At 63.0% G+C, this 96,721-nt stretch carries 80 protein-coding genes and 1 pseudogene; 37 read left to right on the top strand and 44 right to left on the bottom strand.

Annotated features, from left to right (window positions below):
• Positions 1–1,395 precede the first annotated feature (1,395 nt).
• The 4 genes from F2P44_RS23855 to recA form a co-directional block, all read right to left on the bottom strand.
• Entirely contained in the window at positions 1,396–3,630 is a 2,235-nt protein-coding gene (locus tag F2P44_RS23855; protein WP_167090004.1) for an RHS repeat-associated core domain-containing protein, read from the bottom strand.
• Positions 3,627–6,251: an RHS repeat domain-containing protein gene (locus tag F2P44_RS23860; RefSeq protein ID WP_167090007.1), complete on the bottom strand. Its 2,625-nt coding sequence runs from the start codon at positions 6,249–6,251 to the stop codon at positions 3,627–3,629. The genes F2P44_RS23855 and F2P44_RS23860 overlap by 4 nt, the downstream gene beginning before the upstream one ends.
• Positions 6,252–6,613: 362 nt before the next feature.
• Positions 6,614–7,069 (bottom strand): recombination regulator RecX, encoded by a 456-nt coding sequence (gene recX / locus F2P44_RS23865; protein ID WP_099874960.1) that lies wholly within the window; start codon positions 7,067–7,069, stop codon positions 6,614–6,616.
• Positions 7,070–7,084: 15 nt separating this feature from the next.
• Positions 7,085–8,164, bottom strand: a complete 1,080-nt coding sequence (gene recA, locus F2P44_RS23870; protein ID WP_054264835.1) for a recombinase RecA — start codon at positions 8,162–8,164, stop codon at positions 7,085–7,087.
• A gap of 175 nt (positions 8,165–8,339) precedes the next feature.
• On the opposite strand from recA, the gene F2P44_RS23875 reads away from it, so the two are divergent.
• The 13 genes from F2P44_RS23875 (at position 8,340) to F2P44_RS23935 (ending at position 27,659) form a co-directional block, all read left to right on the top strand.
• Positions 8,340–9,050 carry a response regulator gene (locus F2P44_RS23875; protein WP_167090009.1) on the top strand — a complete coding sequence of 237 codons (711 nt, stop codon included), beginning with the start codon at positions 8,340–8,342 and terminating at the stop codon, positions 9,048–9,050.
• On the top strand, positions 9,047–10,564 hold the full coding sequence (locus tag F2P44_RS23880; RefSeq protein WP_370662743.1) for a sensor histidine kinase: 1,518 nt from the start codon (positions 9,047–9,049) through the stop codon (positions 10,562–10,564). The genes F2P44_RS23875 and F2P44_RS23880 overlap by 4 nt, the downstream gene beginning before the upstream one ends.
• Positions 10,564–10,860 carry a DUF4212 domain-containing protein gene (locus tag F2P44_RS23885; RefSeq protein WP_167090011.1) on the top strand — a complete coding sequence of 99 codons (297 nt, stop codon included), beginning with the start codon at positions 10,564–10,566 and terminating at the stop codon, positions 10,858–10,860. Before F2P44_RS23880 ends, F2P44_RS23885 begins: the two co-directional genes overlap by 1 nt.
• Entirely contained in the window at positions 10,857–12,905 is a 2,049-nt protein-coding gene (locus tag F2P44_RS23890) for a VC_2705 family sodium/solute symporter (protein ID WP_167090013.1), read from the top strand. Before F2P44_RS23885 ends, F2P44_RS23890 begins: the two co-directional genes overlap by 4 nt.
• Positions 12,906–13,028: 123 nt before the next feature.
• Positions 13,029–15,185, top strand: coding sequence for an alpha/beta hydrolase family protein (locus tag F2P44_RS35750; RefSeq protein ID WP_229423716.1), 2,157 nt, complete (start codon positions 13,029–13,031; stop codon positions 15,183–15,185).
• Positions 15,186–15,292: 107 nt separating this feature from the next.
• A complete protein-coding gene (locus F2P44_RS23900; protein ID WP_229423717.1) occupies positions 15,293–17,308 on the top strand; it encodes a S9 family peptidase in 2,016 nt (671 codons plus the stop codon).
• Between the two features lie 107 nt (positions 17,309–17,415).
• Positions 17,416–19,503 (top strand): S9 family peptidase, encoded by a 2,088-nt coding sequence (locus tag F2P44_RS23905; protein WP_167090015.1) that lies wholly within the window; start codon positions 17,416–17,418, stop codon positions 19,501–19,503.
• Between the two features lie 15 nt (positions 19,504–19,518).
• Complete coding sequence (locus tag F2P44_RS23910) at positions 19,519–19,884, top strand: MmcQ/YjbR family DNA-binding protein (protein WP_167090017.1); 366 nt, start codon at positions 19,519–19,521, stop codon at positions 19,882–19,884.
• Positions 19,885–20,032: 148 nt separating this feature from the next.
• Positions 20,033–22,480: an acylase gene (locus F2P44_RS23915; protein WP_223165094.1), complete on the top strand. Its 2,448-nt coding sequence runs from the start codon at positions 20,033–20,035 to the stop codon at positions 22,478–22,480.
• Positions 22,481–22,567: 87 nt separating this feature from the next.
• Complete coding sequence (locus F2P44_RS23920; protein ID WP_167090019.1) at positions 22,568–23,785, top strand: 6-phosphofructokinase; 1,218 nt, start codon at positions 22,568–22,570, stop codon at positions 23,783–23,785.
• 138 nt (positions 23,786–23,923) lie between these two features.
• Positions 23,924–26,335, top strand: coding sequence for an acylase (locus tag F2P44_RS23925; RefSeq protein WP_167090021.1), 2,412 nt, complete (start codon positions 23,924–23,926; stop codon positions 26,333–26,335).
• Between the two features lie 115 nt (positions 26,336–26,450).
• Positions 26,451–26,708, top strand: coding sequence for a hypothetical protein (locus tag F2P44_RS23930; protein WP_167090022.1), 258 nt, complete (start codon positions 26,451–26,453; stop codon positions 26,706–26,708).
• 120 nt (positions 26,709–26,828) lie between these two features.
• Positions 26,829–27,659 carry an alpha/beta hydrolase gene (locus F2P44_RS23935; RefSeq protein WP_167090023.1) on the top strand — a complete coding sequence of 277 codons (831 nt, stop codon included), beginning with the start codon at positions 26,829–26,831 and terminating at the stop codon, positions 27,657–27,659.
• A 48-nt stretch (positions 27,660–27,707) separates the two neighbouring features.
• On the opposite strand, the gene F2P44_RS23940 is transcribed toward F2P44_RS23935, so the two are convergent.
• From F2P44_RS23940 to purM, 3 genes are all read right to left on the bottom strand, one after another.
• Entirely contained in the window at positions 27,708–28,232 is a 525-nt protein-coding gene (locus tag F2P44_RS23940) for a helix-turn-helix transcriptional regulator (RefSeq protein ID WP_167090024.1), read from the bottom strand.
• 2 nt (positions 28,233–28,234) lie between these two features.
• Positions 28,235–28,504 (bottom strand): hypothetical protein, encoded by a 270-nt coding sequence (locus F2P44_RS23945; RefSeq protein WP_167090025.1) that lies wholly within the window; start codon positions 28,502–28,504, stop codon positions 28,235–28,237.
• A gap of 204 nt (positions 28,505–28,708) precedes the next feature.
• Positions 28,709–29,752 carry a phosphoribosylformylglycinamidine cyclo-ligase gene (gene purM, locus F2P44_RS23950; RefSeq protein ID WP_167090026.1) on the bottom strand — a complete coding sequence of 348 codons (1,044 nt, stop codon included), beginning with the start codon at positions 29,750–29,752 and terminating at the stop codon, positions 28,709–28,711.
• 262 nt (positions 29,753–30,014) lie between these two features.
• Between purM and hda the strand changes: the two genes are divergently transcribed.
• The 6 genes from hda to panB all read left to right on the top strand — a co-directional run bounded on the left by hda (position 30,015) and on the right by panB (position 34,508).
• The gene (gene hda, locus F2P44_RS23955; RefSeq protein WP_167090027.1) at positions 30,015–30,698 is read left to right on the top strand and encodes a DnaA regulatory inactivator Hda; all 684 of its coding nucleotides are present in this window, start codon (positions 30,015–30,017) and stop codon (positions 30,696–30,698) included.
• Positions 30,695–31,369, top strand: coding sequence for a histidinol-phosphatase (locus F2P44_RS23960; protein ID WP_167090028.1), 675 nt, complete (start codon positions 30,695–30,697; stop codon positions 31,367–31,369). Before hda ends, F2P44_RS23960 begins: the two co-directional genes overlap by 4 nt.
• The gene (pcnB, locus tag F2P44_RS23965; protein WP_167090029.1) at positions 31,362–32,759 is read left to right on the top strand and encodes a polynucleotide adenylyltransferase PcnB; all 1,398 of its coding nucleotides are present in this window, start codon (positions 31,362–31,364) and stop codon (positions 32,757–32,759) included. Before F2P44_RS23960 ends, pcnB begins: the two co-directional genes overlap by 8 nt.
• A complete protein-coding gene (gene folK, locus F2P44_RS23970) occupies positions 32,756–33,229 on the top strand; it encodes a 2-amino-4-hydroxy-6-hydroxymethyldihydropteridine diphosphokinase (protein WP_167090030.1) in 474 nt (157 codons plus the stop codon). The genes pcnB and folK overlap by 4 nt, the downstream gene beginning before the upstream one ends.
• 1 nt (position 33,230) lies before the next feature.
• On the top strand, positions 33,231–33,578 hold the full coding sequence (locus F2P44_RS23975) for a DMT family protein (protein ID WP_167090031.1): 348 nt from the start codon (positions 33,231–33,233) through the stop codon (positions 33,576–33,578).
• 69 nt (positions 33,579–33,647) lie between these two features.
• A complete protein-coding gene (gene panB, locus F2P44_RS23980) occupies positions 33,648–34,508 on the top strand; it encodes a 3-methyl-2-oxobutanoate hydroxymethyltransferase (RefSeq protein ID WP_167090033.1) in 861 nt (286 codons plus the stop codon).
• A 58-nt stretch (positions 34,509–34,566) separates the two neighbouring features.
• On the opposite strand, the gene F2P44_RS23985 is transcribed toward panB, so the two are convergent.
• Positions 34,567–35,910: a sigma-54-dependent transcriptional regulator gene (locus F2P44_RS23985; RefSeq protein WP_167090035.1), complete on the bottom strand. Its 1,344-nt coding sequence runs from the start codon at positions 35,908–35,910 to the stop codon at positions 34,567–34,569.
• Entirely contained in the window at positions 35,907–37,772 is a 1,866-nt protein-coding gene (locus tag F2P44_RS23990; protein WP_167090037.1) for a sensor histidine kinase, read from the bottom strand. Before F2P44_RS23990 ends, F2P44_RS23985 begins: the two co-directional genes overlap by 4 nt.
• Positions 37,773–37,967: 195 nt before the next feature.
• On the opposite strand from F2P44_RS23990, the gene F2P44_RS23995 reads away from it, so the two are divergent.
• From F2P44_RS23995 to F2P44_RS24005, 3 genes are read left to right on the top strand one after another with little or no spacing between them, the layout of a single operon-like run.
• A complete protein-coding gene (locus tag F2P44_RS23995) occupies positions 37,968–38,567 on the top strand; it encodes a hypothetical protein (protein WP_167090039.1) in 600 nt (199 codons plus the stop codon).
• A gap of 8 nt (positions 38,568–38,575) precedes the next feature.
• Positions 38,576–39,430, top strand: coding sequence for a fatty acid desaturase family protein (locus tag F2P44_RS24000; RefSeq protein WP_167090041.1), 855 nt, complete (start codon positions 38,576–38,578; stop codon positions 39,428–39,430).
• Between the two features lie 53 nt (positions 39,431–39,483).
• A complete protein-coding gene (locus F2P44_RS24005) occupies positions 39,484–39,831 on the top strand; it encodes a hypothetical protein (RefSeq protein ID WP_167090043.1) in 348 nt (115 codons plus the stop codon).
• Here the strand turns inward: F2P44_RS24005 and F2P44_RS24010 are convergent.
• The 12 genes and pseudogenes from F2P44_RS24010 to F2P44_RS36635 form a co-directional block, all read right to left on the bottom strand.
• The gene (locus tag F2P44_RS24010; protein ID WP_223165096.1) at positions 39,828–40,514 is read right to left on the bottom strand and encodes an HAD hydrolase-like protein; all 687 of its coding nucleotides are present in this window, start codon (positions 40,512–40,514) and stop codon (positions 39,828–39,830) included. The genes F2P44_RS24005 and F2P44_RS24010 overlap by 4 nt on opposite strands.
• Positions 40,507–41,994: an aldehyde dehydrogenase gene (locus F2P44_RS24015; RefSeq protein WP_167090045.1), complete on the bottom strand. Its 1,488-nt coding sequence runs from the start codon at positions 41,992–41,994 to the stop codon at positions 40,507–40,509. Before F2P44_RS24015 ends, F2P44_RS24010 begins: the two co-directional genes overlap by 8 nt.
• Before the next feature lie 10 nt (positions 41,995–42,004).
• Positions 42,005–43,375: a DUF3138 family protein gene (locus F2P44_RS24020; RefSeq protein WP_167090047.1), complete on the bottom strand. Its 1,371-nt coding sequence runs from the start codon at positions 43,373–43,375 to the stop codon at positions 42,005–42,007.
• Between the two features lie 76 nt (positions 43,376–43,451).
• Positions 43,452–44,327: an ABC transporter permease subunit gene (locus F2P44_RS24025; protein ID WP_229423719.1), complete on the bottom strand. Its 876-nt coding sequence runs from the start codon at positions 44,325–44,327 to the stop codon at positions 43,452–43,454.
• The gene (locus F2P44_RS24030; protein ID WP_167090049.1) at positions 44,324–45,229 is read right to left on the bottom strand and encodes an ABC transporter permease subunit; all 906 of its coding nucleotides are present in this window, start codon (positions 45,227–45,229) and stop codon (positions 44,324–44,326) included. The genes F2P44_RS24025 and F2P44_RS24030 overlap by 4 nt, the downstream gene beginning before the upstream one ends.
• A gap of 7 nt (positions 45,230–45,236) precedes the next feature.
• Positions 45,237–46,370, bottom strand: a complete 1,134-nt coding sequence (locus F2P44_RS24035) for an ABC transporter ATP-binding protein (protein WP_167090051.1) — start codon at positions 46,368–46,370, stop codon at positions 45,237–45,239.
• A gap of 67 nt (positions 46,371–46,437) precedes the next feature.
• A complete protein-coding gene (locus tag F2P44_RS24040) occupies positions 46,438–47,559 on the bottom strand; it encodes a polyamine ABC transporter substrate-binding protein (RefSeq protein ID WP_167090053.1) in 1,122 nt (373 codons plus the stop codon).
• 23 nt (positions 47,560–47,582) lie between these two features.
• Positions 47,583–49,016 (bottom strand): aspartate aminotransferase family protein, encoded by a 1,434-nt coding sequence (locus F2P44_RS24045; RefSeq protein ID WP_370662744.1) that lies wholly within the window; start codon positions 49,014–49,016, stop codon positions 47,583–47,585.
• A 53-nt stretch (positions 49,017–49,069) separates the two neighbouring features.
• Complete coding sequence (locus F2P44_RS24050; protein WP_167090057.1) at positions 49,070–50,440, bottom strand: glutamine synthetase family protein; 1,371 nt, start codon at positions 50,438–50,440, stop codon at positions 49,070–49,072.
• Positions 50,441–50,585: 145 nt separating this feature from the next.
• Positions 50,586–51,350 carry a gamma-glutamyl-gamma-aminobutyrate hydrolase family protein gene (locus F2P44_RS24055; RefSeq protein ID WP_167090059.1) on the bottom strand — a complete coding sequence of 255 codons (765 nt, stop codon included), beginning with the start codon at positions 51,348–51,350 and terminating at the stop codon, positions 50,586–50,588.
• Positions 51,351–51,591: 241 nt separating this feature from the next.
• Positions 51,592–52,077: a PEPxxWA-CTERM sorting domain-containing protein gene (locus F2P44_RS24060; RefSeq protein WP_187363413.1), complete on the bottom strand. Its 486-nt coding sequence runs from the start codon at positions 52,075–52,077 to the stop codon at positions 51,592–51,594.
• A pseudogene (locus F2P44_RS36635) lies at positions 52,051–52,107 on the bottom strand (hypothetical protein); the annotation flags it as partial. The pseudogene F2P44_RS36635 and the gene F2P44_RS24060, both read right to left, overlap by 27 nt.
• Positions 52,108–52,285: 178 nt before the next feature.
• On the opposite strand from F2P44_RS36635, the gene gabD reads away from it, so the two are divergent.
• Positions 52,286–53,740 carry an NADP-dependent succinate-semialdehyde dehydrogenase gene (gene gabD, locus F2P44_RS24070; RefSeq protein WP_167090061.1) on the top strand — a complete coding sequence of 485 codons (1,455 nt, stop codon included), beginning with the start codon at positions 52,286–52,288 and terminating at the stop codon, positions 53,738–53,740.
• A gap of 24 nt (positions 53,741–53,764) precedes the next feature.
• On the opposite strand, the gene F2P44_RS24075 is transcribed toward gabD, so the two are convergent.
• Positions 53,765–54,133, bottom strand: a complete 369-nt coding sequence (locus F2P44_RS24075; protein WP_167090063.1) for a nucleotide pyrophosphohydrolase — start codon at positions 54,131–54,133, stop codon at positions 53,765–53,767.
• Between the two features lie 188 nt (positions 54,134–54,321).
• Here F2P44_RS24075 and F2P44_RS24080 point away from each other — a divergent pair, with 188 nt between their 5' ends.
• Complete coding sequence (locus F2P44_RS24080; RefSeq protein ID WP_167090065.1) at positions 54,322–55,080, top strand: carbonic anhydrase; 759 nt, start codon at positions 54,322–54,324, stop codon at positions 55,078–55,080.
• 141 nt (positions 55,081–55,221) lie between these two features.
• Here the strand turns inward: F2P44_RS24080 and can are convergent, their stop codons facing one another.
• The 4 genes from can to grpE all read right to left on the bottom strand — a co-directional run bounded on the left by can (position 55,222) and on the right by grpE (position 59,809).
• Entirely contained in the window at positions 55,222–55,881 is a 660-nt protein-coding gene (can, locus tag F2P44_RS24085) for a carbonate dehydratase (protein ID WP_167090067.1), read from the bottom strand.
• A gap of 88 nt (positions 55,882–55,969) precedes the next feature.
• Positions 55,970–57,103 (bottom strand): molecular chaperone DnaJ, encoded by a 1,134-nt coding sequence (gene dnaJ, locus F2P44_RS24090; protein ID WP_167090069.1) that lies wholly within the window; start codon positions 57,101–57,103, stop codon positions 55,970–55,972.
• Positions 57,104–57,240: 137 nt separating this feature from the next.
• Complete coding sequence (dnaK, locus tag F2P44_RS24095) at positions 57,241–59,181, bottom strand: molecular chaperone DnaK (RefSeq protein WP_167090071.1); 1,941 nt, start codon at positions 59,179–59,181, stop codon at positions 57,241–57,243.
• A 91-nt stretch (positions 59,182–59,272) separates the two neighbouring features.
• On the bottom strand, positions 59,273–59,809 hold the full coding sequence (grpE, locus tag F2P44_RS24100; RefSeq protein WP_167090073.1) for a nucleotide exchange factor GrpE: 537 nt from the start codon (positions 59,807–59,809) through the stop codon (positions 59,273–59,275).
• A 179-nt stretch (positions 59,810–59,988) separates the two neighbouring features.
• Here grpE and F2P44_RS24105 point away from each other — a divergent pair, with 179 nt between their 5' ends.
• A complete protein-coding gene (locus F2P44_RS24105; protein WP_167090075.1) occupies positions 59,989–60,153 on the top strand; it encodes a hypothetical protein in 165 nt (54 codons plus the stop codon).
• A gap of 50 nt (positions 60,154–60,203) precedes the next feature.
• Here the strand turns inward: F2P44_RS24105 and hemH are convergent, their stop codons facing one another.
• The 3 genes from hemH to F2P44_RS24120 form a co-directional block, all read right to left on the bottom strand.
• Positions 60,204–61,310, bottom strand: coding sequence for a ferrochelatase (gene hemH, locus F2P44_RS24110; protein WP_167090077.1), 1,107 nt, complete (start codon positions 61,308–61,310; stop codon positions 60,204–60,206).
• Positions 61,311–61,649: 339 nt separating this feature from the next.
• Positions 61,650–63,320 (bottom strand): DNA repair protein RecN, encoded by a 1,671-nt coding sequence (recN, locus tag F2P44_RS24115; protein WP_167090079.1) that lies wholly within the window; start codon positions 63,318–63,320, stop codon positions 61,650–61,652.
• 53 nt (positions 63,321–63,373) lie between these two features.
• Complete coding sequence (locus F2P44_RS24120) at positions 63,374–64,276, bottom strand: NAD kinase (RefSeq protein WP_167090081.1); 903 nt, start codon at positions 64,274–64,276, stop codon at positions 63,374–63,376.
• Positions 64,277–64,527: 251 nt separating this feature from the next.
• Here F2P44_RS24120 and F2P44_RS24125 point away from each other — a divergent pair, with 251 nt between their 5' ends.
• The 5 genes from F2P44_RS24125 to gloA all read left to right on the top strand — a co-directional run bounded on the left by F2P44_RS24125 (position 64,528) and on the right by gloA (position 70,024).
• Positions 64,528–64,836, top strand: coding sequence for a hypothetical protein (locus tag F2P44_RS24125; RefSeq protein WP_229423720.1), 309 nt, complete (start codon positions 64,528–64,530; stop codon positions 64,834–64,836).
• Positions 64,833–66,134, top strand: a complete 1,302-nt coding sequence (locus F2P44_RS24130) for a PQQ-dependent sugar dehydrogenase (RefSeq protein WP_167090083.1) — start codon at positions 64,833–64,835, stop codon at positions 66,132–66,134. The genes F2P44_RS24125 and F2P44_RS24130 overlap by 4 nt, the downstream gene beginning before the upstream one ends.
• A 109-nt stretch (positions 66,135–66,243) precedes the next feature.
• A complete protein-coding gene (locus F2P44_RS24135; RefSeq protein WP_187363414.1) occupies positions 66,244–66,675 on the top strand; it encodes an OsmC family protein in 432 nt (143 codons plus the stop codon).
• Between the two features lie 133 nt (positions 66,676–66,808).
• Positions 66,809–69,511 (top strand): TonB-dependent receptor plug domain-containing protein, encoded by a 2,703-nt coding sequence (locus F2P44_RS24140; protein WP_167090085.1) that lies wholly within the window; start codon positions 66,809–66,811, stop codon positions 69,509–69,511.
• Positions 69,512–69,610: 99 nt separating this feature from the next.
• Positions 69,611–70,024 (top strand): lactoylglutathione lyase, encoded by a 414-nt coding sequence (gene gloA, locus F2P44_RS24145; protein ID WP_167090087.1) that lies wholly within the window; start codon positions 69,611–69,613, stop codon positions 70,022–70,024.
• A 67-nt stretch (positions 70,025–70,091) separates the two neighbouring features.
• On the opposite strand, the gene F2P44_RS24150 is transcribed toward gloA, so the two are convergent.
• On the bottom strand, positions 70,092–71,237 hold the full coding sequence (locus tag F2P44_RS24150) for a sensor histidine kinase (RefSeq protein ID WP_167090089.1): 1,146 nt from the start codon (positions 71,235–71,237) through the stop codon (positions 70,092–70,094).
• A gap of 268 nt (positions 71,238–71,505) precedes the next feature.
• On the opposite strand from F2P44_RS24150, the gene F2P44_RS24155 reads away from it, so the two are divergent.
• Positions 71,506–71,964 (top strand): hypothetical protein, encoded by a 459-nt coding sequence (locus F2P44_RS24155; protein ID WP_167090091.1) that lies wholly within the window; start codon positions 71,506–71,508, stop codon positions 71,962–71,964.
• 58 nt (positions 71,965–72,022) lie between these two features.
• Here the strand turns inward: F2P44_RS24155 and F2P44_RS24160 are convergent, their stop codons facing one another.
• From F2P44_RS24160 to F2P44_RS24180, 5 genes are all read right to left on the bottom strand, one after another.
• Positions 72,023–73,588, bottom strand: coding sequence for a DUF8224 domain-containing phage-derived protein (locus F2P44_RS24160; protein ID WP_167090093.1), 1,566 nt, complete (start codon positions 73,586–73,588; stop codon positions 72,023–72,025).
• A gap of 28 nt (positions 73,589–73,616) precedes the next feature.
• Positions 73,617–74,975: a TolC family outer membrane protein gene (locus tag F2P44_RS24165; protein ID WP_167090094.1), complete on the bottom strand. Its 1,359-nt coding sequence runs from the start codon at positions 74,973–74,975 to the stop codon at positions 73,617–73,619.
• Between the two features lie 92 nt (positions 74,976–75,067).
• The gene (locus tag F2P44_RS24170; protein ID WP_167090096.1) at positions 75,068–75,391 is read right to left on the bottom strand and encodes a rhodanese-like domain-containing protein; all 324 of its coding nucleotides are present in this window, start codon (positions 75,389–75,391) and stop codon (positions 75,068–75,070) included.
• A 12-nt stretch (positions 75,392–75,403) separates the two neighbouring features.
• Positions 75,404–76,057 (bottom strand): protein-L-isoaspartate O-methyltransferase family protein, encoded by a 654-nt coding sequence (locus tag F2P44_RS24175; RefSeq protein WP_167090098.1) that lies wholly within the window; start codon positions 76,055–76,057, stop codon positions 75,404–75,406.
• Positions 76,058–76,219: 162 nt separating this feature from the next.
• Entirely contained in the window at positions 76,220–76,882 is a 663-nt protein-coding gene (locus F2P44_RS24180; RefSeq protein WP_167090100.1) for a TetR/AcrR family transcriptional regulator, read from the bottom strand.
• Positions 76,883–77,170: 288 nt separating this feature from the next.
• Here F2P44_RS24180 and F2P44_RS36195 point away from each other — a divergent pair, with 288 nt between their 5' ends.
• The 6 genes from F2P44_RS36195 (at position 77,171) to F2P44_RS24210 (ending at position 85,773) form a co-directional block, all read left to right on the top strand.
• On the top strand, positions 77,171–77,608 hold the full coding sequence (locus F2P44_RS36195) for a helix-turn-helix domain-containing protein (protein WP_167090102.1): 438 nt from the start codon (positions 77,171–77,173) through the stop codon (positions 77,606–77,608).
• Positions 77,609–77,824: 216 nt separating this feature from the next.
• Positions 77,825–78,754, top strand: coding sequence for a PDDEXK family nuclease (locus F2P44_RS24190; protein WP_167090104.1), 930 nt, complete (start codon positions 77,825–77,827; stop codon positions 78,752–78,754).
• 76 nt (positions 78,755–78,830) lie between these two features.
• The gene (locus F2P44_RS24195) at positions 78,831–81,227 is read left to right on the top strand and encodes a TnsB C-terminal domain-containing protein (RefSeq protein WP_167090106.1); all 2,397 of its coding nucleotides are present in this window, start codon (positions 78,831–78,833) and stop codon (positions 81,225–81,227) included.
• The gene (locus tag F2P44_RS24200; RefSeq protein WP_167090108.1) at positions 81,227–82,726 is read left to right on the top strand and encodes an ATP-binding protein; all 1,500 of its coding nucleotides are present in this window, start codon (positions 81,227–81,229) and stop codon (positions 82,724–82,726) included. Before F2P44_RS24195 ends, F2P44_RS24200 begins: the two co-directional genes overlap by 1 nt.
• A 13-nt stretch (positions 82,727–82,739) precedes the next feature.
• Positions 82,740–84,530 carry a TnsD family Tn7-like transposition protein gene (locus F2P44_RS24205; RefSeq protein ID WP_167090110.1) on the top strand — a complete coding sequence of 597 codons (1,791 nt, stop codon included), beginning with the start codon at positions 82,740–82,742 and terminating at the stop codon, positions 84,528–84,530.
• 40 nt (positions 84,531–84,570) lie between these two features.
• Complete coding sequence (locus F2P44_RS24210; RefSeq protein ID WP_167090112.1) at positions 84,571–85,773, top strand: TniQ family protein; 1,203 nt, start codon at positions 84,571–84,573, stop codon at positions 85,771–85,773.
• Positions 85,774–85,789: 16 nt separating this feature from the next.
• Here F2P44_RS24210 and F2P44_RS24215 read toward each other — a convergent pair whose 3' ends face one another.
• The 9 genes from F2P44_RS24215 to F2P44_RS24255 all read right to left on the bottom strand — a co-directional run bounded on the left by F2P44_RS24215 (position 85,790) and on the right by F2P44_RS24255 (position 96,087).
• On the bottom strand, positions 85,790–86,872 hold the full coding sequence (locus F2P44_RS24215; protein ID WP_167090114.1) for a DMT family transporter: 1,083 nt from the start codon (positions 86,870–86,872) through the stop codon (positions 85,790–85,792).
• Positions 86,873–86,908: 36 nt separating this feature from the next.
• Entirely contained in the window at positions 86,909–87,268 is a 360-nt protein-coding gene (locus F2P44_RS24220; protein ID WP_167090116.1) for a hypothetical protein, read from the bottom strand.
• 58 nt (positions 87,269–87,326) lie between these two features.
• Positions 87,327–87,956: a hypothetical protein gene (locus F2P44_RS24225; RefSeq protein WP_167090118.1), complete on the bottom strand. Its 630-nt coding sequence runs from the start codon at positions 87,954–87,956 to the stop codon at positions 87,327–87,329.
• A gap of 8 nt (positions 87,957–87,964) precedes the next feature.
• Positions 87,965–88,666: a HupE/UreJ family protein gene (locus F2P44_RS24230; RefSeq protein ID WP_167090120.1), complete on the bottom strand. Its 702-nt coding sequence runs from the start codon at positions 88,664–88,666 to the stop codon at positions 87,965–87,967.
• A complete protein-coding gene (locus F2P44_RS24235) occupies positions 88,653–91,802 on the bottom strand; it encodes an efflux RND transporter permease subunit (RefSeq protein ID WP_167090122.1) in 3,150 nt (1,049 codons plus the stop codon). The genes F2P44_RS24230 and F2P44_RS24235 overlap by 14 nt, the downstream gene beginning before the upstream one ends.
• A 9-nt stretch (positions 91,803–91,811) precedes the next feature.
• A complete protein-coding gene (locus F2P44_RS24240) occupies positions 91,812–93,395 on the bottom strand; it encodes an efflux RND transporter periplasmic adaptor subunit (protein WP_167090124.1) in 1,584 nt (527 codons plus the stop codon).
• Positions 93,392–94,525, bottom strand: a complete 1,134-nt coding sequence (locus F2P44_RS24245; protein WP_167090125.1) for a TolC family protein — start codon at positions 94,523–94,525, stop codon at positions 93,392–93,394. Before F2P44_RS24245 ends, F2P44_RS24240 begins: the two co-directional genes overlap by 4 nt.
• A 144-nt stretch (positions 94,526–94,669) precedes the next feature.
• A complete protein-coding gene (locus F2P44_RS24250) occupies positions 94,670–95,635 on the bottom strand; it encodes a M56 family metallopeptidase (RefSeq protein ID WP_167090127.1) in 966 nt (321 codons plus the stop codon).
• A gap of 41 nt (positions 95,636–95,676) precedes the next feature.
• Entirely contained in the window at positions 95,677–96,087 is a 411-nt protein-coding gene (locus F2P44_RS24255) for a BlaI/MecI/CopY family transcriptional regulator (protein WP_167090129.1), read from the bottom strand.
• Positions 96,088–96,721 lie beyond the last annotated feature (634 nt).

Consider the following 96,721-nt stretch of genomic DNA (forward strand, 5'->3'; position numbering starts at 1 on the left):
ATGCGCCCTGCATGCCGTCAAGGGTGCGCTACGCCGGCACGCGCGCAGCGCGCGCCGCCCTTGACCGCACTCCGGGACGGTAGAACCTCACAGCATAGCCGATGTCAAGTTTCACCGGAAACGTCATTGGGCCAAAATTTTGAAATTAATAAAAACCCTAGCAGCAAAAAGAAAGCGGCGCCAGTCCAGGAAATAACGTCAATGCATGTAGAGTCGAAATTGCACATTGTCTTTAGCGGTTGGCTTCGTGGGGCTAAGCCCAACAGAATCGCTATGACCATTCCCCAAGTCACGCGGAGAGTCCGGCCGACACCGTTTGCAGTCCATTTCAATTCGGTCGAACATTTTCGACAGACAAACGTTCTTTGAACTGAATAACGAGAAAAAAATATTTTCTTGGGTACTGGAGTACCACAAACCGGACAATTTTCAGATTCCATCATCTTAACCTTACTTAATCGTACATATCTCCGCTGCTTTGCATTGGTTGATACAAGCAGCGTACCCAACACCGCACGCTGCGTCTATGCGTTTCCCAGCAAAGTAACCCGCCCCCCACCAATCGCACCACCAATACCGGCGCCGATCGGGCCGCCAAACGATCCTATGCCTACTCCGGCAGCGGCTGTCCCGACCACCGCGCCGGTTCCGCCAACTTGCTCGCAGGTTTGCTTCGCGTCTTCACATGCCTGACAGTTTTTCGGTGCCGGCTTTATGGGCTCAATGCCGTTTATAGTGGAACTTTACGCGGCGGCGGAAACGTGATGTTGCCAAACTGCGTGGATTCCCCACTCCTCGCCCCGCCCCCAAGGGCGGGGAAGTCCTTGCCGCCGGACGGGCTCGCGGGCCGGATGCCAACCCCGCATCCAACCCTAAGCCCTTGAGCGTAAAGGATTTTTCAGTGCCGTCAAGGGTTCGCTGCGCCGGGCTATGCCCGCCCTTGACTGCACCGAAAATGCCGTTGCGGTTGGGCCCCTCCAACCGACAACGCCCCCAGAAAGGGCAAAGTGCGGCTTGTCAACTTCCACTCGAAACGACATTGGGCCACGTGCGGGTCGGTTGACGGGCACGGCGATTAAATCCACACCCTGTTAAGTCCTTGAATGTAAACGTATTTTCAGGGCGACCGGCACGGCACGCAGGACTTTTGTATAACGAGGTGAGTTTAAGGTGGAAACCGTCCCACTACCGCAATATATATAAATAAGAAAAATCCAAGCGGCAACGTAAGAAGGATCGCTAGGGCCGTATCTAACGAAACCGTCCGAGATTCATTGAAAATGGAAATTATAAAATATATCCATATCACTCCTCCAGCTATTCCAATGACCCCACAAACCAAGCGTTGAAAGACGCTAGCTTTATCTTTCTCCCTTTTCGTGCTGTTCATATTCCCTACTTATAAGCATCTGAACTGCGTTGACAGGCCATAGCGCAGCCGACTGCGGTACCAACTCCCCATGCACCCATTACTCCTCCTGCCCAAGTACACGCAGTAGTGGCTTTCTTGCTCGAGGCTGCTGCTACCCCAGCAATACTAACTGCTCCCCCTGTAGGGGTAGACCACCACGGGTTGAAGGCGCCAACGCACGCGTTCATGCATGATCCCCACGTCGGACTTCCAGGCGGCTTAGGTGCGTTCCAGCAGATTTCGCTATAACATTCCTCTCCGCATCGTTTTCCATCGCAGTACCAAGTATCCTTGAGCCCAAATGGATCTTTTCTTGTAAGGGGTTTGTTCATAACGTAAGTGTACGTATTAATACCCCCTTTCAGTCCGATAGGATCTGACTGCACGTAACGCCCCGTCTGCGGATCATAATCCCTATGGTAGTTGTAAAACAGGTTAGTAGTTCGATCATAATATTGACCTGGCATCCGCAAATTGAATGTAAAAGTGCCTAATCCGCTGAAATTTTCGGTCGGCGGTGTCAGTCCGAACGGATCGCCATTGTCCCAGCGCCAGACAATCTTGTTGTCGAGCGGGCGCGTGATCATCCGTGGCGTTCCCATATGATCCGGATGAATATGGAACACGTTAACCGCCGTGCTTTGGGCGGGTGCCGTTCCCGTCACTGTCTGGGTCAGCACTGCCACCGGCAGGTTGCCCAAATACACCGTCTCGCGCGACGCCTTGCCGTTGACATAGTTGTACTCACCTACCAACTGTCCTTGTTCATCATAGACGAATATGCCGCCACCGTTAGTTTGGAAGACACGCTGATCCAAACCGTTGAACAGCTGGTGGGCGGTGACCGCACCATTCTGAAGGCGATACGGGCGGCCCCGTCCACTGTAAGTGACGACGAGCGTGCCATCAGTCGTCAGATCACCCGCGCCATTATAGGTATTCGTTTTGGCCGACCCAGGACCGGTGGTCGCGCTCAGCTTATTGCTGAGAGGGTCGACCGTGTTCGTGTAGCTGTTCGCCCCGAAGCCAGCCTTGATGCGGTTACCGGTAGCGTCATAAGCGTAGGTCTGAGTGGTGCCGTTGCCGCTGTAGCTGGTCAGGCGATCCAGTTCGTCGTAGCCGAAGGTCTGGTTCAGGCTGGCAGGGCTGGGCGCTGTACCGCTGCCGGTATGGGTGTACCCCTTGATGCGGCTGGCGGCATCGTAATTGACCGTGCGTACAACGCCGTTCGCCGAAGGGCTTCCCAAGGTATAGCTGCTGATCCGGCCATCGAGGTCGTAGGTGCGCACATGCGCGTACTGGTTTGCTGGAGCGCTATTGCCCCATGTCCAGCCGGTGGTGCCGCCAAACGGTGCGTAGGTGATATTGTTCAGCAAAACAATGTTTTCGGTGCTCGTGTCGGTACCGTTGGCTTTCACCGGGTTCAGCGTGATGCTGGCGACCTGGCCCACATCGTTGTAGCTATAGTTAACCCGGTTCCCGCTCGGGTAGGTCACGCTCGCTTGCCGGCCGGCCGCATCGTACGCATAGACAAGCGTATGCGTGTTGGTGTAGCTGCCCAAGCCGGTCGTGGTCTGGGCTTTGGTCGCGAGCCGCCCGAATGCGTCATAGGTATACGTCGTATAACCCGATTCATCCGTCATCCGCGTCATTTTCCCGGCCGCATTCGGGGTCGGGGTAGCACCGCCGTCATATTCGAACGTGGTGCCGACGGTGCCCGTATAGACGATCCGGGTCAGGCGGTTGAGCGCGTCGTAAGAATACGTATTGAGCATACCGCGACCGTCCGTGCTCGTCTTCAGGTTGCCGGCAGCGTCGTAGGTCGATTTTGTGAGGCCCGTGTCGGGGCTTCCCAGCTCGCTGCGGTTGCCCAGTCCATCAACAGAGTAACGCGTCTCCAGGTTGCGCGGATCGGTGACCGTCGCCACTTGGCCGATGCCATCGTAACCGTACTTGATGGTCGGACGTGCGCCGTTAGTCTGCGGCTGCTCCACCTGCTTTACACGGCCGAGCGGGTCGTAGGTCTGGTTGGTCACACGGCCGAGCGGGTCGTTAACCTCCGTCAGGTTACCGCCCAGGTCGTACTTGTAGCCGGTGGCCGCTGCCGGCACCGACTGCGCTGAGGCGACGGTTCCGGTATAGGCACCCAGCAGTGGGGTATAAGTCATGACAACAATTAATGCGCCGGACGTCAAACGGCTGAAGATACGGCGAGTCATTGTGCAGCTCCGGTTTGGCTCGTCAGACGGCCGATAGTGTCATACGTACGGGTAATCTGGCGTGCAAGGTTACCCTTGGGGTCACGCACTTCTTCCTTGATCCTGTTGCCCGTGAGGTCGAGCGTGTACACGATGCTCTCGCCGCGGTTATTGGCGACGGAGGTGAGCCGGTGGGCCACGTCGTAGGTATAGGTCGTGACGCTGTTGTCGGGGAAGGTGACCGTCCTGACCTCGCCCGAAGGGGTGTAGTCGTACGTCGTGGTCTGCGTGGTCGTGCCGTTCGATACGGCTTGCGAAGCGACCCATCCGCGCGGGGTGTAGCTCAGCGTGGTCGTGACGCCGTTCGGCGCGCGAATCGTGCGAACATGGCCATGACCGTCGTAGTCCGAGAATGTCGTCTCCTGTTTGGCGGCGTTGGTTACCTTGACCAGATAGCCGGTGAGCGCATCATAGTCATACTTGGTGAGGTCGACGATATCGGTACGCGGGCCGGTCACGGTGTGCAATTGCCCCACATTGTTGTACGTGTATGCCCATTTCCGGGCGCTGCCGGTCAACGGCGCGTTCAATCCTTGCGCACCCGTCAGGTCAGTCGTGGCCTGCTCGGTCTTGGTGAGAACATTGCCGGACGCGTCGTATTCGTATTTCGTAACACGCTTGGGTTCGGCGATGGCTTCCGGCTGCGTGAATTGCGCGTGCCATTTGGTCGTGGTTTTACGCATTGGCAACGCGAGCGTTTGCGCGCTCAGCAGCGAGGTGCAAGTGGCCGTCGAAACGCCTTCAATCCGTGTCGTTTCAAGATTGCGTGCGGTATCGTATGCGAAGCAGCTGTAGTTGCTGTTGAAATCCTTCGTCATCGTGACGTTACCGGTGGTGTCATACACACGTTCGGCAATCGTGCCGCATTCGACGCACGGCGCGCTAATAGCCGTCAGTTGGGCAATACCTAGCATATATTTCTTACTGTAGGTACGCTCCGTCGTCCGCACATTCTCGGCCGGGCCGACATAATGGGTTACTGTTGCAGGTGTGTCTTTACCATCGACATAGGCAACCGTTACCTTTTCAATGCCCTCGCCCAGTTGCGACGAAGTCGCCCGGCCCCCACAGTCATACGTCCAGTTGATGTGGCGCTGGTCGTTTTCATCAACCAAACCGGTCATCATATTGGAAAACACCTCGTGACCGAAACCATTTCCAATGACCGCCCAACGAAGATCGCACGCCTTGCCGTTATTAATTTTACTTGCTTCATTGTAAAAATAAGTTTGACTTTTACCATCGGGATAAATCACCTTGGTCAGATTGTTTGCCCTGCACGCTACGGTCTTTTCATTGCCGGGAACGCAGCCGCCCGATGGGCCATCATATTCGTAAAGATAAGATTGCTTCGCCGGATCGATCATTTCGCCAACCCGCCCTCCCGCATCGTATCGGAACTGAAGCTGGAGGCCCCAATGGTTGGTAACACACAGCAAGCGACGTGCTGGGAGAACGGCACCAGGATGGGCGTTCGCGCATTCAGGCGCGCTAGCGGGAAAACGACTGACTGCGGTGTCGTTGCTGACGCCGTCACTGTAGGTCAATTTTTTTGTCAACCCAGTGCGCTCGGTGATCGAAAGCAGCAGTCCAGATTTGTCAAACCGTTCGGTACTGTCGTTTTTGGCGTTGTAAAGAACCCATTCCTGGACAGCGAGATTGTCCGGCGACATGACTGCCGAGAGCTTGTCGCTTACGTCTGCAGTGCTTTTATAAGCGCCGGAGGTGTCACGCGTGAAAACAAATCGCTTGCCATCTGAACTCTTGATTGCCATCTGCTGAGGAATTGGATTGACGTTATCCACATAGAAGCTGCAATCGACCAGACCAAAGGTAAATTTCCAGCATTTGTACATCGTTTGCTCGCTACGCGGCTCTTCTGCCTTGAGCGATTTATTGTAGGAGTGCGTCCACCTAACGCCGAATCCCCTGACAGAAAACGGGTCCGTCAAGGTTAGAGAACTATTATAAATACGCTCCAGCGTCAGATCACTTGACGATTTGGGCGCTTGATAGTCGGTGATCGCATGCCACATATTCCCGTTAACCGGAGTGATCGGTTGGCCGACACACCCCTTGCAATTTTGCCCTACATTACCGCCATTTGCGCCCTGATTCTCAAAAAACTCACCGCTTTCACACTTGTCAGTCGGTGGATAATAACGCAAATTGTGTATCTCAAGACACACTAGCCGGCTACGCATCATTTCCTCGCCATAGCCAGCTTTCCTCACACACTTTCCCTCAACATTCATAAAACCTGGATCGAGTGATCTGGTCTTACCTTCCGAGCTAACGATTCCACCAATAGAGCTTCGATGTGCCCATGCGGAACCTGCGCCCCACGCATAAGGACAGGCAGCATTTTTATTTGCTTCCGCGAGGCGAAGATCCCATGCGGGTGCCTCATCTGAAAATATGTTTTTGGTTGAAATATAATATTTGTACGGCCCAACATAATTCTTTATTTGGGCGTGTGCACTGGCTGGAAAATAAAAAAACAGGACCCCGATGCATCCGTAAAAAAATCGACGCATCAGAGTTCGCGCGTCATACGACACGCCATCAAGAGAGAAAAGCATTTCATTCCCACATCTATTAACAAGATAACATTATCCCATAGATAACAGAAGATGGTTCGTTTTGGAACTATTTTTTGCCTTAAATTATTACTGTTGTTGATTGGCTACACGGCAGGAGCAGAGCCGGCTGATCTCAGGGGCAGCGCAACCAATGGGGAAGGGAAGGCAAACAGGGCGAAAAAGCGTAGCGCCTTCCACCGTTGAGGAGTATGACGGGCGTACCACCCCGGCATACGGTGAAAGGCGCTCCGCTTTTCCGCCCAAGGGCATGGCCCGCAGACGTGGCGCCAGCGTCGCGGCGCACTTGCTCACGCTCGGGCGCCGGGGAGGCGGCAAGCGGAACAGCAATTCAAAGAAATTACCTAGTCATCGTCCGGATCGCGCCCCTGCATCGCCGCCCTGACCGCGCGCTGGGAAAAACCCCGCTGCATCAGGAACCGCATCTGCTTGTTGCGCTCGGCGGGATCGCTCGCCACCGTGCCGAATTTGCGCTGCCACACTTCGCAGGCGCGCGCCGTTTCGCTGTCGGCCAGCCCGGCCTTCAACTCTTGCAAGGCTTCGCCCTTGACCCCGTGACTTTGCAGCTCGGCCATGATGCGGCTGTTGCCGAAGCGCGCGGAGCGGCGGTGAATCAGGGATTCGGAAAAACGTTCCTGCGACAGCCAGTTGTTTTTTTCGAGGAAATCGAGCAGGGCGTCGACGTCGTCGCCCTCCTCCGCATGGCGCGCCAGCTTGCGCCCCAGTTCAAGCCGGCTGTGCTCGCGCATCGAGAGATAGCGCAGGGCACGGCCTTTCAGGCTCAATTGGGGTGCTGCCATCGTTGCCGCCGCCGATTACTCGGGGACTGCTTTCAGTTTGGCGACCTTGACTGGCTCCTCGCCAGGCACCGGCGGCAGCTCGCGCACGCCCAAGGCCACGCGCACCTTGTTTTCGATCTCGCGCGCCAGCGCCGGACGCTCCTTGAGGAAGATGCGCGCATTATCCTTACCCTGGCCGATACGTTCGCCGTTGTAGCTGTACCAGGAACCCGACTTCTCGACGATCTTGTTATCCGCACCCAGATCCAAAATCTCGCCTTCGCGCGACGTGCCTTCGCCATAAAGGATGTCGAAATGCGCTTCCTTGAACGGCGGGGCGATCTTGTTCTTGACGACCTTGACCTTGGTTTCGTTACCGATGACTTCGTCGCCGGACTTGATCGAGCCGGTGCGGCGGATATCCAGGCGCACGGAAGCGTAGAACTTGAGCGCGTTACCACCGGTGGTGGTTTCCGGGCTGCCGAACATGACGCCGATCTTCATGCGGATCTGGTTGATGAAAATAACCAGGGTATTGGTGCGGTTGATCGAACCGGTCAGCTTGCGCAGTGCCTGGGACATCAGGCGTGCCTGCAAACCCGGCAGGGAATCGCCCATGTCGCCTTCGATCTCGGCGCGCGGGGTCAGGGCCGCCACCGAGTCGATCACGACCAGGTCGACGCTGCCCGAGCGCACCAGCGCATCGGTGATTTCCAGTGCCTGCTCACCCGTGTCCGGCTGCGAAATGAGCAGTTCGGACAGGTTGATGCCCAGTTTTTGGGCGTAACCGACGTCCAGCGCGTGCTCGGCATCGATAAAGGCGCAGGTGCCGCCCAGTTTTTGCATTTGTGCGATGGTCTGCAGGGTCAGGGTGGTTTTACCCGACGATTCAGGACCGTAGATCTCGACCACGCGGCCGCGCGGCAAGCCGCCGACGCCCAGCGCGATGTCGAGGCCGAGCGAACCGGTCGAGACGACCTGCACGTCTTCCACGGGCGCATTGGCGTCCATGCGCATGACGGAGCCCTTGCCGAACTGCTTTTCAATCTGCGCGAGAGCGGCGGCCAGCGCCTTGCCCTTCTCGCCAGCATTTAATACGGTTTTTTTATCATCCATAATTTTCTTTCAGTCCAGAGAATGGTCCAGATCACGGGCAGAAGTCACGTCACAGACACCACTGTACAAATAAACAGTGGTTTATGCAAGCGGCACGTGACCCCGATTCAAAAAAATTCCCGGCGTTGCGCCAAATGAAACACAATAGCCCTTACTTAGACGTTCCGGTGCCCCCATGCGTATTTTACTTGCCGAAGATGATAGCGTGCTTGCCGATGGATTGACGCGCTCCTTGCGCCAGTCCGGCTACGCCATCGATTGTGTGAAGAACGGACAAGAGGCCGATACCGCCCTGTCCACCCAGGAATTCGACCTGCTGATCCTCGACCTCGGCCTGCCCAAGCTGTCCGGGCTGGAAGTGCTGCGCCGCCTGCGCGCGCGCGCTTCCCTGCTGCCGGTGCTGATCCTCACCGCGGCCGATTCGATCGAGCAGCGCGTCAATGGCCTCGACCTCGGCGCCGACGATTACATGGCCAAGCCCTTCGCCCTGTCCGAACTCGAAGCCCGCGTACGCGCCCTGACCCGGCGCGGCGCCGGCGGCGGCGCGGCCGTGGTGCGCCATGGTCCGCTGGCCTACGACCAGGTCGGTCGCAGCGCCTATATCAATGACCAGATGCTCGACCTGTCGGCACGCGAACTGGGCCTGCTGGAAATCTTGCTGGCGCGCGCGGGGCGCCTGGTATCCAAGGAACAATTGGTCGACCACCTGTGCGAATGGGGCGAGGAAGTATCCAACAACGCCATCGAAGTGTATGTGCACCGCCTGCGCAAGAAGATCGAGGTCGGCGGCGTGCGCATCGCCACCGTGCGCGGCCTGGGCTATTGCCTGGAAAAATACGCCGACGCACCCCGCGCCAGCCTCGACGCGGGCGTGGAATCGAAGTGAGCGTGCGCGACGCCTCCCCGGCCGCGCTCGATCCACCCGACGCCCTCTATGTACCACCCGGCGCCGAGCCGGACGAAAACATCCAGCATTCCCTGTTCGGCGAAATCCTCGACTGGATGCTGGCCCCGCTCCTGCTACTGTGGCCAATGAGCATCGCCATCACCTACCTGGTGGCCAAGTCGATCGCCAACGAACCCTTCGACCGCGCCCTGGAAGACAGCATCACCGTGCTGGCCCAGGAGGTGCGCGAAATTGACGGCAAGGTGTTTTCGCGCCTGCCCGGCAGCGCGCGCGACATCCTGCGCGCCGACGATGTCGACCAGGTGTATATCCAGATCATCGGCCCGCGCCGCGAACACATCGACGGCGACCGCGACCTGCCGCTGCCGCCCGACGAGGAACGCCTGCGCAACGGGCGCGTCCATTTCCGCAACGAGCTGATGCACGGCACGCCGGTGCGCATCGCCTTTTCCTACGTCAACCTGCGCCCGCTGGCCAAGCGCGGCGACGAGCCCTACGCGGCGCTGGTGCAGGTGGCCGAAACGCTGGACAAGCGCGCCCAGCTCGCCAATGAAATCATCAAGGGCGTGATCCTGCCCCAATTCATCATCCTGCCGATCGTGCTGGCCCTGGTCTGGCTGGCCCTGGCGCGCGGCCTCTCGCCGCTGGCCCAGTTGCAGGAACGCATACGTGCGCGCCGCCCGGACGACCTTTCGCCGATCGATTCGCGCCAGGTCCCGGAAGAAATTTCGCCCCTGGTCGGTTCGCTCAACGACATGCTCGAACGTCTGTCGCAAACCATCGAAATGCAAAAACGCTTCATCGCCGACGCCGCCCACCAGATGAAAACCCCGCTGGCCGGCATGCGCATGCAGTCCGAACTGGCGCTGCGCCAGCTCGACCCGGAAGAAATCCGGCGCTCGCTCGAACAATTGGCCAAAAGTTCCGAGTCGGCCACGCGCCTGGTCAACCAGCTGCTGGCCCTGGCGCGCGCCGAAAACCAGCCCAACGCCGGCCTGGCCTACGAAGAACTCGACCTGTGCGAGAGCGCGCGCGAGACCGTGCAGGACTGGGTGCAAGCCTCGTTCGCCCATCGCATCGACCTGGGCTTCGAACAGCCGGAGCAGCCGGTGCTGATCGCGGCCAACCCGATGATGCTGCGCGAACTGCTCTCCAACCTGATCGACAACGCCCTGCGCTACACCCCGGCCGGCGGCAGCGTCACCGTACGCGTGCGGCGCGAGGCCGAGCTGGCCATCCTGGAAGTCGAAGATAGCGGCCCCGGCATCGCCCCGGACGAACGGGCCCACGTGTTCGAGCGTTTTTACCGCATCCTCGGCAACAGCGCCCCCGGCAGCGGCCTGGGACTGGCCATCGTGCGCGAAATCGCCCAGCAGCACGGCGCCACCATCGACATCTTCAACAATCCGCGCAGTGGGCAAAAAAAGGCGCCCGGCTGCCAGTTCCGCCTGAGCTTCCCGCCGCCGCGCGTCACCGACGAGGAGGGCGACTGATGGAAACGAACGCCCTGGCCGAGCAGCGCCGCCGCCTCGTGGCCGCGCGCCGGGTGCACTGGCGCCGCACGCGCCGCATCACGGCCATCCTGCTGCTGCTGTGGCTGGCCAGCGGCTTTTGCACGGTTTTTTTCGCGCGCGAACTTGCCAACTGGTCGCTGTTCGGCTGGCCGCTGTCGTTCTACCTGGCGGCCCAGGGCGCTTCGCTGGTCTACCTGGCCATCCTCGGCATCTATGTGCTGGCCATGCGGCGCGCCGACCGCCGTTTCGTCGCTGCCCTGAAGGATGCCGCATGAGCGCGCCCAATTCCCTGTTCCGGCGCCTGAGCCGCTATTACCTGTGGTACACGGTGTGCTTCATCGCCTTCGTGCTCTCGCTGGCCCTGCTCGAACGCGAAGGCATGCCGCGCGTCTGGCTCGGCTACCTGTATATGTTCGCCACCATCGTGCTGTATGCGGCCATCGGCGTCATCAGCCGCACCTCGAACGTGACGGAATATTATGTGGCGGGGCGCCGGGTGCCGGCCCTGTTCAACGGCATGGCCACCGCGGCCGACTGGATTTCGGCGGCCAGCTTCATCAGCCTGGCGGGCGGCCTGTACCTGCACGGCTTCGACGGCCTGGCCTACATCATGGGCTGGACCGGCGGCTACTGCCTGGTGGCACTGCTGATCGCGCCCTACCTGCGCAAATTCGCCCAGTACACCATCCCCGACTTCCTGGCGGCGCGCTACGGCGGCGGCGCCGGCGGGCGCGGCGGGCCGGTTCGGGTGATGGCGGTGGCCGCCACCATCATTGTCTCGTTCACCTACGTGGTGGCACAGATTTACGCGGTCGGGCTGATCGCCGCGCGCTTTACCGGGGTCGATTTTTCGGTCGGTATTTTCCTGGGACTGGCCAGCATCCTGGTGTGCTCCTTCCTGGGCGGCATGCGCGCCATCACCTGGACCCAGGTGGCGCAGTACATCATCATTTTGGTGGCCTTCCTGCTGCCCACCATGTGGCTCTCGCTCAAGCATGCCGACAACCCGGTGCCGCAGGTGGCGTACGGCACCGTCTTGCCCAAGCTGGCCGCGCGCGAGGCCGAACTGGAACGCGACCCGCGCGAGCGCGAAGTGCGCGCCATCTTCGCCCAGCGCGCCGGCTACTACCAGGCGCTGGCGGCAAGCCTGCCCGCCTCATGGGAAAACGGACGCCAGGATGTGCAGCGCCGCCTCGACGCAGTGCGCCTGCGCAATGCCGCGCTGGGCGAGATCCGCGCCGCCGAACGCGCCGTGCTGGCCTGGCCCAAAAGCGCGGACGACGCCGCGCGCAGCTGGAATGCGGCGCGCGCGGCCAACCTGGCACGCGCGCGGCCGCCCCAGCCGCACGCCACGCCCTTTCCCGGCGCCGACCGCGCCGCCTCCGACATCCGCCGCAATAACTTTTTGGCGCTGGTGTTTTGCCTGATGCTGGGCACGGCCGCGCTGCCGCACATCCTGATGCGCTCCTACACCACCGCCTCGGTGCACGACACCCGCGTGTCGGTATTCTGGACCCTGTTCTTTATCCTGCTCATTTACTTGTCCATCCCGGCGCTGGCGGTGCTGATCAAGTACGACCTGTACAGCGCGCTGGTCGGCACCAAATTCACGCAGCTGCCCAACTGGATCAGCTACTGGGCCAATGTGGACAAACTTAATCCCCTCATCAGCATTGCCGACATCAATGGCGACGGCATCGTCCAGCTGGCCGAAATCGCCATCGACGGCGACATGCTGGTGCTGGCCACGCCCGAAATCGGCGGCCTGCCCTACGTGATTTCAGGGCTGGTGGCGGCCGGCGGGCTGGCCGCGGCCCTGTCCACCGCCGACGGGCTGCTGCTGGCGATCTCGAACGCGCTCTCGCACGACTTCTACTACAAGGTGATCGATCCGGGCGCCTCGACCCAGAAACGGGTCACCATTTCCAAGCTGCTGCTGCTGGGGGTGGCCTTCATCGCCGCCTACGCCGCCTCGCAGAAGCCGGCCGACATCCTGTCGCTGGTGGGCGCGGCCTTTTCGCTGGCGGCCTCGACCCTGTTCCCGGCACTGGCGCTGGGCGTGTTCTGGAAGCGCGCCAACCATGCCGGCGCGCTGGGCGGCATGGCGGCCGGCTTTTGCGTCTGCCTGTACTACATGCTGCACACCAACCCCATCCTCGGCGGCAGCGCGGCCGGCCAGTGGTTTCATATCGCGCCCATGTCGGCCGGCGTGTTCGGGGTGCCGGCCGGGGTACTGGTACTGGTCGTGGTCAGCCTGCTGACCAAGGCGCCGGACGCCCGTTCGGACGGCCTGATCGACCACTTGCGCGCGCCCGAATGACGAATTGTCGCGACAACGCAGCGCCGTCGCGAAGCGCACTGGCACAGCCCCCGGCAAGCGGCTAGGATTGAGGGCGCGGATTCGTTTCGCCCTCCTTCACGCTTCCCAGTCTATCGAGGCACCATGTCGAACACCCTCCTGCCCTTGCTGCGCGCCGCGCTGCTGTGCGTGTGCGCCCTGACCGGCCCCGCCTTCAGCGCCGATGCGCCGCCGGCGCCACCGCCGATCGCCGACTTCTTCGACAACCCGGCCTTCAGCGATGCCATTCTTTCGCCCAACGGCAAGTTCCTGGCGGTGCGCTATTCCAACGACAACAAGCGCGACCGCCTGATCGTGATCGAACTGGCCACCAACGCCGTCAAGGTCGTGGCCCAGTTCACCGATCGCGACGTCGACCAGTTCGAGTGGATCAACAATGACCGGCTGGTGCTCGATTCGACCGACAAGACCGTCGGCCCGGGCGACGCGGTCTACTGGCCCGGCCTGTTCGCGGTCAACCGCGACGGCAGCAATTTCAGGCAACTGGTGCAGGTCAGCGGCAGCTTTGTCCAGGAGCACGGCGTGGCCCGCAACGTCTTGTCGGCCAACCATTTCCTGGTCAGGCAAAAAGGCGCGCAACACTCGGACGATGTGTACGTCATCAATTCCAAGCGCGACGGCATCGATGAAACCGGCGACCTCAAGTACGTCAACCTGATCCGCGTCAACACCGTCACCGGGCGCAGCGAAACGGTGCGCCGTCCGGGGCTGGCGCGCGGCTGGCTGCTCGATCACAAGGGCGAGCCGCGCATCTGCGTCACGCTCGACAAGAATACCGAAGCGGTCTGGTATCTGGAGCCGTCCAGCAAGGAATGGCGCCAGATCGCCGCCTTCGACGCCTACCTGGGCGGCAAGGATGCCTTCTGGCCGCTCGCCTTCGCCCCCGACGGCACCTTGTACGTGCTCAGTGCAAAGGGCAAGGACAAGCAAGCGCTGCATACCTTCGATCTGACAACCGGGCAGCTCAGCGCCGAGCCGCTGGTGGCGCTGGCCGATTACGACTTCAGCGGCAGCCTGGTCACCACGCGCGACAAGCTGCTCGGCGTGCGCTACCTGAGCGACGCGCGCGCCACGGTGTGGTTCGACCCCAAAATGAAAACCCTGCAAGCAGCCATCGATGCCGCCCTGCCCGCCACCGTCAACCTGATCGACGTGCCAGCACGCGCCGAGGCGCCCTGGGTCCTGGTGCGCTCGTATTCCGACCGGCAGCCCGACCGCTACATCCTGTACAACCTCGATAGCGGCAAGTTCAATCCCGTTGGCAGCACCCATGAACGCATCGTCCCGGCCCGGATGGCCGAGCAGGAACTAGTGCGCATCACGGCGCGCGACGGCTTGCCGCTGCCGGCCTGGCTGACCGTGCCTACCGCTGTGGCTACCGCTGCGCCCACCGCCGTGCCTACCGCCGTGCCTACCGCCGTGCCCACCGCCGTGCCTACCGCCGTGCCTACCGCTGTGCCTACCGCTGTGCCTACCGCCGTGCCTACCGCCGTGCCTACCGCCGTGCCCAATGGAAAGCGCAAGAACCTGCCGATGGTGGTGCTGGTCCACGGCGGACCTTACGTGCGCGGCAACGAATGGGCCTGGTCGCCCGACAGCCAGTTCCTGGCCTCGCGCGGCTACGCGGTGCTCGAACCCGAGTTTCGCGGCAGCACCGGCTTCGGCACGAAGCACTATCGGGCCGGCTGGAAGCAGTGGGGCTTGAAGATGCAGGACGATATCGCCGACGCCACCAAATGGGCGATTGCCCAAGGCATCGCCGACCCCAAGCGCATCTGCATCGCCGGCGCCAGCTACGGCGGCTACGCCACCCTGATGGGGCTGGTGAGCGATCCGGCCCTGTACAAATGCGGCATCAACTGGGTCGGCGTGACCGACATCAACCTGCTCTACACGGGCCACTGGAGCTTCACCTCCGACATGAACAGCGCTTACCTCAAGTACGGCGCACCGACCCTGATCGGCGACCCGGACAAAGACGCGGCCCAGCTGCGCGCCACCTCGCCCCTGCTGCAAGCGGCGCGCATCACCCAGCCGCTGCTGCTGGCCTACGGCGCCGCCGACCGGCGCGTGCCCCTGTACCACGGCAAGAAATTTGTTGAAGCGCTCAAGGAACACAACCCCAACGTCGAATGGGTGGTGTACCAGGAAGAAGGCCACGGCTGGTCCCTGCCAAAAAACCGTATCGACTTCTGGGGCCGGGTCGAAAAATTCTTGCAGCGCCAGATCGGCACGCCCTGACACCGGCGCAGCGATAAGGCTGGCGTCAACGTTGGCAAAACGATAGTATTGACAGACTGGACAGGAAGCAACTGTCCGCTTTGCTTCCATCCTATCGAGCCGCCCCCATGTCCACCCGTTTTTCGTCCACCCTGCGCATTGCCGCCCTGCTCGCCTGCGCCCTGGCCATGCCCGTCTTCGGCGCCGAGGCCGCCCCGCCGGCAGCGCCGCCGATTGCCGACTTCTTCAACAACCCGGCCTTCAGCGATGCCAACCTTTCGCCCAGCGGAAAGTTCCTGGCCGTGCGCTTTTCCAACGACAACAAGCGCGACCGCCTGATCGTGATCGAGCTGGCCACCAACGCCATCAAGGTCGTGGCCCAGTTCGCCGATCGGGATGTCGACACCTTCCAATGGGTCAACGACGAGCGCCTGGTACTGGACACAACCGACAAGAGCATCGGTCCGGGCGACGCCATCTACGGCCCCGGCCTGTTCGCGGTCAACCGCGACGGCAGCAGTTTCAAGCAGCTGGTCCAGGTCAGCGGCAACTTCGTGCAAGAGCACGGCGTGGCCCGCACCACCTTGCCGGCCGACCATTATCTGGTCGAGCAAAAAGGCGCGCAGGCATCCGACGATGTCTACGTGATCAACCCGAAACGCGACGGCCTCGATGAAGCCGGCGAAATCAAGTACGTCAACCTGCTGCGCCTGAACACGCTGACCGGGCGCGCCGAAACGGTCAAGCGGCCCGGACCGGCCCAGGGCTGGCTGCTCGACCACAAGGGCGAACCGCGCCTGTGCATCGCACTGGAAAAGAATATCGAAACCATCTGGTATCTCGATCCGGCCAGCAAGGAATGGCGCAAGATCGCTTCTTTCGATGCTTTCCTGGGCGGCAAGGAAGCCTTCACGCCGCTGGCCTTCGGTCCGGACGGCACCCTGTACGTGCTGAGCGACGCCGGCAAGGACAAGATGGCGCTGCACACCTTCGACCTGGCCACCAACCAGATCACCGAAAAACCGCTGGTGGCGCTGGCCGATTACGACTTCAGCGGCAAGCTGATCACCTCGCGCGACAAGCTGCTCGGCGTGCGCTACCTGAGCGACGCGCGCGCCACCGTGTGGTTCGACGACAAGATGAAAACGCTGCAGGCCACCATCGACGCCGCCCTGCCCGCCACCGCGAACATGATCAATCCGCCCGCACGCCCCGATAGCCCGTGGGTGCTGGTGCAATCGTATTCCGACAAGCAACCCGAGCACTACGCCCTGTACAACCTCGATACCGGCAAATTCACCAATGTCGGCAGCACCCAGGAACGCATCGTGCCGGCCCAGATGGCCGAACAGGAACTGGTGCGCACCACGGCGCGCGACGGCTTGACGGTGCCGGCCTGGCTGACCGTTCCGAATGGAAAGCGCAAGAACTTGCCGATGGTGGTGCTGGTGCACGGCGGCCCTTATGTGCGCGGCAACGAGTGGCGCTGGTCGGCCGACAGCCAGTTCCTGGCCTCGCGCGGCTACGCGGTGCTCGAACCCGAATATCGCGGCAGCACCGGCTTCGGCAGCAAGCACTATCGGGCCGGCTGGAAGCAATGGGGCTTGAAGATGCAGGACGATATCGCCGACGCCACCAAATGGGCGATCGCCCAGGGCATCGCCGACCCCAAGCGCATCTGCATCGCCGGCGCCAGCTACGGCGGCTACGCCACCCTGATGGGCCTGGTGAACGATCCGGACCTGTACAAGTGCGGCATCGACTGGGTCGGCGTGACCGACATCAACCTGCTCTACACCGGCCACTGGAGCTTCACCTCCGACATGAGCAGCGCCTACCTCAAGTACGGCGCGCCGACCCTGATCGGCGATCCCGAAAAAGACGCGGCCCAGCTGCGCGCCACCTCGCCCCTGCTGCAGGCGGCACGCATCACCCAGCCGCTGCTGCTGGCCTACGGCGCCGCCGACCGGCGCGTGCCCCTGTACCACGGCAAGAAATTTGTCGACGCGCTCAAGGAACACAATGCCAACGTCGAATGGGTGGTGTACCAGGAAGAAGGCCACGGCTGGTCCCTGCCAAAAAACCGTATCGACTTCTGGGGCCGGGTCGAAAAATTCTTGCAGCGCCAGATCGGCACGCCCTGACACCGGCGCGGCGATAAGACTGGCGTCAACTTTGGCAAAACGATAGTATTGACAGACCGGACAGGAAGCAACTGTCCGCTTTGCTTCCACCCTATCGAGCCGCATCCATGTCCACCCGTTTTTCGTCCACCCTGCGCATTGCGGCCCTGCTTGCCTGCGCCCTGGCCCTGCCCGCTTTCGGCGCCGAGGCCGCGCCGCCGGCGCCGCCGCCAATTGCCGATTTCTTCGACAACCCGGCCTTCAGCGATGCCGTCCTTTCCCCCAACGGCAAGTTCCTGGCCGTGCGTTATTCCAACGACAACAAGCGCGACCGTCTGATCGTGATCGAACTGGCCACCAACGCCATCAAGGTCGTGGCCCAGTTTGGCGATCGGGATGTCTACAGATTCCAATGGGTCAACGATGAGCGTCTGGTACTGGACACAACCGACAAAAGCATCGGCCCGGGCGACGCCATCTACGGCCCCGGCCTGTTCGCGGTCAACCGCGACGGCAGCAGTTTCAGGCAGCTGGTCAAGATCAGCGGCAACTTCGTGCAAGAGCACGGCGTGGCCCGGGCCAGCTTGCCGGCCAATCACTACCTGGTAACGCAAAAAGGCGCGCAAGCGTCCGACGATGTCTATGTGACCAATCCGAAACGCGACGGCCTCAATGAACGCGGGGAGATCATGTATGTCAACCTGGTCCGGCTCAACACGGTGACCGGGCGCACCGAAACGGTCATGCGGCCCGGGCCAGCCCGGGGCTGGCTGCTCGACCACAAGGGCGAGCCGCGCCTGTGCATCACACTGGAAAAGAATATCGAAACCGTCTGGTATCTCGACCCAGCCACCAAGGAATGGCGCGAGATCGCCGCTTTCGACGGCTACCTTGGCGGCAAGGAAGCATTCAGGCCGCTGGCCTTCGGACCGGACGGTACCCTATACGTGCTCAGCGGCGCGGGCAAGGACAAGATGGCGCTGCACACCTTTGACCTGGCCGCCAACCAGGTCAGCGCAGAACCGCTGGTGGCACTGGCCGATTACGACTTCAGCGGCAGGCTGATCACCTCGCGCGACAAGCTGCTCGGCGTGCGCTACCTGAGCGACGCGCGCGCGACCGCATGGTTCGACCCCAAAATGAAAACGCTGCAGGCGACCATCGATGCCGCCCTGCCTGCCACCGTGAACATGATCAATCCGCCTGCGCGCCCCGACAGCCCTTGGGTGCTGGTGCAATCGTACTCCGACAAACAACCCGAGCGCTACACCCTGTACAACCTCGATACCGGCAAATTCAATTCCGTTGGCAGCACGCACGAACGCATCGTACCGGCCCAGATGGCCGAACAGGAACTGGTGCGCATCACGGCGCGCGACGGCTTGACGGTGCCAGCCTGGCTGACCGTCCCGAATGGCACAGCGGTAGGCACGACGGTAGGCACCGCGGTAGGCACAGCGGTAGGCACAGCGCCAGGCACGGCGGTAGCCAAGCGCAAGAATCTGCCGATGGTGGTGCTGGTGCATGGCGGCCCTTATGTGCGCGGCAACGAGTGGCGCTGGTCGGCCGACAGCCAGTTCCTGGCCTCGCGCGGCTACGCGGTGCTGGAACCCGAATATCGCGGCAGCACCGGCTTCGGCACCAAGCACTATCGGGCCGGCTGGAAGCAGTGGGGCTTGAAGATGCAGGACGATATCGCCGACGCCACCAAATGGGCGATTGCCCAGGGCATCGCCGACCCCAAGCGCATCTGCATCGCCGGCGCCAGCTACGGCGGCTATGCCACCCTGATGGGCCTGGTGAACGATCCGGCCCTGTACAAGTGCGGCATCGACTGGGTCGGCGTGACCGACATCAACCTGCTCTACACGGGCCACTGGAGCTTCGCCTCGGACATGAGCAGCGCCTACCTCAAGTACGGCGCGCCGACCCTGATCGGCGACCCCGAAAAAGACGCGGCCCAGCTGCGCGCCACCTCGCCCCTGCTGCAGGCGGCACGCATCACCCAGCCGCTGCTGCTGGCCTACGGCGCGGCCGACCAGCGCGTGCCCCTGTACCACGGCAAGAAGTTCCACGAAGCGCTCAAGGAGCGCAATCCGGATGTCGAATGGGTGGTGTACCAGGAAGAAGGCCACGGCTGGTCGTTGCCAAAAAACCGCATCGACTTCTGGGGACGGGTTGAAAAATTTCTGGGGCGCCAAATTGGCAGCCCTTGAAACGGTTCCACTGTCATGAACACGCAACAGTTACAACAACGCTGCCGCGAATTTCCGCATGCAACGCAATCCTTGCATCCGAGTCCAAGCAATATCCTGGTGTATGAGGTGGGCGGGAAAAAGTTTGCCTACTTCAAGACCAGTGAACCGGAAATGGGGCGTTTCAGCATCCGCGTCGCGCCCGACCAGTTCCTCGGACTGACCGGCATGCCTGGCGTGAAGCCGGCCCGCTACATGGGGCGCTTTCATTGGGTGACGATCGTCGACGTGCGCACTTTTCCGGCCGATTTCCTGGCCGAATTGCTGGCATGGTCGTACCAGAAAGCCCGCGCTGCGCTTAGCAAGGCACAGCTCGCTTCTCTGGAAAACGCGGCACGGTAAGGCGGGCGCCGGCGCCGGCCGGCTCCCCATTTCTACCACGCCCGCAGCAGTGGTGCAAAGTTATTATTTCTACAATTTTGATGTAATTTCGATATAAAATATCGCACTGCTGCGCCATCAATGTATCCAACACGAGACCGACATCTACATGACCATCCCATTCAAGACTCCCCACGCGCCGCGTTTGCTGGTGCTGGCTGCCGCTGTTGCCCTCGCCATGAGCGCCGGTTGCAACAACGAAGACAAAAAAGACGATCCCAAGAAGCCGAACGACCCGGCGCTGAAATACCAGGCCGAGATCAGCCGTACCTCGTTCGGCGTGCCGCACATCAAGGCCAACGATGAAGGCAGCCTCGCCTACGGCGTCGCGACCGCCTACGCGCAAGACAATGTCTGCCTGATGGCCGACGAATTCACTACCGTCAGCGGCGAGCGCTCGAAATACTTCGGCCCGACCGCGACGCGCCAGACCTCGGATATTCCGAACCTGCAGACCGATTTCTTTTACCGCATCATCAACGATGCCGACGCCGTCAAGGCGGCCTGGGACGCCCATGCGGCGCCCATGAAGGCGATGATCGAAGGCTACGTCGCCGGCTACAACGATTACCTCGACAAGACCGGCATGAACAACCTGCCGGACGCCTGCAAGAACGGCGCCTGGGTGCGCAAGGTCACCGAGGCCGACATGGTCAAGCTGCTGCGCCGCTACGCCGCCGAAGCCAGTTCCGGCCAGTTCATTCCCGCCATCGTGGGCGCCGCGCCGCCGGGCCAGAATACCTTGACCCCGGCCATCCCACCCAAGGCCGGCATGCATCCGATGGACCCCGACTACTGGACCGCGATGCGCGAACGCACCGGCAGCAATGCCGTGGCGCTGGGCAAGGATGCCACCGACAATGGCCAGGGCATGCTGCTCGGCACGCCGCACTTCCCGTGGCGCGGCGCGCTGCGCTTTTACCAGCTGCACCTGACCATTCCCGGCAAGCTCGACGCGATGGGCGCCGCCCTCGGTGGCATGCCGATGGTCAATATCGGCTTCAACCAAAACCTGGCCTGGACCCACACGGTCAACAATTCGGCCCACTTCACCGTGCACGCGCTGCCGCTGGACCCGTCCGACCCGACCAAGTACCTGTTCGACGGCAAGCCGCAGAGCATGGAGCGCAAGACCATCAGCATCGACGTCAAGGGTCCCGACGGCGTGGTGCGCCAGCAGTCGCGCACCTTTTACAGCAGCCAGTTCGGCCCGATGGTCGTCATTCCCGGCCAGCTCGACTGGACCGGCGGCATGGCCTACGCCATCAACGACGCCAACCTGGGCAATCACCGCATGCTGGAACAGTGGTACGGCATGAACAGCGCGCGCAGCCTGGATGAATTCAAGGCCTCGATCGACCGCACCGTCGGCCTGCCATGGGTCAACACCCTGGCCGTCGACAAGGAAGGCAGCGCCCTGTTCATGGATGTCACGGTGGTGCCGCACGTGAGCACCGCCAAGCAGAACGCCTGCGTGCCCGAGCCGTTCAAGCCGCTGGCCGCGCGCGGCTTGTTCGTGCTGCTCGGCGCCTCCAGCGCCTGCGCCCCCGGCACCGACAGCACCGCGCCCCAGCCCGGCATCTTCGCCGGCGCCAGCCTGCCGCGCCTGACCCGCAGCGACTACGTGCAAAACTCCAACGACAGCGCCTGGCTGTCCAACCCGCAAGCGCCGCTGGCGGGCTTCCCGGCCATCGTCAGCGTCGACAATGTCGAACAGTTCGGCCGTACCCGCCTGGGCATTTCGCAGGTGGAAAAACGCCTGGCCGGCACCGATGGCCTGGCCGGGCGCCGCATGACGGTCGCGCAGCTGCAGGGCCTGGCCCTGAGCAACCGCGTCTACTACGCCGAGCAGATCATGGACGACGTGCTGACCCTGTGCCGCGGCGACAAGGACGCCCAGGCCGCCGACGGCACCAGCGTCGACCTCACCAGCGCCTGCGCGCGCCTGAACCAGTGGGACCGCACCGTCAACCTCGACAGCAACATCGGCTACCTGTACTTCACCGGCCTGTGGGAGCGCATCGTGCGCGTGCCGGGTGTCTGGGCCGTGCCGTTCAACCCGGCCGATCCGGTCAACACCCCGCGCGGCCTGAACCTCGATAACATGGCCACCGCCAACACGGTGCGCCGCGCGCTGGCCTCGTCGGCGCTGGACGTGGCGCGCATGGGCGTGTCGCAAGACGCGCGCTGGGGCGACGTGCAGGTGGCCACGCGCGGCACCCGCCAGATCCCTATCCACGGCGGCAAGGGTACCGATGGCGTGTACAACGCGATCGGCACCGTCCCGGGCACCGACGGCAAGCTGGAAGTGATCTACGGCACCAGCTACATCCAGACCGTGTCCTTCGACAAGAATGGCCCGCAAGTGCAAGCCATGCTGGCCTACTCGCAATCGACCGATCCGGCCTCCAAGCATTACGCCGACCAGACCGAGCGCTTCTCGAAAAAGGAATGGATCACCCAGCCGTACACGGAAGCGCAGATCAAGGCCGATCCCGCGTTCTCGAGCATGACGGTGTCGCGCAAGGTGGTCGCCACCCCGAACGGCAAGCCATAAGCGGTCCGGCGTAAGGAAACCGGCAGTCTGCCGCCATGGCGGTAGACTGCCTGCAAGCTGCTTGTTTCACACATCAAGGAGATGCACATGTCGTCAGGCAAAATTCTGGTCGCACAGGGAGGCGGACCTACCGCCGTGATCAACCAGTCGCTGGTCGGCGTGGTGCTCGAAGCACGCCGCTTTCGCAACGTCACCCGCGTCTACGGCGCCATGCACGGGGTGCGCGGGATCGTCGACGAAGACTTCGTCGACCTGACCCAGGAAACCAGCCACAACCTGGAACTGGTGGGCAAGACACCATCGTCCGCGCTCGGTTCGACCCGCGACAAGCCCGACCTGGCTTACTGCCACAAGATTTTCGAGGTGCTGCGCGCGCACGAGATCGAGCATTTCTTTTACATCGGCGGCAACGATTCCTCCGACACGGTGCGCATCGTCAGCCTCGAAGCGCAAAAAGCCGGCTATCCGCTGCGCTGCATCCACATTCCCAAAACTATCGACAACGATTTGGTCGGCAACGACCACACCCCCGGCTTTCCCTCGGCCGCGCGCTTTGTCGCGCAAGCCTTCGCCGGCGCCAACCTCGATAACGCGGCCCTGCCCGGCGTGTACGTGGGCGTGGTGATGGGGCGCCACGCCGGCTTCCTGACCGCCGCCGCCGCGCTCGGCAAAAAATTCCCGGACGATGGCCCGCACCTGATTTACCTGCCCGAGCGCACCTTTGTCATCGAGCAATTCCTGGCCGACGTCAAGGCGACCTACGAGCGCTACGGGCGCTGCGTGATCGCCGTCTCCGAAGGCATCCACGATGCCTCCGGCGCAGCGATCGCCAGCCTGCTGTCGAGCGAAGTCGAACGCGATGCGCACGGCAATGTGCAGCTCTCCGGCACCGGCGCCCTGGCCGACCTGCTGTGCGACGAAATCAAGGCCAAGCTCGGCATCAAGCGCGTGCGCGGCGACACCTTCGGCTACCTGCAGCGCTCCTTCATCGGCTGCGTCTCGGACGTGGACCAGCGCGAGGCACGCGAAGTGGGCGAAAAAGCCGTGCAGTTCGCCATGTGGGGCGAGCGCGACGGGTCGGTGGCGATCAAGCGCACCGGCTACTATTCGGTCGACTATGAACTGGTGCCGCTCGACAGCGTGGCCGGCAAGACGCGCGTGATGGACGACGCCTTCATCAGCGAATGCGGCACCGATGTCACCGATGCCTTCCGCCTGTACCTGCGCCCGCTGCTCGGGTCGGGCATGCCGGACGCGTTCCGCCTGCGTCCGGCGCCGGTGGCCAAGATCCTCAACAAGCAATAAGCCGCTCGCGGCTAGCGGCCAGGTACCGTGAGATGCGCCGCCCGGGGGCGTGCGCTTATCCTTTTGGCATTTTGATTGTTTTGGCAACGTTAATTCGCAACACTGCGGTCCCGTCAACCTTACGACACCCGGACCGCCATGACCCCACGCTTGCCTGTTTCACCCGCTCCACTGCTGCGCGCCAGCAGCGCCGTCCTCCTGCTTGCGCTGTCCGCCTGCAGCAACGACAATCACCCGTCCGAACCGGCCGCGCCGCGCTACGCCGCCGAGATCCGGCGTACCGCCTACGGCGTCCCGCACATCAAGGCCGATGACGACGCCGGCCTTGGTTACGGCATCGGCTACGCCTACGCCCAGGACAATATCTGCCTGATGGCCGCGCGCATCGTCACCGCCAATGGCGAACGCTCCAAGTACTTCGGCGCCGAGGCGCGCGGCGTGACCGAAGACGCGGTCCCCAACCTGGCCTCGGACTACTACTATCGCCTGATCAACGAACCGGAAGCGGTGGCCACCGCCTGGCAGCAACAGCCAGCGCCCATGCGCGCCCTGGTCGAAGGCTATGTGGCCGGCTACAACCAGTACCTGGAGGAGCGCGGCAAGGCCGGCTTGCCGGAAGCCTGCAAGAACGCCGCCTGGGTGCGCAGCATGAGCACCGCCGACATGATGAAAATCGTGCGCCGCTATGCCGCCGAAGGCGGGAGCGGTCATTTCATCGACCTGCTGGTGGCCGCCGCCCCGCCGGGCACGGCCGCGGCAGCGGCGCCGGCGCCACGCCGCGCCGGCCCCAGCCCGATCGACCCGGAATACTGGAAGCGGCAGCACGCCCGCATCGGCAGCAACGGCGTGGCGCTGGGCAAGGATGCTACCGAGAATGGGCAAGGCATGGTACTGGCCAATCCGCACAACTTCTGGAAGGGCGACCTGCGCTTCTACCAGCTGCACCTGACCATCCCCGGCAAGCTCGATGTGATGGGCGCCTCGCTCGGCGGCATGCCGATGGTCAGCATCGGCTTCAACAAGGACCTGGCCTGGACCCACACCAACAATACCTCCGCCCACTTCACCTTGCACCAGTTGCAGCTCGACCCGCAAGATCCAACCCGCTATGTGGTCGACGGCCAAGTGCGCAGCATGACGCGCAAGCGCATCGATGTCGAGGTACGCCAGGCCGACGGCAGCCTGGTCACCCGCAGCCACGATTTTTACCAGACACCGCTGGGCGTGGTGATGCGGGCGCCGGACGAGCTGGAGTGGAACCGCAAGGTCGCTTACACCATGCTCGACGCCAACCTGGGCAATCACCGCATGCTGGAACAATGGCGCGCCATGAACAGCGCGCGCAGCCTGGACGAACTGCGCGCAGGCATCGACCGCATCGTTGGCCTGCCTTGGGTAAACACCGTGGCGGCGGACAAGGATGGCAAGACCCTGCTGATGGATGTGACCGTGGTGCCGAACGTGCCGCTGGCCAAGGAAAAAGCGTGCGTGCCGGACAGGTTCAAGGACGCTGCCGCCAGTGCCATCCTGGTGCTGGACGGCTCGACCAGCGCCTGCAGCCCCGACAACGATCCGGCCGCTCCCCAGCCCGGCATCTTCGCCGGTGCCAGCCTGCCGCGCCTGGAACGCAACGATTTCGTGCAAAACTCGAACGATAGCGCCTGGCTCACCAATCCGGCGGCGCCGCTGACCGGCTTCCCCTCGATCGTCAGTATCGATGCGATCGAACAAGGCGGACGCACGCGGATTGGCATTGCCCAGTTGCAAGCGCGCCTGGCGGGCACGGATGGCATGGCGGGCCGGCGCATGTCGGCTTCCCAGTTGCAGGGACTGCTGTTCAGCAACCGCGTCTACTACGCCAGCCAGAACATGGACGAGGTGCTGCGCGCCTGCGACGGCGCGCGCCAGGTGCAGGCCACCGACGGCACCACGGTCGACCTGACGCAACCGTGCGCCAGCCTGCGCGCCTGGGACCGCAGCGCCAACCTCGACGCCAATATCGGCTTCGGCTATTTTAGCGGCGTGTGGGACCAGTTGTATGAAGCCGACCTGCTCTGGGCCGTGCCCTTCAACCCGGCCGATCCGGTCAACACGCCGCGCGGCTTGCGCCTGGACGATGCGGCCCGCGTGAACAGCCTGCGCACGGTGCTGGCCAACGCGGTGCTGGCGACGCACGCGAGCGGCTGGCAACCCGATGCCACCTGGGGCCAGGTGCAGCAGAGCGAGCGCGGCGGCAAACGCATTCCGATCCACGGCGGACGCTACGAGTACGGGATCTACAACGTGATTGCCAGCGAAGCGCGCGCTAGCGGAGGCCGCGAACCGACCGAGGGCAGCAGCTACGTGCAGACCGTGATGTTCGACCGCAACGGTCCGCAAGCGCAAGCGGTGCTGGCGTATGGCCAGTCGGTCGACCCGGCCTCGCCCCACTATGCCGACCAGACCGAGCTGTATTCGCGTAAAACCTGGCCGACCCTGCCCTTTACCGAAACCCAGATCACCTCCGATCCGGCGTACAAGCGCATCGCCATCAGCCGCAAGGTCCAGTGACCGCAGTAACGGGCAAACAACACTCACGCCGCTTGGCAAACATTAAATGTTTTTAAAAAGGCATTTTTGCTCGGGCTGTGCTAAGTTATGCTTACTTTCATTGACTGGAACGATGATGAAAAAGCGACGCATGGCGTGTGTGTGTTTTCCCCTGCTGCTGGCCGCCTGCTACGGGCCGCTCGACGTCACCCTGTCCGACAGCGGCGACCCGGTCAAGGGCAAGGCAGTCAAGGAAGCCTTGTCGCCGGACGAGGCCGAACTGCTCGTTTCCTACGTGGCGCAGCACACGATGGCGCAGGACATCGATTACAAGATGACCGTCAAACAAGCCATCGCGGCGCGCCGCAAGGAACTCGCCGGCAAGCAAAAGTAAGCTCGCCGGCCGGACCGGGGCCGTCCCTGGCGGCCCCGGCGGGAATCGCCGATCATGCCCGGGCGCGCCTTGTGCGCGCCCGCGGCGCTCCCCTGTGCACCTCCCTCACCGGGAAACCCCATGCGTTTTCTTGCTTTATTGTTCGCCATCAGCCTGGCCGGATGCGGCACCATGCAGATCGAAGAGAAAAGTTTCATCCATCCCGACGCCAAGGATGCCCCCGCGCTGCCACGTGTCGACGTCACAGCGCTGCCGTCCGCCTACACGGTGACCGACGAGACGGTGGTCACGCCCGACGGCGCCACCCTGCGCGGCGTTTATCTGGCGCGTGCCGGCGCACCCACCACCCTGCTTTACTTCGGCGGCAACGCCTTCCATATCGACCAGCATGCGCGCGAAGTACTGCCGCTGCTGGCGGCCTGCGGCGGCAATGTGGCCGTGTTCGACTACCGCGGCTATGGCCGCAGCAGCGGTGTGCCGACCGTGGCAACCATGCAGGCCGACGCGCTGCGCATGTTCGACCATGTCAACGCCATCCATCCGGGCAAGGTGGCCGTGCATGGCCAGTCGCTGGGCAGCTTCATGGCCGCCTGGGTGGCGAGCCAGCGGCCGGCTGCGCGCGGCATGGTGCTCGAAGCGACCGCCACCACCGTGCAAGAATGGAGCGACGCCAATGTGCCCTGGTATCTGAAGCTGTTCTTGAAGGTGGAGGTGGCCGACACCCTGCGCGGCGTCGACAACCCGGCGGTGGTCAAAGCCTGGCACGGTCCCAGCCTGGTGCTGGCGGGCGAGCACGACAAGCTGATTCCGCTGGCGATGTCGCGCAAGGTGTACGACGCGATCCCGGGCGACAACAAGCAATGGCATGTGGCCAAAGGCGCCAGCCACAATGGCATCCTGTCCGATCCGGATGTGGGCCCCGTGCTGTGCGGCTTTGTGCGCAAGCTGTAGGCGGACGCAGGCGGCAATGACGCCGCCTGCGTCCCGGTCAGTCCGGTATCAGGCCAGCAATGCCTGTACTTGACGGAATAACGCAGGCTCGATCTGCCGGGCCTGTATGGCGAAATTAAGCTGCTTGGCGATCGACGCCACCTCCAGCGTGCCCGGCTCGATCGGGTATGTCCCGCGTGGCATCATCCAGCGAAGTACATCGTCGAGGTGCCACAAGGTCGTACTTCCTGCATGCACCGGTACGGGAAAGGTGTCGGCGTTGTTGTATGCCAGCTTGCGCATGTTTTGGCGACTTACTTCGGCAAACTCCGCAATGTCAGTGAGTCCCACGATATCGGGGCGTACTTCAATAAGCTCTGCTGTGGGAATGGCACGCTTGACGTCGGCAAGCGCACTGGTCATGGCGGCAAACGCGCTGTCGGCTTCACGACTAAAATCGAGGGCGATACGTCCGGGGTGGCCGATACCGACCAAGGCATCGGTACATCCCTCTTCGCCCAGACGACCAACAATCTCATCATGATTGTCATCGTCGCTGGACAATTGATAAGTCAGCTCAAAGATGAAATACATAGCTACTCCTTCGAAGAACCATCATCGTTGTGATGCTTGTTGGCGGTGCAATTATCGACAGCCCGCTTCAACGTCCCTGCATGTTGGCCAGCATTCTTCGGGGTGCTCCACACCGAAGTGATGCAATATTTGCCGCCTCGGCATCCTGCGTCGTCGGGACAGTACATCTTTCCCCAGGCATGGCTGGCACCGACTTTAATGCGCCAGCCGTTTGCTTCAGCGTGTTTCAGGGCCTGCTCAATCTCCTTTTTGGGGTGGGATGTGCGCGCCATCTGTCTCTCCTATTGTCGTCACCAAAAATCCGGTTGTCAAGCGACAACCAGCTTTTGATTCGCTGCGAACGCCCTGCATGTGGCGCACGTCAGGATCAAGCCTGCGATGGTGGCATCGGGCATGCGCGATTCGGCATGAGACAGATCAAAAAAAACGGACGGGACCCGAAGGCGCCGTCCGTTTTTTGATTGACCGCAAGCAGGTCAGCTGACGATCGTCTGGTGCTCGTCACCTTCGCGCGCGCGGATGACGCCGATGCGCGAGACCTTCTCGCCGGCTGCCTGCAATTGGGCAAACGCCGCATCGGCATTTTCTTTCGACACGATCACGATCATGCCGATGCCGCAGTTGAACACGCGGTGCATTTCAGCGTCGGCCACGCCGCCGTGCTGTTGCAGCCACTGGAACAGCGGCGGCATGGTCCATGCCGTCGAATCGAGCACCGCCGTCAACCCTGGCTGCAGCACGCGCGGCACGTTTTCGACCAGGCCGCCGCCGGTGATGTGCACCATGCCTTTGACTTCCATCGATTCCATCAGCGCCAGCAGCGGCTTGACGTAAATACGGGTCGGTTCCATCAGCACGTCGGCCAGCGGACGGCCGTGGAAGTCGGCGTTCAGGTCCGGCTTGGCCACTTCGATGATCTTGCGCACCAGCGAATAACCGTTCGAGTGCACGCCCGACGAGGCCAGCCCCAGCACCACGTCGCCCGGGGTGATCTTGGTGCCATCGATGATTTTGGATTTTTCCACCGCGCCGACCGCGAAACCGGCCAGGTCGTACTCGCCGGCCGGATACATGCTCGGCATTTCCGCCGTTTCGCCGCCGATCAGGGCGCAACCGGCCTGCTCGCAGCCCTGGGCGATGCCCTTGACGACGGCGGTGGCGGTCGGCACGTCGAGCTTGCCGCAAGCGAAGTAATCGAGGAAGAACAGCGGCTCGGCGCCCTGCACCAGGATATCGTTGACGCTCATGGCGACCAGGTCGATGCCGACCGTGTCATGGCGGTTCAGTTCGAACGCGAGCCTGAGCTTGGTGCCCACGCCGTCGGTGCCGGACACCAGCACCGGCTCCTTGAACTTCTTGCTGATCTCGAACAGCGCGCCGAAACCGCCGATGCCGCCCATGACGCCTTCGCGCATGGTTTTCTTGGCAAACGGCTTGATCGCTTCGACCAGGGCGTCTCCGGCATCGATATCGACACCGGCGTCGCGGTAGGAGAGGGAAACATTAGAAAGTTGGCTCATGGTGTATTTGGCAGCGGAGGCGGTAAAATAGAAGGCGGCGAACCGATTCGAGCCGCGGACGGCCAAAACTGGTCAATCCGCTATTTTATCAAAATGCCCCGTCCTAAGCCGATTTAACCCACATTACAACAATAAGATGCTTTTTTCACAGCCACGGCACCCCGGCACAGCGTCGGCACCCTGCCAGCACCATCACCACCACCACGATCTGCGTGGCAGCTTCTATAATGCCTGATGTACACGACGGCGCAAGAATGAACTCATGAAACAGCTGGTACTCGATTTGGGCGCAGAGCAGGCGCACAGCCTCGATACCTTCGAGGTAGGGCAAAATGCCGAACTGGCGCATCTGATGCACCAGTTCGCGGAGCGTCGTTCGCGCGAACATTTCGCTTACCTGTGGGGCGAAACCGGCGCCGGCAAGACCCACCTGCTGCAAGCGCTGGCCGCCACGCCGTGCTCGCGCTACATCGCCTGCGACGCGTCCGAGTGCGAATTCACCTACGCGCCCGAGACCACCCTGTACCTGCTCGACGACTGCGACAAGCTCTCGCCGCAAGCCCAGATCGACGCGTTTGCCCTGTTCAACCAGATCCGCGAACATGGCGCCTACATGGTCAGCACCGGGCCGGTGCCGCCGGTGGTGCTGCCGGTGCGCGAAGACCTGCGCACGCGCATGGGATGGGGCCTGATCTACCAGATCCACGGCCTGGCCGACGAACAGAAGATCGCCGCCCTCACGCACGCCGCCGAAGCGCGCGGTTTGACCTTGTCGGCCAGCGTGTTACCCTATCTGCTGTCCCATTTCAAGCGCGACATGCGCTCCCTGTCGACGATGCTAGACGCACTCGATCAGTATTCCCTCGAAACCCAGCGGCCGGTCACCCTGCCGTTGCTGCGCGATTTACTATTACAAGCCAACCCGCAAGCGGACACCAAAGAATGAAGAACCTGGCGCTGTTTGACCTGGACCACACCCTGCTGCCGATTGATTCGGACCACGAATGGGGCGAATTTTTAGTCCGTACCGGCGCCGTCGATCCCGTCGAATTCAAGCGCCGCAACGACCAATTCTATGCCCAGTACCAGGCCGGCACGCTCGACCCGGTCGACTACCTCGACTTTGCGCTCGGCACCCTGGCGCGCTTTCCGCGCAAGGAACTCGACGCCATGCACGCGCAGTTCATGGCCGAGGTGATCGAGCCGGCCATCCGGCCGCGCGCGCGCGCGCTGCTCCAGCAGCACATTGATGCCGGCGACCTGGTGGCCATCATCACCGCCACCAACCGCTTCGTCACCGCGCCGATCGCCAAAGCGCTGGGCGTGGAACACCTGATTGCCGCAGTGCCCGAAGAAGACGCCGACGGCAACCTGACCGGCAAACTGGTGGGCGTGCCCACATCGGGCGCCGGCAAGGTCAGCCACACCCATGCGTGGCTGGCGCAGCTTGGCACGCCCCTGGATGGCTTCGGGCGCAGCCACTTCTACAGCGATTCGCACAACGATATTCCCCTACTGTCCGTCGTCACCCATCCTGTCGCGACCAACCCCAACGCCGTGCTGGCGACCCACGCCACACGCCTTGGCTGGCCTTTACTCCATCTATTCAATGATTAAAAAATTCATCCGCAAAATGCTCGGCGTCAAAGAGAAGCAGCCAGTGCGCGACCTGACCGAACCCATCATCCTGGGACCGGCGGAGCACGGGATCGATCCCAAGCTGCTGTCGTCGAACGCGATCCGCGTGACCCAGACATTGCAGGAGGCGGGCTTCAAGGCGTTCGTGGTGGGCGGCGCCGTGCGCGACCTGCTGCTGTCGGTCAAGCCGAAGGACTTCGACATCGCCACCGATGCCACGCCCGAACAGGTCAAACGCCTGTTCCGGCGCGCCTTCATCATCGGCAAGCGCTTCCAGATCGTGCACGTGATGTTCGGCTCCGACCTGCTGGAGGTCACCACCTTCCGCGGCGCCGGCGAATCCAACGCACCCAAGGATGAACACGGACGGGTGCTGCGCGACAATAACTTCGGCCCCCAGCACGAAGACGCCATGCGGCGCGACTTCACCATCAACGCCATGTACTACGACCCGGCCACGCAAGTGGTGCTGGACTACCACGGCGGCATCGCCGACATCCGCGACAAGACCCTGCGCATCATCGGCCAGCCCGAAGCGCGCTACCGCGAAGACCCGGTGCGCCTGTTGCGCGTGGTGCGCTTCGCCGCGCGCCTGGGCTTTACCATCGAGCCGCACACGCGCGAACCGATTCCGGTCATGGCGCCCTTGATCAACAACGTGCCAGCAGCGCGCGTGTTCGACGAAATGCTCAAGCTGCTCATGAGCGGCCACGCGCTGGCCTGCCTCCAGCAACTGCGCAAGGAAGGCCTGCACCATGGCCTGCTGCCGCTGCTCGACGTGGTGCTGGAGCAGCCGATCGGGATGAAGTTCGTCACCCTGGCGCTCGAATCGACCGACAACCGCATCAAGGCCGGCAAGGGTGTCTCGCCGGGCTTCCTGTTCGCGTCCCTGCTGTGGCACCAGGTGGTGGAAAAATGGACCGCCTACCGCGCGGCGGGCGAGTCGCCGATTCCGGCGCTGCACCTGGCGGCCGACGACGTGCTCGATTCGCAGACCGAAAAACTGGCCCTGCAACGCAAGATCGGCTCGGACATGCGCGACATCTGGTCGATGCAGCCGCGCTTCGAGCGGCGCAACGGCAAGGCCCCGTACAAGCTGCTGGAACACCCGCGCTTCCGCGCCGGCTACGACTTCCTGCTGCTGCGCTGCGAGTCGGGCGAGATCGAGATGGAAATCGGTGAATGGTGGACCGCCTTTTATGAAGGCGACGCCATCGAACGCGAAACCCTGCTCACCACCGCCGTGGCGGCGCCGGCCGGCGCCAAGCGCAAGCGCCCGCCGCGCCGCGCACCGCGCAATCGCGGCACCGGCGAGGGCGGCGACAGCGCCACCACCAGCACCACCGGCAGCACCAGCGGCGACGAATGATCGCGTACATCGGCATCGGCGCCAACCTGGGCGACGCGCGCGCCAACGTGGCCGACGCCCTGGCGCGCCTGGCCGCGCTGGACGGCAGCCGCCTGCTGGCGCAATCGTCGGCCTGGCGCACCGCGCCGATTGACTCCTCGGGCGACGACTACATCAACGCGGTGGCCTGCATCGACACCGCCATGAGCGCAGCGGACTTGCTGGCCACGCTACAGGCGATCGAACTGGCGCACGGGCGCGAACGGCCCTACCGCAACGCCCCGCGCACCCTCGACCTCGACATCCTGCTGTACAACGATGAACGAATCGACACGGCCAGCCTGCAAGTGCCGCATCCGCGCATGCGCGAACGCGCGTTCGTACTGGCGCCGCTGCTGGAGATCGCCCCGCACATCGAGCTGCCCGGACATGGTCCGGCGCAGCGCTTCCTGCCCGCCGTCGCCGGCCAGGCCATCGCACGACTGGACTGACATGCAGATTCCCGTTTTCCTCCAGACCACCGGCCTGCTGATCCTGTCGAACGTATTCATGACAATCGCCTGGTACGGCCACCTGAAGAACATGTCGAGCAAGGCCTGGTGGTACGCGGCGCTGGTCAGCTGGGCCATCGCCCTGTTCGAATACCTGCTGCAAGTGCCGGCCAACCGCATCGGCCACACGCAATACAGCCTGGCGCAACTCAAGATCCTGCAGGAAGCCATCACCCTCACGGTGTTCGTGCCGTTCGCGATGTTCTACATGGGCGAGCCCTTCAAACTCGACTATGTCTGGGCCGGGCTGTGCCTGGTGGGCGCGGTCTACTTCATCTTCCGCAGCTGACCGGGCACGTTCCGGCGGTTCGCATTACACTATGCGCCGTTGCGACCATTTTGATATCAAAGGACTATTATGAGCGGTTATCTGCAGGGTAAGGACATGGCGGGCGGCGATACTCCGGCGCCTGTCAAACCGGTGGTGACGAAGGCGGTAACGATTCCTTCGCTGAACGCGATGCGTGCTTCGGGCGCCAAGATCACGATGCTGACCTGCTACGACGCCAGCTTTGCGACCTTGATGGACCGCTGCGGCGTGGAAGTGCTGCTGATCGGCGATTCGCTGGGCATGGTCTGCAATGGACATCAATCGACCTTGCCGGTCACGGTGGCCGAGATTGCGTACCACACCGCCGCTGTCGCGCGCGGCAACAAGAGCGCGATGGTGCTGGCCGATATGCCGTTCGGCAGCTACGGCACGCCGGAAGCGGCGTTCAACAACGCGGTGCAGCTGATGCAGGCTGGCGCGCACATGGTCAAGATCGAGGGCGGCGCGTGGCTGGCCGAGACGATCCGCTTCCTGACCGACCGCGCGGTGCCGGTGTGCGCGCACCTGGGGCTCACGCCGCAATCGGTGCACCAGCTGGGTGGTTACAAGGTACAGGGCAAGACCATCGAAAGCGCGGCGCGGCTCAAGGCCGATGCGCTGGCGCTGGAAGCGGCCGGCGCGTCCATCGTACTGTTCGAGGCAATTCCAAGCGCGGTGGGCAAGGAATTGACCGAGGCGCTGAAGGTGCCGACCATCGGCATCGGCGCGGGGCCGGATTGTTCGGGCCAGGTGCTGGTAATGCACGATATCCTGGGCGTTTTCCCGGGGCGCAAAGCGCGCTTCGTGAAGAACTTCATGGAAGGGCAGACCAGCATCGATGCCGCCGTGAGCGCGTACGTGAACGCGGTCAAGGATGGCAGTTTTCCGGCGCTGGAACACTGCTTCTAAGCCCTCGTCGTTCCTGCCATTGGCAGGAACGACTTCCCGCCTGCGCGCGAACGGCGGGTTAGCGTAATCCGTACCGCTTCATCTTGTTCAACAGCCCCACCCGCGAAATCCCCAGTTGTTTGGCCGCGTGCGTGTGATTGTGCGCCGTCTCGTCGAGCGCGGCGACGATCAGGCGCTTTTCCAGCGCCGCCACCTGCGCATCGAGCAAGCCATCCCCTTCCACCGCCAGCGGCGCGGCCGCTTCGCCGCAGGCCAGCGCCAGGTCGTCGACCGTGATCACATCGGCGTTGCCCGCCAGCGCCGCCGCCGTCGACACCGAGTGCTGCAGCTCGCGCACATTACCCGGCCAGCTCCTCGACACCACCCACTCCAGCGCGTCCGGCGCCAGCCGCTTGGGCGGGGCCAGCCTGGCCGCCACCGCCTGCACGATCAGCGCCACATCCTCGGCCCGTTCGGCCAGCGCCGTGGTCCTGACCTGGATGCCTTTCAAGCGATAAAACAGATCATCGCGAAACGACTTCTCCTCGACCATCGCCGCCAGATCGCGGTTGGTGGCCGCCACCACGCGCACGTCGACCCGCGTTTCGCTGCGCGCGCCGACCGCGAAAAAACTCCCGGCCTGCAAAAAGCGCAGCAGCTTGACCTGCATCGATAGCGGCATGTCGCCGATCTCGTCGAGAAACAGTGTGCCGCCGTTGGCCGCCGCGATCAAGCCGATGCGGTCGCGGTCCGCCCCCGTGAAGCTGCCCTTGCAATGCCCGAACAATTCGCTCTCGAACAGTTCCGCCGGAATCGCGCCGCAATGCACCGCCACGAACGGCTTGGCGCTGCGCTTGCCGTTGGCGTGCAGCGCGCGCGCCACCAGCTCCTTGCCGGTGCCGCTCGGCCCCGTGATCATCACCGGCACTTCGGTTGGCCCGATGCGCCGGATCAGCGCGCGCAGGTCGCGCAGGTCGGCACTGATGCCGATCAGGCCCATGGTGGCGTCGTCCGGCTCGGCGCGCGCACGCCACTCGGCCAGCTCGCGCTCCAGGCGGCGCTTGGTCAGCGCGCGCTCGACCACCACGCGCAGCAGGTCCGGGTCGAGCGGCTTGGGTAAAAAGTCCCAGGCGCCGGCGGCCATCGCGCGCAGGGCCAGTTCGCGGTCGGCGTGGCCGGTCATCACCACCACCGGCGCCGCCGCCAGGCCGGGCAGCAGCGCCAGCCCTTCATCGGGGCGGAACGACGGCGGCAGCGCCAGGTCCAGCAGCACCAGGTCGAAGCTGTGGTCAGCGCACAGCGCCAGCACCTGTTCGCTTGACGCCGCGACCTTGACATCGTAGCCAAGGCTGGCCAGCCAGTTGCCGCACAGGCGCTGGAAGGCGGGTTCGTCGTCGACGAGGAGAATGCGTTCGGAAGTCATGGCGAGCCTGGTAAAAGAAGTTCAAAGCAGCAGTTCCAGCCGGCCCGTTCGCCCAGCCTGACGCTGCCGCCGTGGGCCTCGACCAGGCGCCTGACGATCGCCAGGCCAAGGCCGGTACCGCCGGGACGGCGCGTGGTGAAGGGCTGGAACAGGTCTGCGGCCAGATCGGCGGGCACGCCCGGGCCGTTGTCGCACACGCGCAGCAGCACCTGGCCGTCAGCCTGCGCTTCGGCGGCGACCAGGATGCGCGGGTCGCTGCGGCCGCGTAGCATGGCCATGGCGTTGCCAATCAGGTTGCCGAGGATTTGCTCGCCGCGCATCGGGTCGATGTGCAGGCACAGGGCCTGGTCGACATCGACATCGATGGCTTGCGATGGATGGCCAGCGGCGACCCGCTGCACCAGTTCGGCCACGGGCATGCGCTGGCGGTTCAGGCGCACTTCGCCGGAGTAACTGAGCAAATCCTGGATCAGATGGTCGGCGCGCTCGATCTGGGCGCGGATCTCGGCGCGCACCTCCGGCGGCGCCATCACCGCAGCCATGCTGATGATGTTGAGCGGGTTGCGCAGCTCGTGCGCCACCGTCGCCGCCAGGCCGCCCAGTTCCAGCAGGTGCGCTTGTTGCAGGCGCTCCTTTTCGTGCTCCGCATAGCGCAGCAACTGGTCCAGGCGCGCCGCCGCAGCCGCCAGCAGGGCGCCGAATACCTCGCCGACGCGGGTCACGCTGGGGGTCGCGCCTTCCCATTCCATCAGGTCACTGCGCCAGTGCGGCGCCTCGCCGTCCTTGCCGGCGGCGAGATAGCAATGCACGCCCGGCTTGCCCGCGCCGTCGCCGGCCGGCCTGGCGTCGCCCAGCACCACCCGCATCGGCTGGCGCAGGTGCGCACCCAGCGTGGACGCGGCGATGCGTTCCAGCTCGGGCCAGCTGCTGGCGGCGTCGAGCCGCAGGCGCCAGTCAGCCAGCACGCCCGCTTCCAGATGCGCGCCGGGGAATACCAGCCGCTCCATGGCACGGCGCGATGGGCCTTCCAGCACCAGCATCACGCCCAGCATGGCGGTGCCGAGCAGCCATAGCTGCCACAGTGGCATGGCGGCCAGCGGCGCGAAGCCGGTGCGCGCGGCCACGCTGAGCAGCAGGCTGGCCAGGGCTACCGCGATAGCCATCAGGACCAGCCACGCCAGCAGGCGATTGGCCCACAGGTTCACCACCATCAGGTCGTAGCGCAGGATGCCGAACACCAGCAGCAGCGCGTAGCCCGGCAGCAGGATCACGCTGTACGGGAAGATGTCGATCCCGAGCGAGGCGTTGAGGAACATGAGCGAGGCGCCCGATCCCCACACGCCGGCAAACCAGATCGCCAGGATCTTGCCGCGCTGTCTGGGTGCGGCGGCCGGCCATGCGGCCAGCAGCAGCAGGTAGGCCCAGACGCTGATCGAGCTGACGATAATGCCGGGTATCGAGCCCCATACCGGGAAAAAGTAGTAGCGCCGGAAGCCGAGCCAGGGCGCCAGCGTGCCCATGTCGAGTAGTTGTATCAGCACGAGGGTCACGATGCCGAGCAGGTAGACCGCCAGCAGCTGGCGCGGGCGCTCGCGCCGCAGGAAGCGGAACACGAAGTGCAGGAAGAACACCGCGTTGATCGGGCCGCAGTTGACCAGCCGTTTGCCCAGCGCGGCTACCGCATCGCCGCCCAGGTGCATGCCCAGCTGCCCCAGCGCCCAGCAGCCGATGCCGACGCAAAACAGCGCCAGCGGCTTGATGCCGCTCTGGTGCGGCGCCTTGGCCCACAGCCAGGCCGCCAGTCCCAGGCTGATGCAGCCCTGGATCACCAGGGAGAAATAGTAAACGCGGTAGATGTCCATGCGGGCGCGGGTGTAAGCCAACTTGATAGTTGCAACAGGCTAACTATATAGCAAGTTGACACCCAGCGCGTATTCGCTGGTAATTTTCTCTTTAAAAACAGCAGCTTAGAATCGCGGCGCGGGTGGCACACGGCTTGCGTATTGATGAGTAGGACGGCGCAGGCCGGGACGGCTCAGCAAAGGCATCGACGCATCATGAATACACTGCATTTCCCCGACATCAACGCACTGATGCCACCCAAAATCATCTGGATGCGGGTCAACCGCGTGCTGGCGTGGGCCTTGATCGTCTCGCCGCTGGCGCAATGGGCGCTCGGAATGGCGTTCATGCGCGGGCTGGCGCTCGACTTCGTGATTCTGCTGGCACATGCGGCCATGTCGCTGGCCTTGTTCGGCATTCCCAAAACGCCGGGGCGCCGTTTCAGCGTGGCGATGCATGTCATCGGCTGGCGACCGGCGGACCTGAGCCCGCGCAACCGGTTTTTGTTGAGCGGGTACCGGGTCGGACTGACACTGCTGGTGTTGGCGCTGGTGCCGGAGGTGATAGCGGCGCTGAGCCCCAGCCCCGTTCCCACCAATGTCGCTTACGTGCGATTGCTCTGGTTTCCGGCCACGGCGCTGCTCGTGATCGCCTTTTGGGCGCTCCTGCGCCTGCCGATCACACTGTTCCAGCACCTCCATCCGTCCATCTTCCAGGCGTTGCGGCGCTGGGGCATGCGCGAGAACGCGGGCAGCGTGGCTACCACGATGGCCGCCGTCTTTTTCGTCCTGTCCTTCATCAACCTGATCAGGTAGTCGCCATCATGTTTGCCTTCACAGCAGCACCAAGCCACTTCGTTTTCCCGTCACTGACGCGGCGTAATGCCGGCATGCCGCAACTGGGCACGCTCGATGGCGACCTGCTGGCGGTCGCCACGTGGCAGCGCATTGCCCTCGCCGCCCTGCCCGCGCTGACGCTAGCTTCCTTTGCCGCGCTGTACGCGCACGGGTCTTATCTGGCGCTGCCGGTGGTGATGCTGATGCACTTCGTGGTCACGGTGGCCTACATGCACGACGTGGCGCACGGCTCGGCGGGCCTCGATGCCCGCGCCACGCACTGGGTGCTGTTCATCGTCAGCGTGCTGGTGCTGCAAAGCGGGCATGCGTTCCGCTACTCGCACCTGCACCACCACGCCCACTGCCTGGAAGATGACGATCTGGAAGGCGCCCCGGCGCGCGGCGGCCTGCTTGCTGCGCTGCTGTGCGGTCCACTGTATCTGCCACGCCTGTGGCGCGAAGCGTTCCGCAAAATCCGCCCGGCGCGCGACCGGCGCTGGATGATCGCCGAACTGGCCACCGCGCTGGCGCTGGCGCTGCTGGCCTTGTGGCTGACACACTGGAGCAGCGGCCCGCTGGTCTACGCCGCCATGGCCTGGATCGGCGGCTGGTTGTATCCGCTGGCGACGGCTTACCTGCCGCACTACAAACCGGGCAGCAAGCCGCTCGAACAGGCCCGCACCATGCGCGGCGCCATCGTGCCGGCGCTGTTCTTGAACCTGACCTACCACCTTGAGCATCACCTGTATCCACAAGTGCCGACCATGAACCTGCGGCGCCTGTCGCGCCGGCTCGACCCGCACTTCAAGGCGCGCGGACTGCGGCCTACCCAGGTGTATTGAGCCACACAAGGCAGGTATAGTGTGTTTTCCATGCAGGTGGCGCATGGACTTTAGTGAAAGATAAAACAATGAGTCATGCGGACGAACGTTGGTTGGATATTTCGGTCAAAGCCAAGGTGGCCCTGCTAGCCCCGCCCATGGGCCGATCCTCGCCCATCCAAACCGGCTATCGCCCGAACCATCAACTCCCGAGCGGGGATTTTTGCATGGGGATTTTCACGTCAATGGAAGGCGGGCAGATTGCTCCCGGCGAGTCGGCACCCGTCGAGATCCTGTTCATGGTGGTTGAACCGTTGCGCGGCTTTTTTGAAGCCGGCTACGTGTGGAATATTTACGAGGGGTCGCGCAAGGTGGGATCAGGCGAGATCCTGGCGGTCACTGAAGTAAGGCAAAGCCGTTAATCAGGCGCTGAGCCGGCCGTTGCCGGCGCGATCAACAATGCCGCCAGCATCGCCGATACCGATTCAAACTCGTCGACCGGGCCATGCGCGCGCAATACCTCGACCGGCGCATATCCCCACGCCACGGCGCCGAACGCCACGCCCGCCTTGGCCGATGCCTCGGCATCGGTGCCCTGGTCGCCCACGTACAGCGCTTCGCCTGCGCCAACCCGGCTTTGCTTGACCACCTTGCGGATGCGCGAAGCCTTGCCGAACACCGACATGCCGCACTCGAAGTGGCTGAACAGGCTACTCAGCCCAGGCCCCAGCACGCGCCGCACGTTCTGCTCCGAGTTGGACGATACCACCGCCAGCACCACGCCGGCGTCAAACAGCGCCAGCAAGGCGTCGGCCACGCCGTCGAACAGGGCGATGCTGGCCGCGTTCTCGCTCATCATGCCGATGAAGCTTTTCGACACCACCGGCATCTTCCAGGCCGGCATGCCGATGTAGCGCATGATCTCGCGCGTGCCCATGGAGCGCAACTGCGCGGCCTGGTCACCTTCGACGCGCCTGAGGCCGTGCTTGTCCGCCAGCCCGTTGTACACGCTCTGGAAGAAGGGGAACGAGTCGGCCAGGGTACCGTCGAAGTCGAAAATGACCAGCTGGTACTTCAGGCGCGGCGCTACTGTGCGGTCATCCAATCTGGATCCATGTGGTTTTGAGTTCCGTGTACTTGTCGAAGGCGTGCAGCGATTTATCGCGCCCGTTGCCCGACTGCTTGACGCCGCCGAACGGCACCGTGATGTCGTCGCCATCGTACTGGTTCACGTGCACGGTGCCGGCGCGCAGGGCACGCGCAGTCTTGATAGCGCGGCTCAAATTGGCCGTCCACACCGCCGCCTGCAAGCCGTACTGGGTCGAATTGGCCTGGCGCACGGCATCGTCGATGTCGGTAAAACTGAGCACCGACAGCACCGGCCCGAATATCTCTTCGCGCGCGATGCTCATGCTGCCGTCCACCTGGTCGAACAGGGTCGGCGCCACATAAAAGCCGCCGCTGTCGGTGCGCGCGGCATCCCCGCCCGCCAGCAGCCTGGCGCCGGCCTGCTTGCCCTGCTCGATGTAGCCCATCACGGTTTTCATCTGGGCCGCATCGACGATGGCGCCCATGATGGTGGCCTCGTCGAGCGGGTCGCCCGGCGCGAAATCGGGCACCAGCGCCAGCGCTTTTTCGAGAAACGCATCCTTGATCGAGGCTTCCACGAACAGGCGCGAAGGCGCATTGCAGCTTTCGCCCTGGTTGAAGTAGATCGACCCGATGGCCGCGCTCACCGCCGCATCGAGATCCGGACAGTCGGCACAGACGATGTTGGCCGACTTTCCGCCCAATTCGGTCCAGGCGCGCTTGAGGTTCGATTGCCCGGCCATCTGCAATATCTGCTTGCCGACCTTGGTGGAACCGGTAAAGCCGATGCAATCGACATCCATGTGCAGCGCCAGCGCCGCCCCGGCTTCATGGCCGTAGCCGGGAACGACGTTGAACACGCCCGCCGGCAGCCCGGCTTCGAGCGCGATCTCGGCCAGTCGCAGCGCCGTCAGGGGCGATTTTTCCGACGGTTTCAGGATCACGCTGTTGCCGGCGGCGAGCGCCGGGGCGATCTTCCAGGCCGCCATGATCATCGGGTAGTTCCACGGCACGATGGCGGCCACCACGCCGACCGGCTCGCGCGTGATCAGGGCCAGGCTGTTCTCGCCCGTGGGCGCGATCTGGTCGTAGATCTTGTCGATCGCCTCGCCATACCAGCGGATGCAGTTGGCCGCCGCCGGCACGTCCACGCTCTGGCTGTACTTGATCGGCTTGCCCATGTCGAGCGTCTCCAGCAAGGCCAGCTCCCCGGCATGCGCCTGGATCAGGTCCGCGAACTTGATCAGGACGCGCTTCCTCGCCGCCGGCGCCTGGCCGGCCCAGCGCCGGTCGTCGAAGGCCGCGCGTGCCGCCACCACGGCCGCGTCGACGTCAAGCCCGTCGCAGCGCGCGACAAGGCCCAGCTGGCGGCCATCGATCGGCGAGAGGTTGTCGAACCGCTGTTCCGAGCGCGCCCAGACGCGCTCGCCGCCGATGAATGCGCGTCCGTCGATGCTCAAGGCTACCGCCCGTTCGTGCCATTGCGTGTTTCCCATGCCGTGCTCCCTAAAAACTGACTACTGTCGATACGCCGATAACATGATTGTCGCGGCGGTACTGTCCGTCAAATGTCTTGAACACCCTGGCCGTGGCGTAGTCGTAGCGGTATTCGCCCTTCACGCTCACGCCCGGCACAAGCAGGTACTGCGTGCCCACCGAAAGCGTGCCGCGATTGGCGCCGCGGGTAGGGTCGATGACCAGCCATTGCCCGCCGCGCAAGACCATGCCGGAACCGAAGCCGTTGCGCCCGTCCGGACAATTCGCCGCGAATCCGGCCAGGTCCTTGCAGCCGGGCGCCAGGGTCGCTCCGAACACACCGCCACCGCCGGTGCCGTTGAAGATGTAGTCGAGGCGGGCGATGGCTTCGAGGCGCGGCATGATCTTGTACGACACCAGCGACGACAGGCCGTACCAGCGCTGGCGCGCCGCGCCATAGAGGTTGGCGGCCGTGGCTTGCTGGCCCCCGTAGCTTAACTGACCCTGGATATTCCAGTCGCCACGCGTGTAAAAGCCGTCCACTTCCATCAGGTCGACCCGCCCGACAGCACTGTCATCGTCGAAACCGGCATGGGTGCCCGACAGGCCGAAGCCTGAAAATTCTCCCCTGGCGTAGTCGACGCGGTAAAACACACCCGGGGTTCGTTCGCCGCCGTCATCGACACGGGCGCGGTTCATATTGCCGATCATGATTTTACTGTCCCACTTGCCGCGCACCAGCTGCAGGCCCGCGCCGGTGTAGAAATTGGCCGCTGAAAAATCGAACAGCAGGTTGTGGGTGAGGAGCTTGTTCTGGGTCGACGGGATGTACTCGTAGCCGCTCCAGTCGGGTATCTGGCCGAGTAACAGGCGCGTCGACTGGTCGCCCAGCGGAATCGAGGCCGACGCCTCGTGTACCAGGTTGCCGAAGTTGTAGCCGGAGGCTATACCCTTGCTGGGCATGAGCGAGATTCTCAGCCTGGTGCCGCCTTCGAGCTCCTTGTCGAGGTTGAACATGCCGCTGCCGAAGGTGGTATTGTCGTAGCCGAAGCTCTCGCCGGAACCGTTGATCGAACTGTTATTGTTCAGGAAGACAAAGCTGGAGGTGCCGGCGTTGCGGTTGCGGATATAGCTCGGGTCGATGTAGCCGGAGATCTTCAGGCCCTTCAAGCCGCTGGCTTCGGCGGCATCGTCGGCAGCGTCAGTCTTGACGCGCAGGCGCGCCAGCTCGGCCGAGTCGTCCGGCTTCGACTGGCCGGCCTTGTCGATCAGCGCTTCGAGCTTGCGCACATGCGCCTTGAGGGCGTCCAGTTCAGCCTTGAGTTCCTGGGTGGTCTGGGCTTGCGCGATGACGGGACAAGCTGCGGCAAAGGCGATGACGGCGTTGCGGTACTCGTTCATGGTTCACTCCTCGGGCCAACGGTGAGGGCGGCGGGCACGCCGTGCCCACCACCGTAAACAGCGGCCGAAGAGCGTGCTATGACTTGACTGCGGCCGCCACCTGCTTCTGGCGCTGCCGCTCGGCGCGCGCCATCATGATGGCGGCGACGATCACGCCGGCCGACACCACCAGTATCGTCAATGCCGCCACCGCGTTCACGCGCGGGTCCAGGCCCAGGCGCGCGCGCGACATGATCACCAGCGGCATGGTCGTCGCGCCCGGACCGGACAGGAAGTTCGACAGCACCACATCGTCGAGCGAGAGCGTAAACGTAAGCAGCCAGGCCGAGGCCAGCGACTGCGTGATGTTCGGCAGCGTCACCAGGAAGAACACCTGGTGCGGGCGGCAGCCAAGGTCCATGGCCGCTTCTTCGAGCGAGCGGTTCATCTCGCGCAGGCGCGCCTGCACCACCACGGCCGCATACGCCACGCCGAGCAGCGTGTGGCCCATCCAGATGGTGAAGGCGCCGCGCTCGGGAAAGCCGAAGATCTTCTGCATGGAGACCATCATCAGCAGCAGCGACAGGCCGATGATCACATCGGGCATGACCAGCGGCGCGCTGACCATCCCGGAGAACAGCAGGCGGCCGGGAAAGCGCTTGTAGCGGTTCAGGGCAAAGGCGGCAAAGGTCCCCAGTACCACGGAAGCCGTGGCGCACATCAGGGCGATTTTCAGCGACAGCACGAAGCCGCTGACCAGCTCCGCATCCTTGAACAGCTCCGGATACCACTGGGTCGAAAAGCCGCTCCACACCATGTCCTGGCGCGAGCTGTTAAACGAAAACACGACCAGTACCACGAGCGGCAGGTACAGGAACAGGTAGCCCAGCGAGAGCCATCCGCGGCCGAACCAGCGGGCCAGCGCGGTCTTGTCCATTCGCTTGTTCATTTGCTTGCTCATTTGCTTGCTCATGCGCGGCCCTCCTCTTCCTGTTCGGCCTTGTACTTATTGAAGACAGCCATCGGCACCAGGATCAGCAGGATCGCCACCACCGCCAGCGCCGAGGCGCGCGGCCAGTCGGTGTTGATAAAAAATTCGTCCCACATCAGGCGCCCGATCAGCAGTGTCTCGGGGCCGCCGAGCAGTTCGGGAATGACGAACTCCCCCACGCCCGGAATGAACACCAGCATGGCGCCGGCGATGATGCCGGACTTCGAGAGCGGCACGGTGACGCGCCAGAAGGCTTGCCACGGTGTGGCGCCCAGGTCGGCCGCTGCTTCCAGGAAGCGCACATCCATCTTCACCAGGTTGGAGTACAGCGGCAGGATCATGAACGGCAGGTAGGCGTAGTACATCCCCAGCACCAGCGCGAACGGGGTGTTCATCATTTTCAGCGGTTCGGTGATCACGCCGAGCCACATCAGCAGGTTGTTGAGCAAGCCCTGGTTGGCCAGGATGCCCTTCCAGGCGTAGATACGCAGCAGGAAGGAAGTCCAGAACGGCAGCATCACCATCATCAGCAGCACCGGACGGTGCGCCGGTTTGGCGCGCGCCATGAACCAGGCGAAGGGGTAGCCGGTCACCAGGCACAGGACCATGGTCACGCCCGCATAGGCGAGCGAGCGCAGGAAGGTCCACAGGTAGTTGTCGTCCTCGGTCAGGGCGACGTAATTGACGATCTTGGCCTTGATGCTGATGACCCCATCGCTGAAGGTGAGCAAGGGGCCGAACGGGCTGCCGCTGTCGTCGAGTTCCGCAAAACTCATGCGCAGCACGATCAGGAACGGGATCAGGAAGGCGATCGTCAGCCAGACGAAGGGCAGGCCGATGACGAAGCGGCGGCCGGCCGCGGGGGGGCGCAGGATTGTGCTCATGGCCGCCTCAATTGGTCAGGACCACGATGTCGCTGCCGTCCCACCATGCGACGACGCGCTGGCCGCGCTCCATGCGGGCCTCTTCATGGCGCGCGGCGTTGGTGCGCGCAACCTTGAGGATGCCGCCCTGCGCCATGCGCACCTGGTAGTGGGTCTCGTTGCCGAAGTAGGAGACGTTGACGATCTCGCCGGCCACGCAGTTGTAGCCGTCTTCGGCGGCCGAGGCGCGCTGCTCCACGCCAGGCATGTCGCGCTGCAGGGCGATTTTTTCGGGCCGCACCGCCACGCTGACCGGCATGTTGTTGGTGCCGCTGATGCCGTGGCTGACGTAATGCCGGCATTCGGGCGTCTCGACGATGACGTGGTCGGGCTGGTCGACCCGCACATGGCCGTCGAACATGTTGACGCTGCCGATGAAGTCCGCCACGAAGCGGCAATTGGGCGTTTCGTAGATGTCGCCTGGCGCGCCCACCTGCAAAATGCGCCCTTCGCTCATGACGGCGATGCGGGTGGCCATGCTCATGGCCTCGTCCTGGTCGTGGGTGACCATCACGCAGGTCACGCCGACCTGCTCGATGATGTTCACCAGTTCCATCTGGGTTTGCTCGCGCAGCTTTTTGTCGAGCGCGCCGAGCGGCTCGTCGAGCAGCAGCAACTGGGGACGCTTGGCCAGGCTGCGCGCCAGCGCCACACGCTGCTGCTGCCCGCCCGAGAGCTGGTGCGGCTTGCGCTTGGCGTAGGCGCCCAGCTGCACCAGCGCCAGCATCTGGTCGACCCGTTCGGCGACGGCCGCCTTGGCCAGGCCGTCGCGGCGCAGGCCGAAGGCGACGTTGTCCCACACCGTCAGGTGCGGGAACAGCGCATACGACTGGAACATCATGTTGACCGGGCGCTCGTAGGGCGGCACGCCGACCAGGTCCTGCCCGGCCAGTTCGATGGCGCCCGAGGTCGGCGTCTCGAAGCCGGCCAGCATGCGCAGCAAGGTCGACTTGCCGCAGCCGGAGCTGCCCAGCAGCGCGAAGATCTCGCCCTTGTTGATGGCGAGCGAAATGTCGTTCACGGCGCGCACGCCGTCAAAGGCCTTGACGAGGTTGCGGATCAGGAGAAATGGCTGCGGGCTTGCGGGTTGTGCAATCGTCATATGAATGATGAAAGAATAGGCAAAGCCGCAATTTTATCGGACATACGCCGGTATGCAGGCAAAATGATTACATCCCGGTCTTAAAACGCGTAAATACGCGCGTCATGGTGCGGCGCGCGTCGGCGTTCAGGGGCTCGGGCACCACCATGCGCTGCTTGTCGGCGTCGGGCAGGTAGACCGTGTGGTTGCCGGCGATGTCCGGCCGCACCAGGCGCGTGGCGGCCGCATTCGGGTTGGCGTAAAAGACCTTGTTGGTCAGGCTCGCGTGCACCTCGGGGCGCAGGATGTAGTTGATCCACAGGTGGGCGTTGCCCGGATGCGGGGCGTCGGCCGGAATGGCCATGGTGTCGAACATCAGGGTGGCGCTCTTGGGCACCAGCGCCACGATGTTCTGGCCGTTCTTGCTGTCGATGGCGCGCTGGCGCGCGATGTTGATGTCGCCCGACCAGCCGAGCGACACGCACAGGGCGCCGTTGGCCAGGTCGTTGATGTAGCCGGCGGAACTGAACAGGGTCACCGATGGACGGATCGCCTGCAGCATGCGGGCCGCGTCCTGGTAGTCGGCGCTGTTTTTCGAGTAGGCCGGCTTGCCGATGTAGAGCAGCGCGGCGGGCAGCACCTCGGACGGGGAATCGAGAAAGGAGATGCCGCACGATTTGAGCTTGCTGGCGTAGCGCGCATCGAACACCAGATCCCACACATTGTCGGGCATCGGCAGGCTGCCCAGGGCCGCCTTGACCTTGTCGACGTTGATGCCGAGCGTGGTGTAGCCCCACAGCCAGACCACCAGGTGCTTGTTGTCCGGGTCGAGCCGTTTGACCAGCGTTTGCAGCGCGGGGTCGAGATTGGCCAGGTTGGGCAGGCTGGCCTTGTCGAGGGGGCGCAGCAGGCCGCCATCGATCTGCAGGCGCGCCCAGTGGGCCGTGGGGACCACGATGTCGTAGCCGGTTTTGCCGGCGCTCAGCTTGGCGTGCAGGACCTCGTTGCTGTCGAACAGATCGTAGCGGACCTTGATGCCGGTTTCTTTTTCGAAGTTGCGGACCGTGTCCTCGGCGATGTAGTCGGACCAGTTGTAGATGTTGAGGATTTTTTCTTCGGGCGGGGCGGAACCGGCGGGAAGGTGGAAGCTGGCGGCGACGGCCGCGAGGCCGAGGATGAAGCACTGTGCGATGCGGCGTATCGTCTTCATCCTGCCTCCCGTTTAACGTGAATTCAAGTGACCCATCCCCGCTGCTGCAAGTCGATCAGGGTGGCCTCGAGGCAGTACCTGATCTTGAAAATCATTTCGTCGATCTGCGCGCGCGTCATCACCAGCGGCGGCGCGATGATCATGCGCTCGCCCACGGCGCGCATGATGATCCCGTTGGCGAACATGTAGCCGCGGCAGATCATGCCCACGCCCTGCTCCGGATCGAAGAACTCGCAGTCGTGCACCGTTTCAGCCTTGGTGCGCACCAGGTTCAGCCCCGCCACGAAACCGCAGCTGTCGGCGTAGCCCACCAGCGGATGGTCCATCAGGGCCGCGAACTTCTCCTTGAGGTAAGGCCCCGTATCTTGCGCCACCTGCTGCACCAGGCGCTCGTCGATCAGGATGCGGATATTTTCCAGCGCCGCCGCACAGGCCACCGGATGGCCCGAATACGTGAATCCATGATTGAAGTCGCCGCCCTCGTGGATCAGCACGTCCGCCACCCGGTCACCGACCAGCACGCCACCTAAGGGAACATATCCCGAGGTCACACCCTTCGCGAATGTAATCAGATCAGGTTTGATCTGCATCAACTCGGAGCCAAACCATGTACCAAGACGGCCAAAACCGCAAATGACTTCGTCGGCGATCAGGAGCACGCCGTACTTGTCGCAGATGCGCTGTATTTCTGGCCAGTAGGTCGCCGGCGGGATGATCACGCCGCCCGCGCCCTGCACCGGTTCGCCGATGAAGGCGGCCACCTTGTCGGGGCCGACCTCGAGGATTTTGGTTTCCAGCCAGCCGGCGGCCACGATGCCGAATTCGTCGGCGCTCATGCCGCTGCCGTTTTCCAGGTAGTTGGGCTGGCCGATATGCTCGATCCCGGGGATCATGCCGCCCTGCTCGTGCATGCCCGCCATGCCGCCCAGCGCCGCGCCGGCCACCGTGCTGCCGTGGTAGGCGTTGTAGCGGCTGATGATGGTGTGGCGCTGCGGGCAGCCTTTCAGGTCCCAGTAGCGGCGCACCATGCGCAGGTTGGTGTCGTTCGCTTCCGAGCCGGAGCCGGTGAAGAACACGTGGTTGAACTGGGGCGGCGAAATCTCCACCAGCAGCGCGGCCAGGCGCGTGGCCGGCACGTTGGTGGTGTTGAAGAAGCTGTTATAGAAGGGCAGCGTCTGCATCTGGCGGTACACCGCGTCGGAGATGCTGGTGCGGCCGTAGCCGACATTCACGCACCACAGGCCCGACATGCCGTCGAGGATCTTGTTACCTTCAGAATCCCACAGGTAGATGCCGTCGCCGCGCACCATCACGCGCGCGCCGCGCTCGCCCAGCGCCTTGTGGTCGGTGAAGGGATGCATGTAGTGCGCCGCGTCCTGGCGCTGGATTTCGGCGGTGTCGTAGACGTCGTGGGTGGCGGCCTTGATCGACGCGACCAGCGCGGCGCTCGGGACCATGGGGTTGGCTGTCATGATGAACCTCGTTCTGGTTATTATTGGTGGCGTGATGCTTACACGTGCAGCAGCAGGTGCTCGCGTTCCCACGGGCTGATGACGGTCATGAATTCCTGGTGTTCGAGGTCCTTGATGGCCGCGTAGACGTCGATGAAGCGCTCGCCCAGCACCGTGCGCAGCTTGTCCTCGGCGCGCAGCAGGTGCAGCGCTTCGGGCAGGCCCTGGGGCAGCTCGAACGGCATTTCGTAGGCGCTGCCGTTCATCATCGGGGTCGGTTCCAGCTGCTCGGTCATGCCAAGGTAGCCGCAGGCCAGGGTCACGGCCAGCGCCAGGTAGGGATTGGCGTCGGCGCCGATGATGCGGTTTTCCACGCGCCGGTCCTGCACGCCCGATTCGGGCACGCGGAAGCCCACCGTGCGGTTGTCCAGGCCCCACTGGATATTGATCGGCGCAGCCGTGTGGCGCACGATGCGGCGGTACGAATTGACGTACGGCGCGACGATCGCCATGGCCGACGGCATGTAGCGCTGCAAGCCGCCGATGTACTGCTTGAACAGGGGCGAGGCGGAACCGTCTTCGCTGCTGAAGATATTCAGGCCGGTCTTGGTGTCGACGACGCTCTGGTGCACGTGCATGGCCGAACCGGGTTCGCCCGCCATCGGCTTGGCCATGAAGGTGGCGTACATGTCGTGCTTGAGGGCCGCTTCGCGCAAGGTGCGCTTGAAGAAGAACACCTTGTCGGCCAGGCCGAGCGGATCGCCATGCAGGAAGTTGATTTCCATCTGGCCGGCGCCGATCTCGTGGATCAGGGTGTCGACGTCGAGGTTCATCAGTTCGCAGTAATCGTAAATGTCCTCGAACAGCGGATCGAATTCGTTGACGGCGTCGATGCTGTAGACCTGGCGGCTGGTTTCGGCGCGGCCGCTGCGGCCGATCGGCGGTTTCAGGGGCAGGTCGGGATCGATGTTCTTGGCGGTCAGGTAAAACTCGAGTTCGGGCGCCACCACCGGCTTCCAGCCTTTGTCGGCGTATAGTTTCAGGACCCGGCGCAGCACCGTGCGCGGGGCGAAGTCGACCAGTTTGCCGTCGGCGAAATAGCAGTCGTGGATCACCTGCGCGGTCGGGTCGACCGCCCACGGCACCATGGTGATGGTGGTCGGATCGGCCTTGAGGATCATGTCGCGGTCGGTGGCCGAGATGGCGCGGTCGTAGGCTTCGTCATCCAGCGGGTAGTTGCCGGTCACGGTCATGCCCAGCACAGCCTCGGGGATGCGCATGCCGCGCTCCTGGGTGAATTTGCCGCGCGGGAGGATCTTGCCGCGCGCGACCCCGGTCAAGTCGGGGATCAGGCATTCGATTTCGGTGACCCGTTTCTCGTTGAGCCACAGGTCCATGTCGGTATAGGTGAAGTTTTCGCGAATTGCCATGATGTTCTCTCTGTAGTTTGCGCTCTGTGTTGCTCGCACGCGCGCGGGCAGATGCCGCCGGCGTGCTGTGGAAGCGGGGATGGAAAGCGGCGCTACGGCACGCAGCGCAAGGCCCACTTTTCGTAGTGACTGGTGGCGTGCGTCTTCATGCACTCCCCTCGCGCCTGGCCTGGAAGGCGCGGCAAGCCTGGCCGAAGGCGCCGAACATCGTCATCGAATCGGGGTTGTCGAGGATCTGCCATTCGGGGTGCCACTGCACCGCCAGCGTAAAGCCGGGCGCGGACGGCACCGAAAACGCTTCCACCAGGCCGTCGCGCGAGACCGCTTCGATGGCGATGCCGGGCGCGAGCCGGTCCACGCCCTGCCCGTGCAGCGAATTGACGGCGATGCGGTCAAGTCCGCCGAGCATGCGCTGGAAGGCGCCGCCGGGCGTGAGCATGACGTCATGGGCCGGGCCGTACTGGTCTTCGATGGCGGCGTCGGGGTCTTCGCGGTGGTCCATCTTGCCTTCGACTTCCTGCACCGCCTGATACAGGCTGCCGCCCAAGGCCACGTTCATCTCCTGGAAACCGCGGCATACCGCGATGATGGGGATGCCGCGTTCGAGGGCGGCGCGGATCAGCGGCAAGGTGGTGGCGTCGCGCGCGCGGTCCTGCGGCAGGCCCGGGTCGAGCACATCCTGGTCGTAGTAGCTCGGATGCACGTTCGAGGCCGAGCCGGTGAGCATGATGCCGTCGCACACGGCCAGGGACGCCTCCAGGTCGAGCGCGGCGCCGAGCGCGGGCAGGATCATGGGAGCGCAGTCGGCGCCGAGGACGACGGCGTCGACATATTTGAGCTGCGCGGCGTGATACGGATGAGGTCCGATCTGGCGCGTGCAGGCGGGAACGAGAACGATAGGGCGGCGCATGATTGTCGGTATAGGAACGAATAACGCACTCGTTTCATCATAATGGCTAATCGGCCTGATGGCGAGTGCTGCTTGATCCATCTCAAATGGACGACCTAGGCTGGACGCAGGTCAATGCATCGCGCCACCGTTAGAGCTTACCGGCAAGTTGTCAAACATGCCAACACGAACTACCTGTACGAAAATATTGCACAATGGAAACTAATTGCTTAACCGAGGTCAGACCCCGGTTGAGCAAGCGTTAGCGGCGCGAGCGCACGCCCGCCAGCGCCAGCCCGGCCAGCAGCATGGCCCAGGTAGCCGGTTCCGGTACCGGCAACATGTTGGCCGGGTCCAGCCGCAGCATGCCGCATACCCCCAGCCCATCGTGGCAACCACTCGCGGCAATCTGCCCCAGGTCGTTGATCGCGCCGGCATCGTTCAGGTGCCAGCCCGAAGCCGGGTCAATCAGCGAATCGAGATTGCGTACCGCCCCGCCCTCCCATAGCACCGCTTCATTCACGTCCCAGCCCTGATAGGACTGCCCCACCACCTGCCCCCGGTTGTTCATCCCGCGCGCGGCGCTGCCCATGCCGGAGAGCGCGCCCAGGTCGCTCATCACGCCATTCACGTACAAAAAGGCGTGCTCGCCCCCTCCCTCCAGCGACGAGGAGCCGGCGATGTGTCCGGCGTCGTTGATTGCGGCGGCGTCCGACCATTCCCCGCCCAGGGTGCCGAGGTCGCGCATCGTGCCGTTCTCGTACAGGAAGGCGCTTGTGCAGCCACAAACGCTTCCGCGCGCAGGACGTGCGGCCTGCGCCGGGTCAAGACGACAGTGGCCGGATGCTGCCGGTTGGCATCATCCGGCGGGTGCGCGCGCTACCGGGCAATCGATGGCAAAAAACGCTAAGATGGTTGCCCGGCCTTCGCGCCAAGCCTTTGACGAAAGCACCCCTATGTTGAATCTGAAAGACCCTGCTCTGCTGCGGCAGCAATGTTTTATCGATGGCGAATGGTGCGATGCGGACAATGGGGCCACCATCACGGTCACCAATCCGGCCACCGGCGACACGCTGGGCACGGTGCCGCGCATGGGCGCCGCCGAAACGGCGCGCGCGATCGCGGCAGCCAACGCGGCCTGGCCGGCCTGGCGCAAGAAGAGCGCGCGCGAACGCAGCGTCATCCTGCGCGATTGGAACGACCTGATGATCGACAACGCCGACGACCTGGCCCTGATCATGACCGCCGAACAGGGCAAGCCCTTGCTCGAATCGAAGGGCGAAATCGCTTACGCGGCCTCCTTCATCGAGTGGTTCGCCGAGGAAGGCAAGCGCATCGAGGGCGACACCTTGCAGTCGCCCTGGGCCGACCGGCGCCTGGTGGTGACCAAGGAGCCGATCGGCGTGTGCGCGGCGATTACGCCGTGGAATTTTCCAGCGGCGATGATCACGCGCAAGGCCGGCCCCGCACTGGCGGCCGGCTGCCCGATGGTGGTCAAGCCGGCCGAGCTGACCCCGTTCTCGGCCCTGGCCCTGGCCGCGCTGGCCGAGCGCGCCGGCATGCCGAAGGGCGTGTTCAGCGTCGTCACGGGCGACTCCAAGGCCATCGGCACCGAAATGACCGGCAATCCGCTGGTGCGCAAACTGAGTTTCACGGGCTCGACCCAGGTCGGCCGGGTATTGATGGAACAATGCGCGCCGACCATCAAGAAGCTGTCGCTGGAACTGGGCGGCAACGCGCCCTTCATCGTGTTCGACGATGCCGATCTCGATGCGGCGGTCGAGGGCGCCATCGCGTCGAAGTACCGCAACGCCGGCCAGACCTGCGTATGCGCCAACCGCCTGTATGTGCAGGATGGGGTGTACGAGCAATTCGCCGAGAAGCTGGTGGCGGCGGTGGGCAAGCTCAAGGTCGGCAATGGCCAGGATATGGGCGTGACGCAGGGCCCGCTGATCGAGGAAAAGGCCGTGCAGAAGGTCGAGCAGCATATCGCCGACGCACTCTCCAAAGGCGCACGCCTGCTGACCGGCGGCAAGCGCCACGCGCTGGGGCACAGCTTTTTCGAGCCGACCGTGATCGCCGACCTGACATCCAGAATGCAGGTGGCGACCGAGGAAACCTTCGGCCCGCTGGCGCCGCTGTTCCGCTTCGATACCGAGGATGATGTGATCGCCATGGCCAACGATACCGAGTTCGGGCTGGCGGCGTACTTCTATTCGCGCGACATCGGGCGCGTGTGGCGCGTGGCCGACGCGCTCGAGTCCGGCATGGTCGGGGTCAACACGGGCCTGATTTCAACCGAAGTGGCCCCGTTCGGCGGCGTCAAGCAGTCGGGACTGGGGCGCGAAGGCTCGCGCTACGGCATCGACGACTACCTGGTGGTCAAGTACATCTGCATGGCCGGATTGTAAGCGTCGCGGCCGTCCCCCGCCGGCTCAGTCCGGCGGGTATTCGTGGTATTTGCGCGCATCGCCGCGCACCTTGTCGGCCGGGTACTTGGCGCGGTTGAGCGCCATCTTTTCTTCCACCGCCGCGCCCAGGTCGACATCGAGCTGGTCCGCCAGCAGCACCAGGTAGACCAGCACATCGGCCATTTCGTGACGCACTTGCGTCAGCTTGTCCGCGCCCAGCTCTTCCTGCGTGCCCGTCTTGAGCCACTGGAAATGTTCGAGCAGTTCGGCCGCTTCCACCGACAGCGCCGACGACAGGTTCTTGGGCGTGTGGAACTGGCCCCAGTCGCGCTCGGCGACAAAGGTGCGCGCCACGGCGCGGATCTCATGCAGGTGATTGTTTCCGTAATTCAAATTTCTGCTCCCTTAAGTATTTTCCACACTTGGCCGGCGCGGCCCCGAATAGCATCTTGTTGCATCTTTGCAGCAGGGGCTGGCTTTGTTGTATTTACCCGCCCCAGGAAAAGATATGATGACGGCGCAGAGCGGGCGCGACGGCGCCACTCCGTTACGGTACCCCATTCGACCACAAGGAAAAAAACATGATTACACGCATGACCGTCGTTTCGCTGGCGCTGGCTGCGCTGCTGCCACTGTCCGCCCAGGCACAGCATACCAGGCATGAATGGACTTACACGGGTGCCACCGGACCGGCGAAATGGGGCGGCATCAAGTCCGATTATGTGACTTGCAAGACGGGCCACCAGCAGTCGCCGATCGATATCCGCACCAGGGCGACCACCAAGGCCGACCTCGATCCGATCACCTTCGAGTACCAGCCTTCGCCGCTGAAAATCATCGATAACGGGCACACGGTCCAGGTCAATCATGCGCCGGGCAGCGGGATGTCGATTGGTGGCGTGCGTCATGAATTGCTTCAGTTCCACTTCCATACGCCAAGCGAAGAGCTTATCAACGGCAAGTCGTATCCGCTGGGATTGCACTTGGTGCACAAGAATGCGGACAACAAACTGGCCGTGGTCGCGCTGCTGTTCAAGCTGGGCAAGGAAAACCCGGCGCTGACCAATATCTTCAACAATCTGCCCAAGAAAGCCGAAGTCGAGCAGGCCGTCGAGGGCGTGACGATCGACATGATGGGCATCCTGCCGCCGACCCAGGGCTATTACAATTTCCCGGGTTCGCTGACCACGCCGCCGTGCAGCGAGGAAGCGAACTGGTTCGTGCTCAAGACGCCGGTGGACATATCGAAGGCGCAGCTGGCGCAGTTTCACAAGCTGTACAAGCACAATGCGCGTCCGGTGCAGCATCTGAACGGGCGTGTGGTAAAAGAAAGTAAGTAAGGCGGCAATCCTAAAAACCGTCGCCCCCGCGCAGGCGGGAACGCATGCGTTCCCCCCAAGTTGGCTCCGCAGCCAGCAACTGAGCTGAGAACTTGGGCCCCCGCCGAGTGCCGCCTTGGCGCGGGGCCGACGGTTTAACAGTTATTCCTGATACTCCAGCAAGCGCGACGCCAGCTTCGGCGCCAGCTCATCGGCCCCGCTCACGCTCATGCCCAGGTCGCGCAGCAAGCCGTCGTGCAAGCCATACACCCAGCCGTGCACGGTCAGCGGCTGTCCGCGTTCCCACGCATCCTGCACCACCGTCGTCTGCGCGGTGTTGACCACCTGCTCGATCACATTCAATTCGCACAAGCGGTCCGCGCGCGCACGCGACGGCAAGGCATCGCCCAGGTATTTGTCATGCTTTTGCTGCACATCCTGCACATGGCGCAGCCAGTTGTCGGCCAGGCCCACGCGCTTGTTGATCATGGCCGCATGCACGCCCGAGCAGCCATAATGCCCGCAAATAATCACATGCTTGACCTTCAACACGTCGATGGCGAACTGCAGCACCGTCAGGCAGTTCAGGTCGGAATGCACGACCACATTGGCGATGTTGCGATGGACGAACAGTTCGCCCGGCGCCAACCCCAGCAATTCATTGGCCGGCACGCGGCTGTCGGAACAGCCGATCCACAAATACTCCGGCGACTGCTGGGCAGTCAGGGCCTTGAAGAAGTTTTCATCCTTGGCCACCATGGCCGCAGCCCAGTCGCGGTTGCGTTTGAATAGCGCGTCGATATCTTGTTGTACTGGAGTCATGTTAGTCCTGTCTGCTCGAAAAAAAACCGCTGAGAGGCCCATGGGCCCAATTCAGCGGTTCGGATGAAAAGGCATGGCTACGCCCGCCTTATTCGAAAAAATCTTTCACCTTGTCCATCCAGCCCTTGCTCTGCGGGCTATGCTTGCCGCCGCCTTCGACCGTCAGGCGCTCGAATTCGCGCAGCAGGTCTTTTTGCTTGTCGGTCAGCTTGACCGGCGTTTCGACCGCCACGTGGCAGAACAGGTCGCCCGCGTAACCGGAGCGCATGCCCTTGATGCCCTTCGCTTTCAGGCGGAAGGTCTTGCCCGATTGCGTGCCTTCAGGAATCGTGAACGAGACCTTGCCGGACAGGGTAGGCACTTCGATGTCGCCGCCCAGGGTCGCCTTGACGAAGGAGATCGGCATTTCGCAATGCAGATCGTCGCCTTCGCGCTGGAACACCGCGTGCGGCTTGATGTGCACTTCCACATACAGGTCGCCCGGCGGCCCGCCGTTGGTGCCCGGCTCGCCGCTGCCCGTGAAACGGATGCGCATGCCATTGTCGATACCGGCCGGAATATTCACTTCCAGCGTCTTGCTGCGCTTGATCCGGCCTTCGCCGCCGCAGGGCGCGCATGGATCGGCAATGACCTTGCCGTTGCCATGGCACTTGGGACAGGTCTGCTGGATGCTGAAAAAGCCTTGCTGCATGCGTACCTGGCCGTTACCGCCGCAGGTGGTGCAGGTCACCGGCGAGGTGCCCGGCTTGGCGCCGCTGCCGTGGCAGGTGTCGCACTTTTCCCAGCTCGGTACGCGGATGTCCTGGGTATGGCCGTGCGCAGCCTGCTCGAGCGTGATCTCAAGGTTGAAGCGCAAATCGGTGCCACGGTACACTTGCGGGCCGGAACTGCGTCCGCGCGCGCCACCGCCGAAAATATCGCCGAAGATATCGCCGAAACTGTCCGCGAAGCCACCGGCACCGGCGCCGCCGAAGCCAGCGCCGCCACCCATGTTCGGATCGACGCCCGCGTGACCGTAACGGTCGTACGCTTCGCGCTTTTCCGGATTGGTCAGCATTTCGTACGCTTCTTTGACTTCCTTGAACTTTTCTTCCGATTCCTTACTGTCCGGATTGCGGTCCGGATGGTATTTCATCGCAAGCTTGCGATACGACTTCTTGATCTCTTCCTCAGAAGCATTCTTGGCGACCCCGAGGATCTGGTAAAAATCACGCTTTGCCATTTGTCGGCACCTTGCTGTCTAGCTACTACGCTACTGTTTATGCAAAAAAACCGAGCCGCTGGGGCTCGGCTTGTCGTGGCCTTTGCTCGATCCGGTGCCGGCCGCTTACCTGCAGCGGCCCGCACCCAGCTCCGGCATTACTTGGCGTCTTTGACTTCCTTGAAGTCGGCATCGATGACGTCATCCTGCGCCGGCTTGCCTTCATTGCCGCCCGACTGCTGGCCGCCTTCGGCGCCGCCCGCAGCTTGCTTGGCTTGCATGTCGGCATACATCTTCTCGCCCAGCTTCTGCGAGACGGTCGACAGCGTTTCGATCTTGGCATCGATCTCGGCCTTGTCGCCGCCCTTGATCGAGGCTTCCACTTCAGCGATCGCCGCTTCGATGGCTTCCTTCTCGCCCGCTTCCAGCTTGTCGCCGTATTCGGTCAGCGACTTGCGGGTCGAGTGCACCAGGCCATCGGCCTGGTTGCGCGATTCGGCCAGTTCCTTGACCTTCTTGTCTTCTTCGGCGTTGACTTCGGCGTCTTTCACCATCTTCTGGATTTCCGCCTCGGTCAGGCCGGAGTTGGCCTTGATCGTGATCTTGTTTTCTTTGCCGGTGGCCTTGTCTTTGGCGCCGACGTGCAAGATGCCGTTGGCGTCGATGTCGAAGGTCACTTCGATCTGTGGCGTGCCGCGCGACGATGGCGGGATGCCTTCCAGATTGAATTCGCCCAGGCCCTTGTTGCCGGACGCGATTTCACGCTCGCCCTGGAACACCTTGATGGTCACCGCAGGCTGGTTGTCTTCGGCGGTCGAGAACACCTGGCTGAACTTGGTCGGGATGGTGGTGTTCTTGTGAATCATCTTGGTCATCACGCCGCCCATGGTTTCGATACCCAGCGACAGCGGGGTCACGTCCAGCAGCAGCAAGTCCTTGCGCTCGCCCGACAGCACGGCGCCCTGGATGGCGGCGCCGACAGCGACGGCTTCGTCCGGGTTCACATCCTTGCGCGGATCCTTGCCGAAGAATTCCTTGACCTTTTCTTGCACCTTCGGCATCCGGGTCATGCCGCCGACCAGGATGATGTCGTCGATGTCGGAGACCTTGACGCCGGCATCCTTGATCGCCATCTTGCATGGCTCGATGGTGGCCGCGATCAGTTCCTCAACCAGCGACTCGAGCTTGGCGCGGGTCATTTTCAGGTTCAGGTGGACCGGCGCGCCGTTCGCCATGGCGATGTACGGCTCGTTGATTTCGGTTTGCTGCGAGGACGACAGTTCGATCTTCGCGCGCTCGGCCGACGCCTTGATGCGCTGCAGGGCGATCGGATCTTTTTTCAGGTCCAGGCCGTTGATCTTCTTGAATTCGTCGATGATGTAATCGATGATGCGCTGGTCGAAGTCTTCGCCGCCGAGGAAGGTGTCGCCGTTGGTCGACAGCACTTCGAACTGCTTTTCGCCATCGACGTCGGCGATTTCGATGATCGAGACGTCGAACGTGCCGCCGCCCAGGTCATACACGGCGATCTTGCGGTCGCCCTTGTCGGTCTTGTCCAGGCCGAATGCCAGCGCGGCCGCGGTCGGCTCGTTGATGATGCGCTTGACGTCCAGGCCGGCGATACGGCCGGCGTCCTTGGTGGCCTGGCGCTGCGAATCGTTGAAGTACGCAGGCACGGTAATGACCGCTTCGGTCACTTCTTCGCCGAGGTAGTCTTCGGCGGTTTTCTTCATCTTGCGCAGGACTTCAGCGGAAATTTGCTGTGCCGCCAGTTTCTTGTCGCGCACGCCGATCCATGCATCGCCATTGTCGGCTTTGATGATCGAATACGGCATCAGGCCGATATCTTTCTGGACTTCTTTTTCGTCGAACTTGCGGCCGATCAGGCGCTTGACCGCGAACAGGGTGTTCTTCGGGTTGGTGACCGCCTGGCGCTTGGCCGGCGCGCCAACGAGGATTTCGCCATCTTCTTGGTAAGCAATAATGGAAGGCGTCGTACGCGCGCCTTCTGCGTTCTCGATTACCTTTGGCTGACCGTTTTCCATGATGGCCACGCAAGAGTTCGTCGTGCCCAGGTCAATACCGATAATTCTGCCCATGATGTTTTCCTTTTAATTACTTAGTTTCAGATGACTTGAATATGTGGAAAAACTGCGCGCTTTCAAGACCTTGCAAGAGAGCACGCTGTATTTATTTTGCTTGCGCCGCAGTAACGATGGCAGGACGCAACAAGCGGTCGGCGATCATATAGCCTTTTTGCAGCACGGTGACCACGGTATTGGCTTCCTGGTCGGCCGGCACCACGGCGACGGCCTGGTGCTTCATCGGATCGAGCTTGTCGCCCTGGGCCGGCAGCACTTCGACCAGCTTGTTCTTCTCGAACGCGGAGGTCAGTTGCTTGAGGGTCATTTCGACGCCTTCTTTCAGCGACTCGATCGATGGGGTTTCGACCTTGAGCGCCATTTCGAGGCTGTCGCGCACCGGCACCATGGCCTCGGCGAAACTTTCGATGGCGAATTTGTGCGCCTTGTTGACATCTTCCTGGGCACGGCGGCGGATGTTCTCGCCTTCAGCCTTGGCGCGCATGAAGGCGTCGTGCATTTCGGCCAGTTTGGCTTCGGTGGCACTCAACTGCTCTTCGAGGCTCGGCTCGCCGTTGACCGGAGCTGCCGCCTGCACGGCGTCGTCGGATGGTTGTTGCACTTCCTGATTTTCTTGGTCTTGCATCGGAAAAACTCCTGGAATCAATGACTTAGCGATTTGTTTGACGTGTCTTGCTAACCACACAGCCACCCAGATGGGGCTATAAGCACCATTTTCAAGGGGAATCCTGAAGCGTTGCTTTTTCATGCAATGTTACAAATCTTACCAATAAGGAGATTCATTTCAGGACGGCCAGGACTACCATGAAGTCATTCAGCCTGCATGCGCGAACACCGCTCGCGCGAAGCTGTTTCAGGGAGTTCGACATGAAGTTGCCGTTGATTGCCGCCAGCGTCGTTGCCTACACCGTGCTTGCGCTGGTCATGATCTGCTACGCCGGTCTGAGTGGGCACGGCTCGCTATTTTAACAGGCGGCAAATAGCGCCTGTCAATTTCGCGCCCGCGCGGCGCGCCGGGCTCAGCTTGCGCCGAGCGCGGCGGCGCTGCGCCGTCCCGCTTCCTTGTCCTGCTTGTCGGCCGCGCGCTGTGCCGGCGTGGCCTTGGTGTCCCAGCCCCCCAGGTGTTGCTCGGTGATGTCGGCCAGGCCGGCAATCCACGTCGGCGACTCGTTCAGGCAAGCGATGTAGTGGAACTCGCGTCCGCCCGCCGCCTCGAAATCGTGCTTCGCTTCCATCGCGATTTCTTCCAGCGTTTCCAGGCAATCGCTGGTAAAGCCGGGGCAAATCAGGTCCACGCGCTTGAGGCCGTCCTTGGCCATCTGCACCAGGGTCGGCGCCGTGTAGGGCTGCAGCCACTCGGCCTTGCCGAAGCGCGACTGGAAGGTCACCAGGTATTGTTCGCTTGAAAGGCCCAGCTTGGCCGCCAGCAGGCGCGCCGTCTTGTGGCACTCGCAGTGGTAGGGGTCGCCCAGCATCAGGGTGCGTTTCGGCACGCCGTGAAAACTCATCACCAGCTTGTCGCCGCGGCCATTGATTTTCCAGTGCGCCAGCACGCTCTCGCGCAGGGCGTCGATGTAGCCGTCCTGGTCGTGGTAATGCTTGATCATGCGCAGTTCCGGCACGTTGCGCACCCCGCGGTAGTGAGCGAACACGGCGTCGCTGATGGAGCCGGTGGTGGTGCCCGAATATTGCGGGTAGGCCGGCAAGATCGCGATGCGCTCGCAGTTCTCGGCCTTGAGCTGGTCCAGCACTTCAGGCAGCGAGGGCGAGCCGTAGCGCATCGCCATCACCACCTTCACCGAATCATGGCCGCGCTCGCCCAGCAGGCCGCGCAGCAGGATCGCCTGTTTCTGGGTGTGCACCTTGAGGGGAGAGCCTTCCTTGGTCCAGATCGAGGCGTACTTGGCGGCTGACTTGCTGGAGCGGAATGGCAGGATGAGCAGGTGCAGGATCATCCACCAGATAGCGCGCGGAATCTCCACCACGCGCGGGTCGGACAGGAATTCCTTCAGGTAGCGCCGCACCGCCGGCGTGGTCGGCGCGTCGGGCGTGCCCAGGTTGACCAGCACCACGGCGTTGCGGGTTGGCGTGCCGTGGGTGAAGGGGGGTTCTTTGCGGAAGGACATGGGAGCGGCGATCGTGAGCGGGAGAGCCGATATTATAGGGTTCTGGGTTAAATCCCAGTACTATTTAGCGTGTGTTGAACCGGTTTTAGGAGGTGTGACCCGGTGGCACGACAACCACCGACCGCCGAACTAAGCCCCGTCGTTCCCGCGCCACGGCGGCACTCGGCGGGAACCCAAGTTTTTCGCGCACAGATAACGGCTCCGGCACGAACTTGGGTTGCCGTGGGGGCGCCTAGCCCTTCGCGGGAAGTCGTTTCTGGCAGTGCCAGGAACGACGGCTATACGGTCGGCGGTCGGCGGTCGGCGGTCGGCGGTCGGCGGTCGATCGTATTGTGGAACTTACAGCGCCAGCAACTCGCGCGCATGCTTGCGCGTGGTCGCGGTAATCTCCACCCCACCCAGCATGCGCGCCACCTCTTCCACCCGTGCCTTGTTGTCGAGCACATCGATATGCGAGACGGTCTTGCCCTCCCCCGTGGTCCCCTTGGCCACCTGGAAATGCTGGTTGGCCTGGCTGGCCACCTGCGGCAAGTGCGTCACGCACAGCACCTGGCGTTCCTGCCCCAGGCGCTTGAGCAGGCGTCCCACCACTTCGGCCACGGCGCCGCCGATGCCGCTGTCGACCTCATCGAAAATCAGGGTCGGGGTGGTGGTCGCATTCGAGGTAATCACCGAAATGGCCAGCGCAATACGCGCCAGCTCACCGCCCGAAGCCACCTTGGCCAGCGGACGCGGCGCCACGCCCGCATGCCCCGCCACCTGAAACTCCACCTGCTCGACGCCATTGCTGGTCGGCTCGCAGGGATTCAGCCCGACCACAAAACTGCCGCCGGTCATGTTCAGCTCCTGCATGGCCGCCGTCACCTGCGTGCCCAGCAGCTTGGCCGCCAGCGCGCGCGTGGCCGACAGGCGCGCCGCCGCCGCCATGTAGCTGGCCTTGATTTTCTCTTCCTGCTCGCGCAAGCCGTCCAGGTCGCTGGCATCGGCCAGTTGCTGGAGGCGCTCCGACAGGCTGGCGAATTCATCCGGCAACTCGTCGGGCGTGACGCGGAACTTGCGCGCCGTCGTGTGGATCGCTTCCATGCGCGCGTCGACCTGGCGCAGGCGCTCGGGATCGAGCTCGACCCGGTCCAGGTAGTTATTCAGTGCATACACCGCTTCCTGCAACTGGATGCGGGCCGGTTCCATGCAGTCGAGCACGCTCTGCAATTGCGCATCCACGGCCACCAGCTTGCCCAGCTTCTGGTTGAGCGAGGACAGCTGCGACAGGATCGGATGGTCCGATTCGGAGATCGCGGCCAGCGCTTCCTGCGCGCCTTCGAGCAGGCTGGCGGCGTGCGACAGGCGGCTGTGCTCGTTGGTGATCTCGCTCCATTCGCCCGGTTTCACGGCCAGCTTGTGCAGCTCGGCCACCTGCCATTCGAGGCGTTCGCGCTCGATCAGCACGTTCTTGGCATTGGTTTCGAATTCCTCGCGCTGGCGGGCCAGGGCACGCCAGGCCTTGTAGGCGGCGGCCACGGTGCGGGCGTCGGCGTCCGCCCCGGCATCCTTGAAGCCCGCCTGGTTATCCAGCAGCGTGCGCTGGGCCTCGCTTTTGAGCAGCGACTGGTGCGCGTGCTGGCCGTGGATATCGACCAGCATGTCGCCCAGGTCGCGCAGCTGGGCGGCGGTGGCGGCGATGCCATTGATGAAGGCCTTGGAGCGGCCGGCATTGTCGATCACGCGGCGCAGCAGGGCCCCGCCCTCCTCGACCGCGAATTCGTTCTGTTCCAGCCATTCACGAGCTGGGCCCACCTCGCTGACCGAAAAATCGGCCGTGATGTCGGCCTTGGCCGCGCCCTCGCGCACCACGCTGGCGTCGCCGCGGCCGCCCAGCGCCAGTTGCAGCGCATCGATCAGGATCGACTTGCCGGCCCCGGTCTCGCCGGTAAACACGGAAAAACCGCTGGAAAACTCAAGCTCAATGGTATCGACAATGACGAAATCACGAATGGTAAGGGTACGCAGCATGAAGGTGTGTCAGTCCAGTATTCAAACGGGGAATGGCGTGCGGGACAGCGCTGTTAGCGCAGCTTGCCCTCGCCCGACGGATATTCGTTCCAGTGCAATTTTTCGCGCAGGGTGTCGTAATAGCTCCAGCCTTCCGGATGCAGGAAGGTGATGTGGTTGGGCGAGCGCGAGATGACGATCTGGTCGCCATGCGCGAGGCTGGCGAAGGTTTGCATGTCGAAATTGACGCTGGTGTCGCGCCCGCCGACGATCTCGATCACGATTTCGCTGCTGTCGGGCACCACGATCGGCCGGTTCGACAGCGCGTGCGGGGCGATCGGCACCAGCACGATGCCGCCCAGGCTGGGATGGAGCAGCGGGCCGCCGGCCGACAGCGCGTAGGCGGTCGAGCCGGTCGGGGTCGAGATGATCAGGCCGTCGGAGCGCTGGTTGTACATGAAATTGCCGTCCACGGCCACTTTCAGTTCGACCATGCCGGCGCCGGCGCCGCGCGCCACCACCACATCGTTGACCGCCAGCCCGCAGGCGATCATGGCACCGCCGCGCAGCACCCGTCCTTCGAGCAGGGTGCGCTTTTCGGCGCGCGCCTTGCCGCCCAGGATGTCGCCCAGCACCGGGAGCATGCGCTCGACCGGGATGTCGGTCATGAAGCCCAGGCGCCCCAGGTTGACGCCGATCAGCGGCACGTCGAAGGGCGCGAGCTGGCGCGCGATGCCGAGCATGGTGCCGTCGCCGCCCATGACGATCACGGCGCAAGCCACCGCGCCGATGCCGCTCACGCTCATCGCCTCGATCCCGGGCAGGCCGAGGTGGGCCGCGGTTTCGCTCTCGAACACCACGCGGTAGCCGCCGTCGCGCAGGAAGGCGAGCAGGCGGGCGACCGGCTCGCCGATCCCGTCCGTGTTGTGCCGCACGACGAGCGCGATGGTTTGTTGCGATTCTGGCGTAGCTGGCATGGACTTCTCGGCGGTTGAGGGGCGACACGCAGGAGATTACCCCATAATGCCTGCTTCTGCTACATGGCCGCCATCGGCGGCAGTACTGTATGCATTTACAGTGGCGCAGTATAAGTGCGACTGGGCGCGCGGGCAAGTCAAGCGTGCATGCAATGCGCATCGCTGCCCTCTCCGGGCGTGTCAATTGAACGGCCACCTTCCCGACGAAGCGATACCATTTGCACAATGAGACATCCACAGGGAGCCGCACCATGGTAACTGAAACACAGGACCGTAAAATCAATACCGACGCCAAAATCCATGACGACGACGTCAAGCGCCTGCCGCACGAGCGCGACGAATCGCCCGACGGCCACGACAAGGAGCCGCGCGGCGTCATGAAGCAGGCCGCCGACGACCTGGCCCAGGGCCTGGTCGATACCGATATGCACGGCATGCGCGGGGTCGAGAAAGTCGCGCCCACCAGCGCTTCGGGCCAGGCCCGGCCCAAGGCGGACGCCGGCAGCGGCATGCGCCATCACGAACCGTCCGACCAGACCAAGGGCAAGGACCAGGAATGAAGCGCTCCCGCCTGATGGTGGCGGCCGGCCTGGCCGCTGCCGCGCTGAGCCTGCACGCGCAGACCATGGCGCCCGGCTTTGGCCCGAATCCGGCGCTGCCGGCGCCCTCGCGCTCGCTGCTGCCGACCATGAACATCGCCCCGGCCGATCCCTGGCCCAAGGGCAGCAAACCGGTGGTGGCGCAGGGCTTGGCGGTGGCGGCCTACGCCAGCGGGCTGGAGCATCCGCGCTGGCTGTACGTGCTGCCCAATGGCGACGTGCTGGTGGCCGAATCGAACAAGCCGCCCAAGCCCGACGAAGGCTTCAGCCTGCGCGGCATGGTGATGAAGCATGAAATGAAAAAGGCCGGCGCGGCCGTGCCGTCCGCCAACCGCATCACCCTGCTGCGCGGCACCGGCCCGACTGGCGAGGTGGTCAACCGTTCGGTGTTTCTCGACGGGCTGTTCTCGCCGTTCGGCATGGCGCTGGTCGGCAACGACCTGTACGTCGCCAATGCCGACGCGCTGCTGCGCTTTCCGTACCAGGAAGGGCAGACCCGCATCAGCGCCAAGGGGGTCAAGGTGATGGACTTGCCGGCCGGGATCAACCACCACTGGACCAAGAACGTCGTGGCCAGTCCCGACGGCAGCCGTTTGTATATTTCGGTCGGCTCGAACAGCAATGCCGGCGAAAATGGTCTCGACAAGGAAGAAGGGCGCGCCGCGATCTGGGAATTCAACCCGGCCGATGGCAAGTCGCGCCTGTTTGCGACCGGCTTGCGCAATCCGGTGGGCATGGGATTCCAGCCGCAAAGCGGGGCGCTGTGGACCACAGTGAACGAACGCGACGAGCTGGGCAACGACCTCGTGCCCGACTACATGACCTCGGTGAAGGATGGCGGCTTCTACGGCTGGCCGTACAGCTACTTCGGCCAGAATGTCGATGCGCGGGTGGAACCGGCGCGGCCCGATTTGGTGGCCAAGGCGCTCACGCCCGATTACGCGCTGGGCGCGCATACGGCCTCGCTCGGGCTGGCGTTCTATAACGCCGACCTGATGCCGGCGTTTAAGAATGGCGCGCTGATCGGCCAGCATGGTTCGTGGAACCGCAAGCCGTATTCGGGCTACAAGCTGATTTATGTGCCGTTCACGGACGGCAAACCGAACGGTCCGCCGCAGGATGTACTGACCGGATTTCTCAGTGCCGAGGGGCACGCTTTCGGGCGGCCGGTCGGCGTGGCGGTGGACCAGGGTGGCGGCATCCTGGTCGCCGACGATGTCGGCAATACGGTCTGGCGCATCACGCCCACCGGCAAATAGCTGCGCCGCGGCATTGCTACAGCTTCATGGTGCGCTGGCGAACAGATGGACCGGTGGTCGCGGCGCATGATGGGTTGATTGAAATTAAACAGATTTAAGGAGAAACACCATGATCAAACGTTCAGGAAGCGCTGTCTGGAGTGGCGGCATCAAGGATGGCAAAGGCAGCATTTCGACCCAGAGCGGCGTGCTCGACAATACTCAGTACGGCTTCAATACCCGTTTCGAGAATGGTCCGGGGACCAATCCGGAAGAACTGATCGGCGCGGCGCATGCCGGCTGCTTCACCATGGCCCTGTCGGGACAGTTGGGCGAAGCCGGCATGACGGCGCAAAAGCTGATGACCACGGCAACCGTATCGCTGGACAAGACCGATGATGGCTTCACGATCTCGGCCGTGCACCTGAATCTGGTAGCGACCATTCCCGGTGCCAACCAGGAAGCGTTCGAAGCGGCGGTACTGCGCGCGAAAAACAATTGCCCGGTGTCTAAGCTGTTGAATGCGGCAATTACGCTCGATGCCCGCCTGGAAGAGGAGTAATCGGCACATCGGCTCCGCCTCTGGCGGCGCCGATGCCGGGCCTTGCATTTCCGCATATACAAACGTAAAAACAATCGTTCGCGAGGTGTTTGCTTGTTGGTATCATTGATTTTTGACTACCAAAAGCACCTCAATGAAAATCACGAATTTGAAATTGACGCCCCTGGCGGCAGCAGCGATTACCTTGCTCTGCGGCGCGTCCCAGCAGGCGCACGCGCAAACCACCGGCGCCGGCGAACAGGCCACCCCCACCTCCGTCGTCATCACCGGCTCGCGCATCGCGCGGGCCAGCGTCGAGGGCCCGTCCGCCGTGGTGGTCATCAGCGGCGAGGAAATCACCAAACAAGGTTACAAGAACCTGTTCGATGCCCTCAACAACCAGGCGCAGAACAGCGGTTTTACCACCGGCGCCGATTTCGGCAATACCCACACCCCATCGGCCAACACCATCAGCCTGCGCGGCCTGGGCCCGAACCATACACTGATCCTGCTCAACGGCCGCCGCCTGGCCGACTTCCCGACCGCGTATGAAGGCGCGATCAACTTCACCAACCTGGCCAATATCCCGTCGAGCATCGTCGAACGCGTAGAAATCCTGAGCGGCGGCGCCTCCGCCGTGTACGGCTCGGACGCCATCGCCGGCGTGGTCAACATCATCCTCAAGAAAAAGGCCGACGGCATCGACGTCAACTTCAAGGGCGGTACCACCTCGCGCGGCGGCGGCGGCGACCGCCGCCTGCAAATCAGCGGCGGACGCAGCTTCGAGCAGCTCAACACCGTGTTCAGCCTGGAAGTGCTGGACCGCGAGCCGCTGTGGAGCAACCAGCGCGACTTCATGGCCGTGCGCGACGGCACGCCGAGCAATACCTTGTCGCGCAAGAACATCAACACCGGCAACTTCTACGACCTGGGCGGCGCCTGCAATGCGCTCGGCGACCTGTTCGGCGGCAGCGAATTCAAATACACGGCGAAAAAGGGCAGCTATTGCGCCAGCAACAAGGTCAGCCCGACCTACTGGACCACCCAGACCAAGAACCGCAGCACCAATCTGTTCGGCAGCGCCAACTATGCGCTGTCGCCGTCGACCGAGCTGTTCGCCGAATTCCTGCTCGGCCAAAACAAGACCGCCAACAACACGCGCGGCCCCACGTGGACCTCGTCCTCGACCAACAACAGCTATTTCCTCAACAAGAACAGCGGCGTATACGAAGCCTGGACCAAGTACATCTCGCCCGAGGAAATGGGCGGCGTGAACCGCTACAACCGCACCTGGGATGACCAGGCCAGCTCGGTCTCGCTGGGCGCCAAGGGCGATATCCCGGGCACCAGCTGGCGCTACGAAGCCGGCTACAGCGCCGCGTTCTACAAGAGCGAAGGCCATGTGCAGCGCGCGCTGGCCAATATCGACAGCTTTTTCCTGGGGCCGAAACTGGGCATGGACAGCGAAGGCATCGCGGTCTACGCCCCCGACCCGGCGCGCCTGACCCAGCGCCTCACGCCCGAGGAATTCAACCGCATCACCGGCCAGGCCAACAGCGACGATACCTCGCGCAACCAGACCCTGAGCCTGGTCGCCACCGGCGAACTGTTCAACCTGCCGGCCGGGCCGGTCAAGCTGGCGACCATCGCCGAAGCCGGCCACCAGCGCTTCGTCAACAAGCCCGACCCGCGCTACGCCCAGGGCGCGTTCAACGTCGTATCGAGCAGCGATATCACGGCAGGTTCGCGCCGCCGCTACGCGCTGGGCGTGGAAGCGAGCGTGCCGCTGCTCAAGGACCTGAACTCGACCCTGGCCGGCCGCTATGACCGCTACAACTTTGCCGGCCGCAACGAAGGCAAGCTGACCTACAACGCCGGCCTCGAATGGCGTCCGCTCAAGCCGCTGCTGGTGCGCGGCAACTACGCCACCAGCTTCCGCGCCCCCGACATGAACTACATCTTCAAGGCGCGCGGGACCGGCTATTACGCGTCGACTACCGACTACTACCGTTGCGCCAAGACGGGCCAGGCGATCGACACCTGCGAATTCGCCAACGTCTCGCCGGGCAACGATTACGTCCAGACCGGCAGCAAGGACCTGCGCTCGGAAAAAGGCAAGTCCTACGGTCTGGGTGCGGTATGGTCGCCGAGCGCGGACTTCGACGTGTCGGTCGATTACTGGAACATCAAGATCGACGATCTGGTCACCAACCTGAACGCCGACACCTTGCTGCGCACGGAATCCGACTGCCGCATCGCCGGGGACCTGAGTTTGCCAACCTGCCTCGATGCCATCAACCGCATCCAGCGCTATGCCGCGACGGCGCTGAACAAGCCGGGCGAGATCCGCGAAATCCGGGTCAACCCGATCAATGCCGCTTACCAGGATGCCAACGGGATCGACCTGAGTGCGCGCTATGTGCTGCGTACTGGCGGCGGCTGGGGCCACTTCACGCTCAAGGGCAATTACTCCAGGACGCTCAGCAAGAACTCGCGCCAGTTCGCCGGCGACACGCTCAAGGATGAGCTGGATGACTTGAGCAGCCAGGATTGGCGCGACAAGCTCAACGCCAGCTTGAACTGGAACGTGGGCAACTGGTCGAACACCGTGTTCGCCCAGCGCTACGGCAAGGTGCCGAATGCGGGGCAGACGGCCTTCCTGTCGCCGACCACCCTGGTCAACCTGTCGAGCGTGTACAAGGTCACCGAGCGCGCCACGGTCTCGGTGGCGGTCAATAACGTCAACAACCGCATCAAGCGCGACACCACCGGCGGCTGGCCGAACTACCCGGTCGGCAACTACAGCCCGGTCGGACGCCAGATCTGGCTGGAGCTCAACTACCACTTCGGTTCCTGAGCAGGATGAGCCGGCCGCCGCCGCCGCACGCGGGCGCGGCCGGCAGAGAATCGGTGAAGCGCTTAAAATCGTGGCTTGATTTGATTACCAAGGATTACGATGCGCATTCTGCACACCATGTTACGGGTCGGCGACCTGCAGCGCTCGATCGATTTCTATACCAAGGTGCTGGGCATGACCCTGCTGCGCACCAGCGAGAACGCCGAGTACAAGTACACGCTGGCGTTCGTCGGCTACGGCAGCAATCCGGAGCATGCGGAACTGGAACTGACCTACAACTGGGGCGTGGACAAGTACGAGCTGGGCAGCGCCTACGGCCACCTGGCCATTTCGGCCGATGACATCGTGGCCGCCTGCGACGCGGCGCGCGCCAATGGCGGCAACGTCACGCGCGAGCCGGGCCCGGTCAAGGGCGGCAGTACGGTGATTGCGTTCGTGACCGATCCGGATGGCTACAAGATCGAGCTCATCGAGCGCAAGGATGGCGTGCGCGCGAACGGCTTGAACGAGTAAGGCCGCCGCAGGCCGCGCAGGTTCACCACAAAACGCCTCGCACGAGGCGTTTTTCATTGGCGCCGGCTTATTTGAGCGGCGCCGTGGCGATCAGGGGAATCTGCACCTTGACGCTGGTGCCTTCAAGTTCGGTCGAGCTGACCCAGATTTTTCCGCCATGGGCGATGACGATCTCATGCGTGATGTAGAGGCCGAGGCCAAGATTGCTGGTCTGGCTGGCGCTGCGTTCGCTGGTACTTTTCATGGCAAAGCTCTTGCCCGGATCGAACATGGTCCTGAGCTTGCTTGCGGAAATGATGTCGCCTTCGTTCTGGACCACCATCACCACATCCTCCCCCTGACGGCCGAGCGTCACCCAGACCGGACTCGTCGCCGATCCGTGCTGAACCGCATTCGCGATCAGGTTCGACAGGGCCTGGCTCATGCGGGCGCGGTCCCAAGCCACGCTGATGCCATCTTCGATGTCGACCCTGAAATCGCGTTCCGGGTGAAACAATTTCATCTCCTGGACCACCGACCGGCTTTCTGCCGATACATCGTATTCGGCCAGCGTGACCGGAATGCCTCCCCCCAGGTGGCTGGTGGAATAGTCCAGCAGGTCGGACACAATCTCCGTGACCCGTTGCGTGCTGCGCAAGACCTGCGCGGCTACCTTCAGGTGCCGTGGCGGCAAGCTGGTGTCCTGCAAGATCATCTGGGTTCCCATGCTGATCGCTCCCAGCGGATTGCGCACGTCGTGCCCCAGGATGGCGAGGAAGACGTTCTGGGAATCGCGCAGCATGGCGGAAAACTGCGCCAGCGATTCCGTCAGGGATTGATCGACCGCCTCGTTGAAGCGCAGCATGTCCTGAAGGTCGGACTCATCCGCTGTCCTGACTTTGGATTGCCAGAGCCTGAGCACGCTGGCACGCAAGGCACGGAATTCGGCCATCAATTCCTCGACCGTAAAACCGGCCTGCAGGCGGTCGATGGCATGCGCCTCGGCCGCCGTTTCGGCGGCCACCTCAGGGGCGTTGCCCTTCGATTTTTCGATGCCTTCCTCGACGCTCTGGGAGGAGTCGAGATCGAGGCAAATCACCGCGAGGATGGCTTTCGCGTGGTCGCGCAGCTGTGCTTTGGTGGAGGACGTCAGCGGATGCAGCGTACCGGCGAAATCTTCCCACTCCTGCAAGATCACTTCGGTATTGGTGCTGATGAATTTAGAAAGGCGCATGACATCCTGGTGGGTGCGGAAAAACAGTTCTTGAAAAAAATTGCTGCGCGACTAACCTTGAAGAAAGTACAGCAAAGCGACACCGCGTCCCAGGAGAGTCCCGATGCACGCTACCACAGTCTACGCCTGTTCGGATATTGTCGTACTTCTACGAACATTGCGGACGCTGGCGACAGTGGTTGCTGCGCTTGGGCGCGATGGCGCTCGCGGCCAGGGGCGGGAAAGCGTAAGATTGCTGGATGGATATTGGATATCGAGGGGAGAAGTAATGGCTGCCGAGTTAGTGTTCGAGAGCAGGTTGAGCTACCACGTGCTGCGCCAGGAGGGGGCGGTCGAGATCGAGCCTGCCATCTCCTTGCAGCTGGAACTGACGGGCGGACCTCAAATTTACGCGTCGGATACAGTGATCATCAACAATGCCGCCTGGAGCATGACGATCCGGCGCCGCAGCCCGGCCATGCCTCCTGCCCCGCACCCGCCGGATGCGATGAGCTACACACGGGCCACGGACAAATGGCGCTGCGTCATCGACGTCCACCAGTCGCCCGAGCGCTTTGCCTCCCTGCTGGACATGTTCAAAGGCGGGCACGCATCCGAAATCACCGTCGTCGTCGATCATTTGGCCGACATGGGGGATTACAGCAAAAAATGGGATACGGCGGCGCACCCGAGCATGCCGGTCAAGTCGATTTGCTTCGAGTTTCCGCTGCCGCAAAGCGAGGCTTGAGGCGCCGGTAGGCAATGGATTGCAGCAGCGACCCAGCGCCACGCCGCTCCGGAAAAACTCAGTCCCAGCGAAGGAGCCGGTACTCGCTGGCCTGGCCGTTGGATGTCACGCGCAGGCTGACGTCGCTCGGGTGGCTCCTGGTCAGCGCAAGGCCTGCCACGTTGTCGTCCCCAACACCTTCCAGTGCATTCGCCTTGCTATAGGCTTCGATGGTGGACCTGAATTCGCGCAACTCGCTTTTCAGATGGACGGGGAACAGCGCGGAATGGCCTTCGCATTCGCGCAGATCGCGCGCGTCCCTGAGCAGGAACACAATATGTTCGCCAAATTGCGGATGGATTCGGCCCGCCCATGCCCAGGGCGGCAGAATGACCGCCGTCACCGCGTAGTAGCTGCCGGACAGATTGAATTGGGCGGGCAGGGAGCCGTTCGAGTAGGTATACCAGGCGACCGGGTTGCGCCGCTCCGGCGTATCCCATTGCAGGATGGGACGGGCATCCGCATGCACTGCCGAGGTGAAGACAATGAATGGCTGCCTGCCGGTCAGCGCCGCCATCTCGATGCGCTCGGCCGCCGGCAACACGGTGCGCCGGAATGTGTCGAGCGTCATCACGATCGGCGCCGCCGGCACACTTTCCGCATGCGGCTGGACGCCGGCGGCGCGGCCGGCATCGGCCGGCGCGGGCGGCAGCCAGACGGTTTCCTGGATATCGGCCATGGTGGCGAAGCGGCGCTGAAGCGCGCTGGCGGCCCCCACTTTCTCTAACGCAGCCTCGGCTGCCTTGATGGCGCCCGCCGGCGGCGCCGCCTGCGGCCGCAGATACTGCAGCACATCCATTTTGGCGGCCCAGCTGGCGGCCAGCTCCGCGCTGCTTTTGCCCGCGATGATATCGTCGAGCAAGGTGGCGATCATGCTCGAACGTGGATGGCAAAAGCCCATCGGCGCCGTTGCCACCATGCGGTACGTCAGGTTGTCCTGATGCTGGCCGCCAACCGCGTCGCGCGCGGTGTGCAGGTCGACCAGGAACCGGGCCTGGCCCAGCGCCGCTTCCGCATTGAACAAGGTTTCCGCCTTGAGCAGGCGCAGCGCCGCCGCACAGACTGGCGCGCTGTACTGGCGCATGGCACGCTGCACCGAGGCGAACGCTTCGCGCCTGGCACAGGCCGTCTGCCAGGCGTTATGCAGTCCGGCGCTCTTGAACACGGTGGCCGGTTCGATGGCCAGGTGCTGCCATGGGCCATTGGCCGGCTTGCCGTAGCGGGTCTCGCTCGACAGGAATAGCATGGCAATGCCGGCCTGGCTGACCCGGCGCGCCAGCGCAGCGACCACAGCGCGGTAAGGCGCTGGCGCCGCATCGGCATCCCAGATGGCCGACACCAGCACACCGTCGTCGCCGACCGTGGCCAGGCCGCCGAAGCGCTCGATGAAGGTGCGGCAGCAGTTGCAGCTGTGCTGCTGGCGCACGCCAAGATCGGTGAAGGAAGCCAGGTACGTCTCGTACAGGCCGCTGGCATCGGTCCGGAAGACCGGACCGGCCAGGGAATTGAAGCGTTGCTTGATGCCTCGGACCAGCGCGCCATAGCCGTCGGCATGGCGCATCGCGTGAACATGATCTGCGGCCACGCCTGTCCTGCCCGCCTGCACGGCCGGCTTACTTGACCAGCAAATCGTTGACCGGCACCAGGTCCGCTTCGCGCAGCGATCCGGCCGCCGATTTCAGGCGCAAGCCGTTCAGGATGGTGTCGTAACGCGCGCGCGAGAGGTCGCGGCGGGTCGAATACAGCTGGCGCTGCGCATTAAGCACGTCGATATTGATGCGCACGCCCACCTGGTAGCCGAGCTTGTTCGATTCCAGCGCCGAGTTGCCCGACACTTCCGCCGCCTGCAAGGCCCTGACCTGCGCCAGCCCGCTGTTCACACCCAGGAAGGCCAGGCGCGCGGTGTTGGCCGCGTTGCGGCGCGTCGCTTCGAGGTCGTTGCGGGCCTTGTCTTCGAGCGCGATGGTTTCGCGCACGCGGCTGGTGACAGCAAAGCCGCTGAAGATCGGCACGTTGTACGCGATGCCAATGCCCTTGTCGTCCGACCTGCCCGACTGCTGGGTCTGGCCAGTCATGCTCTGGCGGCGGACGCTGGCGGTCAGGTCCAGGGTCGGATAATGGCCGGCGCGGCTTTTCTGGATTTCGCGCTTGGACAGTTCGTAGCTCAGCTGGGCACCGACGACGCCGTAATTCTGGCTTTCGGCGGACGAGACCCAGGGGTCGATCACGGCCGGCTCGGGGGAGGCGAGCAGCACGCCCGGTTTCAGCGTGGCCAAGCCGGCCGGCGCGCTGCCGATGATCGCTTGCAGCGCGCTGCGCTTGTTTTCCAGGTCGTTGATGGCGGCAAACTCCTGCGCCACCACCAGGTCGTAGGCGGCCTGGGCTTCGTGGGTATCGGTGATGGTCTGGGTGCCGACTTCAAAGTTGCGCTTGGCCGAGGCGAGCTGCTCGGTGGTGGCGGTTTTCTGGGCGCGGCTCAGTTCCAGCGTGTCCTGCGCGGCCAGCACATCGAAGTAGGCTTGCGCCACGCGCGTGATCAGGTCTTGCTGGGCCTGGGCGAACTGCGCTTCGGCCTGGGCTTGCTGCAGCTTGCTCTGTTCGTAGGATTGCCAGTTAGCCCAGCGAAACAGCGGCTGGGTCAGCGACAGGGTATGGGTGGTGGTGCGCTCATTGGCGCCGCCGGTGGTGACCGGGACCTTGCCGCCGTCGGGCAGGTTGATGGTCTGGCCGATATTCCAGGGCCTCGTTTCGCCATCGTTCTTGATGATGCTGCCGTTCAGGCCCACGGTGGGCAGAAGCAGCGCGCGGCCTTGCGGAACCCGCTCCATGCCGGCGGCCAGGGCCGCGCGCGCGCTGGCGAACGCGGCGTCATTGGCCAGCGCTTGCTGGTAGACCTGGATCAGGTCTGCCGCCTGTGCATTCAAGGAAAAAAATGCGCTGGCGATCAGCACGGCCATGAGGGGTTTCTGCATTGCATTCTCCATTGGAGTCATCAAAAAAAGTTATAAAAAACTGCAGCCCGGTGGTGGCCGACACCGCCGCCGCGCGTACTTCCATCTTGGGATCAGTACTTCGGCATGCTGCTGTCGACCTGCACCGCCCAGGCGTGGATGCCGCCGGTCAGATTGGTCATCCTGGTAAAACCGTTGCGTTCCAAAAAGGCCGCGACCTGCATGCTGCGTGCGCCGTGGTGGCAGATACAGACGATCTCGGCATCCTCGTCGAGTTCCTCGATGCGCGCCGGAATCGTGTTCATGGCAATCTGGGTCGAACCCTCGATCTTGCAGGTTTCAAACTCCCAGTTTTCGCGCACGTCCAGCAACAGCGGGCGCGGGCGCGCGGGGTCGGCCAGCCAGGCTGCCAATTCGGGGGCGGTGACGTGATCCATGCCGTCCCCGCTTTAAAAGGTGAAATGCGAGGTCTTGACCGACGTCGACAGCAGCTTGACGTTGGTTTCGAAAACCTTGACCGTGTCGTACGCGGTCTCGGACACGCGCGTGATCACGTGCGCCGACATGACCGGCGCCTGGCCGACGATGGCGGCGATGCGCCCGCCGACCTTGACCTGCTTCATGAACGCTTCCGGCACGGTTTCCAGGCCACCCGAGATGACGATGACGTCGAACGGCGCGCCCTTGTCCCAGCCTTCGGCGCCATCGCCCAGTTCCACCGTGACATTGGTCACGCCGGCCTTGGCCAGGTTTTTCGCAGCCAGTTCCTTGAGTTCAGGATTGATCTCGACGGTGGTGACGTGGCGCGCCTTGTGCGCCAGCAGGGCCGCCATGTAGCCCGAACCGGCGCCGATTTCCAGCACATTTTCGTGCTTCTTGACGGCTACCTCTTGCAAGATGCGCGCTTCGATCTTCGGCGTGAACATCGCTTCGGCGCCTGGCAGCGGGATTTCGGTATCGACAAAGGCCAGCGTCTTGTAGGCGGCGGGCACGAAATCTTCGCGCTTGACGACCACCAGCAGATCGAGCACGTCCTGGTCCAGCACGTTCCAGGGACGGATCTGCTGTTCAATCATGTTAAAACGGGCTTGTTCGATATTCATCTTGTGCTCGGTGAGGAAAAATAATAATCCGATATTTTATCGTTGAACGGCCTCAGAACACACATCTTAACGACCTGAGGCCCCGGATCGCGAGAAATTGCGACAGTCTGCAGTTTAGAGGGAATGAACGCCCCAAAACGCCGCTCTGGCGCTTTTGACAAGTCACGGCGCGGCCGCGCACAGGTCCGGCGCACGCGGCAGCAAGCCGTTGAGGGTCATGGTGAGGAAGGAATCGATGAACGCCAGCGGGTCGAGCTCGGCCATGTCGCAAGGGCCGATCGAGTGCTTCCACAGCATCAGCATGAGCATGGGGGCGATCAGGATCTGGGTGGTGAGAAAGACATCGAGCGGACGGAATTCGCCGCGCGCGACGGCGCGTTCAAGCAGGCCGCTGATCATGACGCTGCCGCGCTGGATGACTTCTTCGCGGTAGAAGACGGCAATATCGGGGAAGTTGTTCGATTCTGCCATGACCAGCTTGATCATGCCGGAGGACTTGGTGGCACCGGCGTTTTTCCACCAGTCGAACAGGACGGCGCGCAGCAGCTCGGCGCTGCTGCCGTCGAAGCTGGCGATCATGTCCTCGGCCGCGCCCAGGGCCGGCACGATAGTATCGCGCACGACAGCCTTGAACAGCTCTTCCTTGTTGGTGAAATACAGGTACAGGGTGCCCTTGGACACGCCGGCGCGCTTGGCCACGTCTTCCAGCCGCGTGGAGGCGAAACCGCGCTCGACGAACAGGTCGAGGGCGGCGGCGAGCAATTCCTGGGGTCGCGCGTCTTTACGGCGCTCCCAGCGCGGCTTCATCTCAAGGGGACATTGCATGGGGTCTATTCCGTAACTTACTTGCGAGTCATTAATATAGACCGATGGTTTCACCCCGTCAAGTTTGCATGCATTGTTCCGTGGGAATAGAGCCTTGAACAAAAGAATAGAAACTTGAACGCGAACCGGAGACGAAATAATAAAGCCTTGAACGCGACGCCGGCAGCGCGCGAGGCCGTCGAGTTGCGTTGAATGAAATGCGAAGTGCCGAGTGAATTCGGTTGACAAAGGAAAAACCATGTCCATAATACATCTGCATCCAGCCCTTTTTACTTCTGAGTTCGGTGTATGAGTCCATTTTCGGCAGCCTTTAGAGAACTTAGAATATTTTGCGGACTCCGCCAATCAGAGTTTGCCGCTCGACTCGGCTATGAACAAAGCTACATATCGGCAATTGAACTAGGAACCAAGGGACCGCCTACCGACGCTTTCATAGAGCGGTTGGTGGAACGTCTTGAGTTAGACGAGGCATGGCGCGGAAGACTGTGCAGTGCGCTGGAGGAATCGCAGCGCAAGATTGTTCTTCCCAGCGAAGCGACGGAAAGCGTCTACAAGATGTTCAACGAGCTGAGGCGGCAACTGGGCACGCTTCACCCTGCCCAGGTCGAGTTGATGCAAATGGCGCTCAAACTGCCTGAGTCCATGTCGAAGCAAGCGGTGAGAGCCGCGCTGCCGGCGAAACGCAAGAGTGAGCGAGTAAAGAACAAGGCGGACACGCTGGGCTGAGTTTGCGCGCGGTGGTCGGCCAACGGAAGCGGATATTGTCGTCATGACCTTGCGCTTCCCTGTATTTGTAGGGGTTCCTTTGCCTGTTCCGTGAACTTGCCGGATAGCTGCGCAAACTGAACTACTTACCTCTGATTTTCGAGCTATCGGCACCACGCTTGGTAATTTTTCTGGCGATGCAGCCGGTATCACCGATGACCTAGAGACGGAGCGGCCATGGCTGCAGTATTTCGTGAGTACGCAAGTGTTGCGCAAACTGGTACATCGGACGATATCGCTCTGCCCATGGAGCCTTCGCCGAAGCGACGCCGCATGCGGGGAATGACCCATGCCAAATTATGCAAACGTATCCTGCTAGGCCATGGCACTGGTCACCGGGAAAAGTACCTGCCCTGGCTGACATTACGCCGTAAAAACCCGTCGCCGCGATCCAACCAGGTCGTATCGTGGATGCCTCCGCTAAATCGCACTGCTCACTATTTTTCGCGCGGCGAATTTCATACGGCATTGCTGCTCCTCTGGCTGGGTGTGCACGATCTGCGCGAACAGTTTCCGCTCTGGCCCACGCCGCATCCCCACCCCCTCGATGGCTTGCCCCACGCGCCCGACAAACCGCATCATTGGTCGCGGGGCCTGCTTGCGATCGCCACAGAAGCGAATATTGTCCACGGCTTCGAAGTGGGAACGCGTGTCCCCTATATCGCCAGTCTGGATCTGCTCGCGACGGTTTCCCTCCCCGGCCGGACAGCGTTGGCGGCATTTTCTTCCAAACCCATCAGTGATCCAAATGACGAGATCGGGTGGCGGACACTTGAGCGGCTTGAGCTGGAGCGGCGCTATACCGCCGACATTGGCGCCTTCTATTTTGTATCGAGTTCCGCGCTCATCCCGCTGTTGACCGCCGGCCAGCTGGAAACATGGCTCGACGCGTCGACGTTACACTGCGCCCCCCACCTCCTGGCGTCGTCCAGGGAGTTTGCTGGCATCTTCAACGACTGCACCAATCTCCAGATCAACGAAGCGGTCGGCCTTGCCGCAGCTTCCCTGTCACTCCCGCTGGACGACGCCTGGCTCCTGTTCCGCCACTGTGCCTGCACTGTGCCTGGACACAGGACATCGACATTGATCCATCGACCCGCATCCTAACGTCCCGACCAGTGGTGCCCGGAGGACGTCGATTGCGCGACGCGCTCCGGCAGCGGCTGTTCGGGGAAACCTGGTGATGACCGGCGCAACCATCGAAGTTGGCGATGTCATCCTCGTGGCATCGGATGAATCCACCCCCATGAACGGGCCGTATCGCGTCCTGGAGGTCTTCCCGAAGCGGGATCGCGTAACGCTGATTCCGATCCCAACCGGCCCCAGAATACATCCTGGACGAAAACAGGCGAGCTACTACGCGAAGGGCTTCATCTCTCACAAACTTTCTCAGCTCGAATTCTGGCTTGAGACGAAGCGGCTTCAGATTACCACCCTGGAACTGCCGAGCCACTGGCATCTCAGCGATGTCCAACTGCGGGAACTGTTCCCGCCTGAGGAGTGCGACGACCTTGCTCCCGAAGACCGGGGCCGCTCGCCCCTGGAGATCAAACGCGACTTCAGATGGATGCTGATCGCCCCTATGGTCGAATCGATGGAGGCCAGCACAGGCACACGGCCGCCCGACCTGACCTGCCTCGATGCGCAGGTGCGGGAGCGTGCGCGCGAGCTCAAGGTCAGCGCCGGCCAGGTCTACAACGCACTCCACCGTTACTACGCATTCGGCGGCATGAAGAACTCCTTACTGCCGGATACCACCGCGCGGTCGGGAGCACCGGGAAAGCCGCGCCGAGGGAAAAACGGAGTGAAGCTGGGCCGCAAAAACGCGGCGGCCAAAGCGGGGGACACCGAACGAGCGGGGTTTATCCTCACGGACAAGGACGTACAGAACCTGGAAGATGGCTACGCCACCTTCGTCGTGCCGGGTACGGGAGTCAAGCAAGCTTACCTGTCCATGAGCGCGGCGTATTACAGTACGGGCCACACACTCAAACACGGTCATCTGGTAACAAACCTGCTCGATGCACATCTCCGGCCCACGAAAAGCGACTTCATCTATCACGGTTCGCGCGCACAGGATGCTGGTGGCGCCGCCCGCAGATTGATGGGCGAAGGGGTCTGGGCGCGTAACTATCGACCGCTGGTCGGCACGGCACGCGACGGCATCACGACCATCGGCCAGGTCGGCTCGCTCGATGCGTCGCCAGTCGATGTGAACTTCGTCGCGTGCGGCGATCCACTGCAGCCGATCGGCGTCGGTCGCGGCCTGTTCGTGCGCGACGCATGGCTCGGCCTGTATCTTGGATGGCGCGTCGCGATCAATGGCCTTGGCACCGACGATGCGAAACTGGCGATTTTGCGCGGGGCGACGGACAAGGCATCCATGCTTGCACGCTACGGCCTCGATCTGCCATCCGACGATTTCCCGTCCATGTTCTGTTCAAAATACTTTGCCGACAATGGTGAACTGCGCAGTTTCGACGGGATTGATTCCGTCGTTAAACAACTATCGTCGCGGATCGAGTTTATTGCCAGCGGAAGGGCCGACCGCAACAGTTCTTCCGAATCCGGACATCACGTGCGCCACCGGAGCCTGGATCATCACATCACCGGCACGACCAAGGGACGGCCATCGAAGCGCGGTGAACCACTGGCTATCTCGAAAGCGCTGATTTCACGGTTCGCTTACGAGCGACTGCTCATTTTATGGATCCACTGGGCTAACACGCAGCAAGAATTGCCGCTGCATATGGTCCCGGCAGAGATGCGGCGGGAATTCGCTGCCGAAGGAAAAACGGCCGGGCGCACCAGGATCGCGATCTATCGATGGGCCAGGAAAAATGGCTACGTCACGGGCAAGCCGATGGACCCGAGTTTCCTGCGGTCCCATCTTTTGCCACGGTTTACCGCGAGCGTACAGCGCGGAGGGCTGGTGCTCCACCGGCCCAATACCGGCAACACAGTCGAGCTGCTTCACGGTGCGCGTTTCAATCACGACTACCTTGCGCAATCCGGGATCATTCGCGATGCCATCAGTAGCGGAAAGAAGCACATCGAAGTACGTGTCGATCCGGACGATCTGAGCCACCTCATTCTCGTCGACCGGCACGGCGCGCATATCATCCCCAACATCAAGGACGACGTGATCCTGATACAGGAAGGAGGAGTGCCCGATCTCTGCGCGCTCAACGATGCTGAAAAGATGCATGGGGTCGTCGGCGCGACCAGCAGGGATCAAGCCGATGTTGAACAGCAGTCGTTCAGAAACGACGTCGAAGCGGTCGCGCGCGAAAAGCAGGCTGCGGCAAGAAAATCCCTTGGATCGAAGGCGTCACCAAACGCCAAGCGCGCAGGTGTGCGCGCAGCGCAAGCATTGGAACAACGGCGCGAGCTGGACGACGAAGCTCGCCGGGTCGCAGAACTGCGCGAACCGCAAAGCGATACCCCGCCCGAGCCATCTCCGCGCACGGCCGAACAAGCCTGCGCTATCCTTCATGCGCCCGTGGAGGATGGCGTGAATCGATTGATGGAACTGAGGAAAAGCCGATTATCCCGCTTTCATAATGAGAGGAAGCATTGATGAACCTGACCGCTGCGCATCTGTCCCTGTCGTCCGTTGGAAACCCGTTCCTTGAGCCCTTGGAAACACTGCTGTCGACCGATCATCTGGAACTGCGCCTGCAGAACTGGCCGCTCGCCGGCCTCGATACGAGCGGCCTCGACAACCAGGCAAGACATGACTTGCTGGACCGGGTTCAAGAGCAAATGTTCGAGCCGACACTGTCTTCCATCGACACCACGACCAGACTCTATCGCATGATCCGACGTGGCTATCTGGGCCGCAATCCCTCATGCGTCTCCACGCGGTCGCAATCGATGTCGATTGCGCGCTGCGCGGGGAAGGCGATGAAGGACCTGCCGTGGCTGCCCAGCTCCGCCAAAGGCATGCGCATCAGCGGGATCACCGGCCTGGGGAAGACCTACGAAATATTACGCGCGCTAAAGCAGTTACCTCAGAAGATATCGCATGGATTTTCAAGGAGCGCCGATTGGAACCACATGACCCAGGCGACCTGGCTTTACGTAGCGATGAGCCATGACGGGTCGTTGGGGGGACTGCTACTGCAGGTGTTGACTGCGCTCGATCGAGCGATTGATACGGGCTACGCGGAGGACCGCAGCCTTACGGGGTTGAGCAACGAAAAGCTGGCGGTCCATGTCGGCATCATCCTGGTGAACCACGGCGTCGGCGTGCTGGTGATCGACGAACTGCAAGGACGTAACTTTTCTGGCGGCGCTCGTGGCGGCCTGGCCGCCACCTTCTTCCTTCGCCTATTGAATTTCGGTATCCCGCTTGTACTGCTGGGTAACCCATTGGGCATGGATGCCTTGGATTCGTTTTCCCAGGATATGCGGCGGGTAGGATCGGGAGGCAATATCGAAATGCATCCGATGGACGATGATGAATTCGACTTCACCAACGTCCTGGCGCCGGCACTGTGGCGCTACAACGTGATGCCGGAAGCTTCGCCGATCGACGACAAGGAGGGTGTCCTTCTCTTTCACTACTGCGGCGGCATTCGGGACTATGGGGCGCGCATCCGCGTTTGTTCGCAACGTCTGGCACTCGACCAAGGTGATCTGTATGTTACCGAGGCACACATGAAGCAAGCATTCATGGGGCCCGATTTCAGCCCGAAGGAGCGCGACCTCATTGCCGGCTTCAGGGACAAGAATCCGATTCTTTTGCAACAATTCGATGACGTTCCTTGGGCGAAGTATGCCGTGCGGTGGGGTTTGTATCCCGACTGCTCGAACAGCGGTCCGACTGCCGCCCCCCCAGTCGCGGCGACCGGGGACACGACGGCGGGAACAAAGCCGCGCAAGTCCGCCGCACAGCTCGCCGGTGAAACGGCGCAGCGCAAACGAACACGAAAAGCGAACCAATCGATAAAAAATACGGAGATGCGCGCCACTCTCGACCCCGAAGACATGCGTAACAGAGGATTGCAAGAATATCTCATCAGCGGACTGGAGCAGTTGAAGGAAAACGACAACCGTACGGCATCGAAACCATAATAGGAGTGAATGCATGTTTGCTACTGCCAGCGCCCGCAAAGACGACTTTCTGCCCTACTTCCCCGCCGGTTTTCCTGACGAGACCATTGGTTCGCGCGTCAGTCGCTACCATATTCTCCGTGGCCAGCCAACGATGCACGCGACCTACAAGCAGCTGTTCGACCGCGTTCCCTTCAGTCTGGGCGGGATGGTCCAGCGCCACCTCGAAAACCTGGCCTCAAGACTTCCTGGCTCGTCTGCGCAAAATCTCATTGCACTTCAAAACGACAGTACATTGCAGCCCTTGTATCTACGTTTCTGCGGAGATGGCCCGCACCCAGGCAACGCGGAGCGCGATCGCACGGGCGGGCAAGTCGTACTGCCCCGACGAATGTCGGGCGACAGCCGGTTGACGCATATGTGCCCTCAGTGCCTGGCCGAGGATGAAAATGAACATGGCTGGGCATACCTGCATCGCTCCCATCAAATTCCCGGCGTGACCACCTGTTGGAAGCATGAAACCAAGCTGCTGGACCGCTGCCCATCCTGCAATTGCCCATTCGCCCACCCCAGCCAATTGATTCTCTCCGCCTGGCTGGGCTGTGCGTGCGGCGTCTCGATCGCGGTTCACGAGCATTCCAGCCCGGAGTTGTCATCGATACGTGAAAAGGAGTTCGCGCGTTTCACCCGCCAGCTCTTGATCGCCGGGCCAGTTCAACTGACAACAAGTCAGCTCATCACCATGTACAAACAGCGTGCCGCCGAATGCGGCTATGCATGGGGCGGCGGCCGCGTGAACAGAAAAGCGCTGTTCGAAAAGATCGAAGAATTCTTCGGTCCTGTGTTGCTGGCCAAAATGGACCCCGCCTATGGAAAAGGGAAAACAAGCGGCTGGTTCCATGTGCTGTCTCCGTCCGCATGCACCGAAACGCCCTTGAACAGACATCTCATCGTTTCCTACTTTCTGTTCCGCGACGCCGAGGTCTTTTTGACGCATGCAGTGGCAGCGGCAGCGCGGTTGCCGACTGACGATGCCGCTGCCGGTGCGGGCGTGACGCTTGAAACTGTTGACGGTTCAACAGAGGAGAACCGCAGGTCGGCGGAACTGCTTGACGAGCTGCTCCGCATTGCTCAACGCAGCGATTACGACACAGAGCAACTGTGGAGGTATCAGTTTTCCTCCATGACGCGTTTGGTAAAACTACTCCCCGACGCCTGCCATGTGTTGGATATGCAGATTCGGCGAGCGGCGGCGAAGAAAAAGCGCGATGCCGCAGGCGCCTTAAAAATCCTTGAGCGGCTCACCCAGCACGACGCCAAATGGGCGGCCGCAATTTCATCGATTGCCCACAATGTCTATTCGGAAGACAGTAGACCAGTCAAGGTCACCATGAAGCGTCTGATCAAGGCGGCCGGCGTTCCCGGCGTGAGTTGGCCAACCCAATCGAAATACCCCTTGGCAAATCTGGCTGTCAATGCGAAAGCGGAGTCTACATGGCACTTTTATGCCCGACGATTGTTATGGACACTCCAATCGCTCCATCCGGACACCCCGGTTCACTTGGTCATCATCCACGCGTCGCTGGAGGTGTACAAAGCGAGGGCGGTGCTTGCGCTTTTTCCCGATGTCGCCCGTGGCGCTGGCCCATCAATCAAGGTCATCATGGCCATTCTGAGCTCTCGGTCTATCTCGACGAATTGGGAAGGACCGTGTCCGGAGCAGGAATTTTACAAGGCGGGACGGGCCTACCGGTTGCGGACCTCGCGCAGGGGCCCCATTGGCGGCCGCGCAGGGGCGCCCCACCTCTCCCCGGAGCGGTCTTGAAATTCTTTTAGGCAGCAAGAACGATACCGTAGAAGCGGCCATGCTGATCACTCGTCTGCCTATAGCGCACAATGATGAAACGCTCTACAGTTTCGCGGCGCGGATTCGCGTGTCGAACGCGGCGCGCGATGATCGTTCTGCATGCCGGGGCATGTTCGGAAGCGCTGCGCACATGCGCGTCGCGGAGTTCCCGGTGAATCTGGTGCATTTTTGCCGCGTAACCCAAGGCGTGATGGGTACACCCGAAACAGTGCTGGCCGAGATGACCCTCGCCAATTTCTTCGGCCGCATCGGTGGGCATCCTTGGCATGCCGGCAGTTCAGCACAACCTGTGGCGACGGCTGGTTACGGTCTGTCCAGCCTGTCGAACGGCAGTGTCAGCACGTGGCGGGCCTGCCGCCAATGCTTGCGATCCGATCTGTCCGCGTTCGCGACCGGGCATTGGCGGCGGTCGCACCAGCTGCCGACCGCGTTCTTCTGCTTACAGCACGGCACGCCGCTCAGCCAGTCCCTGGCCCCGGCCCACGCGTGGCACAATCGGTTCATGCTCCCGCAAGACACTGCCCTGCGTGAAACTGCGCATGGCTTTGATGGCGCCGCAAACGACGAGGCGCTGCTTCGTTTGACACAGCTTGCGGTCGACGCGCTATGTGATGTAGGCCCATCCGTCGTCGGTGATGTGACGTACGCCACCATGTGTCGCGCCCTCGGCGACAGGGGGATGCTGACGCATAGTGGAGCGATCCGACGCGATGCGTTTTGCAGCGAGCTGTTGCGGCATTACGGCTTTCTGCGCGAGTACCCGGATTTTGCCGCAGCTGTCTCGGCAAAGGGGCTGGACATACTTTATCGAAGCGTGCGATGCGTCGGACAATGGCGGCGGCCATTGCATAATCTGTTGCTGCTCGACTGGCTGTTCGGGTCCTGGAAGTCTTTCTGCGAACAGAGCGCGTGGCAATCGGTCATGGGATGCCCCAATTTGCTTGCTGAAGCCGCGCCGTCCCGTTCCGACGTACCGCCTGCAGTAGACCACGCCATCGTGAATGATACCGGCGATCGCGTCCGTGAAATCCATCGGCGGAAATGCGTCGATTTTTTGGAACGCAACACACATGCCGTCCGTAGCCGATTTGCGCGCGCCGAGCCGAAATCGTGCCGATGGCTGCTGGCCAATGACATCGCCTGGTTCGACCAGTATTGCCCGATTGACCAGCGCGACAGGCCCCAGGCGAACCTGTTTTGATTCGCCGACCTATGTCTCAATGTCTGTGGCGATGGTGAATATCGGGGTAATGTGGATGGGCATGCCTTTGCGGGACATGTTGATGCGGATGGGCGTGCGGCTCGCTTCCATCCCATTCGAAGTCGTGTTCATGCTGGTGATGGCCATCGTGGCTGTGCGCGTGGAGGTGCTCCATTGCCTCGTGCTCGTGTTCATGCCCATGCGATTCCGTCAGGTGCAGCCAGATGCCGCCTCCCATCAGCGCGGCCGCGATCCAGAAGGTCGCGCCAGGCGCCTCCGCCAGCATGATCAGCGAGATCGCCGCGCCAACGAAAGGGGCGGCGGAAAAATAGGCGCCGGTGCGTGCCGTGCCCAGGTGGCGCAACGCCAGCACGAACATGACCAGGCTCAGTCCATATCCGCAAAAGCCGACGGCGCCAGCCGCAAGGGCGGTACCGGCGCCCGGCAAGGCATAACCGAAAGCCAGGGCAATCGCGATATTCACGATGCCCGCCACCAGCCCCTTGACCATGGCAATCTGCAGCGGATCGCTGGCGGAAACTTTTCTGGTCAGATTGTTGTCGATCGCCCAGCACAGGCAGGCGCCCAGAATGGCAAACGCTCCCCACGGCACGCCCAGGACGGGCACCTGCTCCCAAGACAGCAGGGCGCCGGCCGCGACGATCAGGAGCATGCCGATGAAAATCCTGCGATCAAAATTTTCCTTGCAGACGAACCACGCCAGCATGGCCGTCAGCACGCCTTCCATGTTGAGCAGTAGCGATGCGGACGAGGCCGGCATCATGCTGAGACCGACCATCAGCAACACCGGGCCGGCCACACCCCCGGCGGCGATCGCGCCGGCCAGCCACGGCAGGTCTGGTTTGGTCAGGGCGACCGGCTGGCCCACCTGGCCGCGCTGAACCAGCGCGCGGACCAGGAAGCAGGCGAGGAGGCCGACCCCGCTGCCGAGATACAAAACGCCGGCCAGCGAAACCGGCGCCACCTGCCCGACGAACACCTTGGCAAAGGGGGTACTGGCGCCGAACAGGGCAGCCGCCAGCATTGCGTACAGCACGCCCTTGTGAAGACCCGGTTCGCGCGTCGAAACGTTTTTCATCCCCAGCCTTTCAATGTACGGATTGCGGCGCCAGCCTTACTTGATCACGAATTCGCCGGTGGCAACCGACTTGTCGGCCAGCATGATCGTGGCCTGTGCCTTGCCACCCACCGCCAGCTTCGTTCCTGCCTTGGGCGCCATCGCGTTCTCGCCGCTCGGTACCAGCTCGACATCCTGCTTGACCTTGCCCTTGACCACGGTAAGCTTGCCGGTGGCGCCGGCGGTCGCGACCTTTTCATTGCCTTTGGTGACATATACCAAGGCGCCGTCCTTGTTCTGGACCAGTTCCGCTTTCAAGACCACTGGCGGCGCGTCGTCATGCTCCGGATGGGCGACTGCAAAATTGGTGAGGGACATTGCCGTCAGCAAGCTGGCCAGTACTGCAATTTTCTTCATTGTGTTCTCCATGATTGCGGCGATATGAAGGTGGCCTCGCCGCTTCGGCCACTGCACACTATTTTTTGAAGATGTCGGTATAAAAACCGCTGGCCTGCAGCACCACGGTGACCGGCGCGTCGGTCTTGTTCTTCCAGTACCAGCCGTGCACGCCAGTAAAAGGCGCAATCAGGGCGCCGCTGGACTGGCTCACGTCGTTCTCCAGGATAAAACTCTCGAATTCGTCGCCCTTCGCGTTGACCGGCTCGCCATGAAAATCGTGATTGAGCGCTTCGCCTTTCGTGGTCTTCCAGGAAAAGATCAGGGTTGCTCCCTTCGCCAGATGGGTCTTTACTTCCACTCCTTTGCCGGGCGCCAACGTGATCTCTTGGGTGTCCGCCCGGTAGGCAACCGTCTGCTTCGACGCGATAGTGAGAGCGCGCACCTCGCCCGGGGCCGAGACGGTCGATCCCTTCGGCGCCGGCGCCACCGTGCCGGCAGCCTTGGCTGGTTCCCCTGGGGGCAGCGCGGCGCTGTGCAATTTGGTCAAACCAAGGGCCTTGCCGGCGCCGGTCGGGTCGATGCCGTATTCGGCAGGCAGGACGGCAACGGTGAGCAGCACGGCGGCCACCGCGGCGGCGATCAGGCAACCGCGCAGGAGTTCTTTTTTGGGCGCGACGGCGCCGGCGTTCGTTGAAGGCAGGGTCATGGTGTTTCCTATTGACTGATATAGCCGGTGAACTGGAGACCGGCCAGCACAAAACCGGCGCTCATGAGCGCAAAATTACTGGTTAAGGCGTGGCGGGCGAAACTGGCGGTCGTTCTCCAGTAGCGCATCAGGACCAGGATCATGCCGAGCGCAAGCAGCTGGCCCAGCTCCACGCCGATATTGAACGCGATCATGTTCGGCACCAGGCCGTCGGGCGACAGGGCGAAATCCTGCAGCTTGGTCGCCAGGCCCAGGCCGTGGAAGAAGCCGAAGATCAGCACCGCCGCCTTCTTGTTCGGCTGAAACCCGAACACAGTACCGAATCCGCCCAGGTTGTCGAAGGCGCGGTAGACGATCGACAGGCCGATGATGGCGTCGACCAGATAGGCATTGATATGCCAGCCGTTGAGCACCCCGAGCAGCAGGGTGGTGCTGTGGCCGAGCGCGAACAGGGTCACATAAAGGCCGATTTCCTTGATCCGGTACAGGAAGAAGATCACGCCGCACAGGAACAGCAGGTGGTCGTAGCCGGTCACCATGTGCTTGGCGCCCAGATACAGATAGGGCAGGAAATGCACGCCCGTGGCGCCCTGCAAAAAACCCTTGTCCGACTCGGATACCCCGTGCGCCCAGGCCCCGGCCGTCATCAGGCACAGCACCATGCCCAGCAGCCAAGCAGGGACGGCGTCGCCCCGATCATTTACCAACATAACTTTGTTCTCCTGGTTGTCCGGAATCCGGTAGTTGCTTGTTTCCCGCTGTTGCCCTGTGGCTGCCGAAGCGCAGGTACAACGCCGGCACCACGAACATGTTCAAGGCGGTCGAGGTCAGCAGGCCGAACAGGATCACGACTGCCATCGGCGCCTGGATCTCGCTGCCCGGCTTGCCGGCCGACAGGGCCAGCGGCACCAGCGCGAGGCCGGCCGCCAGCGCCGTCATCAGGATCGGCACCAGCCGTTCTTCGGCGCCGCGCCGGATGGCAGCGATTGGCTCCGTGACGACCCCGGTATCGATCAGATGGCGGATGTGCGAGATCATCATCACGCCGTTGCGCGTGGCAATGCCGAACAGCGTGATGAAGCCGATGATCGCCGCCACCGACAGCACGCCACCGGTGACATACACGCCCACCACGCCGCCGATCATGGCCAGCGGCAGGTTGACCATCACCAGCAGCGCATCGCGGGTGGAACGGAAGGCCATGAACAGCAGCAGGAAGATGCCGACCAGGACGGCCGAACCGAGCACCAGCAGGGTGCGGGAGGCGCCTTCCGCGGACTCGAACTGGCCGCCGTACTCGACGTGGTAGCCCACCGGCAGCTTGACTTCGGCCTGCACGCGGCGCCGCATCTCGTCGACCACGCCGGCCAGGTCGCGTCCGGACACATTGGCCATCACCACGATCTTGCGCTGCACGTTTTCGCGCCCGATCAGATTCGGTCCACGGTCCTTGCGGATATCGGCCAGGGCCGACAGCGGCAGGCGCGCGCCCGACGGCGTGGTGATCAGGGTGGCGTTGATTGCTTCCAGCGAGGCGCTGACCGCCGGATCGTAGCGCACGGCCAGATCGAAACTGGTCTGGCCGTCCAGGATGCGCGAGACGACCTGCCCGCTGAACGCCGTTTCGATCGCTTCCGCCACCGACTGTACCGACATGCCGGCACGCGCCAGCGCGTCGCGCTTGAAGCGGATGTTCACGAACGGGATATCGATCTGCTGCTCGACCGATACGTCCACGGCGCCAGGTACCGTTTCGGCGACCGCCTTGATCTGGTCGCCGGCCTTGCGCAGTTCGTACAGGTCGGCGCCGAAGATCTTGACCGCGATGTTGGCGCGCGTGCCCGACAGCATGTGGTCGATCCGGTGCGAAATCGGTTGCCCGATCACGACGTTCATCCCCGGCAGGGTCGCAAATTCCTTGCGCAGAGCGGCCAGCAACGCGTCCTTACTGCGATCTTTCATGCTCAGGCTGACATCGATCTCCGACGCATTGATGCCCTGGTCGTGCGGATCGAGTTCGGCCCGCCCGGTGCGGCGCGCGGTGGCGGTCACTTCCGGCTGGCTCATCAAAATCTGTTCGACCCGGCGTGCCAAGCGGTCCGATTCGTCCAGCGCAGTACCGGGCAGGGTGACCGCCGACACCGTCAGGCTGCCTTCATTGAAGTCCGGCAGGAAGGCACGGCCCGTAAAAGCCAGCGCGACCAGGGCGGCGGCCAGCAGCGCGCCGCTCACCACAGCTACGGATTTCCAGCGCAGCAGTATGCTCGACAGCAGCTGCCCGTACCCTTGCTTGAGGCTGTGTAGGAAGCGCGGCTCCTGGTCGCTCGTGACGATCTTGGCAGTCGGCAGCAGCCACAAGGCCAGCACCGGCGTCACCGTCAGCGCGACTCCGAGCGAGGCGGCCAGCGCGACCACGTAGGCATAGCCCAGCGGGACCATCAGGCGCCCCTCGACGCCGGTGAGGAAAAACAGCGGCAGGAACACCAGCATGATGATCAGGGTGGCGAACACGATCGAGCCCTGGATTTCCCGGGTTGCATCGAGCACCACGCGCGGGGGCGCCAGCCGGGCGGCCGGAGCCAGCAGATTATTTTCGCGCAAGCGCCGCACGATGTTTTCGACCACGATGATGGCGTCGTCCACCAGGGCACCGAGCGCAATGGCCAGCCCACCGAGGGTCATGGTATTGATGGTCGCTCCCATCGCCTTCATCGACAAGGTGGCCACCACCAGCGACAGCGGCAGCGCGATCAGGGTAATGGCCGTGGCCCGGGCCGACAACAGGAAGCCGAATACGATCAATACCACCAGGATGGCGCCGTCGCGTAGCGCGGCCATCAGGTTCTCCACCGAGGTCGAGATGAAATCGGCCTGGCGGAAGACGCGGCTGTTGATGGTCATGCCCTTTGGCAGGGCCGCCTGCATGTCGGCAAAGACCACGTCAAGGCGGCGCGTCAACTCCAGGGTGTTCGCGCCGGGCTGCTTCTGGATGCCGAGGATGACGGCCGGCTTGCCGCTGAACGAGCCAGTGCCGCGCTTGGGCGCCGCGCCGATTTTAACGCTGGCAAGATGGCGCACCAGCACCGGTTGCCCGTTGCGCATCGCCACGGCGGTGTCGGCAATGTCTTCCTCGCCGCGAATCCGTCCCAGTCCCTGGATCAGGTATTCCTGCGCGCTTTCGGTATAAAAGCCGGCCGAGGCGTTCTGGTTGGAGGCGCGCAGCGCGGCCGTCACGTCGGCCAGGGTGATGCCGTAGGCCGCCAGTTTGTCGGGCTGGACGATTACCTGGAACTGCTTGGTGTCGCCGCCGATGGGAATGACTTCGGCCACGCCCGGCACCGCCAGGATGCGTTTTCTGAGTACCCAGTCGGCCGTGGTTTTCAGCTCGGTGCCGGGGTGATGGTCGGAGGTGAGCGCGACGAACATGATTTCGCCCATGACGGACGCGACCGGCGCCATGACCGGGGGGGGAATGTCGGGCGGCAGGGCCGAACGGGCCAGCTGCAGCTTCTCGGCGACGATCTGGCGGGCCAGGTAGATATCGGTGCCCCAGTCGAATTCGACCGTCACGATCGAAATGCCGACGTCGCTCACCGAGCGCACGCGGCGCACGCCGGACGCGCCGTTCATGGCGGTCTCGACCGGGAACGTAACCTGCGCCTCGACCTCGGTCGGCGCCATGCCGTGCGCCTCGGTGACGATGGTGACGGCCGGTGCGGTCAGGTCGGGAAAGACGTCGACCGGCATGCGGGTCGTCTGCCATCCGCCCCATACCAGCAGGATCAGACCGGCCAGCAGGACGAACAGGCGGTTCTTCAGCGACCATTCAATAATTTTCGAGATCATACCGGCGCCTTAGTGAACATGGCCTTCGCCCATCGCCGCCGGCGCAGTCGCCGCCAGCCTGACCTGGTACGCGCCTTTCGACACCACCCGTTCGCCCACCGCCACGCCGGAGCGTATCTCGACCCATTCGCCGTCGCGCATGCCCAGCTGGACAGCGCGCCGCTCGAATGCTTCGCCGCCGCGCTGCACGTAAACCACGCTTTGGCCGTTATCGTCGATCAGCGCCGTGGCCGGAATCGCGATCACCTCGGTCGCCTTGCCCGAAAACACGCTGGCGCGCACCGCCATGCCGATGCGCAGGCGCTGGTCCGGATTGGCAAACTCGAACAGCAGAGGTGCGCTGCGCGTCACCGGGTCGATGACGTTGCCAAAGCCGACAACGCGCCCGCCGCTGCGCTCGCTCACCTCGAACGGCGTCTCGAAACCGTCCACGCTGAACGATGCGCCGCTCGGCTGCCCTATGCGGCCCAAGTCGCTTTCGGCGACACGCACCTCCAGCCACAGGCGCTCCGAGTCGGCAATGTGCAGCAAGGGCTGTCCCTCGTTGATGTAGCCGCCGGGCGCCACGCTCACTTCGGCTACGGTGCCGCTGATCGGGGCACGGATCGCAATTCCGGCGCCGCCGGCGCCACCCTTGCGGTACATGCCCAGGCGCCGTTCGGCGCCCGCCAGGTCGGCGCGGGCGAGGCTTTCCTCGCTGCGGGCCGTGCTCACGCGCTTTTCCGGCACGGCTTCCTGCTGGTACAGCGCTTCCAGGCGCTCGCGCTCGCGGCCGGCGGCCTGCGCCGCGATGCGCGCCTTCTGTGCCGCCACCTCCAGGGTGGCGACATCGGTGTCGCCGCCCAGGCGCGGCACCAGGTAGGCCAGCACGTCGCCTTGTTTGACTTTCATCCCCACGCGCGGGAAACTCCCCGCCGCCGACACCTGGCCGGCGGCGATCGCCGTCAGCTGCGCGTCATGACTGGCCGGGGCACGCAAGGTACCGGTTGCGGCCACGGCTGCGCGCAGCGGCCGCTTGGCCACCGCAGTCAGGCCATAGTCGGTTTGCCATTGCTGTTCTTTTAGGTAGGAGATAGCGCCCGGGCCGTCCGGCTTCTCGGCCGCCTGCGCCTTCATCGCCGCCTCCTTGCTGGCATACACGGTCACCGGACCGACCTCGTGCACCGAAGTGAAGGTGGGCGTCACCAGGCGGAACGTGACATTGCGTTGGCCGACGTGGCGCGGGGTGGCGACAGGACGGAAAATGCCGGCGCGCGCGGGCGCGTCGACCGTGAACGTTTCGTCGGGTTGGCCGGCGCCCGACAGCGTGATTGTCATCTTGCCGGCGCTGACCGGTTTGAAGTCGGACAAGGTCGTCATGTGGGCGGCAAACGACGACTCGCGACCGACTGCCAGGCGCACGAATTCGACGAACAGCTCGGTCTTGTCGCTGAAGTGGGTAATGGCGAAGGCGGTTTCCTCGTCAGCGGCGGCGGCTGCCGCCGGCGCGTGGCTGCTCTCGTCATGTTTGTTGCAGCCGCTGATGAACAGCGTGGTGCCGAACAGCGCGGCCAGCACCAGGGTGCGGACCTGCCGGTTGTGTCGATACGTCATGGTTTTTCGTTCCCTACAATGGTGTCCAGTTCAATCGCGCCCTGACGCGCGCTCCAGCTCAATTCAAGCGCCCGCATCCTGGCCTCGTGCGTCGCGCGGTAGACGTCCAGCAATTCGAGGATGCCGGTTTCGCCGCCCCGATAGGACGCCTCCGCGATGCGGGCCAGCTCGTCGGACGCGTTGGCGGCCTGGGCCTGGTAGTCGCGCGCCGTCGCGCTGAGCTGGCGCACCTGCTGCCACGCACCGCGCAGCTCGCCTTCAAGCCGGCTGCGTTGCAGGCGCGCTTCGGCGCGCGCTTCATCCGCTTGCGCGCCGGCTTTTCCCGCGCCGGCCTGGTCACGGTCGAAAATCGGCAGCGGCACCGATACCGACAGCACCGTGCCACGGTCGCGCGCCACGCCGCTGTCGACGCTTTTCGAACCGATGCCGACGGTCACGTCCGGCATCCAGCCGCGCTGGGCGGCCTTGCGTTCAAGGGCATGGGCGTCGGCGCGGCGTTCCAGCGCGCGCAATTGCGGGCGCTGGTCGAGCCGCGCCAGCAGGGTGTCGAGCGGCGGTGCGTCGGGCGGCAGCAGTTCCCCGCTCGGCGTCGCTTGCGCGGCGCCTGCCCCGAGCAGGGCGGCGAGCTGCTGCCATGCCTTGTCGTAGTCGGCTTGTTCGGCCCGCAGGCGCGCTTGCGCCGTTGCGCGTTCAAGTTCCATGCGCCGCTTGTCGTAGCCAGCGACCTCTCCCCCCTTATGCAATTTCTGGACCGTCGCCGCGATCGGCGCCATGCGGCTATCCCAGGCACGGGTCGCTGCGACCAGCTCGCGCCGGTACAGCACTTCATAGAAGCGGCGCCGGATCGCGGCCGCGATGTCCTGACGCCGCTGGTCACCATCAAAAGCCGCCGCCAGCACGCGCTCGTTGGCGGCGTTCTTGCGGATGCCGCGTTTTCCGGACAGGTCGAATTGCTGCGACAGCAGATAGGTGCGTTCGGTCGCGCTGCCCAAGGCCCCCGGCACCGATTCGTGCTGCAGTTCCAGGGTGGGATTGGGCCAGCGCCCGGCGGCTGCGGCATCGCTGCGTGCAGCCGCTTGTGCCGCCTCGATCACGCTGGCAATGTCGGGCCGGGCGAGCCCGATCCGCACGCTCTCCTGCTCCGTCAGGGAAGTGGGCTGGGCAAAGGCACTCAACGCGCACAAAGCGGCGGGAAGAATGGCAAAAAGCCGATGGCGAATCGGTTTTTTGCCCGGCAAAGCGTGGTAAAGACGATTCATTGCGGGCGTCCGATATCAGTGGAAGATAAGGCCGAGAATTGACTCGGTCGTGTGGTGAAGCTGGCCGCCGAACGCCGCCAGCAGCATCAATGCCAGCGCGCCTGCCGCCCAGGCGCTGCGCGGCAGGCGGGCGCCGTCGCGGCGCGCGTCGAGCATGGCGAGGACGCGCTCGGCAACATTGCTATCGGTGAAATGGCTGGTGCCGAACAGGGGAAGATCGGCGGACCGCTCGCGTTTCGCAAACAGTTTTTCGACGGCGACAATCGCTTCCGCGACAAGCAGGCGGTCTCCCGTTGCCGCGCACGCCGCCTCGTCGCACGCCTGTTCGGCCGCGAGTGCGAGGTCGGCCAGCATGATCCGGCGTGTCGCAGGAAGATGCAGGCGCGACAGCACGCTGGCGATCATGAAAGTAAGGGCGTCGAGGCGTACCGCGTGGGCGCGCTCGTGGGCGACGATAACGTCGATCTGCGCGGACGAGAGTTGTTCGAACATGTGGCGCGACAAGAACACCTGCGGCGTACGCAGTCCGGCGGCGAAAGCGAGCGGGGCCTCTGTCGGCACGACGTGGACGCCGCGTACGGGATCGCGTTCGCTCATGCGCAGCAGCTGCGCAAGGCGCTGTCTTGTTTGGAGGCAGCGCAGCAGCCATGATCCGCCGATGACGATGGCCAGCACCGCCGCGCCCGAAAGCACGGTAAGTGCAAACCCGCTGTGCGCCAGCTGGGGCGGATGCAGCAAGCAGAGGTGAGGATGATCGGTATGCAGGTGGCAATGATCGGCCACGCCGTCGGCCCAGCTCAGCAAGGAGGGGACAAAACTGGCGAGAAGACCGGCGCAGGCGCCGACGAAGGGTACGCCGGACAAGGCCAACAGCAACCTGGCGCGGCTGGCCGGCGCTATCCTGGCAGTCGCACGGCGCAGCGGAGGGTAAGCAAGCGCGGCGAGCAGTGCCAGCGGGATGGCGAACAGCAGGCATGCCACGACCGCCGCCTGCGCCAGGTCAAGGTATGACCCGGCGTTACTCATTGCGGTTCCTCACCAGCAGATTGGCTGGCGCGGCGCGCGGCGATCAGGGACTCAAGGCGGTCGAGGTTCGACTGGTCGGCACGCACGGCAAAATCGACGAAGGCGGACAGCATCGAGCCGGATTGCGCTTTTCCGAGCGTGCCGACCAGATCGGCAATCATCGCCCCCATCAATTCTTCGCGCTGCACGCGTGGGCTGTACACATACGCGTGGCTAATTTTTTCACGCGTCAGCAAGGACTTGCGGTAAAGCCGCTCCAGGGTGGACTGCACCGTATTCGGTGAAATGCCCCTGGCTACGCCAACGCGCGCGTGCACTTCCTTGGCGTCGCCCGAGACGTGGCTCCACAGATCGTCGAGCACGGCTTTTTCGAGGTCGCCCAAGGCGGGAAATTGGGAAGACAGCACGTTGAGGTCCGGAGGTGGCAAGGGAGGAATTGGAACATTCTAGCAAAAAACCGATCAGCCGTCGGTTTTATCAAGAACTGTTGTTTTGCGGATTTTTGACTAGAAAATTGGCGCTACACAATTTGCAGTGATAATGACATCGTCCGTATGGTCCGCTCAAGAAATTGTCTCTTCCGAACTGGCTGTTACTCTTCGTCAGCCTCCCACCGAACAGCGCGACTGCGCACCCTAAAAATGCTCGGTTGTGCTGCCCGACGGCGGGCAGTTCGCAGGCCGCCCGCTCGCATCGAAAGGGGAAGCGCCATAAAATGGACCACCCGCGATTCCCCGAATATCGACCACGTCACCTGTCCACACGTGACCGCAGCATCCGGCCAGCCCTGCCTGGACGCCCACTACGCCGGCGGGTTCATCTCTTGTGAAAAAAAGTGCTTGCGCTGCACCCACTTGAAACCCTCATGTTTGGTAATGACGGCGATTTCAATCGGACCGCCTACCGTCTTTGAACGTAAGTGCCCCATGAACCCCAGGCTGTTCAGGGAACCGTTTCGCTGGCTAAATCATGGCTATGCAAATTCCACGGCAACAGCGCCTCCACCTCGTCCACCGTCGTCGCCAGCGGCAAGCTGCGCAT

The sequence above is a fragment of the Massilia frigida genome (assembly GCF_011682175.1).
Taxonomy (GTDB): Bacteria; Pseudomonadota; Gammaproteobacteria; order Burkholderiales; family Burkholderiaceae_D; genus Telluria_A; species Telluria_A frigida.

Coding starts and splice junctions, on each gene's coding strand:
- F2P44_RS23855 (WP_167090004.1), bottom strand. CDS start 3,630: ATGACTCGCCGTATCTTCAGCCGTTTGACGTCCGGCGCATTAATTGTT.
- F2P44_RS23860 (WP_167090007.1), bottom strand. CDS start 6,251: ATGCTTTTCTCTCTTGATGGCGTGTCGTATGACGCGCGAACTCTGATG.
- recX (WP_099874960.1), bottom strand. CDS start 7,069: ATGGCAGCACCCCAATTGAGCCTGAAAGGCCGTGCCCTGCGCTATCTC.
- recA (WP_054264835.1), bottom strand. CDS start 8,164: ATGGATGATAAAAAAACCGTATTAAATGCTGGCGAGAAGGGCAAGGCG.
- F2P44_RS23875 (WP_167090009.1), top strand. CDS start 8,340: ATGCGTATTTTACTTGCCGAAGATGATAGCGTGCTTGCCGATGGATTG.
- F2P44_RS23885 (WP_167090011.1), top strand. CDS start 10,564: ATGGAAACGAACGCCCTGGCCGAGCAGCGCCGCCGCCTCGTGGCCGCG.
- F2P44_RS23890 (WP_167090013.1), top strand. CDS start 10,857: ATGAGCGCGCCCAATTCCCTGTTCCGGCGCCTGAGCCGCTATTACCTG.
- F2P44_RS35750 (WP_229423716.1), top strand. CDS start 13,029: ATGTCGAACACCCTCCTGCCCTTGCTGCGCGCCGCGCTGCTGTGCGTG.
- F2P44_RS23900 (WP_229423717.1), top strand. CDS start 15,293: ATGTCCACCCGTTTTTCGTCCACCCTGCGCATTGCCGCCCTGCTCGCC.
- F2P44_RS23905 (WP_167090015.1), top strand. CDS start 17,416: ATGTCCACCCGTTTTTCGTCCACCCTGCGCATTGCGGCCCTGCTTGCC.
- F2P44_RS23910 (WP_167090017.1), top strand. CDS start 19,519: ATGAACACGCAACAGTTACAACAACGCTGCCGCGAATTTCCGCATGCA.
- F2P44_RS23915 (WP_223165094.1), top strand. CDS start 20,033: ATGACCATCCCATTCAAGACTCCCCACGCGCCGCGTTTGCTGGTGCTG.
- F2P44_RS23920 (WP_167090019.1), top strand. CDS start 22,568: ATGTCGTCAGGCAAAATTCTGGTCGCACAGGGAGGCGGACCTACCGCC.
- F2P44_RS23925 (WP_167090021.1), top strand. CDS start 23,924: ATGACCCCACGCTTGCCTGTTTCACCCGCTCCACTGCTGCGCGCCAGC.
- F2P44_RS23930 (WP_167090022.1), top strand. CDS start 26,451: ATGAAAAAGCGACGCATGGCGTGTGTGTGTTTTCCCCTGCTGCTGGCC.
- F2P44_RS23935 (WP_167090023.1), top strand. CDS start 26,829: ATGCGTTTTCTTGCTTTATTGTTCGCCATCAGCCTGGCCGGATGCGGC.
- F2P44_RS23940 (WP_167090024.1), bottom strand. CDS start 28,232: ATGTATTTCATCTTTGAGCTGACTTATCAATTGTCCAGCGACGATGAC.
- F2P44_RS23945 (WP_167090025.1), bottom strand. CDS start 28,504: ATGGCGCGCACATCCCACCCCAAAAAGGAGATTGAGCAGGCCCTGAAA.
- purM (WP_167090026.1), bottom strand. CDS start 29,752: ATGAGCCAACTTTCTAATGTTTCCCTCTCCTACCGCGACGCCGGTGTC.
- hda (WP_167090027.1), top strand. CDS start 30,015: ATGAAACAGCTGGTACTCGATTTGGGCGCAGAGCAGGCGCACAGCCTC.
- F2P44_RS23960 (WP_167090028.1), top strand. CDS start 30,695: ATGAAGAACCTGGCGCTGTTTGACCTGGACCACACCCTGCTGCCGATT.
- pcnB (WP_167090029.1), top strand. CDS start 31,362: ATGATTAAAAAATTCATCCGCAAAATGCTCGGCGTCAAAGAGAAGCAG.
- folK (WP_167090030.1), top strand. CDS start 32,756: ATGATCGCGTACATCGGCATCGGCGCCAACCTGGGCGACGCGCGCGCC.
- F2P44_RS23975 (WP_167090031.1), top strand. CDS start 33,231: ATGCAGATTCCCGTTTTCCTCCAGACCACCGGCCTGCTGATCCTGTCG.
- panB (WP_167090033.1), top strand. CDS start 33,648: ATGAGCGGTTATCTGCAGGGTAAGGACATGGCGGGCGGCGATACTCCG.
- F2P44_RS23985 (WP_167090035.1), bottom strand. CDS start 35,910: ATGACTTCCGAACGCATTCTCCTCGTCGACGACGAACCCGCCTTCCAG.
- F2P44_RS23990 (WP_167090037.1), bottom strand. CDS start 37,772: ATGGACATCTACCGCGTTTACTATTTCTCCCTGGTGATCCAGGGCTGC.
- F2P44_RS23995 (WP_167090039.1), top strand. CDS start 37,968: ATGAATACACTGCATTTCCCCGACATCAACGCACTGATGCCACCCAAA.
- F2P44_RS24000 (WP_167090041.1), top strand. CDS start 38,576: ATGTTTGCCTTCACAGCAGCACCAAGCCACTTCGTTTTCCCGTCACTG.
- F2P44_RS24015 (WP_167090045.1), bottom strand. CDS start 41,994: ATGGGAAACACGCAATGGCACGAACGGGCGGTAGCCTTGAGCATCGAC.
- F2P44_RS24020 (WP_167090047.1), bottom strand. CDS start 43,375: ATGAACGAGTACCGCAACGCCGTCATCGCCTTTGCCGCAGCTTGTCCC.
- F2P44_RS24025 (WP_229423719.1), bottom strand. CDS start 44,327: ATGAGCAAGCAAATGAGCAAGCAAATGAACAAGCGAATGGACAAGACC.
- F2P44_RS24030 (WP_167090049.1), bottom strand. CDS start 45,229: ATGAGCACAATCCTGCGCCCCCCCGCGGCCGGCCGCCGCTTCGTCATC.
- F2P44_RS24035 (WP_167090051.1), bottom strand. CDS start 46,370: ATGACGATTGCACAACCCGCAAGCCCGCAGCCATTTCTCCTGATCCGC.
- F2P44_RS24040 (WP_167090053.1), bottom strand. CDS start 47,559: ATGAAGACGATACGCCGCATCGCACAGTGCTTCATCCTCGGCCTCGCG.
- F2P44_RS24045 (WP_370662744.1), bottom strand. CDS start 49,016: ATGGTCCCGAGCGCCGCGCTGGTCGCGTCGATCAAGGCCGCCACCCAC.
- F2P44_RS24050 (WP_167090057.1), bottom strand. CDS start 50,440: ATGGCAATTCGCGAAAACTTCACCTATACCGACATGGACCTGTGGCTC.
- F2P44_RS24055 (WP_167090059.1), bottom strand. CDS start 51,350: ATGCGCCGCCCTATCGTTCTCGTTCCCGCCTGCACGCGCCAGATCGGA.
- F2P44_RS24060 (WP_187363413.1), bottom strand. CDS start 52,077: ATGCGCGACCTCGGCACCCTGGGCGGGGAATGGTCGGACGCCGCCGCA.
- gabD (WP_167090061.1), top strand. CDS start 52,286: ATGTTGAATCTGAAAGACCCTGCTCTGCTGCGGCAGCAATGTTTTATC.
- F2P44_RS24080 (WP_167090065.1), top strand. CDS start 54,322: ATGATTACACGCATGACCGTCGTTTCGCTGGCGCTGGCTGCGCTGCTG.
- can (WP_167090067.1), bottom strand. CDS start 55,881: ATGACTCCAGTACAACAAGATATCGACGCGCTATTCAAACGCAACCGC.
- dnaJ (WP_167090069.1), bottom strand. CDS start 57,103: ATGGCAAAGCGTGATTTTTACCAGATCCTCGGGGTCGCCAAGAATGCT.
- dnaK (WP_167090071.1), bottom strand. CDS start 59,181: ATGGGCAGAATTATCGGTATTGACCTGGGCACGACGAACTCTTGCGTG.
- grpE (WP_167090073.1), bottom strand. CDS start 59,809: ATGCAAGACCAAGAAAATCAGGAAGTGCAACAACCATCCGACGACGCC.
- F2P44_RS24105 (WP_167090075.1), top strand. CDS start 59,989: ATGAAGTCATTCAGCCTGCATGCGCGAACACCGCTCGCGCGAAGCTGT.
- hemH (WP_167090077.1), bottom strand. CDS start 61,310: ATGTCCTTCCGCAAAGAACCCCCCTTCACCCACGGCACGCCAACCCGC.
- recN (WP_167090079.1), bottom strand. CDS start 63,320: ATGCTGCGTACCCTTACCATTCGTGATTTCGTCATTGTCGATACCATT.
- F2P44_RS24120 (WP_167090081.1), bottom strand. CDS start 64,276: ATGCCAGCTACGCCAGAATCGCAACAAACCATCGCGCTCGTCGTGCGG.
- F2P44_RS24125 (WP_229423720.1), top strand. CDS start 64,528: ATGGTAACTGAAACACAGGACCGTAAAATCAATACCGACGCCAAAATC.
- F2P44_RS24130 (WP_167090083.1), top strand. CDS start 64,833: ATGAAGCGCTCCCGCCTGATGGTGGCGGCCGGCCTGGCCGCTGCCGCG.
- F2P44_RS24135 (WP_187363414.1), top strand. CDS start 66,244: ATGATCAAACGTTCAGGAAGCGCTGTCTGGAGTGGCGGCATCAAGGAT.
- F2P44_RS24140 (WP_167090085.1), top strand. CDS start 66,809: ATGAAAATCACGAATTTGAAATTGACGCCCCTGGCGGCAGCAGCGATT.
- gloA (WP_167090087.1), top strand. CDS start 69,611: ATGCGCATTCTGCACACCATGTTACGGGTCGGCGACCTGCAGCGCTCG.
- F2P44_RS24150 (WP_167090089.1), bottom strand. CDS start 71,237: ATGCGCCTTTCTAAATTCATCAGCACCAATACCGAAGTGATCTTGCAG.
- F2P44_RS24155 (WP_167090091.1), top strand. CDS start 71,506: ATGGCTGCCGAGTTAGTGTTCGAGAGCAGGTTGAGCTACCACGTGCTG.
- F2P44_RS24165 (WP_167090094.1), bottom strand. CDS start 74,975: ATGCAGAAACCCCTCATGGCCGTGCTGATCGCCAGCGCATTTTTTTCC.
- F2P44_RS24170 (WP_167090096.1), bottom strand. CDS start 75,391: ATGGATCACGTCACCGCCCCCGAATTGGCAGCCTGGCTGGCCGACCCC.
- F2P44_RS24175 (WP_167090098.1), bottom strand. CDS start 76,057: ATGAATATCGAACAAGCCCGTTTTAACATGATTGAACAGCAGATCCGT.
- F2P44_RS24180 (WP_167090100.1), bottom strand. CDS start 76,882: ATGCAATGTCCCCTTGAGATGAAGCCGCGCTGGGAGCGCCGTAAAGAC.
- F2P44_RS36195 (WP_167090102.1), top strand. CDS start 77,171: ATGAGTCCATTTTCGGCAGCCTTTAGAGAACTTAGAATATTTTGCGGA.
- F2P44_RS24190 (WP_167090104.1), top strand. CDS start 77,825: ATGGCTGCAGTATTTCGTGAGTACGCAAGTGTTGCGCAAACTGGTACA.
- F2P44_RS24195 (WP_167090106.1), top strand. CDS start 78,831: ATGACCGGCGCAACCATCGAAGTTGGCGATGTCATCCTCGTGGCATCG.
- F2P44_RS24200 (WP_167090108.1), top strand. CDS start 81,227: ATGAACCTGACCGCTGCGCATCTGTCCCTGTCGTCCGTTGGAAACCCG.
- F2P44_RS24205 (WP_167090110.1), top strand. CDS start 82,740: ATGTTTGCTACTGCCAGCGCCCGCAAAGACGACTTTCTGCCCTACTTC.
- F2P44_RS24210 (WP_167090112.1), top strand. CDS start 84,571: ATGCTGATCACTCGTCTGCCTATAGCGCACAATGATGAAACGCTCTAC.
- F2P44_RS24215 (WP_167090114.1), bottom strand. CDS start 86,872: ATGAAAAACGTTTCGACGCGCGAACCGGGTCTTCACAAGGGCGTGCTG.
- F2P44_RS24220 (WP_167090116.1), bottom strand. CDS start 87,268: ATGAAGAAAATTGCAGTACTGGCCAGCTTGCTGACGGCAATGTCCCTC.
- F2P44_RS24225 (WP_167090118.1), bottom strand. CDS start 87,956: ATGACCCTGCCTTCAACGAACGCCGGCGCCGTCGCGCCCAAAAAAGAA.
- F2P44_RS24230 (WP_167090120.1), bottom strand. CDS start 88,666: ATGTTGGTAAATGATCGGGGCGACGCCGTCCCTGCTTGGCTGCTGGGC.
- F2P44_RS24235 (WP_167090122.1), bottom strand. CDS start 91,802: ATGATCTCGAAAATTATTGAATGGTCGCTGAAGAACCGCCTGTTCGTC.
- F2P44_RS24240 (WP_167090124.1), bottom strand. CDS start 93,395: ATGACGTATCGACACAACCGGCAGGTCCGCACCCTGGTGCTGGCCGCG.